Below are 115,343 nucleotides of genomic sequence, written 5' to 3'. Positions count from 1 at the left end.
GAAAAGGCGAATGAATTGGCGAAGCGTTTTTCCGGACAAGCAAAAATGATGTCTGAGCTTCAGTGTGCGCTTATTGAGGCAGATATTTTAATTAGTTCAACAGGTGCAAAGAGTTTTGTGATTTCGAAAGACATGATGTTAGATGTTGAAAAGTTAAGAAAAGGCCGCCCGTTTCTGATGGTGGATATTGCGGTTCCACGCGATTTAGATCCTGCATTGAGTGAAATAGACAGCATTTTTTTATATGACATCGATGATTTGGAAGGAATTGTCGAAGCGAATTTGCAGGAAAGAAAAGAAGCGGCTGAACAAATTGAAATCATGATCGAGCGAGAGGTCTTGGAGTTTTCGAAATGGCTGAATACATTAGGGGTTGTTCCGGTTATTGCTGCATTGAGGGAAAAAGCTCTTCTTATCCAATCGGAAACAATGAAAAGTATTGAACGGAAGCTGCCGAATTTGACAGAACGCGAAAGAAAAATATTAAATAAACATACGAAAAGCATTGTCAATCAAATGTTGAGAGATCCGATATTAAAAGTGAAAGAGCTGGCTGCTCTTCCAAATGGCGAACAATCTTTGGATTTATTTAAAGAGATTTTTAATTTAGATTTAGATGAAGAATTAATAGAACAAACTCCTTCCGTTCAATTAAAAACGCATTCAAAAAATGTTTCACTTGAAATGTAAGTGAAAGGAAAAACTACTATATGTTTGATTGGAATATCATTAGATTAAACGAATTGATGATTGTTTTATATGCATTGAGCGTTTTCTTATATTTTATAGATTTTTTGCATCATAACCGGAAGGCAAACAAAATAGCCTTCTGGTTACTTTCTATTGTCTGGGTTTTACAATCCTTTTTTTTATTTTCGCAAATGGCGCAAACGGGCAGATTTCCGGTTTTAAACATAGCGGAAGGTCTTTATTTTTATGCATGGGTATTGGTCACTCTTTCTCTTGTGATCAACCGGCTGCTTCGAGTCGATTTTATTGTCTTCTTTACGAATGTCATTGGTTTTATCATTATGGCCATCCGGACGTTTGCTCCTTCAGAGGCAGTATCGACTGAAGTATCCAGCAGGTTAATTTCAGAACTGTTATTGATCCATATCACGATGGCGATACTATCATACGGAGCGTTTTCGCTTTCATTTGTTTTTTCCATTCTTTATTTGATACAGCACAACTTATTAAAAAAGAAAAAATGGGGGAAAAGGCTTCATCGCATTCAAGATTTGGCAAAACTGGATTATATGACATATGTTTTAAATATGATCGGTGTACCTATATTGCTATTAGCTCTCATTTTAGGAATAATATGGGCTTATTTAAAGGTGCCAAATTTGAACTGGTATGATGCAAAAGTGATCGGCTCATTTTCTGTTTTAGGCATATACAGTTTTTATTTGTATGCCAGAGTAGTAAAAGAGTGGCAATGGAAAAGAATTGCCTTTTTAAACGTTGCCTCATTTTTAGTGCTGTTAGTTAATTTCTTTTTATTTGGAAGCTTATCGAATTTCCATTAATGCATGTGCTCAGGAGGATGTTTATGCGAAAAATTATTGTCGGGTCAAGGCGAAGTCGGTTAGCAATCGCCCAAACAAATTGGGTGATCGAGAGATTAAAAGAGCTTGGGGCCCCATTTGAATTCGAAATAAAAGAAATTGTCACAAAAGGTGATAAAATAGTTGATGTCACTCTTTCAAAAGTAGGCGGGAAAGGCCTTTTTGTAAAAGAAATTGAGCAGGCTATGCTAAACGGTGATATTGATATGGCCGTGCACAGCATGAAGGATGTGCCGGCTGTCTTGCCGAATGGCTTGACGATCGGCTGCATTCCTAAACGAGAAGATTGCCGCGATGTTTTGATTTCGAAGGATTGCCAAACTTTAAGAGATTTGAAAGCTGGCGCTGTTGTTGGAACGAGCAGCTTAAGAAGGAGCGCCCAAATTTTAGCCGTCCGCCCCGATGTAACCGTCCGTTGGATTCGCGGAAATATTGATACGCGTCTAAAGAAGCTGCGGGAAGGCAACGATTATGATGCAATCATTTTAGCAGCAGCAGGTCTTAAACGAATGGGCTGGAAAGACGAATTGGAAAAAGCGTACTTTTTACCGCCTGATATGTGCGTTCCGGCAGTCGGTCAGGGAGCTTTGGCGATAGAATGCCGAGAAGATGATCATGAACTGCTTGCAGCTTTAAGAAAACTAAATGACGAACGGACGGAGAAAGCCGTTTTAACAGAGCGGGCTTTTTTGCATGATATGGAAGGAAGCTGTCAAGTGCCTATTGCCGGTTTAGCTCAAGTTGATGAAAATGAAGAAATTGTGTTGACAGCACTTGTTGCATCTCCGAATGGAAAAACGGTATATAAAGAGACGAAAACTGGAAAAGATCCGAATTTACTTGGAAAGGATATGGCAGCACTTCTATCGTCTCAAGGCGCCAAAGAGCTGGTCGAACAAGTGAGAAAGGAGCTAAACCATGAATGAGTGCTGAAAAACCATTGAATGGTTTTAATGTGTTAGTGACGAGAGCGAACAGCCAGGCTGCCGAATTCTCAAAGAAAATTCAAGCGGCGGGAGGCTGTCCTATAGAAGTTCCGTTAATTGCAACGAGGAAAACAGAAACGGATTTCAATGCCCTCCCCGTTTTAAAACAGTTAACATCTAAAGACTGGATTGTTTTTACTAGTGCAAACGGCGTTCAATATTTTTCCGAACATGTAAAAGACTTGTCATTGGAATTAGAAGATCTGAAAAACGTCAACGTTGCTTGTGTCGGTATAAAGACAAAAAAAGCTGCGGAGAAAATAGGATGGAAGGTATCTTTATGTCCTGAAGAGTTTCGTGCCGAAAGCTTAGCGGAAGAATTAATCGATCATGTTCGGCAAGACAGCAAAATAGTAATTGCCCGCGGGAATTTGGCACGCACTTATTTACGTGAAGTATTAACAGAAAAAAAGATTTTTTTCTTTGATTTTGTTGTTTATGAAACAATACAATTGTTGGAAAATGAAAAAGAAGTGTTGCATTTGCTTGAAAATAAAACGATTGATTTTATTACGCTGACGAGTTCTTCCACAGCTTCTGCATTTATGAAAATTGTCAAAAGAAACGGGCTGGAAAACAGGGTTCGGGATATTGTGTTTGTTTGCATCGGACCGATAACAAGAGATAAATTGCTGTCTTATAAAATAAAGTGTACTTGCATTATGCCGGAAAAATATACAATTGATGGAATGCTGGAAAAAATGTGTGCATACGCAGAAAAAAGGGAGGAATAGATCATGCTGAATTTTGCACGGCATAGACGATTGCGGCATACAGCTAATCTGCGGGCTATGGTCAGGGAAACCCGCCTTCATAAAGAAGATTTAATATATCCGATTTTTGTTGTCGAAGGGGAAAATCAAAAAAATCCAGTGCAATCGATGCCGGGAGTTTTTCAAGTTTCATTGGACCGGTTAAATGAAGAAATTGAAGAAGTTGTCAAGCTGGGAATTAAATCAGTTATTTTATTCGGCATTCCTCATGAAAAGGATGAAGTCGGTTCAGGAGCATACCATGATCACGGCATCGTGCAGCGGGCTATCGCTCAAATTAAACAGCAGCATTCTGATCTTGTCGTTATCGCAGATACTTGTCTATGTGAATATACTGATCACGGTCATTGCGGAGTTGTGGAAAACGGGCAAATTGTAAATGATGCTTCGTTAAAATTATTAGCCAAAACAGCTGTCAGCCAGGCAAAAGCCGGGGCGGATATAATTGCTCCATCCAATATGATGGACGGATTTGTCGCAGCCATTCGGGAAGCGCTTGATGAAGAAGGCTTTGTTCATATTCCAATTATGTCATATGCGGTCAAATATGCCAGTGCTTTTTACGGTCCGTTCCGGGAAGCAGCTGAAAGCACGCCGAAATTCGGTGATCGGAAGACGTACCAGATGGATCCGGCTAACAGGCTGGAGGCATTAAGGGAAGCAGAAGCAGATGTTGAACAAGGATGCGATTTTTTAATTGTGAAACCGGCGCTTTCTTATTTAGACATTGTCCGTGATGTTAAAAATCATTTTAACCTTCCTGTCGTTGCTTATAATGTAAGCGGCGAGTACTCAATGATTAAAGCGGCAGCTGAAAATGGATGGATTGATGAAAAAGGCACTGTCCTTGAAATGCTTACAAGCATGAAAAGAGCCGGCGCGGATTTAATGATTACGTACCATGCAAAAGATGTTGCCCGTTGGTTAGATGAACAGTCTGATTATTGAAAAGGGGGCTCATTTCATGAAATATGAACGTTCGATAAAAGCATTTGAAAAAGCGAAGACGTTGATGCCCGGCGGGGTCAACAGCCCTGTGCGCGCGTTTAAATCCGTTCAAATGAATCCGATCTTTATTGAGCGCGGAAAAGGTTCTAAAGTGTATGACATTGATGGCAACGAATATATTGATTATGTTCTTTCATGGGGACCGTTAATTTTAGGACATGCCAATGACAGAGTTGTTGAAGCATTAAAGAAAATAGCGGAACAAGGAACGAGCTTTGGAGCGCCGACCTTGATTGAAAATAAGCTGGCGGAGCTCGTTGTGGAGAGGGTTCCTTCCGTTGAAATTGTGCGGATGGTGAACTCTGGTACGGAAGCGACAATGAGCGCATTGCGCCTTGCCCGCGGATATACGGGAAGAAATAAAATTTTAAAATTTGAAGGATGTTATCATGGCCATGGAGATTCGCTGCTCATTAAGGCTGGATCAGGAGTGGCCACATTAGGGCTTCCGGATAGTCCAGGGGTGCCGGAAGGAATTGCCCAGCATACGATTACTGTTCCATATAATGATTTAGAGAGCGTCCGCTTTGCTTTTGAAAAATTTGGCGAAGACATAGCTGCCGTGATCGTCGAGCCAGTAGCCGGAAATATGGGTGTTGTACCGCCTAAAGAAGGCTTTTTAGAAGGCTTGCGCGAGATCACCAAACAATACGAATCGCTTCTGATTTTTGACGAAGTGATGACCGGTTTTCGCGTTGACTATCATTGCGCCCAAGGATACTTTGGAGTGACTCCGGATTTGACATGTTTGGGGAAAGTCATTGGAGGAGGACTTCCAGTCGGGGCCTATGGCGGACGGGCGGACATCATGGAAAAAATCGCTCCTGTCGGTCCTATCTATCAAGCGGGGACACTTTCAGGAAATCCGCTTGCGATGACAGCCGGATATGAAACACTCATTCAGCTTACACCAGACACATATAAAGAATTTAAAAGAAAAGCGGATAAATTAGAGGAAGGATTGCGCAAAGCTGCTCAAAAATATGAAATCCCTCATACAATTAATAGAGCGGGATCAATGATCGGATTTTTCTTTACAAATGAAGATGTTGTCAATTACGAAAAAGCAAAAACATCAAACCTTGATTTTTTTGCAAAGTATTATCGTGTTATGGCGGATGAAGGCATTTACTTGCCTCCTTCCCAATTTGAAGGAATGTTTCTGTCAACAGAGCATTCGGATGAAGATATTGAAAAAACAATAGAAGCATGTGAAAAAGCTTTTTCGGTTTTGAGATAACGAGCTAAAAGGGGCTGTCCGAAAAGTCGATTGAATCGACCTTGGGCTCAGCCCTTTTTTCTGTTTTTAGGGTACAAAAAAATCGTCCTTTTTTATAGAATGAAATTGACCAAAAAACATTCTACAGAAAGGACGATTTCTTATGAATAATCAAATGACTATTCAAGAAAATTATAACACGCAATTAGAAATGACTCTAGAGGGTATTCAAAAAATAGAGGTTCAAAAGAATAAGAAACGCAAAAAACTAGTTTTCCAACCTTATTGCAATCGTCAAGTCATGAGCATTTTAGATATCGAAATGTATATTCCTGAAAATCATGTCGCCCGTTTAGTGGATGAAATGGTGGAATCGATTCCGGATGAAGTGTTGTATACTCATTATGTTGGTGGGGGTCGTGCACCCTATCACCCTAAAATGTTATTGAAAGTGATTTTATATGCGTACACTCAAAATGTTTATTCAAGTCGGAAAATAGCGCAAATGGTGAAAGAAAATCTTCCGATGATGTGGTTGGCGGGATTGCAAACCCCTGACCATCGCACAATAAATGATTTTCGTAGTGTTCGTATGTCAAACATGATGGATTCTGTATTTGAACAATTTGTCCTTCAACTAGTAGAACAAGGACTTATCGACCTCGACCATATTTTTGTGGATGGTACGAAAATAGAAGCGAATGCCAACAAATATACGTTTGTATGGCGAAAATCCGTAGAAAAATATGATCAGAAACTACGAGCCAAAATTCAATCGTTTCTACAAGAAGCGCACCAAATCGCCTTGGAGGAATTAAAAGAAGAACAATTAGAAGAAGAATTAGAAAAATCATCGGCACAACTTTCTGAGAGAATAGAAGCTTTGGAAAAAGATTATAAACAGGAAGAAGACAAAGAAAGAAAAAAAGAACTTCGCTCTAAAAAATCCCAACTCACCAAACAACTGAAAACGATTCAAACGGATTATCTTCCACGATTACGAAAATACAAAGTACAAAAACAGATTCTAGGTGAACGAAATAGCTACTCGAAAACCGACCATGAGGCCACTTTTATGCGAATGAAAGAGGACCATATGAAAAACGGCCAACTCAAGGCGGGTTATAATGTTCAACTCGCCACACAACATCAATTTATCGTGGGATTTGAAATTTATCAAAATCCAGGAGATACTCGCTGTTTCCAACCATTTATGGAAAAGTTATTGGAATCGATGCCGAAGGAAAAGAAACTCAAGTATGTCATTGCCGATGCAGGATATGCGAGTGAAGAAAACTATTTATATGCGATTGGCGAAGAAAAAGAACCTCGTTTTGAATTATTAGCCCCATACCAAACCTATTTGAAGGAACAAAGTAAAAAGTTTAAAAAGGATTTATCAAAAGTACAAAACTGGAAATACATCGAAGAAGACGATTGCTTTATCTGTCCGAACAATCGGAAAGTCGTATTCAAGTATTATCAAAAAAGAAAAAATGCATCTGGATACATACAAGATTTGAAAGTGTACGAGTGTGAAGATTGTACGGATTGCCCGTTGAAGAATGGGTGTACGAAAGCCAAAGGAAATCGTCGAGTATATTGGAACACGATTTATGAAGAAATGAAAGCGAAAGCCAAAGCAGCTCTTGGTGACGAACAAAAGGCAGCTCTTTATGCGAAGCGTAAAGTGGATGTCGAAAGTGTGTTCGGTAACATCAAGGGCAATTTGCGTTTCACTCGATTTCTGTTACGGGGGCTTCATAAAGTCCGAACAGAATTCGGGATTGTGGCAATGGCCCACAACATACTGAAATGGGCCGCAAATTCCCAAACCAATTTCAAAAATAAGGAAACAGAGCGAATGGAAAAACTCATTGTTTTCTCCATTCGCTCTGTTTTTATGGACTTTTTAGACAAGCCCTTTTATTTTTGTTTCCCGTGCATATTTTGTCATCCTCCTTCATACATCTTTAATGGCACGATAAATTAGATTGATTGGAGAAAGGAGGAAGTCCGCATGTCCATTGAAGAAACGTCCGTTTTACGATTTTCGGTAGAGGAATCGGTCTTGTTTCGCCATCATTTTCAACCTTCTGAACTATTGTCCATTTCACTGGAACCTGACATCTCAATTGAAGAACATGATGGATATGTAACGATAAAAGGTGCTCTAGAGCTTTCCGGAGAATACAAATTCGATGGAGAGGAGCAACAGAATGATAAACTTCTTCAAACCTCCTCCATCGCCCGTTATATACAAAATGTAGAAGCGAGAAATGACGGTGTAATGGAATTTAGACACGAGCTTCCGGTCGATATTACAATACCGAAAAAAAGAATTGCCAATTTAGAAGAGGTGTTTGTGGCGATTGAATCATTTGATTATGATTTTCCGGAAGCAAATGGTTTAAAGCTTATAGCTGATCTATCCATTTACGGAATTCGAGAAGAGCAGGCGGAAGAAACTGCTGCAAATGAAGTGGACGAGATCATAGATGCTGAAGCGGAAATCTCATCCGTTCGACAGTCTGATGAAAGGAAAGAAGATGAAACCGAATCAACGATCAAAGAAAATCGTTTCAACGATGAACCAATCAACAAAGCGGAAAATATTGAAAAAGACAATGAACAGAAAAGTCTTAATGAATATTTCGAATTCGATACAGCCGAACGCGATCAAAATGAGCAAATCGAACATGATCGTGATGCTGTTCAAAAGGATGACAATGAAGAGACGGCAGACATTGTTTTTATGATGCCATTAAAGAGAGAAGAAGAAACGGAAACGGATTACGATACATTCACTGTTGAAGCGAAGAAAAATCAAGTCAGTTTGGAAGAGAAAGGCCGCATTGAAGAAGAAAAGCCAGTGATCAATAAAATTTCCAATTATGTCGAAAAAGACGATGAAGAAAAAGAATCTGTAAGGAAAAATGATAACACCTTATATTTAACAAAATTGTTTACGAAAAATGAGGAAGAAGAATTTTCTAAATTAAGAATGTACATTGTCCAGCAGGGAGACTCGCTCGAAAATATTTGCGAACGCTACAACATTACGCTCCAGCAGCTCAATCGAGTAAATCAATTTCACCATGATAAAGAGATTAGTGAAGGAGACATTTTATATATCCCGGTTCTTGAAACACAACAAACGTAATTTTTGCAAGCGGCTTGAGTGGGATCAAACCAGCTCAAGCTTTTCTTTATTTTCTTTAAAGGCGTGTGGGAAGATGAGCGATGATCTGAAAACGGCCATGAGGATTTTGCAGCATTATCCAATCAAACCGATTTATTTAGAGAAAAAAACAAAAAATGTCTTGAAAATTCATTGTGAAAAAAGAACATATGCTTTAAAACGAACAACGATTAAAAAGCAAAGAAACATTCTAAAATTATATTCAATTTTTCACGACTTTCCATCTTTAGGAATCGTGCCGATTTATAGGACAACGAACGGAAATGTGTTTGTTAATGACTCAACGCAATCGTTTTATGTAATGCCTTGGATGGAAGGTTCAATCGTTGATGAAAAAAATGCCTCAATCCTTTTTTACCACTTAGCGAAACTCCATAAAAAAACAAAACAGGAAATCAACATACCTCTAGTTCAGCTCGAAAATGTGTATCAACAGATTCAGAACAAGTGGAAGAGAAATTTCAACCTGCTGGAAGCATTTATGGAACAAATCGAAAAAAAATGGTATATGTCGCCTTTTGAATTGGCGGTCTTCAGTTATTATTTTGAAACGAGGCAAGCCATCTTATTTGCAGAAGCAAAGCTTGATGAGTGGTATAACGAAATAAAGCAATCCCCTCACATGCGAATTGCACTGAACAAAGTAAATGTCTCCTTATCTCATTTTCTGTTAGATCCAAAAGGGAAAATTTATTTTATTAATATGGAAGATGCAGCATTTGCTACTCCAATTTACGACCTTTTCTTAATGTTTATGAACCTCTCCGAAGCGGAACCAACCGTTAGTGATCAAAATGTGCAATATATATCAGATTACGAAAAAGTGCTTCCTTTAACAAAAACTGAGAGATTGCTGTTGGTAAGCTATTTATCCTATCCAGCCAAATTATTAAAGCTTGTCCGGCAATATCAAAAAAAGAAAAGCGAAAAGGGAGAATTAGAATATTGCAAACAGCTGTTAAGAGCATACTGGCAAATGAAAAATACCGGGTACATTGCTTTAAAATGGAATGAAAAACTAGAAAACGATTCATTGGCATCAGAATGAATGGGGGATCTGTCAGCTTTAACCCCGTTCCATATACAACGCGGCTGCTAGAAATAGTAAAATGGCTAATAAAATAATATCAAACATAGTTGGTAAAAGGATTGTTCGAATTCCCTGAAAAATCATTAAAGGAACGATGAACTGTTCAAGAGTAGATCGGAATTGTTTAATAAACGATTGAATATAGTATGGTTTTATTTTTTTTCTCATGTTGATCACCTTCAACTTTGTTAATTTATATTATGAAATAAAGAACATTTTGTGATTTTTGTTTAAAGGTTAAGGAAGATGGGGAAAATATTGACGAAAAAAACAATTTTTTAGTACTATTAAATATAGAAATTTATATAGTTTGTGAAAATGTGTTGAAGGGGAGTAGTACAACGAACGACTCCTTCCAGAGAGGGAAATCGCAAGCTGGAAGATTTCCTAGGAGATCCCGTTGGAAAGTCGCCCTGGAGCAGCTTCCTTGAAAGCTTTTAGTAAAGGGAGCCGGCATTAGCCGTTACCTGAAAGAAGTGCACAGACGTATCTGTGAAAAAAGGTGGTACCGCGAAAACATCTCCTTTCGTCCTTTTAGGATGGAAGGAGTTTTTATATTTTAGAATGAAAATAAGGAGGTTTTCATAAATATGTCGAATTCAGAAATCACTCTTTCCCCAAAATACGATCCGAAAACGGTTGAAGAGGATCGGTATGCATTTTGGCTCGAGGGAAAATTTTTTGAAGCAAAAGATGATGAGGGGAAAACTCCTTTCACGATCGTTATTCCTCCGCCAAACGTCACCGGTAAGCTTCACCTTGGACATGCATGGGATACAACTCTTCAAGATATTATTACCCGAATGAAGCGAATGCAAGGGTACGATGTTTTGTGGCTGCCAGGGATGGATCATGCGGGAATCGCCACACAAGCCAAGGTGGAAGCAAAGCTGCGCGAAGAAGGGAAAAGTCGGTATGATCTCGGGCGGGAAAAATTTGTAGAAGAAACATGGAAATGGAAGGAAGAATATGCAGACCATATTCGCAAACAATGGGCAAAATTAGGCCTAGGTCTTGACTACACAAGAGAGAGGTTCACCCTTGATGAAGGTCTTTCAAAAGCTGTAAGAGAGGTTTTTGTATCGCTTTATAAAAAAGGTCTTATTTACCGAGGAGAGTACATTATTAACTGGGATCCGGTGACAAAAACAGCCCTTTCCGATATCGAAGTCATTTATAAAGAAGTGAAAGGGGCACTTTATCATTTAAAATATCCGCTGGCTGATGGATCCGGATATATTGAAGTCGCGACCACTCGCCCGGAAACGATGCTTGGGGATACAGCAGTGGCTGTTCATCCTGATGATGATAGGTATAAGCATTTAATCGGAAAAACAGTGAAGCTGCCAATAACAGGACGGGAAATTCCGATCGTCGCAGATGAATATGTCGATATGGAATTCGGTTCAGGAGCAGTAAAAATAACTCCTGCACACGATCCGAACGACTTTGAAATCGGAAACCGCCACAATTTAGAAAGAATATTAGTCATGAATGAAGACGGGACAATGAATGAAAAAGCTGGAAAATATGAAGGAATGGATCGCTTTGAATGCCGGAAGCAGTTGGTGAAAGACCTGCAGGAGGAAGGAATTTTATTTAAAATTGAAGAGCATATCCATTCCGTAGGCCATAGTGAACGAAGCGGAGCAGTTATCGAGCCGTATTTATCAACTCAATGGTTTGTGAAAATGAAGCCTTTGGCCGAAGCTGCTTTGAACCTTCAGAAAACAGAAGGGAAAGTTCATTTTATTCCTGAACGATTTGAAAAAACGTATTTGCATTGGCTGGAAAACATTCGCGACTGGTGTATTTCCCGTCAGTTATGGTGGGGACATCGCATTCCAGCTTGGTATCATAAGGAAACAGGCGAAGTTTATGTTGATCATGAGCCGCCTAAAGATATTGAAAATTGGGAGCAGGATCCAGATGTGTTAGATACATGGTTCAGCTCTGCTTTATGGCCGTTTTCAACAATGGGCTGGCCTGATAAAGAGGCAAAAGATTATAAACGCTATTATCCGACAGATGTCCTTGTTACCGGGTATGACATTATTTTCTTTTGGGTTTCGCGGATGATTTTCCAAGGATTGGAGTTTACTGAGAAAAGACCGTTTAAAGATGTTTTGATTCATGGACTTGTGCGCGATTCAGAAGGAAGAAAAATGAGCAAATCATTAGGCAATGGCGTCGATCCGATGGATGTTATTGACAAATACGGTGCGGACTCTTTGCGCTACTTTTTAGCTACCGGCTCAAGCCCAGGGCAGGATTTAAGATTCAGCTTTGAAAAAGTAGAAGCCGTGTGGAATTTTGCCAATAAAATATGGAACGCCTCCCGCTTTGTACTGATGAATTTGAACGGTTTAACATATGAAGAAATTGATTTAAACGGAAAAAAATCAGTGGTAGATAAATGGATTCTCACACGGTTAAATGAAACGATTGAGCTTGTCACAAGACTTGCGGAAAAATATGAATTTGGCGAAGCCGGTCGGGTGCTGTACAATTTTATTTGGGATGATTTTTGCGACTGGTATATTGAAATGGCAAAAATTCCGCTGTACGGAAATGATGAGGAAGCGAAAAAGACAACTCGTTCCATTTTGGCATATGTGTTAGATCAAACATTGCGACTCCTTCATCCTTTTATGCCGTTTATAACAGAAGAAATTTGGCAGCACCTTCCTCATCAGGGAGAATCGATTACAATTGCTTCATGGCCGGTTGTACGTCAGGAGCTTTCTGATGAAAAAGCTGCAAACGAAATGAAGCTTCTAGTTGATGTGATTCGCTCAGTCCGTAATATTCGCGCTGAAGTGAACACGCCGATGAAGAAGCAGGTGGATATGATCATTCATGCTCATAGTGAAGAAGTTAAAAACCAGTTGGAGAAAAACCGCAGCTATTTAGAGAGATTTTGCAATCCTAGCTCATTAACAATTGATACAAACATTGAAGCTCCTGACAAGGCTATGACAGCTGTTGTGAGCGGGGCAGAAGTATTTCTTCCTCTTGAAGGACTCATTAATGTGGAAGAAGAAATCAAACGGCTTGAAAAAGAATTAGAGAAATGGAATAAAGAAGTCGAGCGCGTTCAGAAAAAGCTTGCCAATGAAGGATTTATTAAAAAAGCACCGAAAGAAGTCGTAGAAGAAGAGCGGGCAAAAGAAAAGGACTATTTAGAAAAACAGCAGGCGGTGTTAAAACGACTTCAGGAGCTGAAAGGCTAAAACAAATCCGGGTATGCCCCGGATTTTCTTCCATCAAAACGTTTATGATACATCCGGCCATTCAAATTCATTGAAAATGTTCGAGAGTTCAAGGAGGGGAATTTATATGTTTCAAACATATGAAGAAGCACTCAAGTGGATACATTCCCGCCTAACCTTTGGAATAAAGCCTGGTCTCCAGCGAATGGAATGGATGATGGAAAAGCTTGATCATCCGGAAAGAAGATGCCGCTTCATTCATGTAGCCGGAACAAACGGGAAAGGATCAACGATTGCTTTTATGCAAGAGGTGTTAAAAGCCGCTGAATATAAAGTAGGTGCTTTCACCTCGCCTTATTTGGAATCATTCAATGAACGAATTACGATAGATGGCAATCCCATTTCTGAAGAGGAAATATTGCAGCTATCCAATGTGATCAAACCGGTTGTTGACGAGCTTGAGAAAACGGAGCTTGGAGCACCGACAGAGTTTGAAGTCATTACTGCGATGATGTTTTATTATTTTGGTAAAATCAACGTGCCGGATGTTGTTTTATTAGAAACAGGACTCGGGGGAAAATGGGATTCTACGAATATTGCGAATCCTATTCTTTCAGTGATTACAATGATTGGACATGATCATTTAAACATCCTTGGCTCAACGATAGAAGAGATTGCAGAGCAAAAGGCAGGCATTATTAAAAACGGAGTTCCTGTCATTACAGCTGTGGAACAAAAGGAAGCCCTTGATGTCATTGAGCGTGTTGCAAAAGAAAAAAAAGCAAAGCATTATTGGCTCACTAGGGATTTTCACGCAGGAGATTTTGATGAATTTTTTGTACAAACCCCCTTTAAACGATATAACAGCCTTTCATTACAGATGAAAGGAAACCATCAAGCGATCAATGCTGCACTGAGTGTCATGACGCTTGATTATTTAAGAGTTTATTATTCGTTTATCATAGAGGAGGAGCATATACAGGAAGGACTGAAGCGCACTTTTTGGAAAGGGCGTTTTGAAGAAGTAAAGGAAAAACCGAGAGTCATTTTGGACGGAGCACATAATCCGGAAGGAATGGCAGCGTTGAAAGAAACTGTACAAAAGTTTTACCCTGATAAGAAAATCATCATGTTATTTTCGTGTGTGAAGGACAAGCAATATAAAGAAATGATCGAGCAGGCTGCACAAACGGCAAATCGAATTATTTTTACAACCTTTCATTTCCCGAAAGCAGCTGATGCGAAAGAATTATACGAGGCTTGCGACATGAAGGATAAAGAGTATGAAGACAATTGGGAGCTTGCCTATGAAAAGATTATCAACACAATGGATGACGAAACGGTTCTCATTATTACAGGTTCCCTTTATTTTATCGGTGAAGTGAGAAAACATATAAAACATAGCTCATGAGTACGAGGATGTCGAAAAATAACGACAACAATTATGAACGAGGCGACAAATGTCTCGTTCTTTTTTATTTTACATATGTTAGCATAAAAAAAAGTTTGTCCAGCAAAAAAGGGCGGTGATCATTTTGGACAAGCCATCATCGAAAATAACCATTAAAATCAACGGTCAGGAAAACAATTTTTCCAACGATACGAATGTTTCTGCTGAAACAAGTGAAACTGGCAAACAATTAAAAGTATCCAGCTGGGAGGAAAAGGTGAAGGCTGAAAAAGAAATGGCAGCATCAGAGGATAAGAACGAAGAGGAGACATCTTTTCCTTGGATTTTGCCGGATGATGAGGAGGATAAGAAAGAAAACCCGAAAATAGCCTTCTCAAAGAACAATAGCAGAACGCTGCCTCCTAAAATAAAAAATTATGTGATATCGATCATATTTGCTGTTATTCTTGGACTGAGTTTTGGTGTTTTAGCCCTGCAATTTATTTCAAACGATTCAATGCCTGTATCATCTGAATTGAGGGATGTGTCAAAGTCTCCTCACAGACAGAACGTTAGCAATGCTTCAGCGCCAAGCGGTGCGGAAAACATCGTTTTTGAAGTTTATATGGTACAAGCCGGAAAATTTACAAAAAAAGAAGGGGCGGAAACCGTCAGCGGGCAGATAAAGGCTAAAGGATTGCCTTCTGTTATCGTTTCACAAGGCGGCGATCATTACGTATTCGTTGGGGCAGCGTTGGATAAAAAGACAGCAGAAGAGTTGAAAAACATGGCTGAATCACATCAAATTGAAACGTTTGTGAAAAAGATGAAATGGGAAGGAAAGGTGGAAAACGAAAAAACAAAAACGGTCGTTGAGGAGATGCTGAAGCTGTCTTCGTCTTTTGTGAATGGAACCGCCCCGGAACAAGAGAAAGTAGAGTCATTATTAAATGAGGCTGGTCAAATAAAAGACGATTCAATTTTGGCAGCAGTAAAAAAACTGCAAACAGAAAAATCGGCAAATGAACAGCTATGGAGCCTGCAGCAGTCGCTGCTAGATTTTTTTGAAAAACTTTCTTGATAACGGGAAAGCGTTTGCTCGAGCATTCGTTTTCTTTTTTTATTTTCACAAGCAGTTTTCCTTAGATAATGTAGTTTTTTCTGTAAATTGAATAAATGTTTTTATTAATGGCGATTAGATAATTCTTTTTTGAAAAATTGTTTGCAAAAGCCTTTTTTGATAACATACGGATAGTATTGGTTGAAAGGATGAAATAAAAATGGAACGCCTCATACTTGCATCAAGCTCTCCGCGAAGAAAAGAACTCCTCAAGCTGTTAGGAATACCATTTGCTGTGATTGAAAGCAATTTGGAAGAGAGGCTGGACGAAGAAGCTGAACCCGAAAAAGCCATTCAAAAACTTGCCTTTCAAAAAGCCTTTCATGTAGCTGAAAGGTATAAAGATGCATATGTCATCGGAGCAGATACGGCGGTGATCCTCGAAAATCGAATACTAGGAAAGCCGAAAGACCGCCGTGACGCCTATTACATGTTAAAATCACTTTCTGGGAAAACACATACTGTTTTAACAGCAGTTTCGATTATTCATGGTGAAAAGCATACGACATTTTCTGAATCAACAAAAGTTACTTTTTGGCCGCTTTCAGACGATGAAATCCTGGAATACATTGAGACAAACGAACCAATGGACAAGGCGGGTGCTTATGGAATTCAACATTTCGGCTCATTGCTAGTGAAAAAAATTGATGGCGATTATTTTACAGTTGTCGGTCTTCCTGTTTCAAGACTGTACAGAGAATTAAAAAATTTTGGATTTCACTGGTAACAAACAAGGGGGAAAGATATGCTCGCTATTCGAGATTTTCCAGAAGAAGAAAGACCAAGGGAACGATTGATACACAACGGACCAAAAGGCCTTTCCAACCATGAGCTGCTGGCAATTTTATTGAGAACAGGGACAAAGGGAGAATCAGTGCTTGAACTGGCGAATAAGCTTTTAAAAACTTTCGGGGGTCTTAGAATGTTAAAAGAGGCGTCAGTTCAGGAAATTATGGGCATACCCGGCATTGGAAAAGCAAAAGCGGTGCAAATTATAGCAGCATTAGAATTGGGAAAAAGAATTCATCAGCTCGCATACGAAGATCGGTATGTCATTCGTTCTCCACAAGATGCCTCCAATTATGTCATGGAAGAAATGCGCTTTTTAAAACAAGAGCATTTCGTAGGTTTATATTTAAACACAAAAAACCAAGTGCTGCATAAGCAAACGATTTTCATTGGCAGTTTAAATACATCAATTGTTCACCCAAGAGAAGTCTTCAAGGAGGCATTGAAATGTTCAGCTGCATCTTTTATTTGTATCCATAATCATCCATCAGGAGATCCCTCCCCAAGCAAAGAGGATATTGAAGTCACGAGGCGCTTGTCCGAATGCGGAAAGCTGATCGGGATTGAACTTTTAGATCATATCATAATCGGAGAGCGTAAATACGTCAGTTTAAAAGAAAAGGGATATTTATAACGTTTTTTTAAAAGGTTCTATGTCAATTGTTGGGGTGCACTGGATATGAAGTGCACCTCTTTTTATGATGTGTGAAGATTAGATCTATGAAATTATTGATAAATGACTTCCAATTTTTTAAGCTTAAAAATGACATTCGCAGTTTTATGAATTTTTATCTTTGAATATCTATTGCTGATGGAGAATGGCTTGATATATAATCAATAGCATCCCTTTACTTTATTGGAAAACTTTCATATATAAGGTTCTATTTTATATTACTCATATGATGCTCCTGTCTTTTATAATGAATTGTAAGGAAGCATGTTTTCATTTAAGATTACAGACTTCTGAAGTTAAGATCCTCGTCGCACTGCTGCCTATGTGATTGTGCACTTGAATTTGTATTGATGTTCTTTTTTTGGCAACTGCATCAGACCAGCTAACTTATTATTGAAAAATAACAATTCATTTTACTCTAGTCATTCTACCTCAGTTCCAGCAACAAAGTTTTATGAAAACCACTTATATGTATAATCATTACATTTCACCCAAAATTTTGTCATTGCGAAAAAGGAGTTATTTTTACACACTTTATATGATTAAAAAACTCATTTTCCCGAGTTATAAATGGGTGAAAAAGTATGCCTTCATTTAAAATCAATCCTAACACGTATTACAGTTAATAGCTTTGGATTCTGAACTGCTAGCGCTTTTTCGGACAGATTTTTGCGCTTCTAGACACGTAATGCGAACAACCACCGTTTTGCTGAATTTGCAGGGGGACTGATGGGAGACAGCACAACGGTATATAACATACTGACCAGCCTCGCAAAGCACGATAAAAAGCTGCTTGAAGCAGGGCAGTAACGTTATTACAACACATAAGTGCATGATAGAAGGAATTTCAAAAAAACATTTGCACGGCCTCGCGAGCTCCAAATGATGTCCGCATTTACAAAGGGTTTGCGACTTAAGAAGAGCCAAAGTTGGAGAAAAATCTCATATTTCAATAATAGATGAACTTGAAACTTCGGCAGAATTGTTATGTAATACTTTATTGGAGTCATTTGAATTGAAACACAATCAACTGAAAAAACCATTATTTTTTATGACATTCTAAACCATTGCTAATAAAGAGTGCAAAGGGGGGATTTGTAAACATAAAATAATATTTTTTGTATGGACTTGTAATATTTTTAAGTTATTATTCTCAATGGATAAATTAAATCAAGGCTTTCATACGGGCGGTATTTGCTGTGACATCTATTTTTCATCCTCTATTCTCCACTAGGAAAATTTTTTAGTAAAAATTTTTGAGGCGTCCAACACAATGATCAGCTTTTCATCAAGTTTCATGAAAAATACCTCGCAAATTTTTATTTTACGCAGGGTATTGATAGCACTTTTTTTTTTGAAAAATTACGTTATAATATAATTTATGGGTTTTTTCAATAATGATTAGACATTTACATGAATATAAAAACGTATTTATTTTGGAAGAAAGGGAGATACAACAGATATGTTTGGAATTGGTACGAGAGACCTTGGAATAGATTTAGGGACAGCCAATACGTTAGTGTTTGTGAAAGGAAAAGGTATTGTAGTGCGTGAACCATCTGTTGTTGCTTTGCAAACTGATACAAAGCAAATTGTTGCAGTTGGTAATGATGCAAAAAATATGATCGGGCGTACGCCTGGAAATGTTGTAGCACTTCGACCAATGAAAGACGGAGTGATTGCTGATTATGAAACGACTGCTACGATGATGAAATACTACATAAAACAGGCAACAAAAAATGCAGGTATTTTTTCGCGAAAACCTTATGTGATGGTTTGTGTTCCTTCGGGAATAACTGCGGTTGAAGAACGTGCGGTCATTGATGCAACGAGACAAGCAGGCGCTAGAGATGCGTATACGATCGAAGAACCATTTGCGGCTGCTATTGGAGCCAACCTTCCAGTTTGGGAACCGACCGGAAGCATGGTTGTAGACATCGGCGGGGGAACAACGGAAGTTGCCATCATTTCTCTCGGCGGAATTGTGACAAGCCAATCTATCCGTGTTGCCGGTGATGAAATGGATGAAGCCATCATTAACTATATCCGTAAAACCTACAACTTAATGATTGGTGATCGGACAGCGGAAGCGGTGAAGCTTGAAATCGGTTCTGCAAGCGCTCCGGAAGGTGTTGAAAACATGGAAATTCGCGGAAGAGATTTGTTAACAGGCCTTCCGAAAACGATTGAAATTACTGCGACAGAAATTTCAGAGGCATTACGCGATACTGTCTATGCGATCGTAGATGCTGTAAAAATTACTTTGGAAAAAACTCCGCCTGAACTTGCGGCGGATATTATGGATCGAGGAATTGTTTTAACTGGTGGGGGCGCCCTTCTTCGCAATTTAGACAAAGTTATAAGCGACGAAACGAAAATGCCTGTAATCATTGCGGAAAATCCTCTTGATTGTGTAGCGGTCGGAACAGGAAAAGCTCTTGAACATATCCACCTATTCAAAAATCGTACAAAAGACCACAGATAAGTTAGAGGTGTAAATCATGCCACAATTTTTTCTAAATAAACGATTAATTGTGCTCCTTGTCGGGATCATTATTTTGGTGGCATTGATTGGTTTTTCCCTAAAGGAAGACCGCAATCTTTCGTGGCAGGAGAAGTTTATTCAAGATTCGGTTGGACTAGTCCAGAAGGTATTTCATCAGCCCGCACAATATATTGCGGGCTTCTTTGAGAATTTGAATCATTTAAAAAATACATACGAAGAAAACGAGCTGCTTCGCAAACAACTGAATAATTATATTCAATTGGAGGAAAAGCTGCAGGAATTAGAACAGGAAAACAAACAATTAAAAGAAGAATTAAAATTATCTGCTGATAACGATATAAGAAAATATAAGTCGATCCAAGGGACAGTCATCGCAAGAAATCCTGATCGTTGGCATGATTATATCAAAATTGATAAAGGCGAACAGCACGGAATCAAAAAAGACATGGCGGTTATAACGGCAAAAGGATTGATCGGGAAAGTGAAAAATACTTCTGAATTTACGTCCACCGTTCAGCTTTTAAGTGCTTCCGACAGAAAAAACCGGATTTCAGCAATGGTTCATACGAATAACGGAAAGGTATTCGGCCTCATTGTCGGCTACAGTGAGCAGGAAAATGCTCTTGAAATGAACATCATTGAATCAAATGCCCAAATAAAAGAAAATCAAATTGTAGCGACTTCTGGCCTTGGCGGAGTGTTTCCTGAAGGTTTAGTGATCGGAAAAGTAAAAAAAGTCGAACTTGATTCGTACGGATTAACAAAGATAGCTTATATAACCCCATCAGCTGACTTTTATGATATAGATCGTGTCATGATCATCGAGCGGGTTCTTCCAACAGTTGATATCAATCAATTGGAAGAGGAGGAAGACTCTTGAGAACATTTTTCCTCCCCGTAATGGTTATGTTTATTTTCGTATTGGAAAGCATCATCGTTGATCTTGTTCCGATCCCTTTTCTTTCAGATCATCAAGTGGCAGTTCCCCATCTTTTACTATTGATGATTGTCATCTTGGCGGCGTACGGCTCTCGGAAAATTGCCGTCATTTATGGAATTGTTTTCGGTTTATTGTTCGATGTTGTTTACACGCAAGTTATCGGCATATATGCTTTCGCATTTCCGACCTTGGCATATTTAGTGATGCAAGCTTTGCGGGTGCTCAATCCCAATATTTTTGTTTTAATTTTTTTAACTGAGCTTTCCGTTGCATTGCTTGAATTTTTCACATACGGTATTTATTTACTAATCGGGATGACAGCTGTTCCTCTGCAATTGTTTACAATTGATCGCCTGCTACCGACACTTGCTCTGAATTTTGTATTAGCTTGTGTGTTAATCTATCCTTTAAAGAAATTCGTTTTGAGCTTGAAAATAGGTGAACACAACGATTAAGTTTTAAAGTTTGATAGAGGAGTTTTTGTTATTGCTGTCGAAATAGATTTTTGTTGGGGTGAACTTCGTGAAAGCTCAAAGACCATATTATGTAACGATAAAAGGCACAAAGGATGGATTGACATTATATTTAGATGATTCCTGTTCGTTTCATGATATTGTGAATGAACTGGATTCGATGCTCTCCAAAAGGCAGTATGTTCAGGAAAATGAACCGATGATCAGGGTGACGATAAAGGCTGGAAATCGTTTTTTGACGGAGGAACAAGAGGAGAAAATAAAAGACGTAATAAGAAAAAAAAGAAATTTAATTGTCGATGCAATTGATTCAAATGTCATCTCAAAGGAAGAGGCGTTGAAGTGGAAAGAGGAAGCAGATGTTATCTCAGTTGCTAAAGTCGTCCGTTCTGGGCAAGTGTTGAAAATTAGAGGGGATTTGTTGCTGATAGGAGATGTCAATCCTGGCGGGACAGTCATGGCAACGGGCAATATTTTTGTCATGGGGGCTTTAAAAGGCATAGCTCATGCTGGTTTTGAAGGGAATCGAAATGCAGTGATTGCCGCCTCCTTGATGAAGCCGACACAGCTGAGGATCTCCGATATTTTAAGTAGGCCACCCGATCAGAAGGAGCCATCATTTCGAAATGATATGGAATGCGCATATATTGATGAAAATGGGACAATCATTATTGAACGGATTCAACAATTAGCTCATCTGAGACCCAATTTAACTAGGCTTGAAGGGGGAATAATGAATGGGTGAGGCAATTGTGGTCACTTCTGGCAAGGGCGGGGTCGGCAAAACAACAACTTCTGCAAATGTTGGTACAGCCCTTGCCATTATGGGAAAGAAAGTTTGTCTAGTTGATACAGATATCGGCTTGCGGAACCTCGATGTTGTCATGGGATTGGAAAACAGGATTATTTATGATTTAGTTGATGTTGTCCAAGAACGATGCAAAATTCATCAAGCTCTCGTAAAAGATAAACGCTTTAATGATTTTCTTTATTTGCTGCCTGCAGCGCAAACTAGCGATAAAACTGCCGTAACACCTGAGCAGATGAAAAAATTAATTGATCAGCTAAAACAAGATTTTGATTATATTATTATCGACTGTCCTGCCGGGATTGAACAAGGATATAAAAATGCCGTATCCGGTGCGGATCAAGCGATTGTCGTGACAACACCAGAAGTTTCCGCTGTGAGAGATGCGGATCGAATTATCGGTTTGCTGGAGAAGGAAGATATTGAGCCGCCACGATTAATTATTAATCGGATCCGAAATCATTTAATGAAAAACGGTGATATGCTGGATGTCGATGAAATTGTCAGCCATCTTTCTATTGATTTGTTGGGGATTGTAATTGATGATGATGAGGTAATAAAAGCGTCTAATAATGGTGAACCGATTGTAATGAACCCTGACAATCGTGCTTCCATTGCCTACCGCAATATTGCGAGAAGAATTTTAGGTGAAGCGGTTCCGCTTCAATCATTAGATGAGCCTGAAAAAGGTGTTATCGCAAAAATCAAAAAATTTTTTGGAGTACGTGCTTAATCCTAATCAATTTAAAAATCACACTTCCTTGAATAAAGCATTAGCTTTTTTCTTTGCACACATTAGAATCACTGCCATCACACTGATATATCTCCCACCTGCTGATCGTTTTTTTCTTCTATCTCTTGAGGTGGGAGATTTTTTGAAGGCTGTACAAAATATTTCCTCTTGAATCTTTTCCCTTTCAATATGATTCAATAATCGTCAATTTTTCTTCTGCGTTTGTCCGCTGTTTTGGTTCTGGGATTGAGGCAGGATAGCCAATATGTAGAAGGCCGACAATTTTTTCTCCTGGTTCTACTCCAACTTTTTGTCGGAAAGATGGTGAATAAATATAAGCACCTGTTTTCCATATAACGCCAATACCTTTTTCCCATGCAGCTAGTTGAAAATTTTGGATTAATGCACTTGTCGCTTTTAAATCCTCCTCCCACTGCTTTTGACGCGGATCCTCTTTCATGATTACCAATAAATGTGCTGGAATCGGCAGCAGCTTTTCTCGTAATCGATCGATATTTTTTCCATTGTTCGTTTCTTGTGCAATAGCAGCAACTAATTTTTCTTTTCCTTCATTCATAAACAGCACGAACCGCCATGGCTCTCTTAATCCATGATTAGGAGCCCAAACAGCCGTATTTAATAATTCACATATTACTTCTTTAGGGATTGGATCTTTCTTAAATTCTTTAATCGATCGACGCTCTTTAATTATATTGGCTACTTTGTATGTTTCCATTGGTATTTCTGATGCCTCCTTAATAATAATGATTTTCAATTAGAATTATTTCAAAATTGAAGTGATATGTAAATGTTTATTTCTACAGTCGTAATCGTTTACAAAGGGAAGGAGACAGGTGCGAGAAATCATTTCAAACAGCTGATACAAGAGCAATGAAAACGATCGACTTAAAAATACAGAATATTCAATTAATAAAATATGAATTCTTTACATAAGAACTATAAATGAGAAAGTTTCGCATGGATGAACAATTGCTAAAACTAGATATAACAGCATGATGCGAAAATATGTTCATCCAGCAATTGATTCATGCACATTTATATTCCCTAGTGAGAAAGATCATTCATAAGAAATATTAGATGACTCATTTCTACGTTCAAATCTCAGATGGAAGGTGACAGTGATGGAACATGGCAAATCCACAAAAAAGTGGCCGGCCGTTGGTCCGGGGTTAATTGTCGCAGCAACGGGCGTCGGAGCCGGTGATCTAGTTGCTGCCTTAGTTGCCGGTACAAATTTTGGACTTGTCTTTTTATGGGCAATCATTATCGGGGCTATTTTAAAATTTGCCTTAAATGAGGGTGTTGGCCGATATCATTTGCTGACTGGAAAAACAATTTTAGAAGGCTGGCATTCTATGGGATTATGGGCAACAAGCTATTTTGGCGTTTATTCGGTTATTTGGGGATTTGTTTATGGAGCGGCTGCGACTTCATCTTGTGCATTGGCTCTGTCTGCATTATTTCCTGTCTTGCCTTTATGGGTATGGGCGGTTATAAGCGGTTTGTTAGGTTTTTTATTAACATGGATGGGGCAATATAAGCTATTTGAAAAAGTTATGAATCTTTTAATTCTACTTATGTTTATTTCGGTTGTCGGCTCAGCTGTTATTGTTCTGCCGGAACTTTCTGATATCATGGACACTGCTGTTCCGGCGTTGCCGAAAGGGTCACTGCTTTACGCACTCGGATTAATTGGGGGAGTTGGCGGATCCATTACCATGGCGTCTTATGGCTATTGGCTGCAGGAAAACAATTGGAAGGATCGATCCTACCTCCGCTACGTTAGATTTGACTCCATGATTGCCTATATTACTACAGCAGTTTTTACAATTTCTTTATTAATTTTAGGGGCTGCATTACTATATGGAACGAATACAAACATTAACGGTGAGCAAGGTCTCATATCATTTGCTACCATTTTAGGAAACGAGCTGTCCCCAACTGTACGTATCTTATTTCTCATCGGTTTTTGGTCAGCTTCCTTTACATCAGTATTAGGTGTTTGGAATGGCGTCTCTTATTTATTTGCTGATTTTGTCTATACAGTTAAAAAACATGATGTGAATAAAGAACAATTAAGTAAGACAAAAGCTTATAAATTTTTTGTTTTTTGGTTAACATTCCCGCCAATGCTCTTGCATTTTATAGGAAAACCTGTGAGCCTCATTATTTTGTATGGTGCCCTTGGTGCGCTATTTATGCCCTTTCTGGCGCTGACCCTTATCTATTTGCTTAATAGTAAAAAGCATCTTCCTCATAAGGAAGATCGAAATAAATGGTTTTTCAATGTACTTTTGAGTTTAAATATTGTTTTATTTTTCATTTTATCGATCAATGAACTAGTCAACCTATTTCGTTAAGCGGCTTCAAATAAAAGGCAGTCTAGCTTTTGTGTTAATTCACCATATACTACTATTTCAAAAAGAAGACGACAAAAGCATTTTGTGGTCTTCTTTTTGATTTCAAAATTTTGCTTTTCTCGGATAGCGCCATATTTTATTTTGCTTCATCCAGTATTCCTTTGAACCAGAAAACAGTGAAGAACCTACTTACTAGGTTGTAGGTAAAAGTTCTTTATCAAGGTCAAAGATAAACATTTGCCTAGATATCGCTTTAAGAAATGCAAAATGGCTTTATTGTCATAAACGGTAAGGACAGGGCATAAACTTGTACAAAATTGCAAAAGGATGATGGATGATGAATCGTCGAGCAAAAGAAATAAAAAAACGAATAGCAAAGCGTAAACGAAAAAGAATGAACAGCATGCTTTCGAGCAGTTCAAGCAGCAGTGATGATATATCTGTTCCATTTATCAATCAAATCACACAAGAAAACGTGCAAGTTGACGCGGACTCCCCTCTTTATGTAGAGGCAGAAGGAAGTAAAAATTTTCATCCATTGTTCCGTTCGGACGTTTTTATAACAAAATTGCTAATCTCTGCCTGCATCGTCCTGATGATCGGTATTATTTTTAAAAATGACCGGGCAGAATTTCTGAAAGCTAGAGATTTCGTCAGCCATGTGATGGAAAAGGAGTTTAACTTTGCATATGTTTCCAAATGGTACGAAGAACAATTTGGGAATCCATTAGCGTTTTTGAAAAAACAATCGAAAGAAGAAAGTGGATCTAAAGAAAGTCAATATGCGGTTCCGGCATCAGGAAAGGTGCTTCAGAGCTTTAAAGATACCGGGCAAGGCGTGATGATCGAAACAAATAATAAAACGGTAGAGGCCATGAATGAAGGAATTGTTATTGAAGCTGGAAAGAAGGAGGATACTGGTCTGACTGTGGTGATTCAACATGCTGATGGAATAGAAACCTGGTATGGGAACCTGGAAGAGCTAAATGTAGCGCTGTATGACTTTGTCGAAACAGGAAAACCTGTAGGCAAAGTAAAGCAAAGCCAAAACCAGCATGGAACATACTATTTTGCCATAAAAAAGGGCGACACATTTATTGACCCGAGTCAGGTGATCTCATTTGAATAAATATTTTTCCTTATTGTCGAAAATACATATTCATCCTATCTTTTGGGTGTTGATTGCAATCGGAGCAATGACAGCGCAATTTAAAGCTCTTTGCATCCTTTTCTCAATAGTTTTTATTCATGAAATGGGGCATGCTGTTTGCGCCAGTTTTTTTTCATGGAGGATCAAGTCCATTCAGCTTCTTCCTTTTGGCGGTGTAGTGGAAATGGAGGAGCATGGAAATCGTCCCTTGAAAGAAGATCTGTTTGTTGTTATATCTGGACCGATTCAGCATTTATGGATGCAAATAGCTGCATGGATTTTTTGGGAAGCGAATTTCATAAACGACTCTACATATGAAATGTTTATTTTTTTTAATATGTCTATTTTCCTTTTTAATCTTGTTCCCATTTGGCCCCTTGATGGAGGAAAGCTTCTTTTTATTTTGCTGAGCAAACAAAAACCTTTTTCAGTTGCTCATAAGGAAATGCTTCGCATATCTGCAGTTGTTTTTTCATGTTTGTTCCTTTTTTTGCTTTTTTTTAACCCTACTCTTTTAAGCGGGTGGATTATCGCAGCCTTTATCGTCCACTCCATTTATACGGAATATAAACAAAGACAATTTGTATATATTCGCTTCTTGATGGAAAGGTATTATGGAAATCATCAAGCGTTTACAGTGTTAAAGCCGATCATTGTTGATCGCGATGATTTGATTTACCACGTGCTGCTGAAATTTCAGCGGGGTTGCAAGCACCCTATTATTGTGGAGGACGATGGAAAAAAACTTTTTCAGCTTGATGAAAATGAGCTGCTGCACAGTTTTTTTTCGGAAAAAAAGACGGACAGAAAAATGGGCGATTTACAGTACGTTTATTGACGCCTGCAGGAAAACATGATATTGAAATAGGAAACAATACATGAAAAGAGGTTGTTGGGTTGCGGCAATTAATTATAAATAAAAAAACGGATGATGAACGCATTGCATTGTTGGAAAACGGACGACTGGCGGAAGTATGGATAAAAGAAAAAAACACGATTGTCGGCAACATTTATAAAGGAAAAGTAACAAAAGTCCTTCCTGGTATGGAGGCTGTTTTTGTTGATTTAGGTCAGGGAAGAAACGGCTATCTTCACCGGAATGACATTATGTCATATTTTGAGACGTCCCGAACGAATGAGGCATTAAAAAATAAAAATGTCCGACATTTTATTTCTCAAGGTGAAGAGGTAATCGTTCAAGTTGTAAAAGAATCAGGAGAATTTAAAGGCCCTAAAGTCACAATGAATATTGAATTGCGATCCCCTTTTTTTGTATATCAGCCCTTTGGCCGCTCGGTAGCAATTTCCAAAAAAATTATTTCCCAGGAAGAAAGAAAAAGATTGCAGCTTCTCGGGGAAACGTTATGCTCAAACAAAGGGGGCATCGTTTTCCGAACTGCTGCTGAAAGAGCGGATGACCAAACAATAAAAAAATGGTTCGATGACATGCTGAGCAGTTTTGAACAACAGCTGAAAAGCAAAAAAGTGCCAAGCTTATTATTCGGTTCAGAAAGTTTTGTAGAGCAAATTATCGCTGAAATTTCACCGCATGTATTGGATGAAATTGTCATTGATGACATAAGCACTGTAAAAGAATTGAAAAAAAATTACGGAGATTTGTTCCCATTTTCCATTGATTTTTATTCCGAAAACGAAAATATTTTTTCTTATTATGCAATCGAACATGAAATCGAAAAGGCGCTGAAAAAAATTGTTTGGCTAAAAAACGGCGCGTTTATCGTAATTGAAGAAACGGAAGCAATGATTGTCATTGATGTTAATACAGGGAAATTTTCGGGGAAAAATACGTACCGAGATACGGTTTTAAAAACCAATGAGGAAGCGGCAAAAGAAATTGCCCGGCAGTTAAGATTAAGAAATTTGAGCGGAATCATTTTGATCGATTTTATTGATATGGAGAAGGAAGATCGAAGCCGGATTTTGAGATTGTTTCAAAAAGAATTGGAAAAGGACCGCATTTTCACAAAAGTCATCGGTTTTACCGAATTAAATATATTGCAATTAACAAGGAAAAAAACTCGAAAATCTCTTTCCGAGCTTTTGCTCGAACCATGTCCAGCATGCGGCGGAACAGGAAGAAAAAGGACGGTTGAAAGCATTGCTTTTGAACTTGAAAGAACCCTTCTTGAACATGCTGGATCAGATGACGAAGCCGTCCTTGTAGAAGCGGCCCCAGAAGTTTGCGATTTTTTTACATGTGAATATGAGAAACATTTAAAAAAGCTTGAAGAACTAATAGGCATGAAGATTTTCTTCAGTCCTTCCGATCATGTAAAAGGATTCGAAATTCGCCAATGGGGAACAAAAGAGGAAGTGGCTTTACGGATCTCCAAAATGTATTGACATATACATTCATATTTTGTTAAGATCAATTTGTTATTGTTTTTTGTAGCACCCGTGCTACAACCGCTCAGTTTGGGTTAGAAGCTCGGTTATCCGACACCCTAATCTGGCGAGTCTTAGTTAAATAGGAGGTGCAGAATATGTACGCAATCATTGAAACTGGCGGGAAACAAGTGAAAGTGGAAGAGGGTCAAGCCATTTATGTGGAAAAATTAGACGCTCAAGAAGGTGAAACAGTTACTTTTGACAAGGTGCTTTTCGTTGGAGGAGACAACGTAAAGGTAGGTAACCCGCTGGTAGAAGGAGCTACGGTTACGGCAAAAGTTGAAAAGCATGGCCGAGGTAAGAAAATTATCGTTTTTAAATATAAACCGAAAAAAAATTACCGTAGAAAACAAGGTCATCGCCAACCGTACACAAAAGTTGTCATTGAAAAAATTAATGCATAATAAAGGCTGTTTCATATGATACATGTGACCATCCATCGTTCGAAAGAAGGATTCATCCGGTCGTTTACAATGAAAGGGCATGCGGACTTCGCAGAGCACGGGAAGGACATCGTATGTGCAGGCGCTTCAGCTGTTTCTTTTGGAGCAGTAAATGCGATCAAAGCTTTAGCCAATGTCGATATGAATGTTGAACAATCGGAAGAAGGCGGATTTTTGCACGTACAGGTTCCTGATCAAGTTGACACGGATTCATTTGAAAAAATCCAATTATTGCTTGAAGGAATGCTTGTTTCATTACAAACGATCGAGCGAGGGTATGGAAAGTTTATTCGAATCGTTACAAAAAAAGATTAGGAGGTGGCACTCATGCTAAAATTGGATCTTCAATTTTTCGCATCGAAAAAAGGAGTTGGGTCCACGAAAAACGGACGTGATTCCATCGCAAAACGATTAGGTGCAAAACGTGCGGACGGCCAATTTGTTACAGGCGGCTCCATTCTTTATCGTCAAAGAGGTACAAAAGTTTATCCTGGTTTGAATGTTGGCCGCGGCGGGGATGATACGCTTTATGCGAAAGTAGACGGCATCGTCCGTTTTGAACGATATGGACGCGACAAGAAAAAAGTCAGCGTGTATCCGATAGCAAAAGAAGCATAAGCAAACACTTGAAAAACTCTAGCCTTTTTGGTTAGAGTTTTCTTTTTCGGTGTTTTTTTAATGGAAAGTTGATATAATTTTTGTACATGTTTAAAAAGATAGCTTGATGGGAGTGGAACCATGGCTGATCAAAGAGAGAGATGGAGTATTGTTGACGCATTAAGCCACTCCAGACATGATTGGATGAATAAATTGCAATTAATTAAAGGCCATTTATCATTAAAAAAATACGATCGGGTGAAGGAAATTATTGATGAAATTGTCGTGGAAGCAAAGCAAGAATCAAAACTTTGCAATTTAAACATGCCCAGTTTTGCAGAGCTGCTTTTAACATATAACTGGAAAGGACACCTTCTCATTTTGGATTATGAAGTGCTAGGGGAAGCGATGGATTGTTCTAGTCTAGATGAGGAAATGTTCCATTTTACAACAGATCTTTTTCAAATCCTTAATCAAAATATTGATAAAAAACAAGAAAATCATATAACCGTAACATTAGAACTCTTTAAAACAGAAAACAATGTCCGGTTCTTTTATGATTTTAATGGTATACTAACGGATGATAAGACTCTTTTAACATTTTTAGAGCAGTACCAATCAGATGCAATCACCATTCAACAAATACATTTTGATACATATGAATTTACATTGATGGTCAGTAAGTCGTGATGAAACAATGAAAGGAGGCTGAAGCTCAATGTTTGTCGATCAAGTGAAGGTATATGTGAAGGGCGGAGATGGCGGGAACGGCATGGTTGCTTTCCGCCGTGAAAAATATGTTCCGAAAGGAGGCCCTGCAGGGGGAGACGGCGGAAAGGGCGGAGATGTGATTTTTGAAGTGGATGAAGGTCTTCGGACGTTAATGGATTTTCGCTATAAAAAACATTTTAAAGCTCCAAAAGGCGAAAACGGGATGTCTAAAAATCAGCACGGGAAAAATGCCGAACCCCTTGTTGTGAAAGTTCCTCCCGGTACTGTTGTAATAGATGATGATACAAAAGAAGTGATCGCAGATTTAACCGAGCACGGGCAAAGAAGCGTGATTGCCAAAGGAGGACGGGGCGGCAGAGGAAACACCCGATTTGCCTCGCCAACGAATCCGGCGCCCGAAATATGCGAAAAAGGAGAGCCGGGCGAAGAACGATATGTAACATTGGAATTAAAGCTTTTGGCTGATGTCGGGCTTGTCGGATTTCCGAGCGTTGGAAAGTCCACTCTTTTATCAGTTGTATCAAGTGCTAAACCAAAAATCGCTGCCTACCATTTTACAACGATAGTGCCGAATTTAGGTGTTGTTGAGACCGAAGACGGACGCAGTTTTGTGATGGCAGATTTACCGGGTCTTATTGAAGGCGCTCATCAAGGAGTAGGTCTTGGACATCAATTTTTGCGTCATATTGAAAGAACAAGAGTCATCGTTCATGTCATTGATATGTCCGCAATGGAAGGCCGTGATCCGTATGAGGATTACCTGACGATCAATGAAGAATTAAAACAATATAATTTAAGGCTGACGGAGCGGCCGCAAATTGTTGTCGCCAACAAAATGGATATGCCAAATGCTGCTGAAAATCTTTCACAATTTAAAAGAAAGCTGCAAGACAAAAATGTCAGCATTTTTCCAATATCAGCCGTTACACGCCAAGGAATTCGCGAGCTGTTATTTGCTATTGCCGATTTATTGGAAAAAACGCCGGAATTCCCTCTTTACTTTGACGAAACGGAAACATCTGCTCCGAATCGTGTCGTGTATACATTAAAGGATGAAAAGCCGAGCTTTACCATCAGCCGTGACAGCGATGGAGCGTTTATTTTATCAGGTGAAAAGGTTGAAAAGCTGTTTAAAATGACCGATTTTTCAAGAGACGAATCCGTTCGCCGTTTTGCAAGACAGCTTCGCAAAATGGGGGTAGACGACGCATTAAGAGAGCGCGGTGCAAAAGATGGGGATACAGTAAGGCTGCTGGAATTTGAATTTGAATTCATTGAATAAAACATTTTGCACATAAAATCTGTGTCCTTCATGCTTCATCGCATATGGGTGGGAAAGGAGACGGTAGATGAAAGACGAAATTTTTTATTTGGTAAGGGAAGATGTGCTGCCGGAAGCAATGAAAAAAACGCTCGAAGTGAAAAAGCTTCTTGAACGAGGCAAAGTCTCGTCCGTTCAAGAAGCAGTGCAGCTCGTTGACTTGAGCCGAAGTGCGTTTTATAAATACAGAGACGCGGTTTTTCCTTTTCATACTGTTGTCAAAGAAAAAATCATTACGTTGTTTTTCCATTTAGAAGATCGTTCCGGAACGCTGTCGCATTTGCTTAAAGTTGTGGCTGAAGCAGGCTGCAATGTGCTGACAATTCACCAAACCATTCCAATTCAAGGAAGAGCCAATGTGACTTTATCATTAAACACGAACGGAATGAAAGAAGATATGAACGTTTTATTATTAAAATTGCGGAAGCTAGAATTTGTAGAAAAGGTCGAACTATTAAGTTCAGGTGCATAGAATTAGGAAGGAAGATATACAGATGAAAATCAGCTATTTGGGACCGAAAGCAACATTTACTCATTTGGCCGTCTCAAAATTTTTTGAAAACGATGTAAAACTAGTCCCTTACCGAACGATTCCACATGTCATGGATGCAGTCGTCAAGCAAGAAACAAACATTGCCGTTGTTCCGCTTGAAAACGCGCTTGAGGGGTCGGTCAATCTTACAATTGATTATTTAATTCATGAAAATACACTGCATATTGTCGGTGAAATTGTTGTTCCAATCAAGCAGCATTTAATGGTTCATCCTTGCAGGAAGGATGATTGGAAAAAAATCGAAAAAGTATTTTCTCATTCACATGCTATTGCACAATGCCATAAATTTTTACATGAGCATATGCCGGATGTTTCGATCGAATATGCCACATCGACAGGAGCCGCTGCAGAATATATCCATCAACATCCGGAAGAAAATATGGCTGTCATTGCCAATGAGTTGGCGGCAAAAGAGTATGATTTAGCTATTGTGAAATATAATATTCACGATTATGATTACAACCATACACGATTTGTTATTTTACATCCGGATCAAGATTTTCAAATAGAAAATAACCACCATAATAAAGTCGGTGAAAAGACGACATTAGTTGTAACGTTGCCGACAGACCATGTAGGCGCCCTGCATCAAGTATTGTCTGCATTTGCATGGAGAAAACTGAATTTATCAAAAATTGAATCTCGTCCAATGAAAACGGGATTAGGAGATTACTTGTTTATTATAGATATAGAATCAAAAATGGATGATGTTTTAATACCCGGGGCAATCCAAGAACTGGAGGCTTTAGGCTGCGGCGTCAAGATTCTCGGAAGCTTTCCGGCTTATAAACTATAAAAAAAGCCGAGCATCCATTGCAGGATGCCTGGCTTGATTAATCAATGATCGTCACGAATTAAAAATCCTGCTTGATCAAGAGCTGCACAAACTTCATTTAAAGTTTTTTCATTGTCGGCAAGAATGGTGTGCAAATGAATGCCGTTCGTTAATTCCGACAAATAAGAGGCGTTTGTTGTTTCGATTTTTTTTATGAACTCATCTACTTCTTTTCGATTGCTTACCATAATCGATGCGGTCAAGTCCCCGTACACTGGATGTTCAACGATTACATCTTTTACGGTCGCTCCGTAATCAACAATAATGTTCAATTCCTCCTTTGTTTTTTCCGGAGCGTGCTTGCAGGCAATAAGACGTTTCGCTTTTTTTGCCTCATTCGTTCTTTCTTTTAAATACATATATCCCTGACTTGTGGCTAAAATCGGTTCTCCGAGTGCTTTTAAAAGAGAAATATCTTGAACGATGACTTGACGGCTGACATTCGTCCGTGAGGCCAATTCCCCTCCCGTGATCGGCCGATTTTCATTTTTTAACCATTCGAGAATCACTTCCCTCCGCTTGTCCCCTAATATTTTTTCCATAAACACCAACCTTTCAAAACTCTTATCGAACGATGGATAGAATCGCATTGATAAGCTCATCGACTTCCGAGATTGTATTTGTAATTCCAAAGGAAATACGAATAAATTGATGAGCGGAATCTTTGTCAAAGCCGATTGAAAGAAGGGTTTTAGAAGGATGACTATTTCCAGCTTGACAGGCGCTTCCAGTTGAGACCGCAAATCCTTTTCGGTTCAATTCGAGCATTACAAATTGACCTTCTAAACTGTTTGTGACAACACCAACAATATTTGGGAGAACCTCTTTTTTCGTTTCATTGACAATCGTTATCGTGGGCAGCTGTGTCTTTAATTGGCTGATCAAATGCTGCTTGAGCTTGATGAAATGGTTAAAATGCTTCTCTCTTTGATTATAAAACTCATTTGCGGCAGTGACAAAGGAAAAAATGCCTGGAACGTTGACAGTGCCTGGACGAAATCCGTCCTCATGTGTTGTTCCGGGAATCACTGGCGACCAGCTTGCTGCTGGATGAATATACACTGCTCCTACGCCCTTTGGACCGTAAATTTTATGTGAAGAAAATGTATAGGCATCAGCATTCATCTCATCGACGGGAATCAACAGTTTTCCAAACGTTTGCACACAATCGGTATGAAAGTATATTTTCCTCTTTTTTAAAAACAAGCCAATTTCCTTTATATTTTGAATTGTTCCGATTTCGGAATTGCCGTGCTGGATGGTGACAAGGGCCGTATCTTCACGGATTTCTTCTTCAAGATGCTCCATTAAAATATTTCCATTTTGATCATGCTTTAAAAATGTAATGTCATATCCTTTCGCACGCAATAAAGACAAATAATGGTCAATGGATGCATGTTCAAGTGAAGAAGCAATAATATGCTTTTTGTTTGGCGTGCTATTTAATAATGATTGGATGGCCAGTATGTTGCCTTCAGAACCGCCGCTAGTAAAATAAACACCGTTTGGATCTCCTCCTAATAACGCTGCAAATGCTTTCCTTGACGCTGTCAATAGTTCATACGCTTTGCCGCCGATATCATGCAGACTGCTTGAGTTTCCGTAAGCAAATTTTGCCGCTTCGGTGTATGAAGCAATCGCTTTTTCACTCATGGGGGTCGTTGCTGCAAAATCAAAGTATATCAATTGTTTTCGCCCCTCTCTATTCAAGCCTTAAAAATTTTGTGAAAAATTCCTCTTGTCAATATTGTATTTTTGTGTAAATATATGTGTCAAGACATGTGTAAATTTACAAGGGGGTTGTTGATGACCCATTATGATGTCATCATCGTCGGAAGCGGTATTGCCGCATTAACGGTTGCAAGCGAATTATGTGAAAAAATGAACATATTAATGATTACAAAAACGATGAAAACTAGTTCTAATTCTCATTTAGCTCAAGGTGGAATTGCATGTGCCATACATGAAAATGATCATAGCTGCCTTCATTATGAAGATACATTATATGCTGGGCGCTACCACAATAAAAAGGAAGCAGTTGAGCTGCTCGTACAAGAAGGAAAGGAAATTATTTCATCCCTTATGGATGAGGGCTTTCCATTTGACAAGGACGAGCAAGGAAATGTGGATTTAGGAAATGAAGGGGCGCACTCCTTTCGCCGCATTCTCCATGCAGGAGGAGATGCGACGGGAAGGAAAATGGTAGAGCATTTTTTGAAAAAAATAACAAACCGGATAACAATCAATGAATATCAGTTTGTTTGTGATGTCGTTGTAAAGGACGGAAGGGCAGTTGGCATTATTACCAAAACAGCAGATGAAAATATACATGTCTATACAGCCCCCCATATTATTTTGGCAACCGGCGGCTGCGGTCAAGCTTATGAATGGACATCCAATCATCCGAACGCAACGGGAGACGGACTTGCCATTGCTTTTCGGGCTGGATGCAGGCTGATCGATATGGAGTTTACACAGTTTCATCCAACAATGCTTTATATAAACGGGACATGCAGAGGATTGATTTCTGAAGCGGTCAGGGGTGAAGGCGCTGTATTGATCGATGAAACGGGGCAAAGATTTATGAGCGAAATTCACCCATTAGGTGATTTGGCTCCTCGAGATGTTGTTGCCCGCGCAATTTATCGTAAATATCGGGATGGACATCAAGTGTATTTGGATATTTCAGAAATTCAATTTTTTTCCGAACGTTTTCCGACGATTGCTGAGATGTGTCGGCAAAATCGGGTAAATTTGAGCGAGAAGAAAATTCCTGTAGTGCCTGGCATGCATTTTTTAATGGGCGGAATTGAAACCGATTTAGTCGGCAGAACGAATATCGATCGGCTTTATGCTGTAGGCGAATTGGCGTGTACCGGTGTCCACGGGGCAAATCGTCTAGCATCAAATTCTCTTTTAGAAGGTCTTGTATTCGGAAAAAGGATTGCAAAATTTATACTGGATCAGCGGCTGTCTTCACAGGAGAGTTTTGGGGATTTCCATTGGAACGAACATGAAAAAACAGAGGTTCCAGAAAAAGGAGAAATACGCAAAATATTGACAAAATGGGTTGGAATCGAACGGACGCATGGAGAACTGGCATGGGCTGTTTCATGGCTGAAGCGATATGTCAAATATTTTCCATTAAATGCTATAAGTTATTCAATTGAAGAAATCGAACGGATTAACATGATCACAGCCGGATATTTAATAGCTAAAGGAGCTCTTTTACGAAAGGAAAGCCGCGGCGGCCATTTCAGGATCGATTATCCAGGGGAAAAACCTGAATGGCTGGAAAAACGAATTGTACAAACAAACGAGCAAAGGATAGGGGCGGTTGAAACATGAATCAAATAAAACTCGAGCAGGCATTGAAGCAATTTTTTATGGAAGACATAGGAGACAATGATTTGTCCAGCGATGCGATTTTCTCAGAAAACGACCGAGGATCGGGCGTCATAAAAGCAAAACAAAGCGGAGTTTTTTGTGGAGAAAACGTGGTGAAAACCGCTTTTTCGATGTTAAACCCCAACCTTGAAGTTCACATGTTTGTAAAAGATGGACATGAGCTGACAGCGGGGGAAGAGATTGCTGTCATAAAAGGTTCTATTCGTTCCATCTTACAAGGAGAGCGCGTAGTGTTAAATTTGCTGCAGCGAATGAGCGGGATCGCAACTTTGACAAAACAAGCGGTGCTGACGTTAAATTCAACGCATACAAAAATTTGTGATACAAGAAAAACAACACCTGGGCTTAGAATGTTTGAAAAGTATGCTGTCCGCATAGGGGGAGGATATAATCACAGATTTGGTTTATATGACGGGGTGATGATTAAAGACAACCATATTGCCTTTTGCGGTTCGATTACAAAAGCAGTTGAAAGGGTAAGAAATCGAGTCGGCCACATGGTAAAAATTGAGGTGGAGGTTGAAACGGAAGAGCAATTGAAAGAAGCAATTTCAGTACATCCCGATATTATCATGTTTGACAATTGCCCGCCTGAACAAGTGAAAAAATTTGTTGATATGACTCCGCCTGACATTATTACAGAAGCTTCAGGCGGAATTACGTTAAAAAATTTAGCGGATTACAAAGATACAAATGTTGATTTCATATCGCTTGGGTTTATTACCCATTCAGCACCTTCAATAGACATTAGTTTATCTTTTTCGGGGAGGAATGAGCTATGAATCTTTTTGAATTGTTGGATGCTTCAAAAACAGAAATGATGCCTGAAGATTATAAACATCGATCTGTGGAAGAATTGGAAAACCGTGTGATAGAAATTAAAAAGAAATTCGGAACAAGACTGATGATCCCAGGTCATCATTATCAAAAAGACGAAGTGATCCAATTTGCAGATGTAACAGGAGATTCGTTAAAGCTGGCACAAATAGCGCAAGAAACAAAAGATGCCGAATATATTGTCTTTTGTGGTGTTCATTTTATGGCAGAAACAGCAGACATGCTGACATCGCCTTATCAAAAGGTGATTCTTCCGGATATGAGAGCTGGCTGTTCGATGGCGGATATGGCAAATATCAAACAAACAGAAGCCGCTTGGAGCAAGCTGCAAGAGCTTTTTGACGACACGATTTTGCCATTAACATATGTCAATTCATCAGCAGAGATTAAAGCTTTTGTCGGTAAAAATGGCGGAGCAACGGTAACCTCCTCAAATGCTGAAACGATGCTGGCTTGGGCGCTGAAGCAAAAAAAGAGAATTTTGTTTTTACCTGATCAGCACTTAGGGAGAAATACTGCCTTTAAACTGGGTATTCCCCTTAATAAGATGGCTGTCTGGGATCCGATTGAACAAAAGCTGCATTATGATGGAACAAGGGAAGATGTCGCCATCATCTTATGGAAAGGCCATTGCTCAGTGCATGAGAAATTTACAGTAAAAAATATTGAACATATTCGCAGCAAATATCCCGATATGAAAATTATCGTTCATCCTGAATGTACATTTGAGGTTGTTCAGATGGCCGATTATTCGGGATCCACGAAATATATTATTGATACGATTCAAAACTCCCCGAAAGGAAGCAAGTGGGCAATCGGAACAGAAATGAATCTAGTGAATCGGTTAATACAAAATAATCCCGACAAAGAGATCGTTTCTTTAAATCCATATATGTGTCCGTGTTTAACAATGAATCGAATTGATCTGCCCCACTTAGTTTGGGCGCTGGAATCAATCGATAAAGGAAAAATAATTAATCAAATCATTGTGGATGAAGCAATTAAAGAGTATGCAGTTCTTGCATTAAATCGCATGCTGGATCATAGCTCATAAAAAGGAAAAATATTGAAATCGCCCATATGCATGCGGGATAGCAAAAGTACGAAGAACAATTTGAATGCCTGGGGTCCCTCCCCGGGTTTTTTTATTTTTGTAATTTTTGCAGCATAAATCAGCAGCTGTGTACTGATATCGATATCAATTGGCTTTTAAAAAAGAGGATCGTTTTTCTTAGCCTTCATTTTTAAATCATAATCCCACTAAAATTTGCATAAGTTGTGATGAAGAAGATTTATGAATGTTTTGATTCGAAAGTTGTATAGGCAGTACGTTTTCACAGGAGGGGGAAACAGTGAAAATCCACATTGTTCAAAAAGGCGATACACTATGGAAAATTGCTCAAAAATATGGAGTCGATTTCCAGGAGTTAAAAAAGTTGAATTCCCAATTGAGCAATCCTGATCTTATTATGCCAGGAATGAAAATAAAAATTCCAACTGGTGATGTGCCAATTAAAAAGGAAGTGAAACATGAATTAAAGAAAGAAGTGCCAAAAGTAGCTTTTAAAAAGGAAGCAAAGGAACATCCTTTTGCAGAGGAAAAACCTGTTGCTCCTATTGAGACTGAGGAACCGGAAGCAAAGGAGAAGCCGTCTAAGCCATATGTGCCTCCCGTTCCAAAAGTTTATCAGCCTTACTATCCGAAAAAAACTGATGTAAGCAATTATTTTATGCTCAATATGCCGATGATGAATATCCATGAAGAAGCGGAAAAGGCTCCAACGCATCCCTATGCTTCAAAAGATTCCAAACCGCAGCTTCCGAAAAAGCCTGAAAATGTGTTTCATGAAGTTTTGGGTAAAGGAGAAGAAAATAAAGAGGAGGACAACAAAGATATGACGAATCCGCAATTTTCGAATGTCAATCCATATTATGGAGCCCAATGGCAGCCTTATTACGCGCCTGTCTGGCCAAATATTCCGAACCCTGCCCCGAATCAATTTGTAAGCCCACAACAATATGGCGAAGATTTTGATGATGATGAATATGATGAAGCGTATGGTTACGAAAACGTTGCACCTAATATTCCGCCCAATATTCCGCCTAATGTTGCACCTAACATTCCGCCAAACGTTTCACCAATACAATACAGTCCGCAACCCGTAGTTCCATATGTACCATATCCTGTTCTTTGTCCACCGTTTCCATTCTTAGGATGCCATCCGGTATCTCCTGTATATCCAGGATCAGGATTGGCGCCGACACCTTATGCTGCACCTTATGGAATGCCGCACGGTCAATGGGTAAGCCCGGAGGCGGCGGAAAATCAAGAATTTGCAGAGAATATACCTCATACTGGAGCTTTTCCGAGTCATCAGGATGACTGCGGCTGCGGAGGTCCTGTACCTTATGGATATCGAGCGGCTCCATTTGTACCATATGGAATACCGCATTACCCTTATGCTGTGCCTTACTATGATTATAACCAGTTCGTTGCACCGCAAGATGAAGAAGATGAAGATTAATTTTATTGGAGACGATGATAAAAATCGTCTCTTTTTTCTTTGAAAATTTCATGACATGATTTATTTTTCGTAAAACACAATATGATACAATGGATAATAAAAAGAAATGATGCTAAGGAAGGTGCATGACATAATGCAGGAAAAAATTGCAAAATTAATCGAATGGCTTCAAAATCAAGTAAAAAACGCAGGATTAAACGGTGCAATTGTCGGAATAAGCGGGGGAATAGATTCCGCCGTAGTTGCTCATCTCATTAAGCGAGCGTTTCCTGAGCATTCGCTTGGCCTAATCATGCCATGTAAAAGCAATCCGAAAGATCAAGAAGATGCTTTAAAAGTAGTAAAAAGCTGCAACATTGATTATATGGTGATCGACTTGACCGAAACTCATGAAACGCTTTTTCACGCCATTCAAAAAAATATTCAAGCTAAAAACGATTGGAATGAAGAAGCAGCAAGATTAGGCGACGCGAATACGCGCGCGCGGCTCAGAATGACAACATTATACGCTGTGGCAAACAATTATCGTTACATGGTTGTTGGCACAGATAATGCAGCTGAATGGTATACGGGCTATTTTACGAAATACGGAGACGGCGGTGTAGACCTTGTTCCTCTTGTACATTTTACAAAAGGCGAAGTAAGGGAAATGGCAAAAATTTTAGGAGTTCCGGATGAAATTATTAATAAAGCTCCAAGCGCCGGTTTGTGGGAAGGACAAACGGATGAAAACGAAATGGGAACAACATATGATATGATTGACAGATTTTTAAAGGGAGAGGAAATTCCTGAGAAAGATAAAGAAATCATTGAAGCGCTGAATAGACGTTCTGAGCATAAACGAAATTTAGCGGCAGCACCGCCAAAATTTTAATTAATTGCCGGGAACTAACAGCAATAAACCTCCCCTGATAGAACAAGCTATTGATGAGCTATTATGCTCAAATTGTTTTTCAGGGGGTTTTTTCATTGAGAAAATCAGTTTCCGCAGCTATTGCCCTTTCTTTTATGACAATTGGTCTTGCGGCGTGCAACAACAATAATGGTGCATTGGATGACCGTGATCGAAATGGTGCAGCACCAATTGGCTACTATTCAGCTGATCGGGATCGCAATTTTGATTACGTTGATAATGATGGACCGATCACTGAAATGTTTGACGGCGGAATGGATGACAATGATATGCTCCGCGATGCAAATGACCGCAATAGAGACCGCTCGCTGACAGTCAACGATAGAAGAAACAACGGCTTCCAAAGAAGCGATGTCAATTATCATAATCATTTACGAGATGTGGGCTCGAATAATGCTCAATTAGCCGAACGAATTTCTGATCAGGTAAGCCGGCTGAAAAACGTGCAGGATGTTGATACGCTCGTAACAAATGACAGGGTTGTAGTAGCGATCAATACAACTGATCGAAACGAACAGAACGTAAAAAATCGAGCCAAACGAGTTGTATCAAGACTGGCTGGAAATAAAAGCATCCATATTGTAACAGACGAGGAAACTTTTACTCGCGTGCGAAACATTAATAATAACTTGAATAACGGTACGGATGTAGGGGAAGATATCCAACGTCTATTCAATGATATTGGAGAAGCAGTAACAGAGCCTTTTGACGGAAATAACCGCTAACGAGACAGGGAGAACTCCTCCCTGTTTCTTTTGTGAAGAACAATTTTTCCCGCTAAATAAAATATGTTATATTAAAAATCGAGATTTGTTTATGAGAGGGGATTTTTAGAATGGCAGGACATTCTAAATGGAAAAATATTCAAAGAAGAAAAAATGCCCAAGATGCGAAGCGGGGCAAAATTTTTATGAAATTGGCAAAAGAAATTTATGTTGCGGCTAAACAAGGCGGAGGAGATCCTGACGCGAATCCTAGCCTCAGACTTGCCATTGACAAGGCTAAAGCTGCCAACATGCCGAACGATAATATAGAACGAGCAATTAAAAAAGCGACCGGCAGCCAAGATGGAGCCAACTATGAAGAAATTACATATGAAGGATATGGCCCCGGCGGTGTCGCTGTAATGGTAAAATGTCTGACGGACAATAAAAACCGTACAGCAACAAGTGTTCGCACTGCCTTTAATAAAAACGGAGGAAACTTAGGAGAAACTGGTTGTGTATCCTATATGTTCGAACGAAAGGGATATATTGTTATTGATGGTAACGGAATTGAAGAGGATGACTTGTTTCTTGAAGCAATTGACGCTGGAGCAGAAGAATTAGAAGCGTCTGGTGAGGCGTTTGAAATTTATACCGCTCCTGAAAATTTGAATAATGTAAAAACCGCTTTAGAAGAAAAAGGATATAAACTGGAAACAGCGGAAATCACATGGATTCCTCAAACGTACACGCAACTAGATGAAACAACAGCTGAAAAAATGTACAAATTAATCGATGTCCTTGAAGATGACGACGATGTCCAAGAAGTCTTCCATAATATGCAGGAAGATGAGTGATTGAAAATTTATTGATATTAACGATTAAAAAATCTAACAGCCGAAAAAATGAAATTGTTAAGTTATCCATTTTACTTTTTCTAATTGAAACGTATTAATATACAAGCATGCCATGATATACAAGGTAGTTGCCATAATATGTAATAAGATGAAGAATCAGGACTAAGGGTTAAAACTTCTCATGATGGCTACAATAAATAAAAACAAATGTGTTATAAGTTCAGGAGTGGTGGCATGTGAAAAAGGTATTTTGCCTCTTTTGTTATACTTTGATGATCTTAGCTTTTTGTCATTTCCATCCTGAAGCATCTTTCGCAAATGCGAATCATCATTCCTCGACAGTTGAAGTCATCTTGAGAAGAGTTTATCTTGATGGCGAAGTGAGCGAAGAGGTCAAAACAGAACATCATCATTCTATCGCAGATGTAATTGCGAAATATCAAGATTGGCAGGTTGTTCGTCAGGATGGCGACGAAATTGTCTTTCAAAAGCAAATTGATGACCTCTCTCCTTTATTAAAAACAAATGGTTTTTTCGGTATTATGGAAGACGGGACTTTGTCGATTTTTAACGGGAAGCCTGACGCAGACAATGAAGTCATTCAGTCTTTTTTCCAGATCGATATAAAAAAACTGGAAAGCTATCGCCACCTGCAACTAAAAAGAGGAATTCCCGTAAAAAATAAAGAGAATTATTTAAATGTCATCAATACCTTTAAAGCTTATTCTGCTGATGAATTCAAATAAAAGGACCGATGCTTTTTGCATCGGTTTATTTTTGCAGTTCTTTCCCTGACGGAGCGAGTTCTTTATGTTAAAATAGGTTAAGTGATGAGAGGTGAACGCAGTGATTGAGTTTATCCGCGGAGTTGTAGATCATATATCAATAGATTCAATTGTGATCGATCGGAACGGAATCGGCTTTCAAATTTTCACTCCCAATCCTTTCAGCTATCAAAAACATATAAAAAAAGAAGTGACAGTTTATACATATCAATATGTAAGGGAGGATCTCCTCGCTCTGTACGGATTTTCAAGCCGTGAAGAAAAGACTCTCTTTTCCAAGCTTTTAAACGTAACAGGAATCGGTCCGAAGGGTGCTCTGGCGATCCTGGCTTATGGGGATGCAAAGCAAGTAGTGGAGGCCATTGAAAATGAAGATGAAGCATTTTTAGTAAAATTTCCTGGTGTCGGAAAGAAAACAGCGAGGCAAATCATCTTAGATTTAAAAGGGAAGCTCGTCGAATTCGTTTCAGAACCGTCTTCCAACATGTTAGCTAATCAGGTACAAACAGACCAAAAACATAGCAATCATTCGCTTATGGAAGCGATCGATGCACTGAAAGTTTTAGGATACAGTGAGAAAGAGATAGCAAAAATCAAGCCGTCATTGGAAGGTGAATCGCTCTCAACTGATCAATATGTGAAAAAAGCATTGAAACTGCTTTTGAAATAAGGTGATAGCAATGGAGGAAAGAATTGTTGCAGGCGAAGCTGAAGCGGGAGAAAAAGATTTTGAATTCAGCCTTCGTCCTCAATCTTTCGATCAATATATCGGTCAATCAAAGATTAAGGAAAACTTAAAAATATTTATTGAAGCGGCAAAGATTAGAGAAGAAACGTTGGATCATGTTCTTTTATATGGACCTCCAGGGCTCGGGAAAACAACACTTGCAACGATTATCGCAAATGAGATGGGGACGAATATCCGCCATACTTCAGGGCCCGCGATTGAACGGCCGGGAGAATTAGCGGCTATTCTCACTTCTTTAGAACCGGGGGATGTTTTATTTATTGATGAAATTCACCGGCTGCATCGTTCGATCGAAGAAGTCTTGTACCCAGCGATGGAAGATTTTTGTATAGATATCGTCATTGGAAAAGGATCAAGCGCCCGTACGATCAGGTTGGATCTGCCACCGTTTACACTTGTTGGTGCAACAACTAGAGTTGGCTTATTAACTGCTCCTTTAAGGGATCGATTTGGTGTGTTAAGCCGCTTGGAATATTATCAAGAGCACGAGCTCTCAAAGATAGTCAAACGAACGGCCAATCTGTTAAATATCGAGATTGAAGAGCAGGCAGCCGTTGAAATAGCCAGAAGATCGCGGGGAACGCCAAGAATTGCGAACAGACTTCTTAAAAGGGTCAGGGATTTTGCGCAAGTGCTCGGATTTGAAAAAATCAGCGCCCATCTTGCTGAAGACGCCTTGGAGCGTTTGCAAGTGGATAAACTTGGATTGGATCATATCGATCATAAACTTCTTTTAGGGATCATTGAAAAATTCCAAGGAGGACCCGTTGGAATTGAGACCATTTCAGCGACAATCGGTGAAGAAGCGCACACAATTGAAGATGTTTATGAACCGTATTTATTGCAAATCGGTTTTATTCGGCGAACACCGAGGGGAAGAATAGTAACAGATCTTGTGTATAAACATTTTCAAATGGAGGTGCCGAAAAGATGACGGAATTTCCAAAGCTATTGATGGTGCTTGGCGGTATTTTGCTTTTTATCGGCTTATTTATGCAAGTTGTCGGCAGACTGCCAGGAGATATCGTGGTAAAAAAAGGGAATTTCACCTTCTTCTTTCCGATTGTCACATGCATTGTCATTAGTTTGCTTTTAACGTTCATTTTTTCTTTTTTAGGACGGTTTAAATAATGGACAGAAGCTAGGTGAACAGGATGAATATCGAATTATTTGACTTCGAATTGCCAGAGGAGCTGATTGCCCAAACTCCGTTGAAGGAGAGGGATGCTTCAAGATTAATGATTGTTGATAAAAAAAGCGGAGATATTACGCACAGCAGATTTAAAAGCTTAATTGAGTATGTATCTCCGGGTGATTGCCTTGTTTTAAATGATACGCGGGTCATGCCGGCCAGATTGTACGGGGTGAAAGAAGAAACCGGGGCCAAAGTGGAAGTTTTATTGCTAAAAGAAAAAGAAGGGAATGTTTGGGAAACCCTTGTAAAACCTTCAAAGCGAGTCAAAGTAGGGACAACATTAAATTTCGGAAACGGCCTTTTAAAAGGAACATGTGTAGGAACTCTTGAACACGGCGGTAGAATCATTGAATTTCAATACGAAGGCATTTTTTTGGAAATTTTGGATCAGCTTGGGGAAATGCCATTGCCCCCATACATTAAAGAGCAGCTTGATAATAAAGAACGATATCAAACCGTTTATTCCCGAGAAATTGGTTCAGCAGCTGCACCGACTGCAGGTTTGCATTTCACAGATGAAATACTCGAAAATATAAAAAATAAAGGGATTCATATCGCTTTTATAACGCTGCATGTCGGGCTTGGGACATTTCGTCCAGTCAGCAGCACAAACATTACAGAACATAAAATGCATGCGGAATTTTATCAAATGACAGAGGGAACGGCCCGCTTATTAAATGAAGTAAGAGAAAAGGGAGGACGTATTATCGCAGTCGGTACGACTTCAACTAGAACGCTGGAAACAATTGCTGGAAAACATGGAGGCAAATTTGTCGAAGAAAGCGGTTGGACAGACATTTTTATTTATCCGGGCTACAATTTTAAAGGAATAGACGGACTCGTTACAAATTTTCATCTTCCTAAGTCTTCTCTGATCATGCTTGTCAGTGCGCTGGCTGGAAGAGAAACAATTCTTCGCGCGTATGAGGAGGCTATAAAGGAAAAATACCGTTTTTTCAGCTTTGGAGATGCCATGCTGATTATTTGAAACAGAATAGAGGTACACTGAATAAAGGAGGGGCTTTCATTGAATAAGCCACCTATTCGATATGAACTGATCAAAACATGCAAACAAACAGGCGCCCGCCTTGGAATCGTACATACACCTCACGGTTCGTTTGAAACTCCGGTGTTTATGCCTGTGGGAACATTGGCGACCGTCAAAACTATGTCACCGGAGGAATTAAAAGAAATTGGCGCAAAAATCATTTTGAGCAATACATACCATTTATGGCTCCGACCAGGGGAAGATATCGTTAAGGAGGCAGGAGGTCTCCATTCTTTTATGAATTGGGATGGAGCGATTTTAACCGATTCCGGCGGATTTCAAGTGTTCAGCTTAAGCGAATTCCGGCGAATTGAAGAAGAGGGAGTATATTTTCGCAATCATTTAAACGGGGACAAGCTGTTTTTATCTCCAGAAAAAGCAACTGAAATCCAAAATGCTCTCGGATCAGATATTATAATGGCATTTGACGAATGCCCGCCTTACCCGGCATCATTTGATTATATGAAACAATCTGTAGAACGAACCTCCAGATGGGCTGAACGCTGTCTAGCAGCTCACAAAAGAGAAAATGAACAAGGGATGTTTGGAATTGTACAAGGCGGCGAATATGAAAACTTGCGGAAGCAAAGCGCACGCGATCTTGTCTCGCTTGATTTTTCGGGATATGCGGTTGGTGGTCTTTCTGTCGGTGAACCGAAAGAAGTGATGAATCGTGTGCTAGAATTTACCGTGCCTTTATTGCCAAGCGACAAACCTCGTTATTTGATGGGGGTCGGTTCTCCAGATTCACTGATAGATGGAGCGATTCGGGGCATTGATATGTTTGATTGCGTGCTTCCTACTAGAATTGCGCGCAACGGCACCTTAATGACATCAACAGGTCGGCTTGTCGTAAAAAATGCGAAATATGCGCGCGATTTCGGTCCATTGGATGAATCTTGTGATTGCTACGTTTGCCGAAATTATTCACGTGCTTATATCAGACATTTAATTAAAAGCAATGAAACATTTGGGATTCGATTAACATCTTACCATAATCTCTATTTTTTGATAAAATTAATGGAGCAGATTAGGGAATCAATCCGTGAAGACCGTTTAGGAGATTTCCGAGAAGAATTTTTTGAACGGTACGGATTCAATAAACCAAATGCGAAAAACTTTTAATGCTTAGAAAGGGGTGAAGAAATGTCGGAGAATTTTGTAGCAACAGTGCTGCCTTTTGTGCTGATGATTGCTATTTTTTACTTTTTGTTGATCAGACCTCAGCAAAAAAGGCAAAAGCAAATCCGTGACATGCAGGCAAACTTGAAGAAGGGTGATAAAATCGTAACGATTGGCGGTTTGCATGGGACGGTTGATTCATTGGATGAAGATAAAATCGTCATCCGTACGGGAGACGGCTCCCGCTTAACTTTTGACCGAAATGCTGTGAGAGAAGTCGTAGAACAATCATAGTTCTACAAAAAACAGGGCTGACTTAAATGTCAGCCTTTTTCTTTTTAAGCCTGCCGTTTTGGCGACGAAATATTGACTCCCAGCATTCCTCCAACTATTGAAGTGATTAAAAATCCACCGTGATATAATAGCGATTCTGGCGAAAGCGTTTTTCCGTAACCTAAAAATTGAAACAACAACACAATTCCCGTGTAAGCAACCGCTGTCGCACCGCCTAAAAGCCACCCTTTTTCTTTACCTTTTCCGCCAGCTATAAAACCTCCGATAAAAACGGCTAAAAAACTTATAGATGTGATGACCCAAAAGAGCGAATCTTCTGTTAAACTAGTAAATCGTAATAAAATAGATAAAAGAAAACTGGAAATCAAAGCAATGATCAAAATGGTAAAAACACCGTAAAATACAGCTTTCCCCCACCGCTTTGCTTCAATCATCCATTCATCTCCTCCCATGTTCACCCGTACAAGGGTAATCACTTTTATACAAGCATATTCATAAAAAAAAGATTTAGAATTAAAATTGCCAGATCAGGGTGAAAGGAATGAAACGGATAGATTTTAACGATTTTTCTGCATCGGAATAAAGATTGCTATATACGGACCGATTAGGGGAATTCGCTTTACTTCTTCCTTTTCGACTAGTCGAAAGATGATAAGAAACAGACTGTAAATAACTGTTGTGATCATGCATGCATACATTAACTTTGGCAGCAAATGCAGTTGTTCCAATAAGATATCGTAAATATGATAGGAGATCCAACCTGTTAAGAAAATGGCTGCAAAAGATAGAACATAGTCTCTTAAATAAATTGTGAACTTAAACACTTTCAGCACCGTTGCATAATGAAGAAGAGTAACGATCATAAACCCGCTTATAATGGCAAGAGCTGCGCCGATAATGCCGAGCTGCGGCCTAGTTGCGAAAACAAAAATGAGCGCTGTTTTTAAAATGGAACCGATTAAACTGTTGGTCATCGCTGCTTTTGCTAAATTTAATGCTTGCAATGCTGCTTGCAGTGGACCTTGGAAATAATAAAAGATGAAAAAAGGAGCCATAACTTTCACATAGATGGCAGATTGAGCATTTCCATACATAAAGATCATGATCGGTTCAGCGTACACGTATAAAATAACAACTGCTAGTCCGCCTGTAACAAGCGAGAGCCTTAAAGCTTGCCTCAGCCGATATTCTGCTAATCGAATCCTTTTTTGGGCAATCGCTTCGCTTAATGCGGGCACTAATGATGTTGACAGCGAAAAAGTGATGAAAGAGGGAAGCATTAATAAAGGAAGCGCATACCCCGTCAATTCCCCATATTGTTTTGTAGCTAAAGATGAATGAACGCCGGCGATCAGTAAACTGTGTGAAACAACGATCGGTTCGAGAAACCATGAAATGTTGCCGATAAATCGGCTGCCGGTTGTCGGCAGGGCAATTTTCATGAGCTGACTGAATGTTTCTTTTCCCTTTTTTAACGAACGGAAAAACGATTTTCTCACTCGAATTTGCTTTTTGAAACGGAACGCTATTAGTAAGTAAAGTAAGGAAGCAAGTTCTCCAATTGCTGCCGCAACAAAGGCGCCAGCGGCTGCATATTCGATTCCGTAAGGCAGCATAGCTTTTGTACAAACGGCAATAAAGGCGATTCTGACCGCTTGCTCAAGCACCTGGGAGAATGCCGCAGGCGTCATGTTTTGTTTTCCTTGAAAGTAGCCTCTCAAAACAGAGGATACAGCAATAATAGGAATTACAGGAGTGATGGAAATCAAAGGAAAGAATGTTCTTGGGTCTGTAAGCAATGTTTCAGAAATATATGAGGCGGAAAACAACACAAGCGGTGCGATGATAATGCTTAAACTGCACGTAATTGTTAAAGATACAACCAGTATTTTTTTTTCCTTTTTGCTGTCTCCTTTTGCATCCGCTTCCGCGACCAGCTTGGAGATGGCAACCGGCAAACCGAGCTGTGTAGCTGCTGCGACAAGGCCAAACGTAGGCATCGCCATCATGTAGAGGCCAACCCCTTCTTCTCCAATCATTCTGGCTATGACAATTCGATTAATAAAACCGAGAATTCTTGTGATGAGGCCTGCCGTCATTAAAATGAGCATTCCTTTTAAAAAGGTTTGCTTCGGCATTTTTCTCCCTGCCTTCTCAAAAAACTTGATATCATATACAATTACTATATGCAGACTCGAAGTACAGGCATGACAACCTTTTAAGAAAGGAGCATAAAAGTGGAGAACTATTCGGTAGATGCCTATCGCAAGTATTTAAGGCCGTTTTTGAAAAGCAAGCTCGAAGAATTCCGGCTGTATGGATACGATAAAATGACAGAGGATGAATTGTGGGCTTTTTTGAAAAGAAAAAAATGGAAAAAAATTGAGGGTGTCAGAGTACATCGGTTAGTAGAAGGGATTATGTCAGTGAAAGTGTCCGATTTCATGAATTATACGACCATTGAGTTTATGAAAGATGCAAAATGGTTAGATAGTAAAGAAGGACAAGAAATATTAAAAGAATTAACCTAAAGATGATAAGGCGATGTTTCGCATATAAGCTTGAGGAGGATCAACATGGCAAAAAAAGGCCGAATTATATCATTTTTTATCATTGTTTTCGCCCTTTTAGGTTTGACTGGCGCAACGACAAAACCAATCGTAGAAGGCATTACGCTTGGTCTTGATTTAAAAGGCGGCTTTGAAGTTTTATATGAAGTGAAGCCGGTAAATAAAGGAGATAAAATTGACCGTCAAGCCCTATTAAGTGCAGTTGAAGCGCTGGACAAAAGGGCGAATGCACTTGGAGTGAGCGAACCAAATATCCAAATAGAAGGGAATGACCGAATTCGCGTTCAGCTTGCAGGCGTGACGGATCAGACTGAAGCTCGGAAAATTTTGTCGACGCAGGCAGAACTGACCTTTCGTGATGTCAATGACAAAGAATTACTAAACGGTTCAGACTTAGTGCAAGGCGGTGCCAAGCAATCATTTGACCAAAACGGTAAACCGAACGTTGTCGTTGAGCTAAAGGATGCGAAAAAATTTAAAGAAGTGACAGAGAAAATAGTAAAAATGGCGCCTGAAAATAAGCTGATCATATGGCTTGATTGGGAAGAAGGCGACTCGTATAAAAAAGAAGCAGCAAAAGCGAATCCGAAATTTTTGTCCGATCCGTACGTAAATGAAGTGTTTGATACGACTACGGTCACGATTGAAGGACAATTTACGGTAGAAGAAGCGCAGCAATTAGCAAGTTTGCTGAATGCTGGTGCATTGCCAGTGAAGCTGCACGAAATTTATTCAACTTCTGTCGGGGCAAAATATGGGGAAGAAGCGATGCAATCAACCATTTATGCGGGTTACGTCGGCGTAGGCCTCATTATGCTGTTCATGATCTTTTACTATCGCTTGCCGGGATTGATCGCATCTATCACGCTTGTTTCATACATATACCTCATTTTAGTTGTGTACAATTGGATGCATGCGGTGCTTACATTGCCGGGGATCGCCGCCCTTATTTTAGGGGTTGGGATGGCAGTTGACGCGAACATTATTACAGACGAACGAATAAAGGATGAATTAAAGCTTGGAAAAAGTGTCCGATCTGCTTTTAAAGCAGGAAACAAAAGATCGCTTTTAACCATTTTTGATGCCAATGTTACGACAATACTCGCAGCTGTTGTTTTGTTTATTTTTGGAACAAGCTCTGTAAAAGGATTTGCGACAATGCTCATTGTCAGCATTATTATATCCTTCCTTACGGCGATTTATTTAAGCAGATTGCTGCTCGGATTGCTCGTGGAGAGCCGGGCATTTGACAAAAAGCCGCATTGGTTTGGCGTGAGGAAAAGCGATATTTTGGATATTACGAAAACGAATAAAGATACCGATGTCCCAACTCGCTTTGATCATATTGATTTTGTTAAACATCGGAAAAAGTTTTTCGTTTTATCAAGTGTATTAATTGTCGCAGGCATCATCATCCTCTTTGTTGCTAAATTGAATCTAAGCATCGATTTTACGAGTGGAACGCGGGTCGAGCTAGCGACAAATGAGCCGCTATCGGCTGATACAATCGAAAAAGAATTCAAATCAATCGGGCTTAAGCCGGATGAAATTGTATTATCTGGTAATGATAAAAGCACAGCAGTTGTACGATTTGTAGGCGCATTTGATAAAGAAACGATTTCAAATGTAAAAGAACATTTCACAGAGCTGTATGGGATAGAGCCAAATATAAGCACGGTTTCGCCAACAGTCGGAAAAGAGCTGGCGCGAAATGCTCTCATCGGTGTTGCAATTGCTTCCATTGGGATTATCATATATGTATCCATCCGCTTTGAATTTTATATGGCGCTTGCAGCTGTGCTTGCCCTATTGCACGATGCCTTTTTTATCATTTCCTTTTTCAGCATCACCCGTCTTGAAGTAGACATTACATTTATCGCGGCCGTGTTGACGATTATTGGTTACTCGATCAACGATACGATTGTTACGTTTGACCGTATAAAAGAAAACATGGGAAAAGCGAAAAAAATAAAAACATTTGAGCAGCTTGCGGAAATTGTCAACAAAAGCTTGCGGCAAACCTTTACAAGATCGATTAACACCGTTTTAACCGTGATCTTTGCTGTTGTCGCTCTCATTTTATTCGGAAGCTCGTCCATTTTAAATTTCTCGATTGCTTTGTTGGTTGGATTGATCGCAGGCGTTTATTCCTCTTTGTTTATCGCCAGCCAGCTTTGGCTCGTTTGGAAATGGAAGCAAATTGAAAAACGTTCTGTAAAAGAAAACTAGTGAACAGCCGCTGTAAAAGTTCGAAGGGGCTGTCCAAAAAGTCAGGGTTAACTGACTTTTTGGGGCTCCTTCATTTTAGGGATTTATCGGACAGACTATTTTTCCTATCTTGTGTTTAGGGGCTGTCTTTGAAAGTCAAATCGCCATTGAAAACAAAAAATCATAAACACCGATATATCAACATTTCTAAAACATTAATGGGAGCGTCAATAAGCCGTAAAAACGACTTATTAGACATCCCCCTTCTTACCTCTAGTCAAGTATTTTTTAGTAAATAATTTGGTTAATATAGATTTTATTTTGGAAGGAAGGGGGACCCCTTCCTTCCAAAATAAATTTTCGCATGACAAATAGACCTCACGATTTCCATTTTTTTCGTCAGGTCTTTGTGATATAATCTTACTTACGATTACTGATGCATTGTTGCCTTTTCGTAATCGTATTTCAGATTATGTGTGATAAGGTGATAAGCCGATTTCAAGAACTTATTCACGCATGCTATGGACGCAACTTTATGAGGTTTCCTCTGGGGTTGCGTTTTTAATTTATCATAATAATCTACAATATGATTTTGTGTGTTTTTCCGTAGTTGGATCATGGTCTGGATCATGTAAAATAGAATCTTTCTAAGTTTGTTATTTCCTCTTTTATTAATCTTGTCTTTATAAAAGGTATTCCCAGATTGATATCTCATAATATCAATACCGACGTAAGCATTCAGTTGTTTATGGTTTTTGAATCGTCGAATATCTCCTAATTCTCCAATTAAACGAACTGCAGTCGTTTCTCCGATTCCTGGAAATGAAATTAAAATCTGATACTCTTGTTTATCTTTCGATAATTTAACCATCTTTTGGACAAGTTGATCTCTTTTCTCCTTCAAGTCTGCAATCCGTTTGGCATAATCCCGCACTTGTTCACAGCGAATATCATCTTTTGAAATTGCTGGATACGCTTCTTTTGCTGCTTCGATTAAAGCGATCCCTTTTTCTTCAGCACGTGCCAATGATAAGTTTTTTCTTGTGTTGGCTTTTAAACGATTACGAATCACTGTTTTTGAACAAACTAACACATGATCCGGATGAGGGTATAATTGAACGACATTCAAAAATAAAGCAGAACGTTTACTGAATAGCTTTTCTAACTCGGGAAAACTCAATTGTAGAATCGCATGTAAACGACTATATAAATGCGTCATTTCACTACTTAATTCATCATAATATCTCGTCATTGCACGCATTTGTTTATAATATTCCCCTTCTTGATAAGTTTGTTCACGTTCAACTCTAAAGTGAGTTTTCGCAAGTTCATGAGCGTCGCTTTTATCTGTTTTTTGTCTCCTCATTGAAGCCATTTGAATATTCGCTTCGAGTGGGTTAACTCGATAATACATATAACCTTGATCACCTAAGAATCGTTCTAGTGGTTTTGAATATACGCCTGTTGCTTCAAAGACAATATCAGGTGCCTGTGCATCTTTTTGTGTTAAAGATATAAGGGTTTCGTTTAATTTCTCGAAAGAGTAGCGGTTATGGGTTATTTCACCCTCATATTCGCATTGACGATAACGGTCATAAATGACCATTGTACTTTTCCCCATACTGACATCAAATGCCACTACGTGTTTCATATTTTCTGCCTCTCCTTTTTAGCCAAACATAGAAGTTCTTCACATTGCCTTATTGATTCCATTTTCTTATACACGGTCTCTTCGGACCCAACATACTAAACTGATTCAAATAAGGATGTGAAGTTGGTCTGTTTTTAATACGGACTCTATTTGGTCCCAGGGGATGTTCGACCTTCCTTCACTTCTACTATAAAAAAATAGTAGCACAAACCTTGGCCTAGGTCTGTACTACTAATGTTAGTATGTTTCTTATGCTCTCTTTCTTCATTACGTTCTCCAAAAGTTTTATGACGGACATTCAGTGCATACAATTTATTCCAGTTGGACTTCATTGCTTCTATGAAGGACATTTACAAATTTTATTCGATTATTTTTGTCCTTCACAATGTATTTCTCCAAACTCCTTCATTTTAGGAACTCATCGGACAGCCCCTCTCTTTCTTATGAAGAAACATAACCTTAAAAATAGTGTTTGAAAACATTTCATTTCGTTCTGTATAATAGGAGAAGTTGAGGGGTGAAATCATGCTGAGATCTAAATTTCGTTGGAATCGTTTATATAGGGATGAGTCCAACGAAGAGGCTGTTCGAGCATTAATCGACTCTTTGAATATTACCTATTTGACTGCTCGATTACTTGTGAATCGCGGCATTCAAAATGTTGAAGAAGCAAAAGAGTTTTTACATATAAAGGAACCTTCATTTCATGATCCTTTTTTGTTGGATGGGATGGAGCGGGCATGTGAGCGTATTTTTGCAGCAATCCGCGCTGGTGAAAAGATTGTCGTATACGGTGATTATGATGCGGACGGCGTTTCCAGCACTGCCGTCCTGTTGACGGCATTAAAGGAATTGGGGGCAAACGTCGATTTTTACATACCGAATCGATTTTCAGAAGGATACGGGCCAAACGAACATGCTTTCCGAATGATTCATGAAAAAGGATGCAGGCTGATTATAACAGTTGATACCGGCATCGCGGCAATCAATGAAGCGGATTTAGCCAAAAGGCTTGGAATCGACCTCATTATCACAGACCATCATGAACCGGGGCCTGTTTTGCCTGATGCGTATGCGATCATTCATCCGAAATTGCCAAATTCAACATATCCTTTTAAGGAGCTGGCAGGTGTAGGCGTTGCTTTTAAAATGGTCCATGCCCTTTATGGAAAGGTTCCAGAATCTCTGATAGAGATCGCAGCCATTGGAACAATTGCTGATTTAGTACCTCTATACGGAGAAAATCGGCTTCTTGCGAAAAAAGGGATTGAAAAATTAAAAACGACGACAAGACCTGGCATAAATTCGCTTCTTTCCATTGCTGGAGTGGACAAATCTTCCGTAAATGAGGAAACGATAGGATTTGTTTTAGGACCGAGAATTAATGCGGCAGGGAGGCTGCAAGAAGCCGATCCTGCCGTTGAATTGTTGTTGACAGATGATAAAGAAAAAGCTGATATGCTTGCTAAGGAAATCGATCAATTAAATAAGCAAAGGCAGAAGCTTGTACAAGAGATAACGGACGAAGCGATTAAGGAAATTGAGAAAAATTTTCCAATCGAAGACAATCCTGTTTTAGTCGTCGCAAAAGAAAACTGGAATTCTGGAGTGATCGGAATCGTTGCTTCCAGATTGGTCGAAAAATTTTACCGTCCTGCCATCGTGTTGAGCATTGATCGTGAGACAGGTCTTGCCAAAGGGTCTGCGCGAAGCATTCAAGGGTTTGATCTATTTAAAAACTTATCGGAATGCAGGGAGCTTCTCCCTCATTTTGGAGGCCATACGATGGCTGCTGGCATGACGCTGAAAGCAGAGCATATTGACGAGCTGCGCCAAAAAATGATCGATCTTGCAAATAGTCAGCTTTCAGATGAAGATTTTATTCCCGTAAAAAACATTGAATGTGCCTGTTCATTGGAGCATGTCACAATAAAAGCAGTCGAAGAGCTGGAGAAGCTTGCCCCTTTCGGAGTCGATAATCCGAAGCCGCTCTTTTTACTAGAGAATGTCAATGCGGCAGATGTTAGAAAAATTGGGGTAAACGGAAATCATTTGAAAATGAAGATTGAGGAGAAGGAATTTGAATTAGATGTCGTCGGCTTTGGACAGGGAGAATTGGCAGAAGAAATATCTCCTTTCGCAAACGTTTCTATTGTCGGTGAGCTTGCGATCAACGAATGGAATTATGTAAAAAAGCCGCAGCTATTGCTTCAAGACCTTGCCGTGCCAGCGTGGCAGCTTTTTGATTGGCGAGGTTCAAGAGGAACGGAGGCTTTGCTCTCTAAACTTCCTGCTGAAAAACGATTGCTGATCGCCTTTCATGAAGAATCTATAAAATTATATAAAGATCAACCGTACATTCATGAAATTCATATAATATCAGAAATAAAGGATTACAAAAATATAGATGTTTCCAATAAGTATGTTGTATTTCTCGATATGCCCCCGGCAATCGAATTTCTTGTTTCAGCATTTGAGCAAGGAATGCCTGAAAGAATTTATGCTATTTTTTATCAGCACGCAGACCACTTTTTTCAAACAATGCCGACAAGAGAGCATTTTAAATGGTATTACGCATTCTTAACGAAAAAAAGTTCTTTCGATTACAAAAAATATGGGGAAGATTTAGCCAAATACCGTGGCTGGACAAAAGAAACGATCTTTTTTATGACAAAGGTGTTTTTTGAACTTGAATTTGTTACAATAAACAATGGTGTGATTACATTAAACAAAAAGGTGAAAAAACGGGATTTATCAGAATCCGGAACATATCAGCAGAAGCTGGATCAAATGAAACTGGAACAGCAGCTTCTCTATTCTTCTTATCAAGAACTGAAGGAATGGTTTGAAAAGGCAGTCTTGAAACGAGATGCCGATAAATTTTTACAAGTTCATGAATGGTAAACAACCGAGGAGGACGAGTGATGGATTTAAAAAAATACGTGACAATTGTTGAAGATTTTCCAAAACCGGGCATTTCTTTTAAAGATATCACAACATTAATGGACAACGGGGAAGCATTTAAATATGCAACAGACCAAATTGTTCAATATGCGCGTGAAAAGAAGATTGATATTGTTGTCGGTCCAGAAGCAAGAGGGTTTATCATCGGCTGCCCAGTTGCTTACTCTCTCGGAGTTGGTTTTGCACCTGTTCGAAAAGAAGGCAAGCTTCCGCGCGAAACGATCAAGGTGGAATACGGGCTTGAGTACGGAAAAGATGCATTAACCATTCATAAAGATGCGATTAAGCCTGGCCAGCGAGTGTTAATAACCGATGATTTGCTGGCGACTGGAGGAACGATTGAAGCTACCATTAAATTAGTGGAACAGCTTGGCGGAGAGGTTGCCGGCATTGCCTTTTTAATTGAATTGTCTTATCTTGAGGGCAGAAAAAGGCTTGAAGGCTATGATATATTAGCATTGATTAAATATTAATCGGCGCAAATCTATAAATGAAGCACTCTTAATGGGTGCTTTTTTTTTAAACAATAAAATGAAAAACTTTAGAAGTTGTAATATTTTCCATCCACTCGTAAAATAGCCGCAGCAGCTCTATTTTTTTTACCCCTTTTCAAAAGGATCGTATTCTTCTCTTTACATGTTTGTTAATTTTATTTAATAATAAAAACAATAACGTATATACAATTAAAGGTGATCCCATGGCAAACGAACAAATGTTGACAGCTGAACAGATCTTCGAAAAAGCGGAAAAGTATCTTCCGCCTGACGATATAGAGTTTATAAAAAAAGCATACGAGTTTGCAAAAAACGCCCATCATGGGCAATATCGCAAATCAGGCGAACCATATATTATGCATCCGGTGCAGGTTGCCGGGATTCTAGTAGACTTGGAGCTGGATCCTACAACGATTGCTGGCGGCTTTTTACATGATGTTGTGGAAGATACGGATGTGACATTAGACGAGCTTCGACAAGAATTTAACGATGAAGTCGCTATGCTTGTGGATGGAGTAACAAAGCTGGGAAAAATTAAATATAAATCAAAAGAAGAGCAGCAGGCGGAGAATCACCGGAAAATGTTTGTCGCTATGGCGAAGGACATTCGGGTCATTTTAATTAAACTGGCAGACCGTCTTCACAATATGCGTACGTTAAAACATTTGCCGCAGGAAAAGCAGCGAAGAATCGCCAATGAAACGTTGGAAATATTTGCTCCTCTCGCCCATCGCCTCGGAATCTCAAAAATCAAATGGGAACTTGAAGATACAGCCTTGCGGTATTTAAATCCGCAGCAATACTACCGAATTGTCAATTTGATGAAAAAGAAACGTGCAGAACGGGAAAAGTATGTTGAAGAGGTAATTGAAGATTTAAAGAAGCGAATTGAAGAAGTAAAGATAAAGGCAGAGCTGTACGGTCGGCCGAAGCATATTTATTCCATTTATCGTAAAATGGTTCTCCAAAATAAACAATTTAACGAAATTTATGATTTGCTGGCTGTGCGAATTATTGTGAACAGCATAAAAGACTGCTACGCAGTGCTTGGCATCATTCACACATGCTGGAAGCCGATGCCTGGCAGATTTAAAGATTATATTGCAATGCCGAAAACAAACATGTATCAATCCATTCACACGACTGTCATCGGTCCGAAGGGGGATCCCCTTGAGGTTCAAATTCGCACATACGAAATGCATGCGATCGCTGAATACGGGATTGCCGCCCATTGGGCTTATAAAGAAGGAAAAAGCATTACATCTTTTGATAAAAAACTGAGCTGGTTTAGAGAAATATTGGAGTTTCAAAACGATTCTTCCAACGCCGAAGAATTTATGGAGGCATTGAAAGTTGATCTGTTCTCTGACATGGTGTTTGTATTTACTCCAAAAGGAGATGTCATTGAGCTTCCCGCCGGGTCGATTCCGATTGATTTCGCCTACAGAATTCATTCTGAAATAGGCAATAAGACGATCGGAGCAAAAGTAAACGGAAAAATAGTGCCTCTTGATTATAAATTAAAAACCGGAGATATAGTGGAAATATTGACGTCGAAGCATTCTTACGGTCCGAGCCAAGATTGGCTTAAATTGACGCAGACCTCTCAAGCGAAAAATAAAATTCGCCAATTTTTCAAAAAGCAGCGCCGAGAGGAGAATGTTGAAAAAGGAAAAGAATTAATTGAAAAAGAAATTAAAGCGATGGATTTTGATGTGAAAGAAGTCCTTACTCAGGAAAATATAAAACGTGTCGCGGAAAAATTTAATTTTTCAAATGAGGACGATATGTATGCGGCAGTTGGCTTCAACGGCATTACTGCTTTACAGGTTGCAAACCGCCTAGTCGAAAAAATTCGCAAACAGCGGGATATAGAAGAGCAGGAAAAATTGATGGAAAAGGTGGTTCAACAAGGTGCAAGGCGGCCGAAGCGCCGTGATGCAGGAGTGTCTGTAAAGGGTATTGATAATTTGTTAATCAGGCTTTCCCGCTGCTGCAACCCAGTCCCTGGCGATGATATTGTCGGATTTATTACAAAAGGAAGAGGGGTATCTGTTCACCGGTCTGATTGTCCAAATGTCAATAAAGAGGATGCAAAAGACAGGTTAATTGAAGTGGAATGGGAAAATCAGCTGGACGGCCGGAAGGAATACAATGTGGAAATTGAGATTTTAGGTTTTGACCGGCGCGGCTTATTAAATGAAGTGCTCCAGTCTGTAACAGAGACGAAGACAAACATTACGACAATTTCGGGAAGAACGGACCGTAACAAAGTAGCGAACATCCATTTAGGAATTTCGATTCAAAATGTCAGCCATCTTCAAAAAGTTGTGGATCGGATCAAGCAAATACCGGATGTATATTCAGTGCGGAGAATTATGAATTAAGAAAGGAAATACATGATGAAAGTTGTAGTACAACGAGCAAGGAATGCAAATGTCAAAGTAGATGGACAAGTTGTTGGTTCGATTGAGTTCGGTTTAATGGTGCTAGTCGGTGTTACACACGAGGATACGGAAAAAGATGCAGAGTTTTTAGCGGATAAAGTGGCCAATTTGCGCATATTTGAGGATGAAGAAGGGAAAATGAATTTATCTCTTTTAGATGTTGGGGGCGAAGTTTTATCCGTCTCCCAATTTACTCTGTACGGCGATTGTCGGAAAGGAAGAAGGCCAAATTTTATGCAAGCAGCCAAACCGGATATTGCTGAAAAACTATATGAATCTTTCAACGACAAACTGAGAGAAAAAGGCGTACGTGTTGAAACGGGTTCTTTCGGAGCGATGATGGCTGTTGAATTTACAAACGTTGGCCCAGTAACATTGATTATCGAAAGCAAATAAAAAGGGCTTGTCTAAAAAGTCCATAAAAACAGAGCGAATGGAGAAAACAATGAGTTTTTCCATTCGCTCTGTTTCCTTATTTTTGAAATTGGTTTGGGAATTTGCGGCCCATTTCAGTATGTTGTGGGCCATTGCCACAATCCCGAATTCTGTTCGGACTTTATGAAGCCCCCGTAACAGAAATCGAGTGAAACGCAAATTGCCCTTGATGTTACCGAACACACTTTCGACATCCACTTTACGCTTCGCATAAAGAGCTGCCTTTTGTTCGTCACCAAGAGCTGCTTTGGCTTTCGCTTTCATTTCTTCATAAATCGTGTTCCAATATACTCGACGATTTCCTTTGGCTTTCGTACACCCATTCTTCAACGGGCAATCCGTACAATCTTCACACTCGTACACTTTCAAATCTTGTATGTATCCAGATGCATTTTTTCTTTTTTGATAATACTTGAATACGACTTTCCGATTGTTCGGACAGATAAAGCAATCGTCTTCTTCGATGTATTTCCAGTTTTGTACTTTTGATAAATCCTTTTTAAACTTTTTACTTTGTTCCTTCAAATAGGTTTGGTATGGGGCTAATAATTCAAAACGAGGTTCTTTTTCTTCGCCAATCGCATATAAATAGTTTTCTTCACTCGCATATCCTGCATCGGCAATGACATACTTGAGTTTCTTTTCCTTCGGCATCGATTCCAATAACTTTTCCATAAATGGTTGGAAACAGCGAGTATCTCCTGGATTTTGATAAATTTCAAATCCCACGATAAATTGATGTTGTGTGGCGAGTTGAACATTATAACCCGCCTTGAGTTGGCCGTTTTTCATATGGTCCTCTTTCATTCGCATAAAAGTGGCCTCATGGTCGGTTTTCGAGTAGCTATTTCGTTCACCTAGAATCTGTTTTTGTACTTTGTATTTTCGTAATCGTGGAAGATAATCCGTTTGAATCGTTTTCAGTTGTTTGGTGAGTTGGGATTTTTTAGAGCGAAGTTCTTTTTTTCTTTCTTTGTCTTCTTCCTGTTTATAATCTTTTTCCAAAGCTTCTATTCTCTCAGAAAGTTGTGCCGATGATTTTTCTAATTCTTCTTCTAATTGTTCTTCTTTTAATTCCTCCAAGGCGATTTGGTGCGCTTCTTGTAGAAACGATTGAATTTTGGCTCGTAGTTTCTGATCATATTTTTCTACGGATTTTCGCCATACAAACGTATATTTGTTGGCATTCGCTTCTATTTTCGTACCATCCACAAAAATATGGTCGAGGTCGATAAGTCCTTGTTCTACTAGTTGAAGGACAAATTGTTCAAATACAGAATCCATCATGTTTGACATACGAACACTACGAAAATCATTTATTGTGCGATGGTCAGGGGTTTGCAATCCCGCCAACCACATCATCGGAAGATTTTCTTTCACCATTTGCGCTATTTTCCGACTTGAATAAACATTTTGAGTGTACGCATATAAAATCACTTTCAATAACATTTTAGGGTGATAGGGTGCACGACCCCCACCAACATAATGAGTATACAACACTTCATCCGGAATCGATTCCACCATTTCATCCACTAAACGGGCGACATGATTTTCAGGAATATACATTTCGATATCTAAAATGCTCATGACTTGACGATTGCAATAAGGTTGGAAAACTAGTTTTTTGCGTTTCTTATTCTTTTGAACCTCTATTTTTTGAATACCCTCTAGAGTCATTTCTAATTGCGTGTTATAATTTTCTTGAATAGTCATTTGATTATTCATAAGAAATCGTCCTTTCTGTAGAATGTTTTTTGGTCAATTTCATTCTATAAAAAAGGACGATTTTTTTGTACCCTAAAAACAGAAAAAAGGGCTGAGCCCAAGGTCGATTCAATCGACTTTTCGGACAGCCCCTTTTTATGAGTTTACAGTAGATGAGCAAAATCACTAACATAAATTTACATCGAAACAAAAAAGGAGACATGAACCCGATTCCTTGGTTAGAATAGATGTGCCAACAAACCATTCACACAAGGAGGTTCATGTCTCATGAATAGATTAGCACATCATCAAGGAATCCACAAGTTTTTCACGATGTTGGGGTTGGCACTTTATTTTTCAAAACCTGTCATGAAGCATCTCGTTCATATCGTGGATGCGATGATCACGAAAGGCTTTTCTGGAACGTTGACCGATCTTCATCATTGGAGCTTTCACCCCAATCATCGAACGACACTCAGCCATTTTTTCACGAAAAGCCCTTGGGATGAAGAGACGCTGCTTGGCAAACTCCAGCAATGGATGCTTCATCGTGTCGAACGGATCGCCAAACAGAAAAATCAACCCCTTTTTGTTTCGATCGATGATACGATTTGCCAAAAAATCAAGCCTTCGTCACGGGCAACGCACGCCATTCAAGGGTGTGATTGGCACTATTCTCACACAGAGAAAAAGTCGATCTGGGGACATTCTCTTGTTTGGCTCATGGTTCATACGATGACCCAGGCTTTTCCCTTTGCGTTCCGCCTCTACGACAAGGCGGCTGGGAAAAGCAAGGGGGAACTCGCGATCGAGATGCTTTCTTCTTTGGATGTACGCCGTCCCGTTTATGTGCTGATGGATTCGTGGTATCCATCGCAAGCGCTCGTGGAAGCCTGTCTGAAAAAAGGATTTCACGTCATCGCGATGCTCAAAACGAACCGGATTCTCTATCCGAAAGGCATCGCCATCCAAGCCAAACAGTTTGCCCGCTATATCGAACCGAACGACACCCATCTCGTCACGGTGGGAGAAGAGCGTTATCGCGTGTATCGCTACGAGGGATCGCTGAAAGGTCTCGATGATGCCGTTGTGTTGTTGGCTTGGAAAGCCGATCAGCCGATGACACCCGAACATCTTCACTGCGTCTTGAGCACCGACCGGGAGCTAAGCGATGAAGAGATCTTGCGCTACTATGCCCAACGTTGGTCGATCGAATGCTTTTTTCGACAAGCGAAAGACCAGCTGAAGCTCGATGGGTACCGCGTTCGTCAACGTCGGGCGGTGAAACGGTATTGGATCTTGGTGCAACTCGCTTATGTGTACAGTATGGTCGAGTCCAACCGGGATTTCTCTACTGGGCTTGATCTTCTCCGAACGAAGAAAGGGCATAGTCTCGTCGAGTTCATTTACCATGCAGCGAAGCAAGATATTCCCATTGATGTTGTCAAAAAACAGCTCCATGTGGCATAAGGGGTACCCTGTTTGTCTCTTTTGGTATGGTAATTATTGTTATGAAAATTGCTCATCTACAGGAGTTTACATATTTGACGACCGCTTTATAAATCGCTTGTGAGATTTTCTCTTGGTAAGCGTTTGTGCTGACTGTCCACTCTTCCATAGGATTGCTCAAAAAACCTAGTTCAAGCAAAGCAGCAGGACGTTTATTTTCACGCAGCACAAAATAATTTCCAAATTGAACACCGCGGTTTCTTAAATTGACATGCCTCACCATCTCTTTGTGAATTACATTTGCTAATGCTTTATCCTTTGCAGAATTGTAATAAAAAGTTGTGATTCCATTTGCGCTTGGAATGATTGAGCTATTATAATGGATGCTCACAAAGGCGTTTGCGTTGTTTTTTACAGAAATTCCTACACGGGATTGCAGGCTGATATATGTATCGTCGCTTCTAGTTAAAACTGCATTTACACCTGCTCTTTTTAATTTGTTGTACACAAGTTTAGCTGTTTTTAAGGTTAAATGTTTTTCCAGCGTCCCTCTGACACCGATCGTCCCGCTGTCATAGCCTCCGTGGCCCGGATCGATAATGACTTTTTTACCGTTTGACGGTATGCTTGTCCCTTTATTGGAATTGTTTTCGCTTGTTGTTGTGACGACCCAGCTTGCTACATAAGCTGTTTGACCGTTTCGGAGCTGAATTTTATACCAATTATTATAAATCCCTACAATTGGAAAAGTCTGCCCTTTGTTTCCTCTTTGAACAATTTTTGCAGAAGTGGAAGGTGCACTGCGCAAATTTGTTCCGTCGTATAAAAGGACAACTGATTGAGCGCCGTTTGTTTTCTTTGAGCCAGCTTCGATATATCTTTTGGATGCCCAGCCTGTTTTGTTTTTCGCATATCTAATTTGATACCAATCTCCGTTTGCACCTATGATTTCTACCTCTGTTCCTTTTTTAATGGTACCGACAATTTTTGAGTGTAAAGACGGACCGCTTCTAACATTTAACGAACTGGCTGTAATCCTTCCTTTTTGCGGGGAAGTGCTGCTGCTTTTAGCTGCTGCTTTGGTAATATATTGCTTCGACACCCACCCCGTCACATTGTTGTAGCGAATGTTATACCAATTGCCTTGTTCCGAAATGATTTCAACTTTCATGTTTTTTGTCAGCTTGCCGGTAATTGATGATTGTGCATTTGGTTTTGAACGAACATTTAATATAGTGGCTGTAACCGTACCGAGGCTATGCTTCTGATTCGAAGGAGTTTTGCTTGCTGCTGGAGCTACATATGCAGAAGAGACCCATCCTTGCCGGCCATTATAGGAAATTTTCACCCATTTCCCCTGTTTCATCAACACATGCGCTTTTTCCCCTTTAGGAAACTGTCCAACAACTTTATAGTTTGTCCCGGGGCCAGAACGGATTCTTAACCCGGTAGTCGTAGAAACGACATAATCCTTTTTTTGAAGCTCGGTTTCTACTGAAAGAAGCCAATCGGCTACCCACCCGGAAGAGCCCTGTTTTAATTGAATTTTCACCCAATCTCCTTTCCTTGCGACAATCGGGTATTTTTCACCGTACCGAACGCTTTTCATTACGGGATAGCTTAAACCGGGACCTGTCCGGACATTTACTTTATCTTGCTTAATGACTGCATTTTGCGTATCCGCTTGGGCTGAATGAAAAACTGGAGCGGTAGAAGTAAAAAGCAGTGAAAGCAACAGAACGATTAAAAAGCATTTTTTTCGCAATGGCCATGCTCCTTTCACATTCATGCAAAAAACTATTTCTATTTTATTTCGGCATTTCCTTTTTTACATTGAGTATTTTTTCATTTTTTTGCGGGAAGACTAAGACGCAAATTCTGATGAAAAAGAAAGGGGAAAAATATGCGGTCCAGTGAAAAACATTCTTTCTCCGCATCAATTTTTCATGACCAGTTTGGTATTTCTTTCAGTGATCGTACGATGCAGGATATTTTAATAGAGGTTTCGTTTGAGCATGGTTTAAATCAAGAGGAGGCGAAAAAGCTCCGTGATCGGCTCAGCCGTTCTTGACATGACACAGTATTGTTCGTATGATAATATAAAATTCTAGATTTAAAAATAACGTACATAAACAACCGATGACGGAGACAAGTAGCTGGGATGCACATGGACAGAGAGGAAAGGCCTTAGGCTGAAAGCCTTTCCCCATGATCGCTTAGTGAAGAACACTCCGGAGGTTTTCCTCTGAAAGGTGTAAAAGTAGGAGGAAACGTAAATAGGCGTTAACTTTTAAGTGGAAGCATTGCTTCAATTAGGGTGGCACCACGGGAGACTCTCCCGTCCCTACGGGAATCGTCAGGGGACGGGTTTTTTTATGGAATTTATTTTATAAGTGGAGGAGAATCGACAATGGCTTTTCAAATCCCGCGAGGTACACAGGATATTTTGCCGTCGGAGGCTTCAAGATGGCAATATGTTGAGAAAAAAGCTAGGGAAATATGCCGTCTTTATCGCTTTCAAGAAATTCGAACCCCCATTTTTGAACATACGGAATTATTTCAAAGGGGTGTAGGCGAATCAACCGATATTGTCCAAAAAGAAATGTACACTTTTTCCGACAGGAAAGGAAGAAGTTTAACATTAAGACCGGAAGGAACGGCAGCAGTCGTTCGCGCTTTTGTTGAAAAGAAAATGTACGCAGATCCGAACCAGCCTGTAAAGCTTTTTTACATCGGTCCGATGTTTCGGTATGAAAGACCGCAATCAGGGCGTTTTCGGCAATTTGTTCAATTCGGTGTGGAGGCTCTCGGCTCGGACGACCCTGCGCTGGATGCTGAAGTTATTTCTTTGGCGATGGCGTTTTATCAATCGCTCGGCTTAAAAAAATTGAAGCTTGTCATTAACAGTTTGGGAGATCAAGAGAGCAGAGCTGCACATCGTGCTGCTTTAGTCAACCATTTTAAGCCGAGAATTGGAGAATTTTGCTCTGATTGCCAAAAGCGGCTTGAGCAAAATCCGTTAAGAATACTTGATTGTAAACAAGACCGCGAGCATGAATTGATGAAAAGCGCCCCTTCCATCATTGACTTTTTAAACGATGAATCAAAGCAATATTTTGATCAAGTGTTAAAATATTTAACGGAGCTTGGCATTGAGTATGAAATCGATCCAAATCTCGTCCGCGGATTGGATTATTATAACCATACAGCATTTGAAATCATGAGCAATGCGGAAGGGTTTGGGGCGATTACGACTTTATGCGGCGGCGGAAGATATAACGGCTTGGTCGAAGAAGCCGGAGGGCCAAGCACGCCGGGGATCGGCTTTGCTTTAAGCATTGAACGCCTGTTAGCAGCAATTGATGCTGAAAACATCGCTCTTCCGATTGAAAAAGGTCTAGATTGTTATATTGTGGCACTGGGAGATCGGGCGAAGGAACGGTCGGTATCTCTATTGCAGGAAATGCGGAAAGCCGGCATTTCTGCAGACAAAGATTATGAAAATAAGAAAATGAAAGCACAACTGAAGCAAGCGGACAGGCTTCAAGCCAAATTTGTCATCATCATAGGTGATGAGGAATTAGAAAAAGGGGTGGCGAACGTAAAAAACATGGCAACAGGCGAACAAGATGCGGTGGCATTTGAACGACTTGCAGAGTATATAAAAGAGAGAAAGTAAAGGAGAGTATGTAGGATGTTTGGACGTTCGTATTATTGTGGAGAAATTTCCGAAAAAGCAATCGGCGAAAAGGTCGTTTTAAAAGGATGGGTGCAAAGACGCCGCGATTTAGGAGGACTTATTTTTATCGACTTGCGCGACCGGACAGGAGTTGTCCAAATTGTTTTTAATCCTGAAGTTTCAAAGGAAGCGTTAGAAATAGCTGAGAAAATCCGCAGCGAGTATGTATTGGACATTGAAGGCGAAGTGGTGAAAAGATCGGAAGAGACGATTAATCCGAACATTCGAACAGGAAAAGTGGAAGTGGTTGTTCAATCGGTAACCATTTTAAACAGCGCCAAAACTCCTCCTTTTTCACTTGCGGATCAAAAAGCGGACATTTCGGAAGAGGTTCGTTTAAAATACCGTTATTTAGATTTGCGCCGTCCAGTCATGTTTGAAACGTTAAAAATGCGGCATCAAATTACGAGAGCGATTCGCAACTTTTTGGATGAAAATGGATTTATTGATGTGGAAACCCCCATTTTAACAAAAAGCACACCGGAAGGAGCACGGGACTATCTTGTCCCTTCTCGCGTCCATGAGGGGGAATTTTATGCGCTCCCGCAATCGCCGCAAATATTCAAACAGCTTCTAATGGTTTCAGGATTTGATAAATATTATCAAATTGCAAGATGCTTCCGCGATGAGGATTTGCGCGCAGACAGACAGCCGGAATTTACCCAAATAGATATAGAAACTTCTTTTATGAGCCAAGAAGATATTATGAATCTAACCGAAAAGATGATGGCTCATGTGTTAAAAGAAGTGAAAGGAATCGAGCTTACTCTTCCATTCCAACGCATGCCATATGATGAGGCGATGGCGCGCTTTGGGTCGGACAAGCCGGACGTTCGATTCGGCCTGGAGCTTGTTGATGTATCTGAAATTGTGAAAAACTCCGCTTTCAAAGTTTTCAGTCAAGCAGTTGCAGGTGGAGGGCAAGTAAAGCTAATCAATGTAAAAGGAAAAAAAGACGAATTTTCACGCAAAGATCTAGATGCTCTCCAAGAGTATGTTCACAATTATGGAGCGAAAGGTTTGGCTTGGCTTAAAGTAGAAGAAAATGAAGTAAAAGGCCCAATTGCAAAATTTCTATCAGAAAATGAACAAAATAGTATTTTGCAAGCAGCTGAAGGACAGAATGGAGACTTGCTTCTGTTTGTTGCCGACAAGCCGAATGTTGTTGCTGATTCGTTGGGGGCTCTCAGATTAAAACTAGGAAAAGATTTAGGGCTGATCGAAGAAGATAAACTTGAATTTTTATGGATTACGGATTGGCCGCTCGTTGAATATAATGAAGAAGACGGCCGCTATTATGCATTGCATCATCCGTTTACTATGCCGTTTCGTGAGGACTTGGAGTACTTTGAGAAAGACCCTCTCAAAATGCGGGCTCAAGCATATGACTTAGTGTTAAATGGATATGAACTTGGCGGAGGGTCGATTCGGATTTTTGAAAAAGACGTTCAAGAAAAGATGTTCAAACTTCTTGGTTTTACAGAGGAACAAGCAAGAGAACAGTTCGGATTTTTGCTGGAAGCCTTCGAATACGGTACGCCGCCGCATGGTGGAATTGCACTAGGATTGGATCGGATTGTAATGCTTTTGGCAGGAAGAACAAATTTACGGGATACGATTGCCTTTCCGAAAACAGCAAGTGCGAGCTGTTTGTTAACGGAGGCACCAAGCCAAGTAAGCAAAGAGCAATTGGATGAACTGCATCTTGAAGTGAAACATAGCTCAAGGTAATAATTTCCATTATTTGTTTTTTATCTTGAAATCTCATGCTAATTATGATATTCTTTATTCAAAATTTAAGTCCTGATGTGTGCGTCGTACACCTAGTTTTGACCGAACAACGATTTAAATGGGAGCCCGGAGTTTCTAAAGTGAGTAAATGCCTCATATGCATATGGCACGAGGACTTACAAAGCTTTAGAACAGGGCACCCACCTGCTGAGAGCGGGTTCAAAACGAAGGAAACGGCGACGGCACAATTGGGACTTTTTTAGTTTGTACACTGAATTTTGACAAATTGGAGTGATTTTTTTTGCTTCATCAGTTTTCCCGAAATGAACTAGCGATTGGAAAAGAAGGTTTACATAAATTGAAAAACAGCTCCGTAGCCGTTTTAGGGGTTGGCGGAGTTGGATCTTTTGCCGTCGAAGCTCTTGCACGATCAGGCATCGGGCGATTGATTTTGATCGATAAAGATGATGTCGATATTACGAATATTAACCGGCAAATCCATGCGCTTTTGTCGACAGTTGGAAAACCGAAAGTGGATTTAATGAAAGCAAGAATTGCTGACATTAATCCGGATTGTGAAGTAATTGCATTAAAAATGTTTTACACGGAAGAGACGTATGAAGACTTTTTTAAGCTAAACCCTGACTATGTGATTGACGCCAGCGATACGATCAGCTATAAAATTCATTTAATGAAGGAATGCCTGAAACGGAATATTCCTATTATTTCAAGCATGGGGGCAGCCAACAAAACGGATCCAACCCGTTTCCGAGTAGCAGATATTTCAAAAACACATACAGATCCGATTGCCAAAGTGATTCGAACGAAACTGCGAAAAGAAGGGATCCGAAAGGGAATTCAAGTCGTATTTTCTGATGAACGCCCTGTTGTTATTAGAGAAGATGTCAGAAAAGAAGTCGGCAATAACGAATCAACGATCCGCAAAGCAAAAATGCCCCCGTCATCAAATGCCTTTGTGCCATCCGTAGCCGGATTGATTATGGCTGGTCATGTGATTAATGAATTGCTGAAGGATATAAAAATTTATCGTGTCGGCGACGACGATTAAAAAATGGGGGTGTCAAATAAGCCGTTTTTCGGCTTATTGACGCCCCCTTTTATTTACGTTTTCCATGGGGTTTTGACATTTTGGACAATCCTATTTATATTTCCAAGATGACGCGGACATGACCGCAGCTTCCTATTCGTCCTTTTCTTTTTTCTTTTTCTCGATATTTTCATATATTTGCGCTAAAGCCTGCTCGAATTTGCCCGTTCTTTTTGGCTTGTAATATTTTTTATGCTTGATGGGGTCAGGCAAATATTGCTGGTTTACCCAGCCTGATTCATAATCGTGCGGATATAAATAGTTCACTCCTCTGCCAAGCTGCTTTGCTCCTTTATAATGAGCATCCCGCAAGTGGGAAGGGACCTCGCCTGTCACTCCTGAGCGAATGTCGGCTAAAGCTGCATCAATCGCTTTATAAGCAGAGTTTGATTTAGGGGATAAACATAGTTCAATCACCGCATTGGCCAAAGGGATGCGTGCTTCGGGAAAACCGATGCGCTCAGCTGCTTCTATAGCCGAAAGAGTTCTAGGTCCCGCTTGCGGATTTGCAAGACCAATATCTTCATAGGCGATGACCGTTAAACGCCTTGCAATCGAAGAAAGATCCCCTGCCTCAATTAATCTGGCCAAATAGTGAAGCGCTGCGTTTACATCGGACCCGCGAATAGACTTTTGAAAAGCAGATAAAACATCGTAATGATGATCTCCGTCTTTATCGTGGGAAAAGCTCTTTTTTTGCATGCACTCTTCAGCAATTTCAACCGTAATGCAAATGTTCCCATTCTCATCTTCCTTTGTTGATAAAACGGCGAGTTCTAATCCATTTAACGCCGCACGCACATCTCCGCCGGAGCTTTCGGCAAAATGTCTTAGAGCTTCGTCGCTGATTTGAACAGGAAAGTCGCTCAGTCCTCTTGGGTCTGTAAGAGCTCTTTTCAGGGCAATCATAATGTCATCTGGAGAAAGAGGGTGCAATTCGAAAATTTGACAGCGGCTCCGAATCGCCGGGTTAATGGCATGATACGGATTGCTTGTCGTTGCACCGATTAAAATAATCATGCCGTTTTCTAAATATGGAAGCAAAAAATCTTGTTTCCCTTTATCAAGTCTGTGCACTTCATCTAAAATGAGAATGATTTGCCCTGACATTTTTGCTTCTTCTACAACAATTTCCATATCTTTTTTATTGTGGACAACCGCATTCAGCTTTCGAAAAGGCGTGTTAGTGCTGCCTGCTATTGCAGTTGCAATAGATGTTTTTCCGATTCCAGGAGGTCCGTATAAAATCATCGAGCTTAAATATTTAGCTCGCACCATTCGTTCAATAATCTTTCCTTTTCCAACTAAATGTTCTTGTCCAATAATATCTTCTATTTTGGTTGGACGCATTCTATACGCTAAAGGTTCCATTTTATCGCTCCCAAATAAAAATCATATCATCTCATTTACCCACTAATAAAATAATATGCTATAATGTCTTAAGTTTAAAGTAGAACCAAGATGGTGAAAATCTTGAAAAAAACTAAAAAATAGGAGTGTAGAAACGTGAGAATTTCAACGAAAGGACGCTATGGTTTAACGATTATGATTGAATTGGCGCGAAAGTACGGAGAAGGACCGACATCTTTGAAAAGTATTGCACAATCTCATGATTTATCAGAGCATTATTTGGAACAATTAATTGCTCCTCTCCGCAATGCCGGACTTGTCAAAAGCATTCGCGGAGCTTATGGCGGATATATTTTAGCGAACGATCCGTCCAAAATAACGGCTGGTGACGTTATCCGTGTGTTGGAAGGACCGATCACCCCTGTTGAAGGAATTGAAGATGAACCGCCTGCTCAAAGGCATCTATGGTTAAAAATCCGCGATGCGGTGAAGGACGTTCTTGACAACACGACACTTGATGATTTAGCAAGCCATACAGGAGATAATGAGCAGGACGCTTACATGTTTTACATTTAAAGTCGGGAGGAATTAAATTTGGAACGGATATATTTGGATCATGCGGCAACATCGCCAGTCCATCCCGCAGTTTTGGATAAAATGACAACCTTTATGAAGGATTATTTCGGCAATCCGTCTAGCATCCATTCTTTTGGCAGAGAAAGCAGACGAGAAGTGGATGAGGCTCGAGAGCTCCTTGCCAAAAGTATTCATGCCGACCCAAAAGAAATCATATTTACTAGCGGAGGAACAGAAGCAGATAATTTAGCGGTGATTGGAACAGCGCTTGCTAATAAAGAAAAAGGAAACCATATTATCACAACAGAAATTGAGCATCCGGCTGTCCTCCAATCTTGCCGCTATCTAGAAAAAAACGGATTTCACGTTACGTATTTGCCTGTCAATCAATCGGGAGTTATTTCTGTCGAGGATCTTAAAAAAGCTTTAAAAGATGAAACGATTCTTGTCACAGTCATGTATGGAAATAATGAAGTAGGTGCCTTACAGCCTATTTCAGAAATAGGAAGCTTATTACAAAACCATCAAGCGTATTTTCATACCGATGCAGTTCAAGCATACGGACTCGTTCCAATTGATGTTCGCGAGCTGAATGTCGATCTGCTGTCGGTTTCCGGTCATAAAATAAATGGGCCGAAAGGGATCGGTTTTTTATATGCAAAAGCTGGGGTGAAATTCACTCCGCGCATGCATGGCGGTGAGCAGGAATTGAAGAGAAGAGCCGGAACGGAAAATGTTCCAGCGATTATCGGGTTTGCGGAAAGCGCAAAAATTGCAGAACAAACAAGAAAGGAAAAAACAGAGCAATATGTGCATTTTAAACAAATCATGATCGATGTGTTTGAACAAGAGGGCATTTCCTTCGCTGTGAACGGCTCGATTGACAACAGCTTGCCTCATATATTAAACGTTTTTTTTCCGGGAACAAACGTTGAATCGCTACTTGTCAACCTCGATTTGGCGGGAATTGCGGCATCAAGCGGATCAGCTTGTACAGCAGGATCAGTTGAACCGTCGCATGTGCTCGTTTCAATGTTTGGCAAAAATTCAAAAGAAATAACTTCATCGGTTCGATTCAGCTTCGGCTTAGGAAATACGGAGGCACAAATTGAATCGGCTGCCAAAAAAACAGCCGAGATTGTTAAAAGGTTAACGTCAAAATAGAAAGAGGTGAGAGAGATGGAAAAGGCGCCGCATGAAACAAGAGTCGTAGTCGGGATGTCTGGCGGAGTAGATTCATCTGTAACTGCTTTGCTCCTAAAAGAACAAGGGTACGAAGTCATCGGGGTCTTTATGAAAAATTGGGATGATACGGATGAAAACGGCGTATGTACGGCAACGCAAGATTATGATGATGTAATCCGTGTATGCAATCAGCTTGGGATTCCTTATTATGCAGTGAATTTCGAAAAAGAGTATTGGGATAAAGTGTTCACTTACTTTTTAGAGGAATATAAAGCTGGAAGAACGCCAAATCCCGATGTCATGTGCAATAAAGAAATTAAATTTAAAGCATTTTTGGAGCATGCAGCTGACTTAGGCGCGGACTATATCGCAACAGGCCATTATGCACGGGTAAAATACCGCAATGGTGTGTACAAATTGCTCAGAGGAAAGGATCCAAACAAAGATCAAACGTATTTTTTGAATCAGCTGAATCAGAAGCAGCTGTCAAAGGTCATGTTCCCCATCGGGCATCTTGAAAAAAAAGAAGTTAGAGAAATTGCGGAAAAAGCAAACTTGGCAACAGCAAAGAAAAAAGATTCAACAGGCATCTGCTTTATTGGCGAGCGGAACTTTAAAGAATTTTTAAGCCAGTATTTACCTGCTCAACCCGGCAAAATGGAGACGTTGTCTGGTGAGGTAAAAGGGAAGCATGACGGGCTTATGTATTATACGATCGGTCAACGCCATGGACTCGGAATAGGAGGAAATGGCGATCCTTGGTTTGTGGTTGGAAAAAATTTGAAAAATAATATTTTATATGTTGAACAAGGATTTCATAATGAACATTTATATTCAGACTCCATTATCGCAACAAATGTAAACTGGATAACCGGTGTAAAACCAACAGATGAGCTTGTTTGCACCGCAAAATTTCGCTACCGCCAGCCTGATCAGCCGGTAAAAGTGAAAATGATCGGTGATCAAACTGCACAAATTTCGTTTGAACAGCCGGTCCGTGCCGTTACACCAGGACAAGCTGTCGTTTTTTATAATGGAGAGGAATGTCTGGGAGGCGGCATTATCGATAAAGTATTTCGCAACGGCGAAAAACTGTGGTATGTCGGTTAAAGAGATAAGCTGTACCGATCGGAATGAGATTTGTTAACTTGGCGCAGCCTCTTTGCCTTTGGATGTGAAAGGATGAAATGGATGCATAAAAATCAACTGGCTTTAGAAGCAATAAAAGAAGGGAAATGGGAAGAAGCAGCGAAATATTTTGCAGAAGCATTGGAAGAAAATCCAAACGACCCTGTGTTATACGTAAATTTTGGGAATTTGCTTGCCTCTTCAGGTGATGCAGAAAGAGCATTGAAATTTTATGAAAAGGCGATTGAGATTGATAAAGGGACGGCTACTGCGTATTACGGCATTGGAACCGTTCATTATAATGCGGGAGATTATCATAAAGCGAAAACATTTTTTGATCAGGCGGAAAAGTATGGGCTTGCTCATAAAGATGTCTATTTTATGCTTGGAATGTCTCTTTACCAGCTTGAACAGCCCCGTCTTGCACTTCCATATTTTTTGCGGGCGGTTGAGCTGGATGAACAAGACGCCAGCGCTCACTTTCAATATGGTTTATGTTTAGCACAAGCAGGCCACATTCAAGAAGCAAAAAAAGAGTTTGAAAAAACGATCGACCTCGATCAACATCACGCAGATGCTTATTATAATTTAGGTGTTGCGTACGCATTTGAAGAAAATAGAGAAGAAGCTTTAAAAATGTTTGATATGGCGCTTTCCATTCAACCGGATCATTTGCTTGCGGGCAACGGGAAAAGGCTGTTAGAAGAAATGATTTAAACGAAATTAGGAGGAAAGAGGATGGGCGGTCAACAGGAGAGTTTGTTTCATGAGGAAAGTACTCCTTTTGTTCGCGGAGCCATTAAACATATTGTGTTCCAGAATGAGCAAAATTTTTATACTGTTATTAAAGTGAAAATTGAAGAGACGAATGAACAGTTTGAGCAAGATCAAGTGACCGTGACGGGTTTTTTTCCTCTTCTCCAATTACATGACAGCTATACGTTTTTTGGCGCGAAAAAATACCACCCAAAATTCGGCGTACAATTTCAAGCTGAGCGTTTTCAAAAGGAGCTTCCAACTACGAAAGAAGGAGTTATTCAATATTTATCAAGCGGGCTTTTTAAAGGAATCGGCAAAAAAACAGCGGAAGCGATCGTGAATGAACTGGGCGAACATGCGATTTCGATTATTTTGGAGGATCCCGATTCATTAAAAAGAGTGAAGAAGCTTTCAAAGGAAAAAGCCAAAATACTGGCTGAAACACTGAAGGAACATCAAGGTTTAGAAGGGGTTTTAATCGGATTAAATCAGCTTGGCATTGGGCCTGCACTTGGGATGAAAATTTATCAGCTATATCGGGAGGATACGCTTAAAATCATTCAAAAAAACCCATATCAATTGGTGGAAGATATTGAAGGGATCGGCTTTATTCGAGCGGATGAAATTGGGAGAGAACTTGGGATCTCCGGCAATCATCCCGACCGGCTGAAGGCGGCTTGTTTGTTCACTATTGAACAAGATGCTGTAAAAGAAGGACATGTATATGTTACAAAAGTTCAGCTGATGGAAAAAGCGAAAAAATTGCTCACCCAAAATGGAGAAGACATATCTGATCAGGATATTGAAAGAATCATTCTTGAATTGGAAGAAGATCGAAAAATTATCGTCGAGGAAGATCGAATTTATTTACCCTCTCTTTACTATGCTGAAGTGGGACTTGCCAATAACATTGAAGAAATTTTAACCCAAAACCAATTTCAAGATATGTTTCCTGAATCAGAATTTTTGCTGGAGTTAGGAAAACTGGAAGAAAAAATGAATGTTCAGTATGCCCCCTCTCAAAAAGAAGCCATTCAGCGGGCTATTCATTCGCCGATTCTTTTGCTGACCGGCGGGCCTGGAACGGGAAAAACAACCGTTATCAAAGGCATCGTTGAAATTTATGCGAACCTCCATGGCCTTTCATTGAACCCAAAAGAATATCAAAAGAAGGAAGAGCCGTTTCCCATTGTACTGGTGGCACCTACTGGACGAGCTGCAAAAAGAATGGCAGAAGCAACCGGTCTTCCTGCCGTCACAATCCACCGCCTTTTAGGATGGAATGGTTCAGAAGGATTTGAACACAATGAGGATCATCCGATTTCTGGAAAGCTTCTGATTGTTGATGAAGTATCAATGGTTGATATTTGGCTCATGCATCAATTGTTTAAATCGCTTCCTTCGGACATACAAATTGTTCTTGTTGGAGACGAACACCAACTTCCGTCCGTTGGACCCGGCCAAGTGCTTCGCGATTTGATTCAATCCGGACGAATCCCAGTTGTTACGCTGACAGATATTTATAGACAAGCAGAAGGATCTACAATTATTGATTTGGCCCATTCAATCCGCCAAGGAACTCTTCCAGCGAACCTTTTGCAAACGACACAAGACAGATCGTTTATTCCTTGTACAACATCACAAATAAAAGAAGTTATAACGAGAGTAATTGAGAACGCTTTGAAAAAAGGATATTCTGCGAAGGATATACAGGTGTTGGCACCGATGTACAGAGGGATTGCCGGCATTGATCAGTTGAATGAAATGCTTCAGGAAATGTTAAACCCCCCTTCAAAAGAAAAAAGAGAGATCAAGCATGGCAACGTTATTTACCGAATTGGGGACAAAGTGCTGCAGCTCGTCAATCAGCCTGATCAAAACGTGTTTAATGGCGATATTGGGGAGATTGTTTCTATTTTTTACGCAAAAGAAAATGTCGAAAAAGAAGATATGGTGGTCATTTCTTACGACGGTATCGAAGTAACCTATACGAAGCAAGATTTTAATCAGTTTACTCATGCTTACTGCTGCTCCATCCATAAAGCGCAGGGAAGCGAATTTCCGATTGTCATTTTGCCGGTAGTAAAAGGCTACTTTCGGATGTTGAGAAGAAATTTGATTTATACAGCTGTTACAAGGAGCAAGCAATTTTTAATTATGTGCGGAGAATGGGAAGCGTTAAAAATGGGAGTATACAACAATCAGGAGTCGATGAGGCAGACAACCTTAAAAGAGAGGCTGAAAACGTCTGAACTTGCCGAGCTGAAAGAGGAGCTTCCTTTTCCACTAGAAGATGCCAACATTGGGATGGAGAACATCACTCCATATGATTTTATGGAAGAGGGCGAAGGATAATAAATTTGTTCCTTTCCATAAGATCGATAACGATTGACAGATGATGCTACAAACAGGGGACAAATTGTTTAAGCATAAAAAGCATGCTTTATAGAGACGTATAATTTTTTTGAAAATGGTAACAAATAGTAGTGTGCATAGCGAGAATATACCGGATTAATAAATAATTAAATAAATGAATAAAGAAGGTGTCCCTGTTTGTTTACATGTCCGAATTGTAAAAGCAAAGATATTGGAAAAATCGGAGTCAATCAGTATTATTGTTGGCATTGTTTTATTGAGCTTACCGTTACAAAAGGCATTATTCACACACATCAAGTAGAAGAAGACGGAACATTAAGTTCTTTAGATGACTTGTTTCCTGAAGAAGATCGTGCGATTTGAGGCGCCTAAAATGGGCGCCTTCATGCATATTTTCGTGAGCATTCCTCAAAATAATAAGAGGAGGGATGCGGGATGAATGAGCGAGAGCGGAAATGGCTTTTCCGAATCATTTTTTTTCTCATTTTATCATTGTTTGTATATATGGTTCTTCAGCTAAAAGTCATTTGGTTTCCTATTTTCAAAATGTTAAAAGCTGTTTTAATTCCTTTTATGCTTTCCGGCTTCATTACCTACTTGCTTCATCCCGTAGTGGAAAAACTTTACCGTTCAGGTGTTCCAAGAACATGTTCGATTCTCATCATCTATTTTATTTTTTTCGGAGGAGTCGGTTTTAGCTTTTATAAAGGTGTCCCAATTTTTGTTGAACAAATGAAAGACCTTTCCGAAAATATCCCTATGTTTACAAAATATTACCAAAGCTGGACGGATAAAATTCATGACGGAACAACCAATTTACCTGGAGAAATTCATCATCGAATTGAATCTTTTATTGCTGGAATGGAAACATCCGTCGCTGCCTTTCTTGAACGGATGCTTTCAAGCATGAAGTCAATTATTGATTATGCTGTTATTATTGGTGTCATTCCCTTTCTCGTTTTTTATATGTTGAAAGATTATGAGAAAATGAAAAAGGCCATTTGGTACTTCACCCCGAAGAAATGGAGACGTGAAGGGAGACGTTTTTTAGAAAACGTCGATGAGTCGCTCGGAAGTTATTTGCGGGGGCAACTATTTGTTTGTTTTCTGATCGGGCTGGCGGCTTCGATTTTGTTTTGGCTGTTTAAAATTAAATATCCGTTAATTTTAGGGACGATTATCGGAATGACCAATATTATTCCTTATTTCGGTCCATTTATCGGTGCGGTTCCTGCTTTGATGGTCGCTGCGACGCTCTCCATTAACAAAATAATTGTAGTGCTTTTCATCATTTTTGGGCTGCAATTTATTGAAAGTAATATTCTTGGCCCTTTCATCGTTGGGAAAAGCCTGCATATGCATCCGATGGTGATTATTATGGCGCTCTTGGCGGGCGGAGAAATCGGCGGAGTGATCGGTTTAATTTTAGCTGTGCCTTTTATCACTGTTCTGAAAGAGATATTGCTGCATATCATCCGTCTGAGGAAAGCGCATTGACAAGCGATTTTTCCTTGTCTATAATTCGTGTTAGACATGGAATAAGTGCATGAAAGCGATGACGAATCGAGTATGTTGCAGTCCATCTTAAAAGAGAGGGGCTTCCGAGGCTGAAAGAAGCTCTAGATGAAGGGCAACAGAACGCTAATTCTGAGTGCAGGCAAAACCTGACGAAAATGCCACGTTACGGCAAATGAAGGTGATGAGCAATTGGCTCATAATCAGGGTGGTACCGCGAGTAACTCTCGTCCCTGTGTAAATCAGAGCATTTACATAGGCGAGAGTTTTTATTTTGCGAGAAAAATGAAGACATTTTAGGAGGAATGCCATGAAAAAGCTCACTTCAGCACAAGTTCGTCAAATGTTTTTAGATTTTTTTAAGGAAAAAGGACATTCGGTTGAACCGAGCGCTTCTTTAATTCCGGTTGATGATCCGTCACTATTGTGGATCAACAGCGGTGTCGCAACATTGAAAAAATATTTTGACGGAAGGGTTGTTCCTGAAAATCCGAGAATTACTAACGCACAAAAATCAATCCGAACAAACGATATTGAAAATGTCGGAAAAACAGCACGCCATCATACATTTTTCGAAATGCTCGGAAATTTCTCAATCGGCGACTATTTTAAAGAAGAGGCGATTGAATGGGCATGGGAATTTTTAACAAGCGAAAAATGGATTGGCTTCGACCCAAATAGATTATCAGTTACTATTCATCCGGAAGATGAAGAGGCGTATGACATTTGGAAAAATAAAATCGGGTTGCCGGAAGAACGAATTATCCGTTTGGAAGGGAATTTCTGGGATATTGGTGAAGGGCCAAGCGGACCAAATACTGAAATATTTTATGATCGTGGAGAAGAATTTGGAAACGATCCAAATGATCCGGAACTTTATCCCGGTGGTGAAAACGAACGCTATTTGGAAGTTTGGAATCTTGTTTTTTCTCAATTTAATCATAATCCTGATGGAACTTACACTCCGCTTCCAAAAAAGAATATTGATACAGGCATGGGCTTAGAGCGAATGGTTTCTGTCATTCAAAATGCGCCGACCAACTTTGACACAGATCTCTTTTTACCGATCATTCAAGCTACCGAAAAGATTTCGGGGGAAGCTTATCGAACCGACAAAGAAAAAGATGTCGCTTTTAAAGTGATTGCCGACCATATCCGCACGGTTACATTTGCTGTTGCAGACGGTGCGCTACCTTCTAATGAAGGCAGAGGGTATGTACTTCGCCGTCTTATCCGCAGAGCGGTTCGGTATGCAAAAACGATCAACATAGACCGCCCGTTTATGTATGAATTAGTTCCGGTTGTAGCGGAAATTATGAACGATTACTATCCGGAAGTAAAAGAAAAAGCATCCTTTGTTCAAAAGGTAATTAAAAATGAGGAAGAGCGTTTCCATGAGACTCTCCATGAAGGGCTTGCCATTTTAGCGGATGTAATCAAAAAGCAGAAAGGACAGGGTAGCCGAATAATTCCAGGCGAAGATGTGTTTCGGCTTTACGACACATACGGTTTTCCAGTGGAATTGACGGAGGAATACGCACAAGATGAAGGCATGGAGCTGGATTATGAAGGCTTTGAACGAGAAATGGAGCATCAAAAAGAACGTGCAAGAAAAGCCAGACAGGATGTCGACTCGATGCAAGTGCAAAGCGGAATTCTTGTGGAATTAAAAGAGGAAAGCAAATTTGTCGGCTACAATACCCTGGAAGCAAATGCACGGGTGCTTGTGATCATAAAAGATGGGGAATTAGTCGATCAAGCCGAGAGCGGGGAAGAGGTCCAAATTATATTGGACGAGACGCCTTTTTATGCTGAAAGCGGAGGTCAAATTGCTGACAAAGGAATCATCAAAAATGATGATGTGGTCTTAAACGTAAAAGATGTGCAAAAAGCGCCGAACGGCCAACACTTGCACCGGGCTGTCATCGAAAAAGGCGTTTTGACAAAAGGAGCAGCAGTTTACGCTTCCGTTTGTGCAGAGTCTAGAAAATCCATCGTGAAAAATCATACAGCGACACATTTGCTGCACCAAGCGCTGAAGGACGTGCTGGGCGTACATGTCAACCAAGCTGGATCGCTTGTTGCTTCCGACCGTCTCCGTTTTGACTTTTCACATTTTGGACAAGTTTCAACAGAAGAGCTGGAAGAAATTGAGCGAATTGTAAATGAGAAAATTTGGGAAAGCATTCCAGTCTCTATCGAGCACATGCCTCTTGACGAAGCGAAAGCGATGGGCGCGATGGCTTTATTTGGAGAAAAATACGGAAAAATTGTTCGCGTTGTTCAAGTAGGCGATTATTCGCTTGAGCTTTGCGGCGGATGCCATGTAACAAATACAGCGGAAATCGGACTGTTTAAGATTGTTTCCGAAACTGGAATTGGTGCAGGAACCCGCCGAATTGAAGCGGTGACAGGAAAAGAAGCGTACCGGTTTATGAATGAACAATATTTATTGTTAAAGGAAATTGGGGCAAAACTGAAAGCTAATGTAAAAAATCTGCCGGAGAGAATTGACAGTCTGCAGCAAGAAATAAAAGAACTACAGCGGGAAAACGAATCTCTTACGATGAAGCTTAGCAATCTGGAAGCGGGGAACATCGCTGAAAAAGCGGTAACGATCAACGGTGTAACAGTTCTTGCGGAAAAAGTTCAAGTGAAAGATATGAACAGATTGCGCGGCATGGTCGATGAACTGAAGCAAAAGCTCGGCTCGGCTATTGTTGTGCTAGCAACGGTATCAGACGGAAAAGTAAATTTAGCAGCCGGCATCACAAAAGACTTAGTTGACAAAGGGTTCCATGCTGGAAAATTAATTAAGGAAATTGCAAGCCGCTGTGGAGGCGGCGGCGGCGGAAGACCTGACATGGCTCAAGCGGGAGGAAAAAATCCTGAACGGTTAGCTGAAGCTCTTCGTTTTGTCGAAGACTGGGTGAAATCCGTTTCATAAATTCCAGTCATAGTGTAAAATGGATGTAGACAAGCAGATTCGCTTTTTAGTCTAGGAAAGAGGTGCAAAAATTGAGTTCCTTCGATAAAACGATGAAGTTTAATTTTTCAGAAGAACCTGTTGAGACAAATGTCAAGGAAGTTCTAAGTGCCGTATACAATGCACTGGAAGAAAAGGGTTATAATCCGATCAATCAAATCGTCGGCTATTTGTTGTCCGGAGATCCTGCTTACATTCCTAGACATAACGGCGCACGCAATCTGATTAGAAAAATTGAACGAGATGAATTAATTGAAGAGCTTGTAAAATTTTATTTGAAAAACAACCGTGAGGAATAAAATGCGAATCATTGGGTTAGACTTAGGTTCAAAAACATTAGGAGTTGCGGTAAGCGATGAGCTGGGATGGACTGCTCAAGGTGTGGAAACGATCAGCATAAATGAAGATGAAGGCGAGTTCGGGATTCAAAGACTCGCTGAACTGATAAAGAAATACGAGATAGAAAAAATAGTAGTCGGGTATCCGAAAAATATGAACGGCACCGTTGGACCAAGGGGAGAAGCAAGCGAGCGCTTTGCCACGCTTTTGAAGGAGCAGTTTCAGCTTCCGGTCATTTTATGGGATGAGCGCCTTTCGACGATGGAAGCCGAAAGATTTCTCATTGAGGCGGATGTAAGCCGGCGAAAAAGACGGCAAGTCATTGATAAAATGGCTGCGGTGATTATTTTGCAAAGTTATTTGGACAGTCAACAATAAATTGAGGTGAAATAAGTGGAAGGTGAAAAACATATTACCGTTATTGATGAAAACGGTAATGAACAACTATACGAAATTTTGTTTACGTTTAATTCGGACGAATTTGACAAATCTTACGTTCTTTATTATCCGATCGGCATCGATGATGAGGAAGACGAAGATGGAATAGAAATTCATGCAGCAAGCTACATTCCCAATGAAGACGGTGAGGGCGGAAAGCTGGAGCCTGTGGAAACCGATGAAGAATGGGAAATGATCGAGGCCGTTTTAAATACATTTTTAGAAGAGGAATAAGCACCGTTTTGCGGTGCTTTTTTTGTTGAGGTGATTTACATCCAAATGAAAAAAACAATTTCTTCCTATAAAAAAATGGAGATTTTTGACGAATAAATGCGTGTATGTAGTATAATAATCGGGACGGAAGGAGGATGAATTGATGGCGGATTCGGATTCGAATAAGGAATTTTTGGATAAGAAACTCCAAGAAAAACTGCATATAGCGAAAATTGTTCGAAAAACTGTGTTAACTGTCCTGATTGCCTTTGTTGTTATATTTGCTGGAGTGATTGGCGGCGGGTATTTATATGTGCGATCTGCATTAAAGCCTGTTGATCCGGATAATAAGGAACCTGTAAAGGTACAAATTCCGATTGGATCTTCCGTATCGCAAATTGCTTCTATTTTAGAAAAAAATGACATCATTAAAAGTGCGATCGTGTTTAAATATTACGTGAAATTTAAAAATGAATCAGGGTTTCAAGCAGGAAATTATCAATTTCATCAATCGATGACGATTCAAGAAATCGTTGAACGCTTAAAAAAAGGCGAATTAATGGGAGAAGCAGCTATTAAATTGACGATCCCGGAAGGATTGCAACTATCAGAAATTGCTGACATCATCGCCAAACATACTCCCTATTCAAAAAAAGAAATTATGAACCAATTAACAAACCAACAGTTTATCAAACAAATGCAAAAAAAGTATCCTAATACAATAACAGATGACATTTTCAACGGACGTATAAAATATGCATTGGAAGGATATTTGTATCCGGCTACTTATTCGTTTTATGAGGAATCTCCTCCGTTGTCGGAAATCATTGAAACAATGATTAAAAAGACAGATGAAATGCTTGTTCCTTATAGAAACAAAATGAAAGAGCTGAGTCTTTCCACTCATCAATTTTTAACATTAGCGTCTTTAGTGGAGGAGGAAGCGACGGAAAAAGCCGACAGGGAAAAAATAGCCAGCGTTTTTTACAATCGTTTAGAAAAGAACATGCCTCTCCAGACAGATCCAACCGTTTTATATTCATTAGGAAAGCATAAGGAGCGCGTATACTATAAAGATTTAGAAGTCAATTCTCCCTATAACACATATAAAAATAAAGGACTTCCGCCGGGGCCGATTGCCAATGCTGGCAAGCAGTCACTAGATGCTGTAGCAAATCCTGCCGATACAAACTATTTTTATTTTCTCGCAACGAAAGAAGGGGAAGTTATATTTACGAAGACGCTGGATGAGCATAACAAAGAAAAAGCTAAGCATATTACGGAAAAGGATTAAAGGTTTGCGATTCGCATTCCTTTTTCTTTTATGTTAAAATATATCGAGCTAAAAAAACAAACTTGAAGAGTTCGAACAGAACTCTTCTTTGATTAAGGGAGTTTTTTAGGAGTGTCCATTTTGCCAAACAAAAAAATCGAGGAATATTTAGCAAATTTTTCTACTAACAAAGATGAAAAATTAGTTCAATTAGAAGCATATGCAAAAGAGCAGAAGGTGCCGATTATGGAAGAGCGGGCGCTGTCTGTCATGCTTCATATTTTAAAGCTCCATCAGCCGAACAAAATATTGGAAATTGGGGCGGCGATCGGCTATTCGGCGATTCGGATGGCAAAAGCGTTGCCGAACACAAAAATTGTAACGACTGAAATAGATCCTAATCGATTTGAACTAGCGGAACAAAATATTCGAGCTTGCGGTCTTGAAAATCAAATTACCATTTATCACGGTGATGCTCTAGAAATCGTACAGGAAGTCAAGCTTGACGGTCCGTTTGATGCGCTCTTTATCGATGCGAGCAAAGGGCAATATAAACGTTTTTTTCAAGCATATGAACCTTTGCTGTCAAAAAGAGCGGTCGTTTTTTCGGATAATGTTCTTTTTAAAGGACTAGTCGCTGAAGAAATGATAGAATCAAAAAGGTTAAAATCTTTAGCGAAGAAAATTAAAGAATATAATGAATGGCTAATGAATCAGTCCGAATGGGATACCGTTATTATTCCGATAGGCGACGGATTAGCCTTCAGTATAAAAAGGGGTGAAGGGGAATGAAAAAACCCGAACTGCTCGTCACACCTGTAAATGTCAAAAATATTGAGAGCCTTTGCAAAGCTGGCGCAGATGCTTTTATCATCGGCGAACAGCGTTATGGCTTAAGGCTTGCAGGGGAATTTCATCGAAAAGATGTATTAGATGCGATTGACCTTGCCCATCAATATGGAAAAAAAGTATACGTTGCAATGAATGCAATTTTTCATAATGATAAAGTAGACGAGCTTGCAGATTATGTAAAATTTGTTCATAATGCGAAGGCAGATGCGATTGTATTCGGTGATCCAGCTGTGTTAATGACTGTTAGGGAAGTTGCTCCGGAGATGAAGCTCCATTGGAATACGGAAACAACCGCGACCAACTGGTATGCATGCAACTATTGGGGAAGGAAAGGCGCCAAGCGTGCAGTACTAGCTCGGGAGTTAAGCATGGAAGCTGTCATTGAAACGAAAGAGCATGCAGAAGTGGAAATAGAAGTCCAAGTCCACGGAATGACGTGCATGTTTCAGTCCAAAAGATCTCTTATCGGCAATTATTTTGAATATCGTGGGAAAGCGATGGAAATTCACAATTATAAATACGGCAAAAATATGTTTTTGCATGATAAAGAGAGAAATAACAAATATCCAATTTTTGAGGATGAAAATGGAACCCATATTATGAGTCCGAATGATATTTGCATCATTGACGAGCTGGAGGAACTGGTTGATGCAGGAATTGATTCTTTTAAAATAGATGGCGTGCTGAAAACTCCGGAATATATTGTAGAAGTGACGAAAAAGTATCGGAAGGCGATCGATTTATGCGCTGAGGATCGAGAGCAATATGAAAATGTTAAAGACAAGCTGTACGCTGAAATTGAGGAAATACAGCCGCCAAACCGCCCGTTGGATACAGGATTTTTCTTTAAAGAGACCGTTTATTAAAAAAACGTTAAAGGAGGAGTTCGCATGCCGGTTGTGAAAGATAAAATTTCAACAATTATCAACGGCAAAAGGGTCATAACGAAAAAACCTGAACTTCTTGCACCTGCCGGAAATTTGGAGAAATTAAAAATCGCCGTCATGTACGGTGCTGACGCCGTCTTCATTGGCGGACAAGAGTACGGCTTGCGTTCCAATGCCGATAATTTCTCCATTGAGGAAATTAAAGAAGGAGTTCAATTTGCTAATCAGTACGGGGCAAAAATATATGTGACGACAAACATTTATGCACATAATGAAAACATCCCTGGACTCGATCAATATTTAAAAGCGCTCGAAGACGCGGGAGTGTCAGGGGTCATTGTCGCAGATCCCCTCATTATTGAAACGTGCAGAAAGGTAGCCCCAAAATTGGAAGTCCACTTAAGCACCCAGCAATCCCTTTCGAATTGGAAAGCTGTCCAATTTTGGAAGGAGGAAGGTTTGGAGCGGGTCGTTCTAGCACGGGAAACGAGCGCTGAAGAAATTAGAGAAATAAAAGAAAAAGTAGATATTGAAATCGAAACGTTTATTCACGGTGCGATGTGCATTGCCTATTCAGGCCGCTGCACATTAAGCAATCATATGACAGCGCGAGATTCAAACAGAGGAGGATGCTGTCAGTCCTGCCGGTGGGATTATGATTTATATGAATATTATAAAGGCAAAGAAGTGCCTATGTTTGATGAGCAAGACTCGCCATTTGCAATGAGCGCTAAAGACTTAAAATTGGTTGAGTCGATTCCGAAAATGATTGAAATGGGGATCGACAGCTTGAAAATTGAAGGCCGCATGAAATCCATTCACTATGTTGCAACTGTTGTCAGTGTATATCGCAAAGTCATTGATGCATACTGCGCCGATCCCGATCATTTTGTCATGAAACAGGAATGGCTGGAAGAATTGGATAAATGCGCGAACAGAGAAACGGCTCCTGCCTTTTTTGAAGGAGTGCCTGGTTATCAAGAGCAATTATTTGGCACTCACAGCAAAAAAACAGCATACGACTTTGTCGGGCTTGTGCTTGACTGGAATCCAGAAACGAAAATGGTGACATTGCAGCAAAGAAACCATTTCAGACCCGGTGACGAAGTAGAATTTTTCGGTCCGCAAATTGACAATTTTCGCATTGTCATCGATAAAATTTGGGATGAAGATGGAAATGAATTGGATGCAGCAAGACATCCTTTGCAAATAATCCGCTTCAAGTGCGAGCATCCGCTATATCCGTATAATATGATGAGAAAAGAGACAAGATAGGGGAAGAATCTGGATTTTTTTATAAAAAAGCAAAACGTTTCTTGAACTGCCGATTATTTTGTAATAACATATCATAGATAAATATTTCCTTCTATAACTATGTTATAAAAGATTCTTTTCTGTCGAAAGAACGGCAGAAAAGTTCTTTCATTTTTTAGGAACCATTAGGGGGATATAAAGAAAAGGAGGACTATTATGGCGGAAGAAAAGGTATTTCCTATGACGAAAGCTGGGAAAGAAAAACTTGAACAAGAACTTGAGTATTTAAAAACGGTAAAGCGAAAAGAAGTTGTAGAACGAATAAAAGTGGCAAGATCATTTGGCGACCTATCAGAAAACTCTGAATATGATTCAGCAAAAGAAGAGCAAGCTTTTGTAGAAGGACGCATTACAACGCTCGAAAATATGATTCGCAATGCGAAAATTATTGAAGAAGACACAGAAAATAAAACAACTGTTTCACTTGGCAAATCTGTTACCTTTATTGAATTGCCTGATGGAGAAGAAGAAACTTATACAATTGTCGGAAGTGCAGAAGCAGATCCTTTCGAAGGGAAAATTTCCAATGATTCTCCGATGGCTAAAAGCCTGCTCGGCCGTCAAGTAGGGGAAGAAGTTGTAGTTCAGACGCCTGGCGGCGATATGACAGTCAAAATTGTACGTGTTGATTAATGTTGATAGCCTTTAATATAGTTTAAGATGTGCGCACCTCGTCGAAAATATAAGACGAGGTGTTTTTTTTATGAATAAGCGAATAAAATATATAGGCGTCTTCATCATTTTGTTAATGGGTGTTCTTATATATAGACTTGCGCAAATTCAACTGCTTGAAACCGAGTCATTTTCAGAACAAGATGTCAATTTGATGAAAGAAAGCGTCAAACAGAGGACACAAGAAGTAATTATAGATGATGGGCGGGGTCGATTTATTGATCGTGAAAATAAACCTTTGAACGAAACATATTTGCCTACGCTCGTTTTATTTCCATTTCTGAAAAATTATCAATGGCCGATCGATCAATTGGCGGCAGCCATTTCTGTTCGCAAGGATGAAATCGAACAATTATTGAAAGGAACGAAAAATGAACCTATTTTGTTGAATAAAGAAAAAGGATTTCAACTTGATGAACAGGATATAAAAGCCATCAATAAGTTAAAAATTCCGGGAGTATTCGGCATCTTTATGAAAACAGAGCAATCAGACAATATTGCTTCCCATCTTATTGGGATGACAAGCGAAAATGAAACAGAATGGAAAAAAAGGTACCCTGATAAGGAGAGCACGTCATTAAGTCCTGAAGTAGGCGTGACTGGACTGGAGGAGGCGTTTGATGAATTTTTGCAGCCGGAAGATGCGTCAAGACTTTTATATCATGTTGATGGTCTCGGCAGGCCTCTTTTCGGCGTCAATGTAAAATATATTGCCGATTCCAATCCATTTTACCCAATTGCCGTTCAAACAACGATTGACAAACATTTGCAAGAAAAAGCTGAACAAATTTTAACAAAACATCAAATAAATGAAGGCGGCCTCGTTCTGTTAGACATTGAAAACAGCGAAGTAGTTGCAATGGCCTCCAAACCGGATCTGGACCGGAATGATCCAAAAACATATGAAAATAAAATGCTTTCGGCAATGTTTCCTGGTTCTGTTTTTAAAACCGTTATCGCTGCAGCAGCGATCGACACAAACATGATCAAACCGGAAAGAACATTTAATTGTGACCGGAATGTCTACGGCCAAACAGAAAAAGAGGAAGAAAAGCGGGCTGGAACGCTTACGTTTGAAGAAAGCTTTGCGAAAAGCTGCAATTATGCGTTTGCTACGATCGGTCAGGAATTAATACAAAAAAAGAGCAATATAATTGAAGAATACGCAGAAAAGCTTGGCCTTCTCAGCTTCTCAGGCTGGTCGGGAAAAGTATACCATTACGATCAATTTAAACAATTTCCAAGGGAGCAAAGAGGAACGATTTGGGGAGATGACAGCGACAAAAGGTCAGCAAAGGCCATCGCACAAACCTCCATCGGACAAAAAAATGTAAAGGTTACTCCTCTAGCTGTCGCGAATATGATGGCTACAATTGCTCGCGGAGGAGAAAAAAGAGAAGTGAAAGTCGTGGATAAAATTTTATATAAAAACGGAGAAACGATGTATACATTCAAGAACCATTTGATGAAAGGAGAAAAAATTTCCCCTGCAACATCATCAAAATTAACGGATCTCCTGCTTCAAGTAGTCGCTCATCCTGATGGAACCGGCAGAGCGTTTCAAAGCTTGCCTGTTAAAGTAGCCGGCAAATCAGGCACTGCCGAAACGGGAACATTGAACGACAATGGAAAAAAATTATATCATAAATGGTTTGCCGGTTTTTTTCCTGCGGAACATCCGAAATATGCCTTAGTTGTTGTTGATATGAACAAAACGAGCGGTAGAGCAAAGACAAATGATGTTTTTTACGAAATGGTTGAACAGATTTATAATGTTAATGAAGAATAAAGTATGTTAAAATAATAACTCAAAGATTGGAGAAACAAAGGAGTTGACGGGGAATGGCGGGTTCTCGTTATGAAATTCGGGATAAAAAACGAAAAACGAATTTGATTTTAAATATTTTAATTGGAATTGTCGCCTTACTCATCCTCGTTATTGCTTCTCAGCTTTTTTTGGGAGGCGGTACTGAACAAGCGAATTCCAACAGTGAACAACAAAAAGAGCAATCAAGCTCATCTAAAAATATCGAAGAAGAGACAGTTGAACAATCTAACGATCAGCAGGAAGAAGAAAAAGCAGCTGAACGGAATGAAAGTAATGAAATTAAGGAGGAAGAGGACGAAAATACACAATCAGCAAATGAAGAAAAGGAATCGAGCGATGATCCTTTTGAAGGTGCAACAGTAACTGAAGGAGAAGCGGGTTCCGATGTTGAACAAATCATTGAAAATCCAAATTGGAAGCCGATCGGAACAGTCCAGACAGGTGAGCACGTTACGACTTATAAAAAGTCATCTGTAGATTGGAAGGAAATGGAAAAAGCATTAAGCTATGCAACAGGTGTTTCTCTTGAAAATATGCAGACCCTTTGGATCGGCAATAACGGAAGCCCGAATGATGCGAAAGGAACGATTCAAAACAAAGCAGACGGAAAAAAATATAGAGTATCCATTACATGGATAGACGGAGAGGGCTGGAAACCGACTAGAGTTGAAGTATTAAAATAGACTGAAAAACAAAAAAGACCCTCATGTGTAAAAAGCTGACTGTCAAACACTTGAGGGATCTTTTTTTATGATTTTTATAGCTATTCATGATAGAAAGGAATGTTGGAATATGAAAATTGCAATCATTGGTGCAATGGAAGAAGAAGTTCGCATCCTGCGCGAGAAATTGGATTGTACAAAAGAAGAGGAGATTGCAGGCTGCAGTTTTATGATTGGAAAATACAATCAAACTGATACGATTTTATTAAAATCAGGAATTGGAAAAGTGAATGCAGCCGTAAGCACCACTTTGCTGCTGGAGCGATATCGGCCGGATTATGTGATCAATACCGGCTCCGCCGGAGGATTTCATGAGTCTTTAAACGTAGGGGATGTTGTCATATCCACAGAGGTTCGCCATCATGATGTAGATGTGACGGCTTTTGGGTATGAATATGGTCAAGTTCCCGGGCTTCCTCCATCCTTTAAGGCCGATGAAAAACTGATTGAAATCGCTGAAAGAAAAGCAAAAGACATTTCAGGAATTCAGACGGTAAAAGGGGCGATCGCAACGGGGGATTCTTTTATGAACGACCCCGATAAAGTAGCTTTTGTCCGGTCTAAATTCAGCCATTTGTACGCTGTTGAGATGGAAGCTGCTGCTGTCGCGCAAGTGTGCTACAAATTTCAAACGCCTTTTGTCATCATCCGGGCGCTCTCAGATATCGCCGGAAAAGAGTCGAACATTTCCTTTGAACAATTTTTAGACAAAGCGGCTTTCAATTCATCGGAATTGGTTCTGAAAATGATTGAAGAACTAAGTTGAATGTAAATGGAAACTATTACAAGCCTATTAGCCCGAATCGATATGTTATTCTTTTATAATATAGAATAACTAATTCGATTAGGTGATATCATGGAGGAGAAAAAATTAAAAGAATTAATAGAAGACTATAAACATTTTGCTCTCGTTCTGCTAGCTGTCGGAACCTTTTTATACATCGGAATATGGATTCCTAATCATTCACCTCGGACCAATATACAAGAAATAATGCTAATCGGAACTTCAACGATGATGTTAGCCAGCTCTATTCTATTTTTTAAATTGTCATCGAAATATCAAAAAAAGCTTGATAAGTTGCAATCTTAATCATTTCTTGAAAAAGGGCTCCAAAAAGTCAGTATAGCTGACTCTTTTGAGCCCCTCTTTTTTGATAAAACATTAGGTGAATGAAGGCGGCATTGCTCTGTTTCATATGAAAACAGCAACTAGCGCTGCAATAAAGGCTGCCTTTTTACAGATTGAAAGCAGTTGTAATGGGCTCTCAACCGTAACGTTCGCATCCTGTCAAATCATGTTACCACCATTTTACGTCAAACAGCGGATTCGCTTTCTGCGATTTTTATTAATCGGTCAATTTTGAGATTCGTTTTTATATCTCGATTTGCGCCAATGCGCTGGAAAACCTGTAGCAAGGTTAATTTTGAGTTTTATGGGATGTCACATATCGGAAAGCCACTTTAAAATGAATTTTGCAGATATACGCGAGTAAATCATTCAGGAACTCTCGCAAATTTCGCACAAAATCTCGTTGAAAATGCTTTTCCTTTTATTCTTTTGACATCTTTTTTTCTTTTTCATTTCGGTAAAACTCATGAAACATTTTCATAAGTGCCCTTTTTTCGATTCTGGAAACATAACTTCTCGAAATGCCGAGCTCTTTTGCAATTTCACGCTGCGTTTTTTCCTGCTGCGTATTCAATCCAAACCGCCCGATAATGACTTCTTTTTCTCTTTCGTCTAGAATCGATAAATATTTCTTAATTTTTTCCAGCTCCATATTCAATTGAATCGTGTCGATAATATCTTCATTTTCTGATTTTAGCACATCTATTAAACTGATTTCGTTTCCTTCTTTATCTTGGCCAATAGGATCGTGTAGGGAAACATCTTTTTTTGTTTTTTTTAAGGAACGGAGATGCATTAAAATTTCATTTTCAATGCATCTTGCGGCATATGTAGCAAGCTTTGTCCCTTTGTTTTCGGAATAGCTTTCAATCGCTTTAATTAAACCAATTGTGCCGATGGATATGAGATCTTCCGAGTCTTCACCTGTATTTTCAAATTTTTTGACAATATGAGCGACAAGGCGCAAATTATGTTCAATTAATATATTTCTTGCTTCGTCATTTCCTTCGGCCATCAGGCGGAGATATTTTTTTTCTTCATTTGGGGAAAGCGGTTGAGGGAAAGCATTGTTTTTTACATATGAAACGAGAAAAACCAATTCTTTTATAAAATAGCTTAGTGCAGTCAAAATTCCAGACATGTTTTTCACCCCCGCATTACGTATTATTAAATTGTATGTGATTGCGGCTTTGTCCTTGTATGTCCTTCATGAAAAAGGGGAAAGAGTATGGAAAACAGCTGAGTTTTAGTTATAATGAGACAGTGAAGAAAAATGGATTGGTATCGGAGATCATCAGTTGAAAGGTATTAAGTCATTGTGGATTGACATCAACGATTATCTGTTAAAGGAGTTTAGCGGCTGTGGAACATGCAGCCATGCGCCGGGGGTAGGTTTTTAAGCAAAAAAAAAGACACCGCTAAGACGATGCTTTTAATAAGTGAGAGAGCGAGCGGCGCTTTATTTCCAATTCTATTAATTCGATGAATTCTTTGCTAAGCCTCATTTCGGTTGCTTTATAGTAAGATTCAATTAAAAATTCGTCCGATAAATTTTTCATAGAAGCGATCATGTTATGGAGAAAGCACCTCCTTTATTTATTACCATAAATTTACCATGTTTTTTAATAGAGAACAACCGTTCTGTTATCCACAGCCTTCGGTGGAAAAGCTGTGGGTAGTTTGTTTATATACTTTACTAAAGATTGATATGAATAGGTGGATATTGTGTATAAAATTATCCACAGCTGTTGAATATGTTAAAAAATTGTCGAATTTTTTTTGTGAAAACAATATTGTTTTGAAAGTAAACTCGAAATTCGGTATGATGAAAAATAGTTTAACAGTAGTCTATTTATTGAATTAAGAGGTGTTCAATTTGCTGAAAAGGTTTTTGCCCGGAGAATATGCGAAAAGCGTTTTTCATATTTATCCTCATTTTTTAAAGGAAAAAGGTATAAAAGGTATTATTACCGATTTAGATAATACTTTAGTAGAATGGGACAGGCCGAACGCAACTCCGAAATTGAAAAATTGGTTTGAAATGATGGAACAGAACGGGATTAAAGTGACAATTGTTTCAAATAATAACGAAAAACGCGTCCGTTCGTTTTCTGAACCGCTGAATATTCCGTTCATTTCGAAAGCGGGAAAACCCCGTGCAAAAGCGTTTAAAAAAGCGGCTGAGCAGATGGGGCTGAAAAAAGAAGAAGTTGTTGTGGTCGGCGACCAGCTGCTGACAGATGTTCTCGGAGGGAATCTCTGCGGTTTTCATACGATTTTAGTTGTGCCTGTATCGTCTACTGACGGCTTTTGGACCCGGATCAACAGGAAAATTGAAAGGAAAATTTTAAAATTGTTAAAACAGAAAGGCATGCTGCATTGGGAGGAGTGATGAGTTTGGATGAGAAGGTTTGCGTCGGGTGCGGAGTAAAAATTCAAACGGAAGATCCATCTGAAATTGGATATGCTCCAAAAGCTGCTCTTGAGAAAGAACAGCCGATCTGCCAAAGGTGTTTTCGGCTGAAACATTATAACGAAATTCAAGATGTCTCGTTAACAAATGAGGACTTTTTAAAAATTTTGCACGGCATTGGCAATACGAAAGCTCTTGTTGTGAAGGTTGTCGACATTTTTGATTTTAACGGAAGCTGGATCAACGGCATACAGCGTTTTATCGGCTACAATCCAGTCATTTTAATCGGCAATAAAGCAGATCTCCTTCCAAAATCGGTGAAAAAAGAAAAGGTTATTCGTTGGATGAAGAGAGAAGCAAAAGAGTATGGATTAACGCCATTGGATGTGCTTTTAATCAGCTCAGAAAAGGGACATGGCATTAAAGAAGCGGCAGAGCAAATAGATCATTATCGCAACGGAGAAAACGTGTATGTTGTTGGATGTACAAATGTTGGGAAATCAACTTTTATTAATCGAATCTTGAAGGAGGTTACGGGAGAAGGGGATATCATTACAACTTCCCATTATCCCGGCACAACGCTCAATCTAATTGAAATTCCGTTAGATGACGGCGCAGTTTTATACGATACACCAGGCATTATCAATGATCATCAGATGGCGCACTTTATTGATAAGCGCGACCTAAAGCTTCTATCGCCGAAAAAAGAAATTAAGCCTAGAGTGTTCCAGTTAAATGAAAGGCAAACTTTATACTTCGGCGGATTGGCAAGACTGGATTATATAAAGGGAGGACGTTCCTCCATTGTGTGCTATATTCCGAACAGCATTGACATTCATCGAACAAAACTGGAGAAGGCGGATCATTTATATGCAACACATTTAGGGGAGCTTTTAACCCCTCCTAGTAAAGAAGCAGTCGAATCCTTTCCAGAACTTGTCCCGCACGAATTCACTATAAATGGAAAAAAGAAAGATATCGTGTTTTCAGGTCTTGGATGGGTAACGATCCACGATGGACCGAAAAGAGTTGTTGCTTATGCACCTAAAGATGTACATGTGGGCGTCCGTCATTCATTAATATAAAAACAAAAAGGTGGAGAGGATTTCAAATGGAGCAAGTTTACGGAGTAATAGGCGACCCGATCGGTCATTCGCTTTCTCCTCTCATTCATAACGATGCTTTCGATTACTTAAATATGAATGCCCGCTATCACGCATTTCAAGTAAAAGGGGAAGAGCTTGAACAAGCGGTAAAAGGGATGAAGGCTCTTGGCATAAAGGGATTTAATGTAACGGTTCCGCATAAAGTGTCAATCATTCCTTTTCTTGATGAGTTGGATGAATCAGCTCAATTGCTTCACGCGGTAAATACAGTAAAAAACGAAGACGGGAGATTAATCGGTTTTAACACAGACGGATACGGATTTTACCTGTCATTGAAAGAGCATATTGACAATACCAATCCCCGAGATTTAAAAGTGCTGCTGATCGGGGCGGGCGGAGCCGCTCGGGCGATCTATACAACGCTGGCGAAAGAAGGCTTTGCGTTCATTGATATTGTAAACAGAACAGCAGAGCGGGCTCATCTGTTAAAGGAAAACTGCAGCTATGAGACAAAAGGAAACGTTTATTCATTCCAACAACTCGATCAAACGTCCAATGAATATGATGTCATCATTCAAACGACATCCATCGGGATGAAGCCGAATATCGAAGAAAAGCCGATTGAATTAACCGGACGCGTTCACGGCGGAACTGTCGTTGCTGATATCATTTATAATCCGCTGAAAACGATGTTATTAAAAGAGGCTGAAAAGCTGGGCCTTAAAACTGTTGACGGAGTAGGAATGTTTGTTTATCAAGGGGCATGTGCATTTCAAATATGGACGAATGTGGAACCTGATGTCAGTCGAATGAAAAAGCTCGTATATGAAAAATTAGGAGGAAAATCATGACTTTAACTGGAAAACAAAAACGTTTTTTACGCTCTCTTGCACATCATCTGAACCCGATTTTCCAAATTGGAAAGGGCGGAGTAAATTCAAATTTGCTTCAGCAGGTGAACGATTGTTTAGAAGCAAGAGAGCTCATAAAAGTGAACGTGCTGAAAAATTGTGATGAAGACAAAGCAGCAGTTGCTCAAGCACTTGTTGATGGGACAAATGCCCATCTCGTCCAAATCATCGGAAATGTCATTGTTTTATATAAAGAATCAAAAGAAAAAAAACAAATCATTTTGCCTGAATAAACGAACGGATGGTGCGGAAAAATTGGGTAAAATCGGAATTTTTGGGGGGACATTTGACCCGCCCCATAACGGACATTTATTAATGGCCAATGAGGTTCTTCATTCTCTTAATCTGGACAAAATATGGTTTATGCCGAACAATATTCCACCCCATAAACAAAAGGAGCCGGTGACAGAAACACACCACCGGGTAAATATGCTGAAAAGAGCAATTGAAGGAAATCCATTTTTTCAAGTCCAATTAATTGAACTTGAAAGAGAGGGTCCGTCTTTTACGTATGACACAGTGAAAATATTGAAAGAAAGATATCCAAACGAAGAATTTTATTTTATTATTGGATCAGATATGATTGAAAATTTGCCTCATTGGCATCGAATAGAGGAATTGATGGATATGGTGCAATTTGTCGGCGTGAAACGTAACGGATACTCGAATGAGAGCACATTTTTCGTAAAAGAGGTGGAAGTTCCTCAGTTTGATGTTTCCTCTACAATGATCAGAGAGCGATTGAAAAACGGACAAGCGGTGGACTATCTTCTGCCCAAAAAAGTTATTCAATATATAGGGGAGAATCGATTATATGGAACGTGAAAAAGCGTTAGCAGTTGTGGAAAAGGCGATAACGAAACAGCGTTATCAACATACTTTAGGCGTAATGGAGACAGCCATCAGTTTGGCAAAGCGGTACGGCGCCGATGTGAAAAAGGCAGAATTAGCAGCTATTTTTCATGATTATGCCAAATTTCGGCCAAAAGATGAAATGAGAAAAATTATTATTGAACAAAATATGCCGAAGGACTTGCTGGAATATAATACAGAACTTTGGCATGCACCTGTTGGCGCCTATTTAGTCGAGAAGGAAGTCGGCATTTCTGATAAAGAAATTTTAGATGCGATCCGCTACCATACATCCGGAAGAGAAAACATGACTCTTCTTGAAAAAGTGATTTATTTAGCTGATTATATTGAACCGGGTAGAAGCTTCCCCGGAGTCGATGAAGTCAGGGAATTGGCACAAAAAGATTTAAATGAAGCGCTCGTTCAGTCGATATCCAATACGATTGCATTTTTAATGAAGAAAAAGCAGCCGATTTACCCTGAAACGTTTAAAACTTATAATGCGCTCGTAATGAAAAATTGAAGGAGTGAAGTGGATGAATTCGCGTGATATTCTAGCTTTAACTGTTAAAGCAGGCAGCGATAAAAAAGCAGAAGATATCGTAGTATTAAACATGCAAGGAATCTCTCTAATAGCTGATTATTTTATGATATGCCATGCGAATAACGAAAAAAATGTGCAAGCAATTGCCAGAGAAATGAAAGAGAAAGCAGAGGAAAACGGAATTCCCGTCAAGCGTCTCGAAGGGTTTGACGAGGCAAAATGGGTTCTCATTGATTTAGGAGATGTCGTTGCTCATGTTTTCCATAGGGATGAAAGAAGCTATTATAATTTAGAAAAATTATGGGGAGATGCTCCGCGCGAAGAAGTGAGCGAGTGGTTAGCTTGATTTATAAGCATTTTGCATCTGTGTACGACCGATTAATGAAAGATGTTCCTTATGATGAATGGGCGCAATTTTTGCATCAAGCGATTCAACGATATGGAAACGGCGGGAACCGGGTGCTAGATTTAGCTTGTGGAACAGGAGAAATATCGTATAGGATGGCTGAGCTTGGGTATGAGCTAACAGGTGTCGATCTCTCCGGAGAAATGCTCGCCGTTGCCCAGGAAAAGATGATGAAAAAAGGGTTTGATGCGCTCTTTATTGAACAAGATATGAGGGAGCTTAAAGGCTACAAGCCTTTTGATGCGGTGTTATTAAATTGCGATTCCATCAACTACTTGCTGAAGGAAGAGGATGTGGTCAAAACGTTTCAAGTCGTATACGACCACTTGAACCGAAACGGCTTATTTCTGTTTGATGCCCATTCTGTTCATAAAATGGAGAAAATATTTAAACATGCTGTATTCGCTGATAATGATGAGGATGTCAGCTATATTTGGAAATGCTTTGACGGTGAATATCCAAACAGTGTCATTCATGAATTAACCTTCTTTGTGAACAATGGAACGGATTATGTACGGTTGGATGAAGACCATTATCAAAGAACTTTTTCAATTTCTGAGTACCGACATATGTTGGAAAAGTGCGGCTTTACGATCGTTGACATAACGGATGGAATTTTTCAAAGCCCGGACATCGAGCAGGCGGAACGAATATTTTATATTGCGAAAAAAAGTTGAAACCATCGAATGTAATTTTTTTTCGATGGTTTTTTTCATTTTAGCAGGAATTTTCATGAGCCCTGCAGAATATTATTCATTGTCAAATTGATGCCTCACTTTTTGTAAATCTTCATCAAATTTTGCATGGGTGCTTTGAAATAAATGATGAAACATGTCGCCTAGTTCATTTTCAAGCACTTTAATCCCCTCTCCGGTAACTCCCCCTTTTACGTGCACTTTTTCCTGCAATGTCGGAAGCGTGTAATACCCGCTTTCAAGCAGCTTGCCTATGCCGATCATCATCTCGTTTGCTAATTGAACCGCATCCTCTTTCGAAATGTCTGTTTCCGCCGCAGCAGCTTCAATAAATTTTTGTAGCAAAAAGCTGAAAAAAGCCGGTCCGCAGCTGACGATATCAGATGCAACACGGGTAATGTTATTTTCTATTAAGATTGGCTTTGATATTTTTTCAAACATGGAAAGAATGATATTTCTTGTATGTTCGCTGCATCTATTTCCAAATGTCAGCAAAGCAGCTCCCGCTTTAGCCCTGTTTGTTATGCTTGGTATGACTCGGGCTACTTGGCATGGAACAGCCGATTCGATTTGCTCGACTGAAATCGGGCTCGTAATGGAAATTAAACATTGATGTCCTTGTAAACCAGTTTTCAGTTCCTTTAAAAGGGGGTGTATATCTAAAGGCTTAACGCATAGAAATATGAAATCGCTTTGATGAACGACCTCTATACTTGATGTACAAACATGTATTTCAGGATATTTCCGTTTGATGGCATATGCCTTTTGAATCGTTCTATTCGTTATAAACAACGATGAGGGTGTTGATACTTTTGCCTCGCAAAAAGCTTCAATGAGAATACGCCCCATATTGCCGGTTCCTATAAACCCTATTTTCACTTTTCACCCCTCCTTTTTTTAACATTGTTCTCCTACACGATATGTTCTGCTGCCTTATTTTATGAATGAATATTTAGAAAGGGGAATTCATGTGCATGAACCATTTCCTTTTTATAAAAAAGTATGGGGTTTTTTTGTTAATCATTTTCGCTGCCATTTTGTTTTTTATCATCAACAACTGGCGTGATTCAAACGAGATCGAAGTTTCCGATGAACCATTGCTGGAAACGGATGAACGAACGCCGATGCAAAAAAGCAGAGAAGATGATGACGAAGAAGAGAATGAGCACCGTAACGAACAGACGACGATGATTTATATTGATGTAAAGGGGGCAGTTCGTAAGCCTGGTGTTTATGAATTGCCGTCATCCAGCAGGGTGTTTGAAGCAATCGAAAAAGCTGGAGGAATGAATGACCAGGCAGACGGAAATCGTGTGAATCTGGCCAGAAAGCTAACAGACGGTATGGTTGTTTATGTGCCAAAGCTAGGCGAAAAAATTGACGAAAATGCTCTTATGGATGAAAGCGGCGCAAATGCTGATGCTTCACAAAGACCGCAAGAGAAAGAAAAAATCAATATTAATACGGCGACAAAGGAAGAGCTGCAAAAATTAACGGGAATCGGCCCTGCAAAAGCGGAAGCAATTATCGCACACCGTGAAGAAAACGGGCCGTTTCAAAAAGAAGAGGATTTATTGGAGGTTACCGGTATAGGAGAAAAAACGTTTGAAAAGATCAAAAATGAGATTAGCGTTGACGAACATGAAGACTTGTCGATAAACTGAAAAAGAATGTTTACAAAATTCGGAGGGGTAAAAGTGGATCGAATTTCTTGGAATCATTATTTCATGGCGCAAAGCCATTTGCTTGCGCTGAGAAGCACATGTACAAGGCTTGCTGTCGGTGCTACGATTGTCCGCGATAAACGGATTATTGCGGGGGGATATAACGGCTCGATCGCAGGAGGAGTCCACTGTATTGATGAAGGCTGCTATGTGATTGATAACCATTGTGTTCGAACGATCCATGCGGAGATGAATGCGATATTGCAATGCGCCAAATTTGGAGTGGCAACAGCAGGAGCGGAAATTTACGTCACGCATTTTCCATGCTTAGCTTGCACAAAAGCGATTATTCAAGCGGGTATTCAAAGTGTATACTATGCAAAAGATTACAAAAATCATCCATATGCAATGGAATTATTTGAACAAGCAGGTGTTCATATAGAAAAAGTCGCATTCGATGAAACGACTTTGGATTTAAAAAATGAAGAAAAGCGCGAATATGTTGAGCAGCTTTTAAATGCTTTAAAACATCTCGGCGTATCAGAAACGGACTTGAAAAAATGGAATGAACAAGCCCGTCAACTTTTCGGCTGATCTAATCGAAAAGGAGGTTATTTTTTTGAGAGGCCAGTGGGCATATGTCGCGATTTCCGCATTGTTGGCGATTGTTTCCGCTACCTCTTTTCCTTCCCTTCTTCCTTTTTTCATTTTTGCTGCACTTCTTTTTTTCTTATGGCTTCAACATAAAAGGAAATTAGCTTTCATCGTTGCTTGCTCGTTTTTGTTCATGCTTCCATATTTTCATTGGTATGATCAACAAAATAAAACAAATTATCACGAAGGCATGTTATCAGCAAAAGGAAAGGTAATCTCCTCTCCTGAAATCGACGGGGATCTGATAACATTTGCGGTCGAGACGAATCAGGGAGAAAAGCTGACGGCCCGTTATACATTGAAAACAGAACAAGAGATGAAAAGTACAAATAATATACGGCCAGGTGATATATGCAATTTTTCAGGAAAGCTTGAAAAACCGAAAAATAACACAAATGAAAATGCGTTTAATTATAAGCGCTATTTGTATTTTCAGCAAATCCACTGGCTGTATAAGCTCGACAAAATCGGGCATTGTACATATAAGCCGTCATGGAAAGATCATTTGGAAAATTACCGGCAAAAAATGATTGAATGGATTCATCATAAATTTCCAGAAAAAACAGCCGGCTTCGTCCTTGCTTTGACGGTAGGCTATCAGAACAATATTCCAGAAGAAGATCTTGCCGCTTATCGAAAGCTAGGGATTGTTCATATTCTTTCGATTTCAGGTCTTCACGTAAGCATATTAATCGCCTCACTTTACATCTTCCTTTTGCGGCTGGGCATTTCAAAAGAACAAACCATTATGATTTTGATTTGCTTCCTCCCCTTTTATGCATTGTTAACAGGAGGAGCTCCGCCTGTCGTCCGCGCCTCTCTTATGGCAGCGCTGATCATGGGAGGAACACTTTTTAAACAAAACATGCCCCTTTCTGATTCAATCTCATTCAGCTTTCTTCTCATGACATTTCTTGACCCGTATGAAGTTTTTCATCTTGGATTTCAGCTTTCTTACGCAGTCACATTTTCGCTAATTTTATCAAGACAAATCTTTCAAAAATGCAGAAATTCATTGCAATTGTTGGCAGCAGTTTCATTTGTTGCCCAAACTGCTTCACTGCCGATTATATGCTACTATTTTTATCAATTTTCTCTATTGAGCTTTATCATGAATATTATGTTTGTGCCGCTATACACGTTCTTTTTGCTGCCGCTTACCATGATCACTCTCATTTTAACCGTAATTTCTTCTTCCATCGGTTCAATGTTTGTTTCCCTTCTTCACACTTCTTTTACATTGTCGTCCAAAACAGCATTATTTTTCAGTAATTTGCCTTTTTTCATGATAACAACTGGAAAACCGACTGTTTATTTATTTTTGCTGCAATGCGTCATTTTTATTGCTGTTTTCTTTCAAATGGAGCATAAGCCGATGGCAAAATGGGGAAAACCGATATTATGCAGCGGTTTGCTCACTGCATTGCTTTTGATAGCAGGGAAAATGACCATGCCGGGAGAAGTAACAGTTCTTGATGTCGGACAAGGAGACAGCATTTTTATTAGAGAGCCCGGCTTAGGTAACAGTTATTTAATTGATACAGGAGGAATGGCTGTATTTGAAAAAGAAAGCTGGCAGATGCGAAAAAAACCGTTTTCCATCGCATTGGACGTCCTGATCCCTTATTTTCAGTCGAAAGGGGTAGAGGAAATTGAAATTTTGTTTTTAACTCATGGAGACTATGACCATATCGGCGAGTCATTAACCTTAATCAAACAATTTCGAGTAAACAAATTGGTTATTCCAAAATATTTTTCCAGAGAAGAGCTTGAAAAGCAAATAGTAAAAGAAGCGAAAAATCGAGGAATTGAAATATTTGAATTAGAAGCAGGAGATCGGATCACAGGCAGAACAGCTTTCCACGTTCTCTCTCCTTTCACAAAATCGGATTCTAAAAATAATGATTCTCTCGTCCTAATGGCAAAAATAGGCGGGTTGCGCTGGCTGTTTACCGGTGATCTTGAAGAAAGCGGAGAGCGGCACATGATTAAACAATATCCAAAAATGACTGCGGATGTGGTCAAAATCGGGCATCATGGAAGCAGAACTTCGACTAGCGATATATTTTTACAAACAATTGATCCGAAGATCGGGGTCATTTCAGCAGGAAGAAACAATCGTTTCGGACATCCTCATCAAGAAGTATTGAATCGATTAAAAAAACAAAACGTATCCATTTTTCGTACAGATCAAATGGGTGCTGTCCAATACAAATATCGAAAGTCTCAAGGAACCTTTTTATTCTACCCGCCATACGATACATTAACAAAATAGGGCAGTTTTGACAGCTTGAAAATGGAGAGATGATTGGACGGCTGGGTCCGGATTGTACAAGGAGCAAAAAGAAAGAGACTGCCGTTTGCAGCCTCTCTCTTTACGAGCCGATCAATTTAATCGCTGTTGCAATGATAAACAATGTGGCAAAAAAGCCAAAAGAAACAATAAAACCGACGGCAGAATCAACAGCATCATTACGTTTGCTTACATTTTGTTCAAATTCGTTCATCTATACCCCTCCTCATCGTCATAAGTAGTATAAGCGATTTCAGCAAAAAAATCTACATTCTTAAAAATGATTCATGTTAACGATTAACAACTATATTCTTTTTCGAAAGGGAGAATATATGAATGGGTAATCGTTTTTTTGTAAGTGTCCCGGGGCTTACAAAAAACGTTCATATAAATCGGAGGATTGGCTTCGCTGCCAATTCTCCATTATGTTGAAGTGTTGCGAAAAAATTTTTTTCCATATATGATGAATGAAGCACACTTCATTTTTTAGGGGAATCTTAAGATGATTGTCGATTTATGGAATTCATTTAAAAAGAAACAATTTCAGTCTCTTTATTTATTTTATGGAAAAGAATCATTTTTATTAAATGAAACAATTCGCAAATTGTTAACCGAGGCAATTAGTGAAGACGAACGGGAATTTAATTATTCCGTCTATGATATGGAAGAAACAAATATAGAAACGGCTGTTGAAGATGGGGAAACGATGCCGTTTTTAGGTGAACGCAGGATGGTTGTTGTGAAAAATCCTTATTTTTTGACGAGCGAAAAGAAAAAAGAAAAAGTGGAGCATAATCTTAAAAAACTTGAACAATATGTAGAAAATCCTGCCCCGTTTACTGTTTTTGTCTTTTTGCTTCCACATGAAAAAATTGATGAAAGAAAAAAGCTGACAAAACAAATAAAGAAAGCGGCAACAGTAGTTGAAATGAATTCCTTTTCAGAAGAGGAAACAGTCAAATGGATAAAGGAAAAAGCGGAAGCAGAAAATGTGGCGATGGAAAAAGAAGCGATCGATGAGCTTATGGAAAAAACATCTGGTAACTTAATGATCATAGATAAAGAGATGGAAAAATTATGTGCATATGTTGGAAGCGGAAATAAGTTGACTGCAGAAATGGTCAAGCAGCTCGTTGCACGCTCGCTTGAACAAAATGTTTTTGATTTAATTGATGCCGTCGTCAAAAAGAAAACAGAAGAAGCCTTTAAAATTTTTTATGATTTGTTAAAAATAAACGAAGAACCGATTAAAATTTTAAGCCTCCTTACACAACAATTCCGTCTATTATATCAAGTGAAGCAGCTTTCGAAATCCGGTTACGGACAGGATCGGATGGCGTCATCCTTAAAGGTTCATCCGTTTCGCATTAAGCTGGCTTTAAAACAGGAGAAGCAGTTTTCTGCCAGTGAATTGCAGAGCATCATAAAAGCTCTTGCGGAGACAGATTTTGAAATAAAAACAGGAAAAAAAGATAGACAATTAGCGTTAGAGTTTTTGCTGCTGAAGCTGTTTCAGCAAGAAAAAAAGCAATCAACAAGCGGGATAAAAGCTTGATGATTGCTTTTATTTTTATGCTGATAAGCTGTTTAATTTTTTAGCTAAGCGTGATTTGAAACGAGCGGCTGCATTTTTATGAATGATTCCTTTGGAAGCAGCTTTATCAATTTTTTTCGCAGCTACTTTAAACGCTTCTTTTGCTTGTTCAACATCTTTATTTACAACGTACGCTTCAAACTTTTTAATTGCTGTACGCATAGCCGATTTCATTGATGTATTGCGGGCACGGCGTGTTTCATTTGTTTTCATTCGTTTAATAGCGGATTTAATGTTAGCCATTGTTTCACCTCCTACTGACTATATAAAATCAAAGCTGCCGCATTCTTTTTTGGATATAGAACAAAAGTTATTCTATCAAACGGTTTTTTCTTTTGCAATACTAATGTAAATGAAATCCCCCTTTGAAGCTAAGAAATGGGATGAAATAAAATGACTTTGGAAAAAATAGATAAAAATGAACTTGGGGTGACAATGATGAACAACGCGCTTGATTTAAGCAAATATTCAATCAGAACCGATTTGGCGCTTGAAGCGAGAGATTTGGCTCTTGAAAAAAAGAAAGAAATGGAAGGGGTCATCGTTCAAGAAGAAGAGGAAGACGGTATGAAAATTGTCCATATGGACATTACGGATAAAGGTGCTGAGACAATCGGCAAAAAGAAAGGTAAATATTTAACGCTGGAAGTGCAGGGAATCCGCAATAAAGATACCGAACTGCAGGAAAAAGTAATCAAAATGTTTGCAAAGCATTTCAGTTCTTTTTTGGAACAGCTGCAAATTTCTAAAGATGCAAGCTGCTTAGTGGTCGGTCTTGGCAATTGGAATGTCACTCCAGATGCTTTAGGCCCTTTAACATGTGAAAATTTATTGGTCACAAGACATTTGTTTCAACTTGAACCAGAAAACGTCAAAGAAGGCTATCGACCTGTCAGCGCCCTTGCACCAGGAGTGATGGGGCTAACGGGAATTGAAACATCTGATATTATAACGGGAGTTGTAAAACAATCAAAACCTGACTTCATTATTGCCGTTGATGCATTAGCTGCAAGATCAATAGAGCGTGTAAACAGCACAATACAAATTGCCGATTCCGGCATCCATCCTGGATCCGGCGTAGGAAACAAAAGAAAAGAATTGAGTGTGGACACGATAGGCGTTCCGGTTATATCAATCGGAATTCCGACAGTAGTTGATGCTGTAACGATAACCAGTGATACGATTGATTTTATATTAAAGCATCTCGGCAGAGAAATGCGGGAAGGAAATCGCCCAAAAAATGCGTTGGCTCCGTCTTGGTTTAGCTTTGCTGAAAAAAAGAAGCTGACGGATGAAGATTTGCCTGAGGAAAAAGAGAGAAAGCAGTTTTTAGGGATAATCGGTACCCTGGAAGAAAATGAAAAGAGAATGCTGATTCATGAAGTGCTGAGTCCACTTGGACATAATTTAATGGTAACACCGAAAGAAGTAGATATGTTTATTGAAGATATGGCGAATGTGCTTGCGAGCGGTTTAAACATGGCGCTCCATTCCGCGGTGAATGAAGAAAATACCGGGGCTTACACACATTAAAAACAAAGTAAAAGTTCTATTCCTCCCAGTGCTGTCATACATATTTTGTAGACAAGCCTTGGAGGAGGATTTTCATGAAGCATCGCAGAATGGTCGTAACAGTTGATAGGACAAGCTTAAAAAAAATCATCTTAGCGGGATTTTTTTTAATCATTTTTATGTTTTTCATTACAGGGCTTTTGACGTCGATTAAGATTGAATATCGTCCCGCCTCTAGTTCTATTCATGAAATCACGGGAAATATAAACGGCAGAATGTTTCTTCATTTATTAAACTTTGAAAACCATTATTTTTCTCAAGGATTAGAAGAAAGTAAACCGGATTTTTCAGTTTCTTCCGTCCTTTTTCAATTAACGACAAGCATAAATCCTGATGATCCGCGCAGCTTGCTCGGACGGGAGCTTCCAGGGTTTACTTTGTTCGATGGCGACATCATTGTGGCTGGAGAAGGGACGAATTATACGAACATGCCGATTGAATCCGCTCCCCCGACAGAAGTGCTTTTAGAGGAAAGGGAAGCTTCGATTGACAAGCTTGAAGATGTGGAAGGCGAGGAAAAGCCAAAACAGTCTCCTAACTTAACAACAAATGGAAAAAAAGTCGTATTCATTTATCATACTCACACGACCGAATCTTATTATCCTTTATTAAATGGGGCAAAATCTCCTTTTCATTCAAAGGCGAATGTCACATTAGTCGGAGAAAAGTTTGGACAGGAGCTTGAAGAAAGAGGAATAGGAGCGGTTGTGGACAAAACGAATTTTCAAACTGTATTAAATGAGAAAAAATGGAAATATTACAAATCATATGATGCATCAAGACCTGTTGTTCAAGAAGCATTGGCAACGAATCGAGATCTTCAATACATTTTCGACATCCACCGTGATTCACAAAAAAGGGATAAAACAACCATTACGATTAATGGAAAGAGTTATGCCAAAATTGCATTTGTGATTGGCGGGAATAATCCAAATGCTGATAAAAATAAAAAAATTGCACAAAATTTGCACAAATTGTTTGAAAAGAAATATCCGGGCTTAAGCCGTGGTGTGTTTTCCAAAAAAGGCGAAGGAGTTAACGGCGTTTACAATCAAGACTTATCAGAGAATTCGCTGCTGATTGAATTCGGGGGAGTTGATAATAACATGGAAGAACTCAGCAGAACTGTCGAAGCGGTTGCAAACATATTTAGCGAATATTATTGGCAGGCAGAAAAGGTGAGCGGGAGCGTTCAAAACGAGTGACGGCTTGAAAGGAGGAATGTTTGATGGCGAAGTTTATGGCCAAAAGTCTGCTTCTAACCTTCATTATGTTTTTAGGAGTAATAATTGGCATACAGCAAGCGAGCCATGGCATTCAACAAATGAGAGGCTATGAGACGGAAGAGACAGTCGAAGCCGTTCAACTAAAGCAAAAGGACGACGGAAAACTGGAAGCCACGATTTTGGGAAATCAAGTGACAAGCCACGATTTACAAAAAAAGCAGGAGCAGCTTGAAAAAATAGAGGCATTCAATTTCTTCTCTCAAATTGGAAAATCGCTTGCGAATCTAGTGCAAAAAGGAACGTCAGCGATCATTGAAGGAATATTGGAGCTGATTGAAGCATACACCTAAACAAATTTAAAAGAAAGACTTGAAGCAATCCGCAGGTCTAGTCTATTTCAAAACAGGGTTCAGACAGTCATTCTGATCCCTGTTTTGCGTATTCAATCACAGAATAAATTTTCATTGAATCTCCAATTTTCTACTGATATAATCAAAGCTAGTGTAGTTGGCTAGTAGGAGTGGTGACAAAAATATGAAAAGGGAAGAAAAATTAGAACGCCAGAAGAGAATTCGCAATTTTTCCATCATTGCTCATATAGATCACGGGAAATCAACACTAGCTGACCGGATTCTGGAAAAAACAGCTGCTGTTACCCAAAGGGAAATGAAAGAGCAGCTGCTCGATTCGATGGATCTTGAACGCGAAAGAGGTATAACAATTAAACTGAATGCGGTTCAGTTATCATATAAAGCGAAAGACGGGAATGAATATATTTTTCATTTAATTGATACCCCTGGACATGTTGATTTTACGTATGAGGTTTCGAGAAGCTTGGCTGCCTGTGAAGGCGCCATTTTAGTTGTGGATGCGGCGCAAGGGATCGAAGCGCAAACGCTGGCGAACGTCTATTTAGCGATTGACAACGACTTAGAAATTTTGCCTGTTATTAATAAGATTGACTTGCCGAGCGCTGAGCCTGAACGAGTGCGACAAGAAATTGAAGACGTGATTGGGCTTGATTCTTCTGAGGCTGTGTTGGCATCAGCAAAAGCAGGAATCGGCATCGAAGAAATTTTAGAACAAATTGTTCACAAAGTCCCAGCTCCGCAAGGTGACCCAGACGCACCGCTCAAAGCGCTTATATTTGATTCTCTGTATGATGCATACCGTGGAGTTGTTGCTTATATACGCATTTTTGATGGTACGGTAAAAGTCGGAGACCGTATAAAAATGATGGCGACGGGGAAAGAATTTGAAGTAACGGAAGTCGGTGTTTTCAAGCCAAAAGCGCATCCTGTACAGGAGCTCACGGTTGGCGACGTCGGTTATTTAACGGCTTCCATTAAAAATGTCAGTGACACACGAGTTGGTGATACGATCACTAGCGCTGTCAATCCGGCTGCCGAGCCTCTGCCGGGGTACCGAAAATTAAATCCGATGGTCTTTTGCGGGATGTATCCAATAGATACGGCAAAATACAACGATTTACGTGATGCTCTTGAAAAATTGCAGCTGAATGACTCCGCATTGCAATTTGAACCTGAAACATCGCAAGCGCTGGGCTTTGGATTTCGCTGCGGCTTTTTAGGTCTGCTGCATATGGAAATCATCCAAGAGAGAATTGAAAGGGAATTTCATATTGATTTAATTACGACGGCTCCTAGCGTTATTTATCATGTTTATTTAACAGACGGCAGCATGGTTCAAGTTGATAACCCTTCGAACATGCCGGATCCGCAAAAAATTGACCGAATAGAAGAGCCTTATGTGAAAGCCGGGATTATGGCTCCAAACGACTATGTTGGTGCGGTGATGGAGCTTTGCCAAGGAAAACGCGGCCAATTCATAGATATGCAATATTTGGATGAAACGAGAGTCAATATTGTTTATGAAATCCCCCTTTCGGAAATCGTTTATGATTTTTTTGATCAGTTGAAATCAAGCACAAAAGGGTATGCATCGTTTGACTACGAACTCATTGGCTACAAACCTTCAAAACTTGTGAAAATGGATATTCTTTTAAACGGGGAGAAAATCGATGCTTTATCCTTCATTGTTCATCGTGACAGCGCCTATGAACGCGGCAAAGCTATCGTTGAAAAATTAAAAGAGCTTATTCCAAGGCAGCAATTTGAAGTTCCTGTTCAGGCTGCAATTGGAAACAAGGTCATCGCACGTTCAACGATTAAAGCTTTACGTAAAAATGTGTTGTCAAAATGTTACGGTGGAGATGTGTCGCGTAAACGGAAGCTTCTTGAAAAACAAAAAGAAGGAAAAAAACGAATGAAACAAGTCGGCTCTGTCGAAGTGCCGCAAGAAGCCTTCATGGCTGTGCTGAAAATGGATGAAAACCAAAAATGATGTTGACGAGTGCCGCAGCCATTGCTGCGGCATTAGCGCTTTGGAAAGGCAGGAGAATGAAAAATGGCTGAAGCCGCGTATATTCATATCCCGTTTTGCGAACAAATATGCCACTACTGTGATTTCAATAAATTTTTTTTACAAAACCAGCCTGTTGATGACTATTTGCAAGCACTGCGTTTGGAAATGATAAAGGCAATGGAGGATCAAGTATTAAATGAAGAATTAAAAACGATATTTATCGGCGGCGGTACGCCTACTTCCCTGTCAGCCAAACAGCTCGATCATTTAATGGAGAGCATACATCAAACTTTGCCGATGCAATCCGTAGTTGAATTTACAGTTGAATGCAATCCAGATCAATTAACGATGGAAAAGCTGTCTGTATTGAAAAACGCCGGAGTCAATCGCCTATCCATCGGAGTGCAAGCCTTTCAAGATTCATTACTGAAAAAAATTGGAAGGACTCATAATAAAGAAACAGTTTTTCAAGCAGTTGAACGGGCAAGATCGCTAGGCTTTGAAAATATTAGCATAGATCTTATGTACGGTCTACCCGGCCAAATGATAGAAGAATGGAAAGAAACTCTTTCCGTTGCATTTTCATTAGAGGTCCAGCATATGTCTGCTTATTCCCTAATCGTAGAACCGAAAACGGTGTTTTATAATTTAATGCGAAAAGGAAAGCTTTTGCTTCCTTCTCAAGAGGAAGAGGCGTTTATGTATGAGACCGTTATGAATGAAATGGAACGGCACGGATACCATCAGTATGAATTAAGCAATTTCGCACGCAAAGGCTTTGAAAGCAAACATAATTTAACGTATTGGCATAATAACCATTACTATGGATTTGGAGCTGGAGCACACAGCTATTTGGACGGGATCCGGCGGGAAAACGCTCGACCGCTGAAGAAATATATTGAAATGATTTATAAAAATAATGGAACGGCTTTTGTTTCGGAGAATATGCTAACAAAAGAAGAAATGATGGAGGAAGAAATGTTTCTTGGATTGCGGACGATCAGAGGGGTTTCCAAAAAACGGTTCCGAGATAAATACGGATTAGATGTTGGGGAAGTATTTGGCCCGCAAATTGAAGAACAATTAAGAAAAGGTCTTTTATCTGAAAGTGCATCACATCTTTTTTTAACAAGAAAAGGAATGCTTTTAGGCAATGAAGTATTTCAAGCATTTCTCGCAGTTAGTTAATTGACAATTCTTCTTTCATTTGATAACTTTATCATAGAATTAGCACTCGAGTAATATGAGTGCTAACAGAGGTGATGTTCCTTGCTGACAGATCGTCAATTATTAATTTTGCAAATTATAATTGATGATTTTATTCAATATGCTCAGCCGGTTGGCTCCCGTTCTTTATCGAAAAAGGAATCGATTACGTTCAGCTCGGCTACAATCCGAAATGAAATGGCGGACTTGGAAGAATTAGGATTGATTGAAAAGACCCATACGTCATCAGGCAGAGTGCCGTCCGAAAAAGGGTATAGATACTATGTCGACCATTTATTGTCACCAAAAAAATTAACGAAAAAAGAAATTATGGCGATAAGATCCATTTTCGCCGAGAAAATATATGAATTAGAAACGCTTGTTCAAAAATCAGCTCAAATTTTATCTGAGCTTACAAGCTATACAGCGATTGTTTTAGGTCCGAAAGTTTCGGAGAACCGACTCAAACGTTTGCAAATCGTTCCAATTAACGAAGATAAGGCGGTTGCCATATTTGTAACGAACACAGGCCATGTTGAGAATAAAATGATTACTTTTCCAGAAAAAATAGACATGAGTGAACTGGAAAAAATCGTAAATATTTTAAATGAAAAGCTTGCTGGCGTGCCTCTAAGCGAATTAAAGGATAAAATATACAAGGAAATTGCAAACATTTTACGGAAGCATATTAGAAATTATGATATTTTATTAAAATTGATTACTGGCACGCTGAATGTAGGTCACGAAAAAATATATTTCGGAGGAAAAACGAATATTTTGAGCCAGCCGGAGTTCCGCGATGTCTCTCAAATTCAAACATTTTTAGATTTCATAGAACAAGAAGATGAACTGTATGATTTGCTAAAGACAAACCCGTCAGGCATTACGGTGAAAATTGGCACGGAAAATAAAATATCTGCTATGGAAAACTGCAGCTTAATTACTGCCACCTATTCAATTGGCGAGAAGCAAATCGGCACAGTCGCGGTGCTTGGCCCGAAACGAATGGATTATTCAAGGGTCATCAGCCTTTTAAAATTTTTCTCGAAAGATTTATCACAAGTTTTAACAAAGCTATATCAAGGATAGGATGGGGGAATTCTCCATCCCTTTTCCTTTGCACTTTAAGGGAGGTGAAATGATGGCAAACGATCAGACTGAAAAAGAACAAACAATCCAAGAAGAAGTTGAATACAATAACGAGAAAGCCGAAAACGAGAAAGAAGAAATGCCTGATCAAGAAGAATTGCGCCAAGAGGGCAGCCAAGAGGAAAAAGGTGAAGAACAATCTTCTTCAAATGCTGAAGAGGAATTGGTGAAAGCGAATGAAAAGATCGCTGAGCTTGAGGCAAAGCTGGAGGAAATGGAAAATCGCATGCTTAGAGCTCAGGCCGATTTTGAAAATTTTCGCCGGCGCAGCAGGCTTGATATGGAAGCACAGCAAAAATATCGTGCGCAAAGTTTAATATCAGATCTTTTGCCTGCTATTGATAATTTTGAACGGGCGTTGAAAATTGAGGCAGAGGATGAAAAAACAAAATCCGTTTTGCAGGGCATGGAAATGGTTTACCGTCAGATCCTTCAAGCACTTGAAAATGAAGGAGTTGAAGTGATCGAAGCGGTTGGGAAACCGTTTGATCCGCACCTTCATCAAGCGGTAATGCAAGTGAAAGACGAAAATTTCGAATCCAATGTTGTTGTGGAAGAGCTGCAAAAAGGCTACAAACTGAAAGACCGGGTTATTCGACCGTCTATGGTAAAGGTTAATGAGTAATTACATATGATAATTAGCAGGAGGTTGTGATATATGGGTAAAATCATCGGTATTGACTTAGGAACAACGAACTCTTGTGTAGCGGTTCTAGAGGGCGGCGAACCGAAGGTGATTCCAAACCCAGAAGGAAACCGGACGACACCGTCGGTTGTTGCATTTAAAAACGGCGAGCGTCAAGTAGGTGAAATTGCAAAACGCCAAGCGATCACGAATCCAAATACAATTATTTCTATTAAACGCCACATGGGAACTGACTACAAAGTGGAGATTGACGGAAAAAAATATACGCCGCAGGAAATTTCTGCTATTATTTTGCAGCATTTAAAATCGTATGCAGAAGATTATTTAGGGGAAAAAGTAGAAAAAGCTGTCATTACTGTTCCTGCCTATTTTAACGATGCTCAGCGCCAAGCAACAAAAGATGCAGGAAGAATAGCCGGTCTTGAAGTTGAACGGATTATCAATGAGCCGACTGCAGCTGCTTTAGCTTACGGTCTTGACAAAATGGATGAAGATCAAACCATTTTAGTTTATGACTTGGGCGGCGGTACATTTGATGTGTCCATTCTTGAACTTGGGGACGGTGTTTTTGAAGTAAGAGCAACAGCGGGCGACAACCATCTCGGCGGTGATGACTTTGACCAAGTCATTATTGACTATTTAGTAGATCAATTTAAAAAAGAAAATGGCATTGATCTTTCCAAAGACAAAATGGCTCTGCAAAGATTGAAGGATGCTGCGGAAAAGGCGAAAAAAGACTTATCAGGCGTAACATCAACACAAATTTCTTTGCCGTTTATTACTGCAGGTGAACAAGGACCGCTTCATCTGGAAGTGACATTAACGCGGGCAAAATTTGAAGAATTGTCTGCGCATCTTGTAGAAAAAACTATGGGTCCTGTTCGCCAAGCATTGAGCGACGCTGGTTTAACGAAAAACGATATCGATAAAGTAATTTTAGTCGGAGGCTCCACTCGGATTCCTGCTGTTCAAGAAGCGATTAAAAAGGAAATTGGCAAAGAGCCTCATAAAGGCGTTAACCCGGACGAAGTCGTTGCGTTAGGTGCTGCAATTCAAGGCGGTGTCATCACAGGTGATGTGAAGGACGTTGTGCTCCTAGACGTTACTCCATTATCGCTTGGAATTGAAACGATGGGCGGAGTGTTTACAAAACTGATTGAACGGAACACTACGATCCCAACGAGCAAGTCGCAAATCTTTTCAACTGCTGCTGACAACCAAACTGCGGTCGATATTCACGTTCTGCAAGGGGAACGTCCGATGGCTGCTGACAATAAAACATTAGGACGCTTCCAATTAACAGATATCCCGCCTGCGCCGCGAGGAGTGCCGCAAATCGAGGTAACGTTTGATATCGACAAAAACGGAATTGTAAACGTAAGTGCTAAGGATTTAGGAACTGGAAAAGAACAAAAAATTACAATTAAATCATCCACGGGATTATCCGAAGAAGAAATTGAGCGCATGATTAAGGAAGCGGAAGAAAACGCTGAAGCTGACAAAAAACGAAAAGAACAGGCAGAATTGAGAAATGAAGCTGACCAGCTTGTCTTTACGACAGAGAAAACATTAAAAGAGCTGCAAGGAAAAGTTGATGAAGCAGAAGTGAAAAAAGCAAACGAAATAAAAGACGCATTAAAAGAAGCGATTGATAAAAATGATTTCGATCAAATAAAAGCGAAAAAAGAAGAACTTCAAGAAATCGTTCAGAACCTTTCTGTAAAACTTTATGAGGAAGCGGCTAAACAAGCACAGACAAATAATCAACAAAATAATTCTGAAAACAAAAATAAAAATGACGATGATGTGATTGACGCTGAATATAAAGAAGTAGATGACAAATAAAATGTTTTAATCTGAAAATGGATAAGTCAAAGTCAGGCATGTCTTGACTTTGACTTTTTTCAGTAAAGGCGGTTAACAGTTGCTTTCTTCCGTTTGTCAATGTTAAAATTTACTCTATGTGAGAAATCGGGAGTGTGAATATATGGCGAAGCGTGATTACTATGAGGTGCTTGGAGTTAGTAAGAACGCAACAAAAGAGGAGATTAAAAAAGCCTATCGCAAGCTGTCCAAAAAATATCATCCGGATATTAACAAAGACCCAGACGCGCCCGAAAAATTCAAAGAAGTAAAAGAAGCGTATGAAGTGTTAAGCGACGACACAAAAAGAGCCCAATATGACCGCTACGGTCATGCAGGTGCTACTCAAGGCTTCGGCGGCTTTAACGGTGAAGAATTTGAAGCGGATTTCGGGGGATTTGGATTTGATGACTTATTCAGTTCGATCTTTGGCGGAGGAAGAAGAAGAGATCCGAATGCTCCTCGAGCAGGTGCAGATATTCAATATACGATGACGATTTCATTTGAAGAAGCTGCGTTCGGAAAGGAAACGACAATTGAAATTCCTAGCGAAGAAACATGTGATACTTGCCACGGTTCAGGAGCGAAACCTGGTACTACTCCGGAAACTTGTCCGCATTGCGGAGGTTCGGGTCAAATCAGCTCAGAGCAGCGAACAGCTTTTGGTGTTTTTGTGAATCGGCGCGTTTGTTATCAATGTAACGGAACAGGTAAATTTATCAGACATCGCTGTACAACTTGTGGCGGCAGCGGAAAAGTGAAGAAACGCAGA

The 115,343-nt window shown here is 39.7% G+C and carries 110 protein-coding genes, 1 other RNA gene, 1 pseudogene and 4 other annotated features (2 of these 116 cut by a window edge); of the genes and pseudogenes, 97 read left to right on the top strand and 15 right to left on the bottom strand.

Annotated features, from left to right (window positions below; all coding sequences use genetic code 11):
• The 9 genes from hemA to NSU02_RS14390 all read left to right on the top strand — a co-directional run.
• On the top strand, positions 1–690 hold the 3' portion of the coding sequence (gene hemA / locus NSU02_RS14430) for a glutamyl-tRNA reductase (RefSeq protein WP_339193182.1). The gene continues 648 nt to the left of window position 1, outside the view; 690 of the gene's 1,338 nt are visible here — the last part of the coding sequence; its start codon lies beyond the left edge, outside the window; it ends in the stop codon at positions 688–690.
• 20 nt (positions 691–710) lie between these two features.
• The gene (locus NSU02_RS14425; protein WP_339193181.1) at positions 711–1,532 is read left to right on the top strand and encodes a cytochrome c biogenesis protein; all 822 of its coding nucleotides are present in this window, start codon (positions 711–713) and stop codon (positions 1,530–1,532) included.
• Between the two features lie 23 nt (positions 1,533–1,555).
• Positions 1,556–2,497, top strand: a complete 942-nt coding sequence (gene hemC / locus NSU02_RS14420; RefSeq protein ID WP_339193179.1) for a hydroxymethylbilane synthase — start codon at positions 1,556–1,558, stop codon at positions 2,495–2,497.
• Positions 2,494–3,291 (top strand): uroporphyrinogen-III synthase, encoded by a 798-nt coding sequence (locus NSU02_RS14415; RefSeq protein WP_339193178.1) that lies wholly within the window; start codon positions 2,494–2,496, stop codon positions 3,289–3,291. Before hemC ends, NSU02_RS14415 begins: the two co-directional genes overlap by 4 nt.
• A 3-nt stretch (positions 3,292–3,294) precedes the next feature.
• A complete protein-coding gene (gene hemB / locus NSU02_RS14410) occupies positions 3,295–4,278 on the top strand; it encodes a porphobilinogen synthase (protein ID WP_339193177.1) in 984 nt (327 codons plus the stop codon).
• Between the two features lie 16 nt (positions 4,279–4,294).
• Positions 4,295–5,578, top strand: a complete 1,284-nt coding sequence (gene hemL, locus NSU02_RS14405; protein WP_144597683.1) for a glutamate-1-semialdehyde 2,1-aminomutase — start codon at positions 4,295–4,297, stop codon at positions 5,576–5,578.
• Between the two features lie 142 nt (positions 5,579–5,720).
• Positions 5,721–7,550: an IS1182 family transposase gene (locus NSU02_RS14400; RefSeq protein ID WP_339193176.1), complete on the top strand. Its 1,830-nt coding sequence runs from the start codon at positions 5,721–5,723 to the stop codon at positions 7,548–7,550.
• A 27-nt stretch (positions 7,551–7,577) separates the two neighbouring features.
• Positions 7,578–8,720, top strand: a complete 1,143-nt coding sequence (spoVID, locus tag NSU02_RS14395) for a stage VI sporulation protein D (RefSeq protein WP_339193175.1) — start codon at positions 7,578–7,580, stop codon at positions 8,718–8,720.
• Between the two features lie 73 nt (positions 8,721–8,793).
• Positions 8,794–9,807, top strand: a complete 1,014-nt coding sequence (locus tag NSU02_RS14390; RefSeq protein WP_339193174.1) for a hypothetical protein — start codon at positions 8,794–8,796, stop codon at positions 9,805–9,807.
• An 18-nt stretch (positions 9,808–9,825) separates the two neighbouring features.
• Here the strand turns inward: NSU02_RS14390 and NSU02_RS14385 are convergent, their stop codons facing one another.
• Positions 9,826–10,017 carry a hypothetical protein gene (locus NSU02_RS14385; RefSeq protein WP_327847811.1) on the bottom strand — a complete coding sequence of 64 codons (192 nt, stop codon included), beginning with the start codon at positions 10,015–10,017 and terminating at the stop codon, positions 9,826–9,828.
• 146 nt (positions 10,018–10,163) lie between these two features.
• Positions 10,164–10,386 (top strand) — a binding site (T-box leader).
• Positions 10,387–10,439: 53 nt separating this feature from the next.
• Here NSU02_RS14385 and NSU02_RS14380 point away from each other — a divergent pair.
• The 10 genes from NSU02_RS14380 (at position 10,440) to minD (ending at position 22,493) form a co-directional block, all read left to right on the top strand.
• Positions 10,440–13,082: a valine--tRNA ligase gene (locus NSU02_RS14380; RefSeq protein WP_339193173.1), complete on the top strand. Its 2,643-nt coding sequence runs from the start codon at positions 10,440–10,442 to the stop codon at positions 13,080–13,082.
• A 106-nt stretch (positions 13,083–13,188) separates the two neighbouring features.
• Positions 13,189–14,472, top strand: coding sequence for a folylpolyglutamate synthase/dihydrofolate synthase family protein (locus NSU02_RS14375; RefSeq protein ID WP_066249739.1), 1,284 nt, complete (start codon positions 13,189–13,191; stop codon positions 14,470–14,472).
• A 124-nt stretch (positions 14,473–14,596) separates the two neighbouring features.
• Positions 14,597–15,532: an SPOR domain-containing protein gene (locus NSU02_RS14370; RefSeq protein WP_339193172.1), complete on the top strand. Its 936-nt coding sequence runs from the start codon at positions 14,597–14,599 to the stop codon at positions 15,530–15,532.
• A gap of 199 nt (positions 15,533–15,731) precedes the next feature.
• On the top strand, positions 15,732–16,298 hold the full coding sequence (locus NSU02_RS14365) for a Maf family protein (protein ID WP_094246292.1): 567 nt from the start codon (positions 15,732–15,734) through the stop codon (positions 16,296–16,298).
• 18 nt (positions 16,299–16,316) lie between these two features.
• Positions 16,317–16,994 (top strand): DNA repair protein RadC, encoded by a 678-nt coding sequence (radC, locus tag NSU02_RS14360; protein WP_130156096.1) that lies wholly within the window; start codon positions 16,317–16,319, stop codon positions 16,992–16,994.
• A 1,501-nt stretch (positions 16,995–18,495) separates the two neighbouring features.
• Positions 18,496–19,518: a rod shape-determining protein gene (locus tag NSU02_RS14355; protein WP_063387942.1), complete on the top strand. Its 1,023-nt coding sequence runs from the start codon at positions 18,496–18,498 to the stop codon at positions 19,516–19,518.
• 16 nt (positions 19,519–19,534) lie between these two features.
• The gene (mreC, locus tag NSU02_RS14350) at positions 19,535–20,419 is read left to right on the top strand and encodes a rod shape-determining protein MreC (protein ID WP_063387943.1); all 885 of its coding nucleotides are present in this window, start codon (positions 19,535–19,537) and stop codon (positions 20,417–20,419) included.
• A complete protein-coding gene (gene mreD, locus NSU02_RS14345; RefSeq protein ID WP_339193171.1) occupies positions 20,416–20,934 on the top strand; it encodes a rod shape-determining protein MreD in 519 nt (172 codons plus the stop codon). Before mreC ends, mreD begins: the two co-directional genes overlap by 4 nt.
• A gap of 58 nt (positions 20,935–20,992) precedes the next feature.
• Positions 20,993–21,697: a septum site-determining protein MinC gene (minC, locus tag NSU02_RS14340; RefSeq protein ID WP_082829524.1), complete on the top strand. Its 705-nt coding sequence runs from the start codon at positions 20,993–20,995 to the stop codon at positions 21,695–21,697.
• Positions 21,690–22,493, top strand: coding sequence for a septum site-determining protein MinD (gene minD, locus NSU02_RS14335; RefSeq protein WP_063387946.1), 804 nt, complete (start codon positions 21,690–21,692; stop codon positions 22,491–22,493). The genes minC and minD overlap by 8 nt, the downstream gene beginning before the upstream one ends.
• A 184-nt stretch (positions 22,494–22,677) precedes the next feature.
• Here minD and NSU02_RS14330 read toward each other — a convergent pair whose 3' ends face one another.
• On the bottom strand, positions 22,678–23,229 hold the full coding sequence (locus tag NSU02_RS14330) for a nitroreductase (RefSeq protein ID WP_063387948.1): 552 nt from the start codon (positions 23,227–23,229) through the stop codon (positions 22,678–22,680).
• 406 nt (positions 23,230–23,635) lie between these two features.
• On the opposite strand from NSU02_RS14330, the gene NSU02_RS14325 reads away from it, so the two are divergent.
• From NSU02_RS14325 to pheA, 11 genes are all read left to right on the top strand, one after another.
• The gene (locus tag NSU02_RS14325; RefSeq protein WP_130156089.1) at positions 23,636–24,874 is read left to right on the top strand and encodes an Nramp family divalent metal transporter; all 1,239 of its coding nucleotides are present in this window, start codon (positions 23,636–23,638) and stop codon (positions 24,872–24,874) included.
• Between the two features lie 334 nt (positions 24,875–25,208).
• Positions 25,209–26,003, top strand: coding sequence for a M23 family metallopeptidase (locus NSU02_RS14320; protein WP_063387950.1), 795 nt, complete (start codon positions 25,209–25,211; stop codon positions 26,001–26,003).
• Positions 25,996–26,862: a M50 family metallopeptidase gene (locus NSU02_RS14315; protein ID WP_117016766.1), complete on the top strand. Its 867-nt coding sequence runs from the start codon at positions 25,996–25,998 to the stop codon at positions 26,860–26,862. The genes NSU02_RS14320 and NSU02_RS14315 overlap by 8 nt, the downstream gene beginning before the upstream one ends.
• A 59-nt stretch (positions 26,863–26,921) precedes the next feature.
• Positions 26,922–28,388, top strand: a complete 1,467-nt coding sequence (locus NSU02_RS14310; protein WP_130156087.1) for an Rne/Rng family ribonuclease — start codon at positions 26,922–26,924, stop codon at positions 28,386–28,388.
• Between the two features lie 51 nt (positions 28,389–28,439).
• Positions 28,440–28,515, top strand: a sequence feature (ribosomal protein L21 leader region).
• A gap of 13 nt (positions 28,516–28,528) precedes the next feature.
• On the top strand, positions 28,529–28,837 hold the full coding sequence (rplU, locus tag NSU02_RS14305) for a 50S ribosomal protein L21 (protein ID WP_063387953.1): 309 nt from the start codon (positions 28,529–28,531) through the stop codon (positions 28,835–28,837).
• A gap of 15 nt (positions 28,838–28,852) precedes the next feature.
• Positions 28,853–29,191: a ribosomal-processing cysteine protease Prp gene (locus NSU02_RS14300; protein WP_063387954.1), complete on the top strand. Its 339-nt coding sequence runs from the start codon at positions 28,853–28,855 to the stop codon at positions 29,189–29,191.
• A gap of 12 nt (positions 29,192–29,203) precedes the next feature.
• Entirely contained in the window at positions 29,204–29,494 is a 291-nt protein-coding gene (rpmA, locus tag NSU02_RS14295; protein WP_063387955.1) for a 50S ribosomal protein L27, read from the top strand.
• Between the two features lie 120 nt (positions 29,495–29,614).
• On the top strand, positions 29,615–30,163 hold the full coding sequence (locus NSU02_RS14290; RefSeq protein ID WP_063387956.1) for a Spo0B C-terminal domain-containing protein: 549 nt from the start codon (positions 29,615–29,617) through the stop codon (positions 30,161–30,163).
• A gap of 28 nt (positions 30,164–30,191) precedes the next feature.
• Positions 30,192–31,487, top strand: coding sequence for a GTPase ObgE (gene obgE, locus NSU02_RS14285; RefSeq protein ID WP_063387957.1), 1,296 nt, complete (start codon positions 30,192–30,194; stop codon positions 31,485–31,487).
• 67 nt (positions 31,488–31,554) lie between these two features.
• On the top strand, positions 31,555–31,998 hold the full coding sequence (locus tag NSU02_RS14280) for an ACT domain-containing protein (RefSeq protein ID WP_063387958.1): 444 nt from the start codon (positions 31,555–31,557) through the stop codon (positions 31,996–31,998).
• Between the two features lie 22 nt (positions 31,999–32,020).
• Complete coding sequence (pheA, locus tag NSU02_RS14275; RefSeq protein WP_063387959.1) at positions 32,021–32,875, top strand: prephenate dehydratase; 855 nt, start codon at positions 32,021–32,023, stop codon at positions 32,873–32,875.
• Positions 32,876–32,916: 41 nt separating this feature from the next.
• Here the strand turns inward: pheA and NSU02_RS14270 are convergent, their stop codons facing one another.
• Positions 32,917–33,456, bottom strand: coding sequence for a transcription repressor NadR (locus NSU02_RS14270; RefSeq protein WP_063387960.1), 540 nt, complete (start codon positions 33,454–33,456; stop codon positions 32,917–32,919).
• A 22-nt stretch (positions 33,457–33,478) separates the two neighbouring features.
• Positions 33,479–34,567: an IscS subfamily cysteine desulfurase gene (locus tag NSU02_RS14265; protein WP_063388165.1), complete on the bottom strand. Its 1,089-nt coding sequence runs from the start codon at positions 34,565–34,567 to the stop codon at positions 33,479–33,481.
• 153 nt (positions 34,568–34,720) lie between these two features.
• On the opposite strand from NSU02_RS14265, the gene nadB reads away from it, so the two are divergent.
• The 14 genes from nadB to yajC all read left to right on the top strand — a co-directional run bounded on the left by nadB (position 34,721) and on the right by yajC (position 47,350).
• Positions 34,721–36,262, top strand: a complete 1,542-nt coding sequence (nadB, locus tag NSU02_RS14260) for an L-aspartate oxidase (protein ID WP_339193170.1) — start codon at positions 34,721–34,723, stop codon at positions 36,260–36,262.
• A complete protein-coding gene (gene nadC, locus NSU02_RS14255; protein WP_117016761.1) occupies positions 36,259–37,104 on the top strand; it encodes a carboxylating nicotinate-nucleotide diphosphorylase in 846 nt (281 codons plus the stop codon). The genes nadB and nadC overlap by 4 nt, the downstream gene beginning before the upstream one ends.
• Positions 37,101–38,213 carry a quinolinate synthase NadA gene (gene nadA / locus NSU02_RS14250; protein WP_327847806.1) on the top strand — a complete coding sequence of 371 codons (1,113 nt, stop codon included), beginning with the start codon at positions 37,101–37,103 and terminating at the stop codon, positions 38,211–38,213. Before nadC ends, nadA begins: the two co-directional genes overlap by 4 nt.
• A 298-nt stretch (positions 38,214–38,511) precedes the next feature.
• Positions 38,512–39,684, top strand: a complete 1,173-nt coding sequence (gene safA, locus NSU02_RS14245; RefSeq protein ID WP_339193169.1) for a SafA/ExsA family spore coat assembly protein — start codon at positions 38,512–38,514, stop codon at positions 39,682–39,684.
• A gap of 133 nt (positions 39,685–39,817) precedes the next feature.
• Positions 39,818–40,558: an NAD(+) synthase gene (gene nadE, locus NSU02_RS14240; protein WP_339193167.1), complete on the top strand. Its 741-nt coding sequence runs from the start codon at positions 39,818–39,820 to the stop codon at positions 40,556–40,558.
• A 95-nt stretch (positions 40,559–40,653) separates the two neighbouring features.
• A complete protein-coding gene (locus tag NSU02_RS14235; RefSeq protein ID WP_066249549.1) occupies positions 40,654–41,322 on the top strand; it encodes a YhcN/YlaJ family sporulation lipoprotein in 669 nt (222 codons plus the stop codon).
• Positions 41,323–41,432: 110 nt separating this feature from the next.
• Entirely contained in the window at positions 41,433–42,158 is a 726-nt protein-coding gene (locus tag NSU02_RS14230; RefSeq protein WP_144597700.1) for a YebC/PmpR family DNA-binding transcriptional regulator, read from the top strand.
• Between the two features lie 236 nt (positions 42,159–42,394).
• The gene (locus NSU02_RS14225; RefSeq protein WP_235600442.1) at positions 42,395–42,904 is read left to right on the top strand and encodes a BofC C-terminal domain-containing protein; all 510 of its coding nucleotides are present in this window, start codon (positions 42,395–42,397) and stop codon (positions 42,902–42,904) included.
• 100 nt (positions 42,905–43,004) lie between these two features.
• On the top strand, positions 43,005–43,613 hold the full coding sequence (gene ruvA, locus NSU02_RS14220) for a Holliday junction branch migration protein RuvA (protein WP_066249544.1): 609 nt from the start codon (positions 43,005–43,007) through the stop codon (positions 43,611–43,613).
• Positions 43,614–43,623: 10 nt separating this feature from the next.
• Positions 43,624–44,625: a Holliday junction branch migration DNA helicase RuvB gene (ruvB, locus tag NSU02_RS14215; RefSeq protein WP_066249540.1), complete on the top strand. Its 1,002-nt coding sequence runs from the start codon at positions 43,624–43,626 to the stop codon at positions 44,623–44,625.
• Positions 44,622–44,822, top strand: a complete 201-nt coding sequence (locus NSU02_RS14210; protein WP_063387970.1) for a DUF2905 domain-containing protein — start codon at positions 44,622–44,624, stop codon at positions 44,820–44,822. The genes ruvB and NSU02_RS14210 overlap by 4 nt, the downstream gene beginning before the upstream one ends.
• Positions 44,823–44,845: 23 nt before the next feature.
• On the top strand, positions 44,846–45,874 hold the full coding sequence (gene queA, locus NSU02_RS14205; protein WP_063387971.1) for a tRNA preQ1(34) S-adenosylmethionine ribosyltransferase-isomerase QueA: 1,029 nt from the start codon (positions 44,846–44,848) through the stop codon (positions 45,872–45,874).
• A gap of 39 nt (positions 45,875–45,913) precedes the next feature.
• Complete coding sequence (gene tgt, locus NSU02_RS14200; RefSeq protein ID WP_063387972.1) at positions 45,914–47,059, top strand: tRNA guanosine(34) transglycosylase Tgt; 1,146 nt, start codon at positions 45,914–45,916, stop codon at positions 47,057–47,059.
• Positions 47,060–47,080: 21 nt separating this feature from the next.
• Complete coding sequence (yajC, locus tag NSU02_RS14195) at positions 47,081–47,350, top strand: preprotein translocase subunit YajC (RefSeq protein ID WP_063387973.1); 270 nt, start codon at positions 47,081–47,083, stop codon at positions 47,348–47,350.
• A 44-nt stretch (positions 47,351–47,394) separates the two neighbouring features.
• On the opposite strand, the gene NSU02_RS14190 is transcribed toward yajC, so the two are convergent.
• The gene (locus NSU02_RS14190; protein ID WP_327847802.1) at positions 47,395–47,784 is read right to left on the bottom strand and encodes a TIGR04086 family membrane protein; all 390 of its coding nucleotides are present in this window, start codon (positions 47,782–47,784) and stop codon (positions 47,395–47,397) included.
• A 123-nt stretch (positions 47,785–47,907) separates the two neighbouring features.
• Positions 47,908–49,488 (bottom strand): stage V sporulation protein B, encoded by a 1,581-nt coding sequence (gene spoVB, locus NSU02_RS14185; RefSeq protein WP_339193163.1) that lies wholly within the window; start codon positions 49,486–49,488, stop codon positions 47,908–47,910.
• A 99-nt stretch (positions 49,489–49,587) separates the two neighbouring features.
• Here spoVB and NSU02_RS14180 point away from each other — a divergent pair, with 99 nt between their 5' ends.
• Both NSU02_RS14180 and secDF read left to right on the top strand, forming a co-directional pair.
• On the top strand, positions 49,588–49,881 hold the full coding sequence (locus NSU02_RS14180) for a post-transcriptional regulator (protein ID WP_066249531.1): 294 nt from the start codon (positions 49,588–49,590) through the stop codon (positions 49,879–49,881).
• Between the two features lie 45 nt (positions 49,882–49,926).
• Positions 49,927–52,149: a protein translocase subunit SecDF gene (secDF, locus tag NSU02_RS14175; protein WP_339193160.1), complete on the top strand. Its 2,223-nt coding sequence runs from the start codon at positions 49,927–49,929 to the stop codon at positions 52,147–52,149.
• Positions 52,150–52,558: 409 nt separating this feature from the next.
• Here the strand turns inward: secDF and NSU02_RS14170 are convergent, their stop codons facing one another.
• Complete coding sequence (locus tag NSU02_RS14170) at positions 52,559–53,779, bottom strand: IS110 family transposase (RefSeq protein ID WP_063388609.1); 1,221 nt, start codon at positions 53,777–53,779, stop codon at positions 52,559–52,561.
• A gap of 525 nt (positions 53,780–54,304) precedes the next feature.
• Between NSU02_RS14170 and recJ the strand changes: the two genes are divergently transcribed.
• The 4 genes from recJ (at position 54,305) to dtd (ending at position 60,080) form a co-directional block, all read left to right on the top strand.
• Positions 54,305–56,683 carry a single-stranded-DNA-specific exonuclease RecJ gene (gene recJ / locus NSU02_RS14165; protein WP_339193158.1) on the top strand — a complete coding sequence of 793 codons (2,379 nt, stop codon included), beginning with the start codon at positions 54,305–54,307 and terminating at the stop codon, positions 56,681–56,683.
• Between the two features lie 20 nt (positions 56,684–56,703).
• Positions 56,704–57,216, top strand: a complete 513-nt coding sequence (locus tag NSU02_RS14160; protein WP_063387979.1) for an adenine phosphoribosyltransferase — start codon at positions 56,704–56,706, stop codon at positions 57,214–57,216.
• Positions 57,217–57,440: 224 nt separating this feature from the next.
• Positions 57,441–59,624, top strand: a complete 2,184-nt coding sequence (locus tag NSU02_RS14155; RefSeq protein ID WP_063387980.1) for a bifunctional (p)ppGpp synthetase/guanosine-3',5'-bis(diphosphate) 3'-pyrophosphohydrolase — start codon at positions 57,441–57,443, stop codon at positions 59,622–59,624.
• 15 nt (positions 59,625–59,639) lie between these two features.
• Positions 59,640–60,080, top strand: a complete 441-nt coding sequence (dtd, locus tag NSU02_RS14150) for a D-aminoacyl-tRNA deacylase (RefSeq protein WP_063387981.1) — start codon at positions 59,640–59,642, stop codon at positions 60,078–60,080.
• 162 nt (positions 60,081–60,242) lie between these two features.
• On the opposite strand, the pseudogene NSU02_RS14145 reads toward dtd, so the two are convergent.
• Positions 60,243–61,643, bottom strand: a pseudogene (locus NSU02_RS14145) (IS1182 family transposase); the annotation flags it as partial.
• A gap of 468 nt (positions 61,644–62,111) precedes the next feature.
• Between NSU02_RS14145 and NSU02_RS14140 the strand changes: the two are divergent.
• Positions 62,112–63,293 carry an IS701 family transposase gene (locus NSU02_RS14140; RefSeq protein WP_339192808.1) on the top strand — a complete coding sequence of 394 codons (1,182 nt, stop codon included), beginning with the start codon at positions 62,112–62,114 and terminating at the stop codon, positions 63,291–63,293.
• Between the two features lie 52 nt (positions 63,294–63,345).
• On the opposite strand, the gene NSU02_RS14135 is transcribed toward NSU02_RS14140, so the two are convergent.
• Positions 63,346–65,037 (bottom strand): SH3 domain-containing protein, encoded by a 1,692-nt coding sequence (locus tag NSU02_RS14135; protein ID WP_339193156.1) that lies wholly within the window; start codon positions 65,035–65,037, stop codon positions 63,346–63,348.
• 138 nt (positions 65,038–65,175) lie between these two features.
• Here NSU02_RS14135 and NSU02_RS14130 point away from each other — a divergent pair, with 138 nt between their 5' ends.
• The 5 genes from NSU02_RS14130 (at position 65,176) to NSU02_RS14110 (ending at position 69,811) form a co-directional block, all read left to right on the top strand.
• Positions 65,176–65,343, top strand: a complete 168-nt coding sequence (locus NSU02_RS14130; protein ID WP_158640147.1) for a hypothetical protein — start codon at positions 65,176–65,178, stop codon at positions 65,341–65,343.
• A 59-nt stretch (positions 65,344–65,402) separates the two neighbouring features.
• Positions 65,403–65,621 (top strand) — a binding site (T-box leader).
• A gap of 61 nt (positions 65,622–65,682) precedes the next feature.
• Complete coding sequence (gene hisS, locus NSU02_RS14125; protein WP_144596729.1) at positions 65,683–66,951, top strand: histidine--tRNA ligase; 1,269 nt, start codon at positions 65,683–65,685, stop codon at positions 66,949–66,951.
• Positions 66,952–66,966: 15 nt separating this feature from the next.
• Positions 66,967–68,742, top strand: coding sequence for an aspartate--tRNA ligase (gene aspS / locus NSU02_RS14120; RefSeq protein WP_066250519.1), 1,776 nt, complete (start codon positions 66,967–66,969; stop codon positions 68,740–68,742).
• Between the two features lie 66 nt (positions 68,743–68,808).
• Positions 68,809–69,001, top strand: a non-coding RNA gene (gene ssrS, locus NSU02_RS14115) — 6S RNA.
• Between the two features lie 42 nt (positions 69,002–69,043).
• The gene (locus NSU02_RS14110; protein WP_063387985.1) at positions 69,044–69,811 is read left to right on the top strand and encodes a tRNA threonylcarbamoyladenosine dehydratase; all 768 of its coding nucleotides are present in this window, start codon (positions 69,044–69,046) and stop codon (positions 69,809–69,811) included.
• A gap of 132 nt (positions 69,812–69,943) precedes the next feature.
• On the opposite strand, the gene NSU02_RS14105 is transcribed toward NSU02_RS14110, so the two are convergent.
• A complete protein-coding gene (locus NSU02_RS14105) occupies positions 69,944–71,221 on the bottom strand; it encodes a replication-associated recombination protein A (RefSeq protein WP_063387986.1) in 1,278 nt (425 codons plus the stop codon).
• Between the two features lie 135 nt (positions 71,222–71,356).
• Between NSU02_RS14105 and NSU02_RS14100 the strand changes: the two genes are divergently transcribed.
• The 20 genes from NSU02_RS14100 to NSU02_RS14005 all read left to right on the top strand — a co-directional run bounded on the left by NSU02_RS14100 (position 71,357) and on the right by NSU02_RS14005 (position 91,353).
• Positions 71,357–71,776, top strand: coding sequence for an Rrf2 family transcriptional regulator (locus tag NSU02_RS14100; protein ID WP_063387987.1), 420 nt, complete (start codon positions 71,357–71,359; stop codon positions 71,774–71,776).
• 18 nt (positions 71,777–71,794) lie between these two features.
• Entirely contained in the window at positions 71,795–72,940 is a 1,146-nt protein-coding gene (locus NSU02_RS14095) for a cysteine desulfurase family protein (RefSeq protein WP_063387988.1), read from the top strand.
• 15 nt (positions 72,941–72,955) lie between these two features.
• Positions 72,956–74,071 carry a tRNA 2-thiouridine(34) synthase MnmA gene (gene mnmA / locus NSU02_RS14090; protein WP_339193154.1) on the top strand — a complete coding sequence of 372 codons (1,116 nt, stop codon included), beginning with the start codon at positions 72,956–72,958 and terminating at the stop codon, positions 74,069–74,071.
• An 81-nt stretch (positions 74,072–74,152) separates the two neighbouring features.
• On the top strand, positions 74,153–74,806 hold the full coding sequence (locus tag NSU02_RS14085) for a tetratricopeptide repeat protein (protein WP_063388167.1): 654 nt from the start codon (positions 74,153–74,155) through the stop codon (positions 74,804–74,806).
• Between the two features lie 21 nt (positions 74,807–74,827).
• On the top strand, positions 74,828–77,203 hold the full coding sequence (locus tag NSU02_RS14080; protein ID WP_339193152.1) for an ATP-dependent RecD-like DNA helicase: 2,376 nt from the start codon (positions 74,828–74,830) through the stop codon (positions 77,201–77,203).
• A 198-nt stretch (positions 77,204–77,401) separates the two neighbouring features.
• Positions 77,402–77,587, top strand: a complete 186-nt coding sequence (locus tag NSU02_RS14075) for a hypothetical protein (protein WP_063387991.1) — start codon at positions 77,402–77,404, stop codon at positions 77,585–77,587.
• 72 nt (positions 77,588–77,659) lie between these two features.
• Positions 77,660–78,721 carry an AI-2E family transporter gene (locus NSU02_RS14070; RefSeq protein ID WP_063387992.1) on the top strand — a complete coding sequence of 354 codons (1,062 nt, stop codon included), beginning with the start codon at positions 77,660–77,662 and terminating at the stop codon, positions 78,719–78,721.
• A gap of 49 nt (positions 78,722–78,770) precedes the next feature.
• Positions 78,771–78,977: a binding site (T-box leader), on the top strand.
• A gap of 72 nt (positions 78,978–79,049) precedes the next feature.
• Positions 79,050–81,686: an alanine--tRNA ligase gene (alaS, locus tag NSU02_RS14065; RefSeq protein ID WP_339193149.1), complete on the top strand. Its 2,637-nt coding sequence runs from the start codon at positions 79,050–79,052 to the stop codon at positions 81,684–81,686.
• Between the two features lie 71 nt (positions 81,687–81,757).
• On the top strand, positions 81,758–82,024 hold the full coding sequence (locus tag NSU02_RS14060; RefSeq protein ID WP_063387994.1) for an IreB family regulatory phosphoprotein: 267 nt from the start codon (positions 81,758–81,760) through the stop codon (positions 82,022–82,024).
• Position 82,025: 1 nt separating this feature from the next.
• Positions 82,026–82,442, top strand: coding sequence for a Holliday junction resolvase RuvX (gene ruvX / locus NSU02_RS14055; protein WP_339193147.1), 417 nt, complete (start codon positions 82,026–82,028; stop codon positions 82,440–82,442).
• 15 nt (positions 82,443–82,457) lie between these two features.
• Positions 82,458–82,736, top strand: a complete 279-nt coding sequence (locus tag NSU02_RS14050; RefSeq protein ID WP_063387996.1) for a DUF1292 domain-containing protein — start codon at positions 82,458–82,460, stop codon at positions 82,734–82,736.
• A gap of 142 nt (positions 82,737–82,878) precedes the next feature.
• Positions 82,879–84,009, top strand: a complete 1,131-nt coding sequence (gene mltG / locus NSU02_RS14045; protein ID WP_339193145.1) for an endolytic transglycosylase MltG — start codon at positions 82,879–82,881, stop codon at positions 84,007–84,009.
• 120 nt (positions 84,010–84,129) lie between these two features.
• Complete coding sequence (locus NSU02_RS14040) at positions 84,130–84,780, top strand: O-methyltransferase (RefSeq protein ID WP_339193143.1); 651 nt, start codon at positions 84,130–84,132, stop codon at positions 84,778–84,780.
• Positions 84,777–85,706: a peptidase U32 family protein gene (locus NSU02_RS14035; RefSeq protein ID WP_063387999.1), complete on the top strand. Its 930-nt coding sequence runs from the start codon at positions 84,777–84,779 to the stop codon at positions 85,704–85,706. The genes NSU02_RS14040 and NSU02_RS14035 overlap by 4 nt, the downstream gene beginning before the upstream one ends.
• 24 nt (positions 85,707–85,730) lie before the next feature.
• Entirely contained in the window at positions 85,731–87,002 is a 1,272-nt protein-coding gene (locus NSU02_RS14030) for a U32 family peptidase (RefSeq protein ID WP_063388000.1), read from the top strand.
• Positions 87,003–87,197: 195 nt separating this feature from the next.
• Complete coding sequence (gene greA / locus NSU02_RS14025) at positions 87,198–87,674, top strand: transcription elongation factor GreA (protein WP_063388001.1); 477 nt, start codon at positions 87,198–87,200, stop codon at positions 87,672–87,674.
• A gap of 70 nt (positions 87,675–87,744) precedes the next feature.
• Positions 87,745–89,502 carry a penicillin-binding protein 2 gene (locus tag NSU02_RS14020; RefSeq protein ID WP_339193138.1) on the top strand — a complete coding sequence of 586 codons (1,758 nt, stop codon included), beginning with the start codon at positions 87,745–87,747 and terminating at the stop codon, positions 89,500–89,502.
• 53 nt (positions 89,503–89,555) lie between these two features.
• Positions 89,556–90,224, top strand: a complete 669-nt coding sequence (locus NSU02_RS14015) for a DUF1510 family protein (RefSeq protein ID WP_339193136.1) — start codon at positions 89,556–89,558, stop codon at positions 90,222–90,224.
• A 109-nt stretch (positions 90,225–90,333) separates the two neighbouring features.
• The gene (mtnN, locus tag NSU02_RS14010; RefSeq protein ID WP_339193134.1) at positions 90,334–91,029 is read left to right on the top strand and encodes a 5'-methylthioadenosine/S-adenosylhomocysteine nucleosidase; all 696 of its coding nucleotides are present in this window, start codon (positions 90,334–90,336) and stop codon (positions 91,027–91,029) included.
• Positions 91,030–91,119: 90 nt separating this feature from the next.
• Positions 91,120–91,353, top strand: coding sequence for a YrhC family protein (locus NSU02_RS14005; protein ID WP_063388004.1), 234 nt, complete (start codon positions 91,120–91,122; stop codon positions 91,351–91,353).
• Positions 91,354–91,813: 460 nt separating this feature from the next.
• Here the strand turns inward: NSU02_RS14005 and sigK are convergent, their stop codons facing one another.
• Both sigK and NSU02_RS13995 read right to left on the bottom strand, forming a co-directional pair.
• Positions 91,814–92,533: an RNA polymerase sporulation sigma factor SigK gene (sigK, locus tag NSU02_RS14000; RefSeq protein ID WP_063388005.1), complete on the bottom strand. Its 720-nt coding sequence runs from the start codon at positions 92,531–92,533 to the stop codon at positions 91,814–91,816.
• A 277-nt stretch (positions 92,534–92,810) separates the two neighbouring features.
• Positions 92,811–92,951, bottom strand: a complete 141-nt coding sequence (locus tag NSU02_RS13995) for a sporulation histidine kinase inhibitor Sda (protein WP_063388169.1) — start codon at positions 92,949–92,951, stop codon at positions 92,811–92,813.
• A 317-nt stretch (positions 92,952–93,268) separates the two neighbouring features.
• Between NSU02_RS13995 and NSU02_RS13990 the strand changes: the two genes are divergently transcribed.
• The 8 genes from NSU02_RS13990 to NSU02_RS13955 are packed head-to-tail and all read left to right on the top strand — an operon-like array spanning position 93,269 to position 98,301.
• Positions 93,269–93,784 (top strand): YqeG family HAD IIIA-type phosphatase, encoded by a 516-nt coding sequence (locus tag NSU02_RS13990; protein WP_339193131.1) that lies wholly within the window; start codon positions 93,269–93,271, stop codon positions 93,782–93,784.
• Between the two features lie 5 nt (positions 93,785–93,789).
• Entirely contained in the window at positions 93,790–94,890 is a 1,101-nt protein-coding gene (gene yqeH, locus NSU02_RS13985; protein ID WP_339193129.1) for a ribosome biogenesis GTPase YqeH, read from the top strand.
• 26 nt (positions 94,891–94,916) lie between these two features.
• Positions 94,917–95,762: a shikimate dehydrogenase gene (aroE, locus tag NSU02_RS13980; protein WP_066250548.1), complete on the top strand. Its 846-nt coding sequence runs from the start codon at positions 94,917–94,919 to the stop codon at positions 95,760–95,762.
• Positions 95,759–96,055 (top strand): ribosome assembly RNA-binding protein YhbY, encoded by a 297-nt coding sequence (yhbY, locus tag NSU02_RS13975; protein ID WP_063388009.1) that lies wholly within the window; start codon positions 95,759–95,761, stop codon positions 96,053–96,055. The genes aroE and yhbY overlap by 4 nt, the downstream gene beginning before the upstream one ends.
• Positions 96,056–96,077: 22 nt before the next feature.
• On the top strand, positions 96,078–96,647 hold the full coding sequence (locus tag NSU02_RS13970; RefSeq protein WP_066250550.1) for a nicotinate-nucleotide adenylyltransferase: 570 nt from the start codon (positions 96,078–96,080) through the stop codon (positions 96,645–96,647).
• On the top strand, positions 96,637–97,197 hold the full coding sequence (gene yqeK / locus NSU02_RS13965) for a bis(5'-nucleosyl)-tetraphosphatase (symmetrical) YqeK (protein WP_063388011.1): 561 nt from the start codon (positions 96,637–96,639) through the stop codon (positions 97,195–97,197). The genes NSU02_RS13970 and yqeK overlap by 11 nt, the downstream gene beginning before the upstream one ends.
• Positions 97,198–97,210: 13 nt before the next feature.
• Positions 97,211–97,564, top strand: a complete 354-nt coding sequence (gene rsfS / locus NSU02_RS13960; protein ID WP_063388012.1) for a ribosome silencing factor — start codon at positions 97,211–97,213, stop codon at positions 97,562–97,564.
• Complete coding sequence (locus NSU02_RS13955; protein ID WP_339193126.1) at positions 97,552–98,301, top strand: class I SAM-dependent methyltransferase; 750 nt, start codon at positions 97,552–97,554, stop codon at positions 98,299–98,301. The genes rsfS and NSU02_RS13955 overlap by 13 nt, the downstream gene beginning before the upstream one ends.
• Positions 98,302–98,373: 72 nt before the next feature.
• Here the strand turns inward: NSU02_RS13955 and comER are convergent, their stop codons facing one another.
• Positions 98,374–99,198: a late competence protein ComER gene (comER, locus tag NSU02_RS13950; protein WP_066250551.1), complete on the bottom strand. Its 825-nt coding sequence runs from the start codon at positions 99,196–99,198 to the stop codon at positions 98,374–98,376.
• Positions 99,199–99,293: 95 nt separating this feature from the next.
• Here comER and NSU02_RS13945 point away from each other — a divergent pair, with 95 nt between their 5' ends.
• The 3 genes from NSU02_RS13945 to NSU02_RS13935 are packed head-to-tail and all read left to right on the top strand — an operon-like array spanning position 99,294 to position 102,912.
• Positions 99,294–99,983 carry a helix-hairpin-helix domain-containing protein gene (locus NSU02_RS13945; protein WP_339193123.1) on the top strand — a complete coding sequence of 230 codons (690 nt, stop codon included), beginning with the start codon at positions 99,294–99,296 and terminating at the stop codon, positions 99,981–99,983.
• A 33-nt stretch (positions 99,984–100,016) separates the two neighbouring features.
• Positions 100,017–100,577 carry a ComE operon protein 2 gene (locus NSU02_RS13940; protein WP_063388016.1) on the top strand — a complete coding sequence of 187 codons (561 nt, stop codon included), beginning with the start codon at positions 100,017–100,019 and terminating at the stop codon, positions 100,575–100,577.
• Between the two features lie 25 nt (positions 100,578–100,602).
• The gene (locus NSU02_RS13935; protein WP_339193121.1) at positions 100,603–102,912 is read left to right on the top strand and encodes a DNA internalization-related competence protein ComEC/Rec2; all 2,310 of its coding nucleotides are present in this window, start codon (positions 100,603–100,605) and stop codon (positions 102,910–102,912) included.
• Positions 102,913–103,012: 100 nt separating this feature from the next.
• Here the strand turns inward: NSU02_RS13935 and NSU02_RS13930 are convergent, their stop codons facing one another.
• On the bottom strand, positions 103,013–103,144 hold the full coding sequence (locus NSU02_RS13930; protein WP_065095531.1) for a YqzM family protein: 132 nt from the start codon (positions 103,142–103,144) through the stop codon (positions 103,013–103,015).
• Positions 103,145–103,432: 288 nt separating this feature from the next.
• On the opposite strand from NSU02_RS13930, the gene holA reads away from it, so the two are divergent.
• Positions 103,433–104,485, top strand: coding sequence for a DNA polymerase III subunit delta (holA, locus tag NSU02_RS13925; RefSeq protein WP_063388017.1), 1,053 nt, complete (start codon positions 103,433–103,435; stop codon positions 104,483–104,485).
• 15 nt (positions 104,486–104,500) lie between these two features.
• On the opposite strand, the gene rpsT is transcribed toward holA, so the two are convergent.
• Complete coding sequence (gene rpsT, locus NSU02_RS13920; protein ID WP_063388018.1) at positions 104,501–104,767, bottom strand: 30S ribosomal protein S20; 267 nt, start codon at positions 104,765–104,767, stop codon at positions 104,501–104,503.
• Positions 104,768–104,962: 195 nt separating this feature from the next.
• Between rpsT and gpr the strand changes: the two genes are divergently transcribed.
• From gpr to dnaJ, 9 genes are all read left to right on the top strand, one after another.
• Positions 104,963–106,057 carry a GPR endopeptidase gene (gene gpr, locus NSU02_RS13915; protein ID WP_063388171.1) on the top strand — a complete coding sequence of 365 codons (1,095 nt, stop codon included), beginning with the start codon at positions 104,963–104,965 and terminating at the stop codon, positions 106,055–106,057.
• A 74-nt stretch (positions 106,058–106,131) separates the two neighbouring features.
• Positions 106,132–107,301 (top strand): stage II sporulation protein P, encoded by a 1,170-nt coding sequence (locus NSU02_RS13910; RefSeq protein WP_311066343.1) that lies wholly within the window; start codon positions 106,132–106,134, stop codon positions 107,299–107,301.
• Between the two features lie 23 nt (positions 107,302–107,324).
• Positions 107,325–107,672, top strand: a complete 348-nt coding sequence (locus NSU02_RS13905) for a DUF3679 domain-containing protein (RefSeq protein WP_063388020.1) — start codon at positions 107,325–107,327, stop codon at positions 107,670–107,672.
• Between the two features lie 184 nt (positions 107,673–107,856).
• Positions 107,857–109,686 carry a translation elongation factor 4 gene (lepA, locus tag NSU02_RS13900; protein WP_339193118.1) on the top strand — a complete coding sequence of 610 codons (1,830 nt, stop codon included), beginning with the start codon at positions 107,857–107,859 and terminating at the stop codon, positions 109,684–109,686.
• A 63-nt stretch (positions 109,687–109,749) separates the two neighbouring features.
• Positions 109,750–110,895, top strand: a complete 1,146-nt coding sequence (gene hemW / locus NSU02_RS13895; RefSeq protein WP_130157923.1) for a radical SAM family heme chaperone HemW — start codon at positions 109,750–109,752, stop codon at positions 110,893–110,895.
• Between the two features lie 81 nt (positions 110,896–110,976).
• Positions 110,977–112,002, top strand: coding sequence for a heat-inducible transcriptional repressor HrcA (hrcA, locus tag NSU02_RS13890; protein WP_063388023.1), 1,026 nt, complete (start codon positions 110,977–110,979; stop codon positions 112,000–112,002).
• A 52-nt stretch (positions 112,003–112,054) separates the two neighbouring features.
• Positions 112,055–112,687 carry a nucleotide exchange factor GrpE gene (grpE, locus tag NSU02_RS13885; protein ID WP_261308784.1) on the top strand — a complete coding sequence of 211 codons (633 nt, stop codon included), beginning with the start codon at positions 112,055–112,057 and terminating at the stop codon, positions 112,685–112,687.
• Between the two features lie 33 nt (positions 112,688–112,720).
• Entirely contained in the window at positions 112,721–114,553 is a 1,833-nt protein-coding gene (dnaK, locus tag NSU02_RS13880) for a molecular chaperone DnaK (RefSeq protein ID WP_063388025.1), read from the top strand.
• Between the two features lie 142 nt (positions 114,554–114,695).
• Positions 114,696–115,343 carry the 5' portion of a molecular chaperone DnaJ gene (dnaJ, locus tag NSU02_RS13875; protein WP_063388026.1) on the top strand. 483 nt of this gene lie beyond the right edge of the window, so only the first 648 of its 1,131 coding nucleotides appear in the window; the start codon lies at positions 114,696–114,698; the stop codon falls past the right edge of the window.

It is taken from the genome of Aeribacillus sp. FSL W8-0870 (assembly GCF_037963755.1).
Classification (GTDB): domain Bacteria; phylum Bacillota; class Bacilli; order Bacillales; family Aeribacillaceae; genus Aeribacillus; species Aeribacillus composti.
Note: the sequence above shows the minus strand (reverse complement) of the source record. Positions and strands in the feature narration are given on the sequence as shown.

What these genes read in the sequence shown, in the direction of transcription:
- NSU02_RS13930 (WP_065095531.1), bottom strand. Translation starts at nt 103,144, where the DNA reads ATGAACGAATTTGAACAAAATGTAAGCAAACGTAATGATGCTGTTGAT.
- dnaK (WP_063388025.1), top strand. Translation starts at nt 112,721, where the DNA reads ATGGGTAAAATCATCGGTATTGACTTAGGAACAACGAACTCTTGTGTA.
- NSU02_RS14270 (WP_063387960.1), bottom strand. Translation starts at nt 33,456, where the DNA reads ATGGAAAAAATATTAGGGGACAAGCGGAGGGAAGTGATTCTCGAATGG.
- hisS (WP_144596729.1), top strand. Translation starts at nt 65,683, where the DNA reads ATGGCTTTTCAAATCCCGCGAGGTACACAGGATATTTTGCCGTCGGAG.
- radC (WP_130156096.1), top strand. Translation starts at nt 16,317, where the DNA reads ATGCTCGCTATTCGAGATTTTCCAGAAGAAGAAAGACCAAGGGAACGA.
- NSU02_RS14160 (WP_063387979.1), top strand. Translation starts at nt 56,704, where the DNA reads ATGGATTTAAAAAAATACGTGACAATTGTTGAAGATTTTCCAAAACCG.
- rplU (WP_063387953.1), top strand. Translation starts at nt 28,529, where the DNA reads ATGTACGCAATCATTGAAACTGGCGGGAAACAAGTGAAAGTGGAAGAG.
- NSU02_RS13995 (WP_063388169.1), bottom strand. Translation starts at nt 92,951, where the DNA reads ATGAAAAATTTATCGGACGAATTTTTAATTGAATCTTACTATAAAGCA.
- NSU02_RS14230 (WP_144597700.1), top strand. Translation starts at nt 41,433, where the DNA reads ATGGCAGGACATTCTAAATGGAAAAATATTCAAAGAAGAAAAAATGCC.
- pheA (WP_063387959.1), top strand. Translation starts at nt 32,021, where the DNA reads ATGAAAATCAGCTATTTGGGACCGAAAGCAACATTTACTCATTTGGCC.
- rsfS (WP_063388012.1), top strand. Translation starts at nt 97,211, where the DNA reads ATGAATTCGCGTGATATTCTAGCTTTAACTGTTAAAGCAGGCAGCGAT.
- NSU02_RS14300 (WP_063387954.1), top strand. Translation starts at nt 28,853, where the DNA reads ATGATACATGTGACCATCCATCGTTCGAAAGAAGGATTCATCCGGTCG.
- rpmA (WP_063387955.1), top strand. Translation starts at nt 29,204, where the DNA reads ATGCTAAAATTGGATCTTCAATTTTTCGCATCGAAAAAAGGAGTTGGG.
- sigK (WP_063388005.1), bottom strand. Translation starts at nt 92,533, where the DNA reads ATGTCTGGAATTTTGACTGCACTAAGCTATTTTATAAAAGAATTGGTT.
- spoVID (WP_339193175.1), top strand. Translation starts at nt 7,578, where the DNA reads ATGTCCATTGAAGAAACGTCCGTTTTACGATTTTCGGTAGAGGAATCG.
- aroE (WP_066250548.1), top strand. Translation starts at nt 94,917, where the DNA reads ATGGAGCAAGTTTACGGAGTAATAGGCGACCCGATCGGTCATTCGCTT.
- ruvB (WP_066249540.1), top strand. Translation starts at nt 43,624, where the DNA reads ATGGAGGAAAGAATTGTTGCAGGCGAAGCTGAAGCGGGAGAAAAAGAT.
- NSU02_RS14330 (WP_063387948.1), bottom strand. Translation starts at nt 23,229, where the DNA reads ATGGAAACATACAAAGTAGCCAATATAATTAAAGAGCGTCGATCGATT.
- NSU02_RS14130 (WP_158640147.1), top strand. Translation starts at nt 65,176, where the DNA reads ATGCGGTCCAGTGAAAAACATTCTTTCTCCGCATCAATTTTTCATGAC.
- nadB (WP_339193170.1), top strand. Translation starts at nt 34,721, where the DNA reads ATGACCCATTATGATGTCATCATCGTCGGAAGCGGTATTGCCGCATTA.
- NSU02_RS13945 (WP_339193123.1), top strand. Translation starts at nt 99,294, where the DNA reads ATGAACCATTTCCTTTTTATAAAAAAGTATGGGGTTTTTTTGTTAATC.
- spoVB (WP_339193163.1), bottom strand. Translation starts at nt 49,488, where the DNA reads ATGCCGAAGCAAACCTTTTTAAAAGGAATGCTCATTTTAATGACGGCA.
- NSU02_RS14415 (WP_339193178.1), top strand. Translation starts at nt 2,494, where the DNA reads ATGAGTGCTGAAAAACCATTGAATGGTTTTAATGTGTTAGTGACGAGA.
- NSU02_RS14105 (WP_063387986.1), bottom strand. Translation starts at nt 71,221, where the DNA reads ATGGAACCTTTAGCGTATAGAATGCGTCCAACCAAAATAGAAGATATT.
- NSU02_RS14355 (WP_063387942.1), top strand. Translation starts at nt 18,496, where the DNA reads ATGTTTGGAATTGGTACGAGAGACCTTGGAATAGATTTAGGGACAGCC.
- NSU02_RS14155 (WP_063387980.1), top strand. Translation starts at nt 57,441, where the DNA reads ATGGCAAACGAACAAATGTTGACAGCTGAACAGATCTTCGAAAAAGCG.
- NSU02_RS14290 (WP_063387956.1), top strand. Translation starts at nt 29,615, where the DNA reads ATGGCTGATCAAAGAGAGAGATGGAGTATTGTTGACGCATTAAGCCAC.
- hemC (WP_339193179.1), top strand. Translation starts at nt 1,556, where the DNA reads ATGCGAAAAATTATTGTCGGGTCAAGGCGAAGTCGGTTAGCAATCGCC.
- recJ (WP_339193158.1), top strand. Translation starts at nt 54,305, where the DNA reads ATGCTGAGATCTAAATTTCGTTGGAATCGTTTATATAGGGATGAGTCC.
- mltG (WP_339193145.1), top strand. Translation starts at nt 82,879, where the DNA reads ATGGCGGATTCGGATTCGAATAAGGAATTTTTGGATAAGAAACTCCAA.
- minD (WP_063387946.1), top strand. Translation starts at nt 21,690, where the DNA reads ATGGGTGAGGCAATTGTGGTCACTTCTGGCAAGGGCGGGGTCGGCAAA.
- NSU02_RS13905 (WP_063388020.1), top strand. Translation starts at nt 107,325, where the DNA reads ATGGCGAAGTTTATGGCCAAAAGTCTGCTTCTAACCTTCATTATGTTT.
- NSU02_RS14380 (WP_339193173.1), top strand. Translation starts at nt 10,440, where the DNA reads ATGTCGAATTCAGAAATCACTCTTTCCCCAAAATACGATCCGAAAACG.
- ruvX (WP_339193147.1), top strand. Translation starts at nt 82,026, where the DNA reads ATGCGAATCATTGGGTTAGACTTAGGTTCAAAAACATTAGGAGTTGCG.
- mtnN (WP_339193134.1), top strand. Translation starts at nt 90,334, where the DNA reads ATGAAAATTGCAATCATTGGTGCAATGGAAGAAGAAGTTCGCATCCTG.
- NSU02_RS14080 (WP_339193152.1), top strand. Translation starts at nt 74,828, where the DNA reads ATGGGCGGTCAACAGGAGAGTTTGTTTCATGAGGAAAGTACTCCTTTT.
- mreC (WP_063387943.1), top strand. Translation starts at nt 19,535, where the DNA reads ATGCCACAATTTTTTCTAAATAAACGATTAATTGTGCTCCTTGTCGGG.
- NSU02_RS14190 (WP_327847802.1), bottom strand. Translation starts at nt 47,784, where the DNA reads ATGATTGAAGCAAAGCGGTGGGGGAAAGCTGTATTTTACGGTGTTTTT.
- aspS (WP_066250519.1), top strand. Translation starts at nt 66,967, where the DNA reads ATGTTTGGACGTTCGTATTATTGTGGAGAAATTTCCGAAAAAGCAATC.
- rpsT (WP_063388018.1), bottom strand. Translation starts at nt 104,767, where the DNA reads ATGGCTAACATTAAATCCGCTATTAAACGAATGAAAACAAATGAAACA.
- NSU02_RS14325 (WP_130156089.1), top strand. Translation starts at nt 23,636, where the DNA reads ATGGAACATGGCAAATCCACAAAAAAGTGGCCGGCCGTTGGTCCGGGG.
- holA (WP_063388017.1), top strand. Translation starts at nt 103,433, where the DNA reads ATGATTGTCGATTTATGGAATTCATTTAAAAAGAAACAATTTCAGTCT.
- alaS (WP_339193149.1), top strand. Translation starts at nt 79,050, where the DNA reads ATGAAAAAGCTCACTTCAGCACAAGTTCGTCAAATGTTTTTAGATTTT.
- NSU02_RS14035 (WP_063387999.1), top strand. Translation starts at nt 84,777, where the DNA reads ATGAAAAAACCCGAACTGCTCGTCACACCTGTAAATGTCAAAAATATT.
- hemL (WP_144597683.1), top strand. Translation starts at nt 4,295, where the DNA reads ATGAAATATGAACGTTCGATAAAAGCATTTGAAAAAGCGAAGACGTTG.
- secDF (WP_339193160.1), top strand. Translation starts at nt 49,927, where the DNA reads ATGGCAAAAAAAGGCCGAATTATATCATTTTTTATCATTGTTTTCGCC.
- queA (WP_063387971.1), top strand. Translation starts at nt 44,846, where the DNA reads ATGAATATCGAATTATTTGACTTCGAATTGCCAGAGGAGCTGATTGCC.
- NSU02_RS14005 (WP_063388004.1), top strand. Translation starts at nt 91,120, where the DNA reads ATGGAGGAGAAAAAATTAAAAGAATTAATAGAAGACTATAAACATTTT.
- NSU02_RS14030 (WP_063388000.1), top strand. Translation starts at nt 85,731, where the DNA reads ATGCCGGTTGTGAAAGATAAAATTTCAACAATTATCAACGGCAAAAGG.
- yqeK (WP_063388011.1), top strand. Translation starts at nt 96,637, where the DNA reads ATGGAACGTGAAAAAGCGTTAGCAGTTGTGGAAAAGGCGATAACGAAA.
- yajC (WP_063387973.1), top strand. Translation starts at nt 47,081, where the DNA reads ATGTCGGAGAATTTTGTAGCAACAGTGCTGCCTTTTGTGCTGATGATT.
- hemW (WP_130157923.1), top strand. Translation starts at nt 109,750, where the DNA reads ATGGCTGAAGCCGCGTATATTCATATCCCGTTTTGCGAACAAATATGC.
- nadA (WP_327847806.1), top strand. Translation starts at nt 37,101, where the DNA reads ATGAATCTTTTTGAATTGTTGGATGCTTCAAAAACAGAAATGATGCCT.
- NSU02_RS14400 (WP_339193176.1), top strand. Translation starts at nt 5,721, where the DNA reads ATGAATAATCAAATGACTATTCAAGAAAATTATAACACGCAATTAGAA.
- gpr (WP_063388171.1), top strand. Translation starts at nt 104,963, where the DNA reads ATGAACAACGCGCTTGATTTAAGCAAATATTCAATCAGAACCGATTTG.
- NSU02_RS14170 (WP_063388609.1), bottom strand. Translation starts at nt 53,779, where the DNA reads ATGAAACACGTAGTGGCATTTGATGTCAGTATGGGGAAAAGTACAATG.
- NSU02_RS14280 (WP_063387958.1), top strand. Translation starts at nt 31,555, where the DNA reads ATGAAAGACGAAATTTTTTATTTGGTAAGGGAAGATGTGCTGCCGGAA.
- NSU02_RS14085 (WP_063388167.1), top strand. Translation starts at nt 74,153, where the DNA reads ATGCATAAAAATCAACTGGCTTTAGAAGCAATAAAAGAAGGGAAATGG.
- NSU02_RS14365 (WP_094246292.1), top strand. Translation starts at nt 15,732, where the DNA reads ATGGAACGCCTCATACTTGCATCAAGCTCTCCGCGAAGAAAAGAACTC.
- nadE (WP_339193167.1), top strand. Translation starts at nt 39,818, where the DNA reads ATGCAGGAAAAAATTGCAAAATTAATCGAATGGCTTCAAAATCAAGTA.
- dtd (WP_063387981.1), top strand. Translation starts at nt 59,640, where the DNA reads ATGAAAGTTGTAGTACAACGAGCAAGGAATGCAAATGTCAAAGTAGAT.
- obgE (WP_063387957.1), top strand. Translation starts at nt 30,192, where the DNA reads ATGTTTGTCGATCAAGTGAAGGTATATGTGAAGGGCGGAGATGGCGGG.
- greA (WP_063388001.1), top strand. Translation starts at nt 87,198, where the DNA reads ATGGCGGAAGAAAAGGTATTTCCTATGACGAAAGCTGGGAAAGAAAAA.
- NSU02_RS14425 (WP_339193181.1), top strand. Translation starts at nt 711, where the DNA reads ATGTTTGATTGGAATATCATTAGATTAAACGAATTGATGATTGTTTTA.
- NSU02_RS14390 (WP_339193174.1), top strand. Translation starts at nt 8,794, where the DNA reads ATGAGCGATGATCTGAAAACGGCCATGAGGATTTTGCAGCATTATCCA.
- NSU02_RS13910 (WP_311066343.1), top strand. Translation starts at nt 106,132, where the DNA reads ATGAAGCATCGCAGAATGGTCGTAACAGTTGATAGGACAAGCTTAAAA.
- NSU02_RS14020 (WP_339193138.1), top strand. Translation starts at nt 87,745, where the DNA reads ATGAATAAGCGAATAAAATATATAGGCGTCTTCATCATTTTGTTAATG.
- nadC (WP_117016761.1), top strand. Translation starts at nt 36,259, where the DNA reads ATGAATCAAATAAAACTCGAGCAGGCATTGAAGCAATTTTTTATGGAA.
- NSU02_RS14140 (WP_339192808.1), top strand. Translation starts at nt 62,112, where the DNA reads ATGAATAGATTAGCACATCATCAAGGAATCCACAAGTTTTTCACGATG.
- yhbY (WP_063388009.1), top strand. Translation starts at nt 95,759, where the DNA reads ATGACTTTAACTGGAAAACAAAAACGTTTTTTACGCTCTCTTGCACAT.
- mnmA (WP_339193154.1), top strand. Translation starts at nt 72,956, where the DNA reads ATGGAAAAGGCGCCGCATGAAACAAGAGTCGTAGTCGGGATGTCTGGC.
- NSU02_RS14320 (WP_063387950.1), top strand. Translation starts at nt 25,209, where the DNA reads ATGATGAATCGTCGAGCAAAAGAAATAAAAAAACGAATAGCAAAGCGT.
- grpE (WP_261308784.1), top strand. Translation starts at nt 112,055, where the DNA reads ATGGCAAACGATCAGACTGAAAAAGAACAAACAATCCAAGAAGAAGTT.
- hemB (WP_339193177.1), top strand. Translation starts at nt 3,295, where the DNA reads ATGCTGAATTTTGCACGGCATAGACGATTGCGGCATACAGCTAATCTG.
- NSU02_RS14210 (WP_063387970.1), top strand. Translation starts at nt 44,622, where the DNA reads ATGACGGAATTTCCAAAGCTATTGATGGTGCTTGGCGGTATTTTGCTT.
- NSU02_RS14070 (WP_063387992.1), top strand. Translation starts at nt 77,660, where the DNA reads ATGAATGAGCGAGAGCGGAAATGGCTTTTCCGAATCATTTTTTTTCTC.
- lepA (WP_339193118.1), top strand. Translation starts at nt 107,857, where the DNA reads ATGAAAAGGGAAGAAAAATTAGAACGCCAGAAGAGAATTCGCAATTTT.
- NSU02_RS14385 (WP_327847811.1), bottom strand. Translation starts at nt 10,017, where the DNA reads ATGAGAAAAAAAATAAAACCATACTATATTCAATCGTTTATTAAACAA.
- NSU02_RS14265 (WP_063388165.1), bottom strand. Translation starts at nt 34,567, where the DNA reads ATGAGTGAAAAAGCGATTGCTTCATACACCGAAGCGGCAAAATTTGCT.
- NSU02_RS14015 (WP_339193136.1), top strand. Translation starts at nt 89,556, where the DNA reads ATGGCGGGTTCTCGTTATGAAATTCGGGATAAAAAACGAAAAACGAAT.
- NSU02_RS14375 (WP_066249739.1), top strand. Translation starts at nt 13,189, where the DNA reads ATGTTTCAAACATATGAAGAAGCACTCAAGTGGATACATTCCCGCCTA.